We start from the raw sequence: 115,343 nt of genomic DNA on the forward strand, positions 1-115,343 counted from the left end.
ACTACACGAACCACAGCCAAAAGAGATTAGCCAAGCTGGATTGGTATATTCTGCAGCGATTAACCCGGTGGTATGCAAAGAAGAGGCAGCGCAGGAGTTGGATGAGTTCAGGACCTGAAGTCAAGTATATTGCTAACATGTATGGACTAAAAACGTTATTGTGATCTGCATGCCCATGAAAGACGAACATCGGAAAGCCGTATGAGGGAAAACCTCATGTACGGTTTGATGAGGAGGGGCTGGTTTGAATCCAGCCCTTTACTCTAGCCCTAGTGTAGCCAGAGAAAATAAGAGAAAGGATGATTGGAATGAAGGTCGCTGTATACGTGCATCGCGAGGAGACAAGCTGGAGACTCTGCATTTCACTAGCGATGAGCATGGATGTGTGGTGGTGGCTGGATGGAGGGTTTCAACGAGCAGGGTATCTCATCATGCTAGGTGATCGTATCCCATTGCCTTGGGCTATACAGTTGCGTGAGAGCTTTCGCAGCTTGGCTGTCATGGATAATTGGAAGGAGCGGGAATGGAATGGTTGGATGGTGCGAGAGCTAAAAGGGGAGCTGGAGAGCCTGTCAGAGAGCGGCGAAGATCATCACCTGGGGGAGAAATACATACTATATCCAGCAGGGAGAGAGGTTTCTCGGTACAGTCAGAGCTATCAGGATGGTGATGGGTCCCCACGTATGGGGACCAATCTCCTTCGTGATGCTCAGTACTTTAGCCAGATTATGGAGGGTCGCCAGCTATTTGCGGACGAGGTAAAGACCCTATGGGAGCAGAATGGAATCCATAATGAGGATGAGAACAAGAGAATATTTCCGAACTCTATACAATCAAGCTCTCAAATGGGTCTGTCTTGGCAGGAAGCCGCTCAATTGGCTTATCTACAAGGGACGATTCATTATGACACCGGAATCGCCTCACAAATCACAGGAGTTCGACGTGCGAGTAGGATGAACCGAAGCTCTGGACGTCCGCATTGCAGACGCTGCGGTACAGCTACAGTAGAGAGCACACCTTGCGCTTCTTGCGGTCTGTCGGCATGTGCCTACTGTGCGGCTTGTCGCACCATGGGTAGAAGTCGTGCTTGTTCCCTGCTGCTATACCATGAAGAGCACAAGCAAACCGCATTCCTCGGTGGGAACTTGGGGGTGCCAGGCAGTATGAAGCTGGACAAGTGGGGCCTCAGTCCGGCACAACGTGCGGCAACGACCAGAGCGCTTCAATTCCTCGCAAGTCCTAAAGATACAAACCCAGTAGGCATTAGCGTGGAGAGGACGGGCAGCAAGGATAAGAATGATGAAGCTCCCTATTTTGTAGATTGGCGTATGGGCTGGCGCCGCTTTTGGTCGAGGGCGAGTTCACATACCAGCGAAGAAGGGATACGCCTTGAGTGTCTTCGTCTGCTAATCGTAGGTAGCAGAGATCCAGATCAGCATAGGAGGGGGCAGAGTCAGCTTCAAGATCAAGGACGTTTTTTGCTATGGGCCGTAACCGGAGCTGGCAAGACCGAAATGATATTTCCCTTATTGGATTACGTTGTATCCAGAGGGGGGCGTGCTCTCGTCGCAACGCCGAGAAGAGATGTAGTGCTGGAGCTGGCACCGCGGCTTGAAAAGGCTTTTCCCCATATAAGGATAACGGTGCTATATGGCGGAAGCACGGATCGCTGGGGATCGGGGCAGATTACAGTGGCGACGACCCATCAGCTCATGCGTTTTCGGAGCGCCTTTGATCTGGTCATTATTGATGAGCTGGATGCCTTTCCATATCACAACGACCCAATGCTTGCTCATGCGGCTGCCACCTGTTGTAAGCAGAAGGGTAAATTTGTTTATTTATCTGCCACACCGCCACTCAAGCTGCAGCAAGAAGTTCAGCGGGGGCTTCTGCCCTATGCAAAGGTGCCTGCCCGGTTCCATGGCCATCCTTTGCCAGTACCTGTTCGCATCTCGGGGAGTTCGGTTGCCAAGTGCCTGCAACAACGCAGACTGCCTAAGGGGCTTCTCTCTTCCTTGCAAATTTCGCTGAAGCGGGGGGCACAAATTTTTGTGTTCGTGACAAGAATTGCACAGATTCCTTCCCTGGTTCATTTGTTATCGACCTACTTTGCTGGAATTTCAATAGCAGGAACCTCCTCCGAGGACGAGCATCGAGCTGATAAAGTGAAGGCTTTTCGCGCGGCAACGATTCGAATGCTGGTCACCACGACGATATTGGAGCGAGGAGTCACGATTCCACGCAGTGATGTCTACATTCTCGATGCCGATAACGGCTTGTTCGATGAAGCTTCACTGGTACAAATGGCTGGACGAGCTGGCAGATCCAAAGAGGACCCGGCAGGCAAGGTGATTTTTGTCTCTCCAGAATGGACACGAGCCCAGCGCCAAGCGATCAGACAAATACAGAGTATGAATGAGCTTGCCCATCGAGGTGGGTATTTGAAGAAGATGGGAGGCTGAACCCGATTGAATATCGTAGATCGCTGCCTGCAGAGATGGTTAGCTCCTCCCGCACATAGTTGCCTGGTCTGTGGTAGCCGAGTCTTCACCAGCAGCCAGCTCGGAATCTGTAGCAAGTGTGAGCGGCGTATTCCGTGGATTGAGCATATTCGCTGTACCTGCTGTGGCCGGCAAGTCGGGTGTCCTGATTGCCTCCGGCCTGACAGAGTGAGCCGTTCGTTCGAATGCAATCGCAGTTCTGTTCAGTATACTAGTGACATGAAGGAGTGGATCAGCGACTTTAAGTATAGAGGTAATGAGAAGCTGTCGCCTTTATTCGGCAAGATGCTACAGCTGGCCTATCAGGCACTACAGGAAGAGAGGACAACCGTGGAACACTTCAGCTGCGCTTCCCTTGTCCTTGCTAATGGCCAAGAACAAGGGAAGCCTGCTACGAGCAGCCGTAGTCATTCGAAGCCCCACCCTGATTGCCGTCCTGTACGAAGGAGCCACATTCGGGAGTCCAAGCGATGGCCATGGAAATGCTGGAGAGCTAGCCCAGTCTGGGAGGCAGAGCTGGTGACATATGTGCCTGTTAGCGCGTCCAGACTGATGGAGCGAGGATTTAATCAGGCGGAGTGTATGGCCCGTGAATTATGCAAGCGACAGAAGCTTCACATCTGTGAACTGCTGATTAGGTCCAGAGACACCGGGAAGCAAAGCTTCAAGGGCCGCAAAGAGCGTGGAGATTCCATTGCTCATGCATTTGCACCAGCCAGTGGAGCCAGAGAGTGGTTACTTCAGGCATATGAAGGCAGACGACATGGGCGGTCTAAGCGGACACCACTCCGTATACTGCTTGTGGATGATATCTATACAACAGGTAGTACTCTTGAGCAATGCAGCAGTGTGTTAAGAGCTTTGGGGCAAGAGCTGAACATTCCCCTAACCATATACGGTCTTACTTGGGCACGTTCTTGAATGAACTACAAGGATAGAAATACTCTATTACATGAAGTGTAATCTCTATCATCCCTTTTGTAGAAGGAATTGCTGCTAATTTCCTACTGCAATAAATTTTACAAGAAAGCCTTTTCCATCTGGACGAGCTTTGTGTAAATAAGGTAAATTAGTACTACAGATGTTGACTACCAGATTATTGAAGGGGGCGTGTACTTATGAATCTTGCCAATTGTCCTCGCTGCGGGCGTTTGTACTCCATTAACCTTAGAGAGCTGTGTCCTAATTGCATTAAAGATATAGAACGTGAATATGAAGTGTGCGTTGCTTATTTGCGCGAAAATAAAGGTGCGAATATTCAAGAGCTGTCTGATGCGACCGAGGTACCGATCAAGCAGATCACTCGCTTTATTCGGGAGGGAAGAATCTCCATCGCCAATGCACCGAATATGATGTATCCTTGTGAGGTGTGCGGGACACTCATCCGTGAGAATAATATGTGTGATTCCTGCCGGTCACGACTTACGAAGGAATTAACACGGGCTTCCGTAGAGAAGAAACAGGACGAAGGTAACAATGTGGGTTCAGCTACCTACAATGCTATTGACAAAAAGCGGGATTACTAGTTCAGTGGAATTAAAAACGATTACAGCTATTCAAAAAGTTTTAAAGCACGCCGATAATCTTAGTAAAGCTTATCGGTGTTTTTTTTATTTGAGCGAATAATCCAAACACTTTTATGAAGAGTACAGAGCCCGTATGTTGCATCGCAGCGGAGCTTAACTATTCTGCAAGCGCAGGAATTGCCCGCCCAATACGGCCTGTTCATCCGTGCAAGTACGCCGATTAACGTTTTTCTAATACCACGTATTTTATAAATAATGAGGAAGGTGGAAGTTAAGTTATGAAAATTAACGAGACCAACCGCATCAATGCGATTAATCCATACCAACGTAACCAGGAGACTGGACGCCAGGAAGAACAGAAGAAGAGCCGGCGCAAGGATGAGGTGTCCTTTTCTCCTGAAGCTATGGAGATGCTGCAACGCAGTAATGACACCGATCGTGCTGAGCGGATTAAGGAATTGAAATCACAAGTATCCTCTGGTACATACCATGTGGATGCATCCAAAATTGCCGACAAGCTGTTGCCTTATTTCAAGCAGAATTCCGGGAACTAGGTGATTGAACATATGGCCTTGAATCGATTGGTTGATGTGCTGAATCAGTTGAATGATGTCCATCTATACCTCTTGGAGCTGGGAGAAGCGAAGAAACAGGCTCTTATTTCCAACCAAGTAGATGAATTAATTCAGATTATGAAAAAAGAGTCCCGCTGTGTGAAGGAAATTGAGCAGCTTGAGGAGCAACGTACATCTAGCTTATATGAGGTCCTGCACGAGCGTGGCATTAAATCCAAGCTGAATCTGACGATCACAGAGCTGTCCAGGCTGGTGTTCGACCAAGAGGAGAAGCAACAGCTGCTGCAAATGCAGGCTACACTTGGAGATACTCTGCAGCAGGTAAAACGTATGAATGACCTGAATCAACAGTTGATTGAACAGGCAATGTCGTTCATTAATTTCTCAGTAGAGAGCATGTCCTATTATGCGGAAGCAGACGTAACCTATCAACACCCGGGAGAGAAGCACACCGGATCAAATCGTTCCGGGCTTTTCGATACACGTGCCTGAATTGGAGGAAAGAACATGGCATCAACTTTTCATAGTATAGAAACGGCGAAGCGGAGCTTGAACACGCAATCCACAGCATTGGCCACCACAGGCCACAATATAGCCAACGCTAACACAGAAGGCTATTCCAGACAGGTCGTTCGTATGGTGCCTTCTCTTCCAATGGAAGCTTACGGCATGTTCCGTGCTACAGCGCCTGGTCAATTGGGAACAGGGGTTGAGTTCAGCGCCATTGAGCGTGTCAGACAGAGCTTCCTGGATGACCAATATCGCAATGAGAACACATCAGTAGGTAGCTGGAGTGTACGTTATGATTCATTGTCCAAGCTGGAGACAATCATGAATGAGCCTTCAGATACGGGGATTCGTAAGGTGCTGGATAATTTCTGGAACGCTTGGTCGGACCTGAGCCAGGACCCAGAGAATATTACGAACCGCAAGATTGTCAAGGAGACGACGTTAGCACTCACGGATGCAATGAATCAAGTGAGCAAGCAGTTAGATGCTCTCACCTCGGACCTTACGAACAGTGTCAATCTGAAGGCCACGGAAATCTCATCCTTACTGCAAAATGTAGCCGATCTGAATAACAGTATTAATAAACTGGAAATTCTGGGCGATAACCCGAATGATCTGCGCGACCAACGCGATCTTGCGATTGATAAGCTGTCCAAGCTGGCGAACGTGCAGGTAACACAGCTGGAAGATGGTTACCAGGTTACATTGGGGGGGCAGGTTCTGGTGACTGGTGCAACTGCCACCGCAGTAACTGGCGATACTCTCCAAGGCTTGTACGATGGCGGTACGCTGACCGGCGGTGAGGTCCATGGGATGATTTTCTCTCGCGACCAATATGTTGCCAACTACAGAACGCAAATGAACACACTTGCCAACACGTTGGCAAATGGCGATATTCAGATTACAATTCCGGCCGGCACAGTGCTTCCGGAAGGGACGATATTGAATTCTGGTCCGAACAATACGGCAGTCACTTATTCGAATGCCAATGGTAACCGGACACTGACAGATAATCTAACGGTGACTGTTCCAGGTATCAATGGTCTCCATCAGCTTGGTTACACATTGAGTGGGACTACGCCTACAGCTGGCGGCCCTTTCTTTACCACCACGGATGGTGCTCCAATTACGGCTGCGAACATCACACTTAGTCTGGACATTCAGAATGATCCAAACAAGATTGCTTCCTCCATGCGTGTAAGTGGGGCAGGCACTGCCAATGAGAAGGTTGTACTGGGGAATAACAATCTTGCCCTGACGATTGCAGCCCTGAAGAGCAACAAATTCGATTTTGGTACCGCGTTAAGTGCGCCGGGTACAGTCGATGACTTCTTCAGCTCGATTGTGGGACAGCTTGGTGTACAGACAGAGGAAGCGGAGCGTCAATCGAAGAATGCACAAGCCCTGGTTGAGCAAGTGGATCTGAGTCGTCAATCTGTCAGTGGCGTGTCTCTGGATGAAGAGATGACGGACCTGATCAAGTTCCAGCATGCTTATAGTGCTGCATCCCGATTCATGACCACTTATGATGAGCTGCTGAACAAGCTGATTAACAGTACCGGGCGTGTAGGCCTGTAGTCTATAGAAGCAGGAGGATGAACCTATGTCTTTACGTGTCACTTCGGGTATGATGAGCATGCAGACGCTCAGTAACCTGAACCGCAACTACGGGAATATGATGAATATGGAGAATCAAATCTCCACGGGGCGTAAAATAAACAAGCCTTCGGATGATCCAGTAGGCGTTACCTACGCCCTGCGTTACCGTGCAGAGCTGGCTTCGAACGAGCAATTCCAGAGCAATACAGACAGTGCTGTCAGTTGGCTGGATTTCACAGATTCCAACATGCAGCAGGCTATTAATGTCCTACACCGCTTGAAAGAACTAACAGTACAAGCTTCTAGCGGCACAGTCCCTGAGTCAGGTCTGGATGCTGTTAAGCTGGAGGTTGAGCAGCTACAGGAGCAAATGGGTAACATAGGGAATAGCCAAATTAGAGGGAAATATATCTTCAATGGACAGAACTATGATCAGCCACCCTATGAATTATCAGGTGCGATCACGAAGTTCTCTCAACTTGATCCAGATACAGCAGGTGTCAATTATGCCATTGGGGATCAATCTGTATTCCGTGTGAACACCTCAGGTAGTGAATTCTTTGGTGCGTCAGCGGACGGAGATAACGTATTTAAGATTATGGACGATCTGGTCGCGGGTCTTACCAGCGGCGATTATGATGTCATTGGAGCACAATTGAATCAAATTGAGTCGAGAGCTACGAAAATGCAGGCCGCTTTATCAGAGGTGGGTGCCCGCACGAATCGGGTCGAGCTGGTACAGACTCGCCTGGAAGACCGTGGTCTCAATCTTACAACGCTGCAGTCCAAAACGGAGGATGCTGATATTGCATCACTCATGATACAAGCCACTTCTGCTCAGACCATATATGAAGCAGCGCTAAAATCCTCAGCATCTATTATGCAACCGTCATTAATGGATTTTATGCGCTAATCTTGATTTTTTTATAATGTAGTGAGAAGCTATGGACAAAGAGTCCGTAGCTTCTTTCTATAACATCCCTACGATTTCAAGGAGGATTCCTATGTCCGCGAATTACGAGCAACATAGTGTAACAACAGAGGAAGCTAGTCATATATATAATTTCCCTAAGGGGATGCCAGGGTTTGAACACCTGAGAGAGTTTCAACTCCAGCAACATAATGAGCTCTTCAGTCTATTAAGTGCCGTAGAAGAGCCTGCCATCACATTTATTACAGTTGACCCGTTTGACTTTATCAGCGATTATGAGTTTGTACTTTCAGATGAGACAATGCAGGATTTACAGGTGCATAATCGTGAACAGGTTATTGTGCGTTGCATTGTAACATGGCACAGCGACCGGAAGAAGACAACGATTAACTTACTGGCACCCTTAATATTTAACACCGAGAATCAATCAGGAAAGCAAATAGTCTTACAGAATACTGGCTATAATACCAAACATAGGCTTTGGCCGGATCATTCCGAAGGCGGTGACTCGTAATGCTTGTACTGACAAGAAAAAAAGGCGAATCCATAGTGATACAAAATGATATTGTACTGACTGTATTGGCGGTGGAAGGGGATACGATAAAAGTCGGTATTCAAGCACCGAGAGATGTAGATATTTATAGAAAAGAGATCTTTGATGCCATTCAGCAAAATAATCAAAATGCTGTATTAGATATTCAATCTGTTAAGAATGCTATGCTGGAGATCGATGGCCTGAAGTGAAAGGAATATTAAAGCACTCCAAGTACAAATATTTCTCAAAAAATATCTGCAAAGCTATTAACAATTTAAAATGCAGGGACGATATATAATTTAGAGCGGTAATTCTTCAGGGCGGCCGACCTGTGAAGACGCTTATACCACATGGACGTGGGAATTACACCATTTCAGGGAGGAAATATAACAATGATTATCAATCATAACGTACCGGCATTGAACACTCACCGTAACATGGGCTTGAACACTAACGCAACAAGCAAAAACATGGAGAAACTGTCTTCCGGTCTGCGCATCAACCGTGCTGCTGACGACGCTGCAGGTCTTTCCATTTCCGAGTCCATGCGTGGACAAATCCGTGGTCTGGAGCAAGCGCAACGTAACGCTCAAGACGGGATCTCTTTCGTACAAACAGCTGAAGGTGCAATGAACGAAGTTAGTGCTATGCTGACTCGTATGAAAGAACTGAACGTACAAAAGTCCAGCGGAACTTATAGCTCCAATGACAAGGCTAACATCGATGAAGAGCTGTCAGAACTGGGTGCTCAAATCGACAACATCATGACTAAGACTACGTTCAACGGCATCAGCATCACTGCTGGCGCAACAATCACTGTGAACGATAAAGCAACTGGTTCCATCACAATTGGTACTATTTCTGTAACTAGCTTCAGCAGCCTGGGATCCACTACTGGTCTGGCTTCGATCGAAGATGCAATCAAAGCTGTATCCACTGAGCGTTCCAAGCTGGGTGCTGTACAAAACCGTCTGGAATATACTTCCAACAACTTGGGCACTACTGTTGAAAACCTGACTGCTGCTGAGTCCCGTGTACGTGACACTGACATGGCAAAAGAAATGGTTCAACTGTCCAAAAACAACATCTTGCTGCAAGCTTCCCAGTCTATGCTGGCTCAAGCAAACTCTGCACCACAAGGTGTTCTGTCTGTACTTCGTTAATCTTAACAGCTTTTTCAAAAGAGACCTTGACTTTTCAAGGTCTCTTTTTTGTTATTCTCTTCAAAAAGCAGTGCGGAAATCCGATATACATAGTATTACAGTAGCTTCAATCATAGGCTTTCGCAGGATAAGATTATTGTAGGGGAGGCCCGTTATGGACCACAGGATCACAGCGAATATCTCCGGAGTCGCACCTGTCGTACCTCAGCCCATTCGAACGAATGCTGACATCGACAGCTCAACAGCTTCCAATGTAGGACCTGGCAGTATTTCCGGAGGATTTTCTATGGAAGAAAAACAGGCTCTGGAGTTGTTTGAGAAAACAATTCGTGCAATACAAGGACCTGAAAAATCATTCGAAATCTCGATTCATAAAGAAACACATGCCATTATGGTCAAGGTTATGGACAAATCGACTGGGGAGCTGATTCGCGAAATACCGAAAGAGAAATTGCTTGATGTGGCAGCCAACATAATGGAGCTGAACGGACTTTTCTTTGATGAAAAAGCTTGAATGGGGGATAAATGATGAGAATTAGTGGACTTTCTTCTGGACTTAATATTGATGAAATGGTAGAAAAGCTGATGAGCGCGCGGAAAGCGCCTCTGAATAAATTAAATCAACAAAAACAGCTTACAGAGTGGAAGCGTGAGGAGTATCGCAATGTAAGCACAAAGCTAGTGAGCTTTAATACCAAAATTACGGATACGTTTAGTCGTACACAAAATATCGATTCGAAAAAAGCCAATATTACTGGAGCAACAGGGGTAGTAACTGCAACTGCTACAGGTGAAGCAGCAGACTCTGTCTTGAATATTGAGGTTAAAAATCTTGCATCGGCAACTAGCGTTGTCTACAAGGGTGCTGCAGGTGCTTCCAAGATGTCTGATTTATATTCCGGAAGTGAGACAAGCGTCAAGATCGGCGATGCTACCATCGAATTTACTGCAGATGATACAATTGATTCATTCGTTAAGAAGATTAATAGTAATAAAGCAACAGGTGTGACTGCTGTATATGATGCGGCTTCAGGAAGCCTGTCCTTGACGAATAAGGAAACCGGGAACAAGGCTATTGCACTCGAAGGTGCATTGTTTACTGGGAATACTGGCTTTACGACGACTGGACCTAAAGCTGGTAAAGATGCAACGGTCATCATTAATGGTCTGGAGACCACCCAGTCCTCCAATCGCTTTACAATTAATGGTGTAGAGCTTACGCTGACTGGTGTATCACCATCAGGACAATCTACCCAGGTGGAGATCTCCAAGGATATTGACTCCGTTGTCAACAATATCAAGGCGTTTGTAGAATCCTATAACGAAACATTAGCATTGCTTAACGGTAAGTCGAATGAGGAGCGCTATCGCAAATATTTGCCGCTGAGCACAGAGCAAAGAGAAGCGATGAAGGAAAGCGAAATCGAGTTATGGGATAGCAAAGCCAAGAGTGGTATGCTTAAGAATGATACCATTCTTAATAAGGCTATTTCTGAAATGCGGTTAGCAATGACCTCAGATGTAACCCTGCCAAATGGTGAGAAAATAAATCTTGCACAATTCGGAATTACCACCGGGGCCTATGGAGAAAAGGGTAAGCTTCATATTGATGAAGATAAATTGAGAGCGGCCATCGAGAGCGATCCAGAGAAGCTAACTGCACTATTCTCTCAAACGGATGATACCCCAGGATTGACTCCTACTCAAAAAAAGAACGTCACAGAAAAAGATGGACTATTCAGTCGCATCAGGAAAATAAATAGTGGTGCACTCGATACATTGGCTGAGAAAGCCGGTACATCCAAAATAAGCGCAGATATTACAACAGCATTTCTACCTCAAAGTCAAATGGGAACTCAGTTGGATTCCTTTGAAAGACAAATTACAGATTGGCAGAGCCGGCTCCTTCGAATCGAGAACAATTACTACAAGCAGTTTACCGCTATGGAGACTGCCATGAACAGATATAATTCTACGTCCTCAAGTCTATCTAGCTTCCTATAATATTTAATTTACTAGAATGAAGGAGAGATCCCGATTGATTAATTCACCACTGCAGAAGTATCAACAATCACAATTCCAGACTTCTCCGGAGCAGCTCCTGATCATGCTGTATGATGGAGCAATCCGTTTTGTGAAGCTGGGAATTACAGGGATTGAAGAAGCCAACTACGAAAAGAGCAATACCAACCTGTGCAAAGGACAGGCTGTCCTTCATGAATTAATTGCAGCTTTGAATATGGATTATCAAGTTGCCAAAACACTATATCAGGTCTATGAATATATGATTCATCAGTTGATCCAATCCAATTTGAAAAAAGATGTACGTCCTGCTAATGAGGTGCTGTCCCATTTGCAGGAACTTAGAGAGGCTTGGGATACGGCTATTAAATCATTAGGACAGGGCAAGTAATGCTTGCTAAGGAATACGTCGAGCAATTGGTGAAGTTGACAGCCCAATTAGTAGAGCGAATTGATTATAGCACTTATGAGGAATTATCCGAATTCAGTGAGGAGCGGGAGCGGCTTGTCCAGCACATTGCGCAGTGTCAAGCCACGCTTACCCCTAGTGATAAGCAGCATATCGTGGAGCTACAAGTACATGATGAGATCATTCTGGGGAGAATGAGTAGCTTGAAATCAGATGCTGGAGAATGGCTTATTAAGCAGGAGGCCATCAAGGGGCAAAAGTCAGCCTATAATGCTAGCTATACTCCTGACAGCATGTTTTTTGACCGGAAGAACTAAACCAAAGGGCTGGTATACTCAATGAAACGGCTAAGTGTATGTATGATTGTCAAGGATGAGGAAGCAGTCCTGGAACGTTGTTTGGAAAGTGTAAGAGGAATTGCCGATGAGATCATCATTGTGGATACAGGGTCTACAGATGCTACGAAGGCTATAGCTACGAGATATACGGATAAGATATATGATTACGTATGGACGAATGACTTTGCTGCAGCTCGTAATGAGTCTTTAAAGCATGCTACTGGTAAATGGATTCTTGTTCTTGATGCAGATGAGTATCTTTCTAAGGATGAGCACGACGAGTGGAATTCATTTCTAGATCAGGAGACCCCACTCCCCTATTTAGCCTACACATTACCAGTTATTAATTTTACAGGGGATAAAGGAAACAAGGATGAAATCACCACTGCACCAGTCACACGTCTGTTCCCTAACCATATGGGGATTATTTTCGAGCGTCCGATCCATGAACAGCTAACAAGAAGTAGTATTCATGAGAAGATGCAAGATAACGATGATCCTGATGCTAGCGACGTTCTGCTTAAGGATCTATCGAGAAGTCGTACGCACGAGAATCTATATCATAAGAAATTGAGCTTAAATATTTTTCATACAGGCTACCAGGTTCAGACCATCGTTAATAAGAATAAGCATGAGCGGAATATGCAAATATTTGAAACCATGCGAGAGAAGCAGAAACTTGATTATTATGACTGGTTTACACTAGGAAACCAATATAGATATGCAAAAGAAGAGGAAAAGGCCCTCGAATGCTATGAGAATGCCCTTGGGATTGAGAATACAAGTGTAGTCTGGTTCCCACATTGTCTTATTGGCCTAATAACACTTTATTATAAAATGAGTCGTCTCCCAGATTCGTGGAAATTGACTGAAGAAAAGCTATCCCGCTACAGTGATTTTTCTGAATATCATACGATTTGTGGTTTTCACTATGAAACATTGGGCTTTTTCAAAGAAGCCGTAGCTTCCTATCAGCAAGCGGTTGAGATTGCTGAGTTAAGAGCGAGGCAGGGCAAGGAAATTTGGCTGACAGATCCAGTGCATAGCTTTGATTCACCTGTTCAGCAGCTTGTCTCGCTGAGTTTTCGGATCAACGATAACCAGCAGGCCATCTATTGGATGTCCAAGCAGCTCAATAAAAACAAACAGAACCCTCAGATCTTGCTACAGTTAGTTCAGTGGCTTAGTCAAAATGAGACGGAATCCAATGTCATTGAATTCTTTGATCGGATCTATGATAGAACGAATTCATCGGATGCGGCTCTTATATTCAAGGTCGCATTAGCATTAGGTCAGACAGCTCTGGTGAAGCATTATGAGCAGTATGTTCAGTTACACACTCTACATGAAACAGATCAATTGCGACTGGCCATATTGAACAAGGATGCTGTACAAGGCCATAAGCTGTTAAAATCAGCCATTGGACCAGAGCTAGCGAAGCAGCAGCAATTGTGGCTTCAGGTTGTGGTAGGGTCATTGATATGGAATAAAGCTGATATGCTGGAAGCGTCTCTTAAGCATCTTGGTGAGGCCGAGGGATTAGAGGAAGCCACGGCATTAATCCTACAGGCCGTTAAAGGGCAACAGCCGGATCAAGCTACACATGAGCAATATGCAGAATGGTTGTTTATGGTGTCCAAACAATTGTTTTTGGTTCAAGAGTATTCCATATTTGATCAGTTTGTTGGTGTGTTTCAAAGCCCGGCTCTGATTAATCAACTAGCTAACCATTTCTATAGTCTAAATCTCATGCCACAGGCTCTGCAGTACTACTCACTCCTACTAGAACAGCAGCAGTTGGATCATACTAGTATCGAGAATTTGGCTATTTATCATGTAAATCATGGTTTTAATGAAGAAGCGGTTGAGTTTTTGAAAGAGGCTATAGCGGTTCAACCGGGAAAAAGACATCTTTATTCCGTTCTGATGCGTCTATTACCTAACGAGCAAACTTCTTCACTTGTTCAGCAATTTGAGCAGAGATTTCCAAATTTCTCTTCCATTTCGTTTGTGGAGGAATTCATTAAAGATAAGGCTCTTGTGTAATACAAAAAGAGGCATCCTGACATTTAGATCAGTGATGCCTCTTATCATTTTTGCAGGTTAAGAAGTGCCGGATAAGTTATCTTTAATAGATGTGGTGGATATATCAGGCGTACGCTCCAGATAAATAACCTCGCAGTGAGCAGAGAGCTCATCGAACTTTCCTCTCCAATCATCACCCATTACGAAAATATCAATGTCATAGTCAACAATATCATGCTGCTTTTGCTCCCAGTTACGCTCTGGAATGACGGTGTCCACGTATTTTATGGCTTCAAGCATCATTTTGCGTTTCTCATAGGAAAAGTACGCATGCTTCCCTTTAATATGGTTGAAGCCATCTGTAGATAAAGCGACCGTAAGATGATCTCCCAATTCTCTCGCACGTTGCAGCAATAAGATATGGCCATAATGAAGGAGGTCAAATGTCCCGTAGGTAATGACTTTTTTCATAAAGTGCCTCCTATTTTATACGAGCTGTTGTAGCTTGTTGCGTAACAGTTCGGCTAAGTCTGGTTTTGTACATTGTGCTGCTGCTTTCTCATAGTATTGTCTGGCTAGCTTTAATTGGCCTACAAGCTCATACACATAGCCTAAATTATACAGGAGATCTTCATCCCAAGGGAAATGTTGATGTCCTGCCGAGAAATTTTTGATTGCACTTTGTGGATCATTATTACTTAAGTGCAGCATTCCGTTCATGGCGAAAATGTCTGAGTCGGCTTTGTTATTCTCCAGATACTTTTGAATAGCACCATTAGCTTGTTCTAAGTGCCCTTGCTCAATCATTCCTTGAATAACCCGCTTTACCTGCTGCTGCATTTGTTTATGCTCTTGATAGCTAACTCTTCTTTTGTGGATTTCCTCCTGATGGGTCTCAATGTAGCTGTCGATATGATGCCAGATCCGCTCTGAGGATCCATTGTCCTTATAGTGATGGCTCAGATTGAGGATCGTGCTTCGCTCACTACTGAACCATTCGGTCTCTGTCTCAAAACGCTGGATGGCTTCGAGTAGCTCGGTCTGAGAGCTTAATTGGGGTCCAGGTGCCCAGAAATCATAGGGTTCAAGCAGGAAGCCGCGATTAGCCCTATATTCCTCCAAATCAGTAGCTAGAAAAATAATCGGTCGCTCTAACAACAAATAATCGATATAGACCGAAGAATAATCGGTAATCAGCATATCCGCTGCGCCTAGAACGTCATAAAGGTCTAGGTTAGCTTCCATTAGCTGGTTATCACTCAATGAAAAAACACCTTGGCTGGATAGCTCCTGCAGCTCCTTTTTAAAGTATTGCTCTTCAAACGGGTGAAGCTTAAGGACAAGGGATAGATTGTGCTCTTTCAAAAATTGTATTAGCTGTGTCTTGTTGAAATCTGGAAGTCCGAATACATTTCCAGTATGCTTGCCTCCGTCAACCTTATCAGGAGTAACAATCGACTGACGGAAAGTCGGCATGTAAAAGATGACCTTTCCGTCTCCTAGACCAGGAAATAATCGCTTGAGATGCTGCACTGAATTTGAACTGAATAGCGCATCATTGCGTGGCATGCCTGTAACTTGATATTTGGATATGTTGGCACCGTTGCAGGCGTTCATAAGTGTGTTATAGAGAGTGGAGTAAGACATAATCATATCCACTTCGGACCAATGTTTATGGATATCCTCATCAGGCAGTTTTTCGTTCCGGTCCATCTTTGCCATCGTTTTTAGTGGGAAGCCATGCCATAAATCAATATTCACTTTTTCATAATGCGACAAATATTCACCATGGGTGGTGATATAGACATCACTTTCATCAAGGTATCGGTTATAAAGGGTTTGCTCTTTCGTCAGCAGCTCAATGTCATATTTAGAAAGTAAATGCTCAGGTGCTCCCTGAAATAAGTGATAATTATTGGATCCAGAGGCAGATAAGTGGAATAAAGTGATCTTGATTTTAGAATTCATGCATATATTCCCTTCCGGCTTAAAATAGTAGTTATATCATTTATCGGCTGTTTCCTGTTAGAGATAAAGGGAATAACAGATATTAATATTTACTGTCAAAAAATACAATATAGATATAGTGATTTCTAGTCTCTTCGAATTGTGAAGATCAACCGATAATAACTATAACAGTGTAAATGTGAGAACTTTTCGTATGAGAGGTAGCCATGAATAAAACGATTTCCTTAGTTATGATTGTGAAAAATGAAGAAAGGCATCTTAGAAGATGTCTTGAAAGCGTAGTGAATTATGTAGATGAGATCATCGTTGTAGATACGGGCTCTACGGATCAGACCCAACGGATTGCAGCAGAATTTCAAGCAAAGGTATATGAATATACCTGGGGTGATGACTTTGCAGCGGCACGTAACTTTGCCTTGGACAAGTCTACTTGTGACTGGTGTCTGGTGATGGATGCCGACGAGTATATCTCAAATGATCCTTCGATTGCATTGCAGGAGCTGATGTCTTATCCTGCTCCAGTCGTTGGAAAGGTGAAGATCAACAATAAATTCCAAGGGCAGACGGGTGTAGAGTACGAACAAATCTATATTACTCGGCTTTTTCCATCGACTTGTCGTTATAGTGGCACAATCCACGAGCAAATTAATGCGGATTATCCCCGAATACGGGTCAATGTAGAGATTGAGCATGACGGCTACTTTCAACAAACAAAGGGTGAACGGAACGTTCCTTTGTTATTGGCCATGATTCAGCAGCATCCTCATGATCCTTATTACTATTATCAACTGGCCAAGGAATATCGCGGGCTGGAGCAGCATCAGCTGACATTTGAGTACTTACGTAAAGCTTATGAATTGCTTACCAGGCAGGAATCGTATGCCCCTTCTCTGATTGTGAATTATATGTATGCTATGATGGCGTCCGGTAATCTGGAGTTTGGCATTGACGTAATCAATGAAGAGCAAGATTTCTTGTATGATTATCCCGATTTCTTTTTTGTATCTGCCTTGTACTTACTAGAGTTGATTATGAGTGAACCAGCCAAATACGAGCATCTCCTTTCATTCATTGAACAAAACTACATGAGGGCTTTGGAGATTGGTGAGAACGGGCAGGAAGGAAGTATTAAGGGAACGGGAAGCTACGCAGCTCACCATAACCTTGGTGTCTTCTACGAGGTACTGGGGGACATAAAGCACGCTAAAGAGCAGTACGCTGCTGCATCTTTGTATCACTATGAACCTTCCATTGCGAGATTGAGTGTTTTAGAAAATCAGCATGTCTAAGGATAGTCGAATCTAGTTAGGCCTAAAGAAGTTATTTTGTCGATGTTCTGTCGAAAAAACACAAATAAACCGATAATTAAGATAACAATGAGCGTAAAGGAGTTCTCCATGCACAAGACTAGCATAATACTTAACGCAGCCCCAAATATTCAAGAATATCTGGCTGCCTCCATTGATAATATACGCAGATTTACTGAAAGAGGGGCTTATGAATTAATCGTCGTGGAGCATGGAGGCTCTCTTAAACAAAAAGAGTGGCTGGCAGATCAGACGGATATTCTCACGTTATTTCACGATAGTCCCTTGACGGAAGGCCAAGTCTGGAATAGAGGTATCGAGATGTCCTCTGGTAATAGTGTCTTGTTATTACATAGTGACACTCTGGTAACGGAGTACTGGCTGGATTATATGATTCAGTCTTTATATCAGAATGAAGATATTGCAGGTGTAGGACCTCTATCTAATCATGCTATTGGTGATCAGGTTATAGAGGTTAATTATGATTCGATGGAGGGTATGCTCCAATTTGGCCGCAACTGCAATCGCAGCTTTGGCTTGAAGCAGCAGGTTACACTGTCAGGCTTCTGTCTGTTCTTAAAAAGGGACGTGATAGATTCGATTGGGTCATTTCACGAGCAGCTTCAGGGGCAAGAGCTAACCGTAGATTACTGTCTAAGAATTGCACAGGTAAAATATAGATTAATGGTCTGTACTAATGTGTTTGTTCATCATTATGGAGTTGACAATTCTAGTGAATTGAGTTCGGAAAACATATTTAAATCACTGTGGGGATTCTGTGCCACGGAGTTGCAACCCTTCCCAGAGCTAGTATCCATGCTCCCTTCTAGTATATCTAATTCCTCCCGCCTACTGTTATTTGGAAGTGGTAATGGAGGGACATTGCTGACATTAAAGGGGGGTTTCCCTGAATTAGAATTGCACATTGTTGAAAACAATAAAGTGGCACGCGTGACCAGCCAAAGGTTAAACTTTGATTCAATTAAAATATCGGAATCGTTATCTGATTACGATGGTGAGCAAGATTCTTTTGATTATATCCTTTTAAATACGTTCAGCGATGTGAAGGAAACATTACGGCACTGTGAGCGCTTATTAAAAAAAGATGGGAAGCTAATCATATGCCTCCCCAACGTATATCATTATTCAACGATACTAAGTCTGGTGAACGGTACAGAATTAGAAGAACGTAATATTACAAGTTGGAGTATTAGCAGTTTTGTAAGTTTATTGGAAAATACCAATTTCCAAGTGAAAACAGCTGAAGCAGTAAGAGTGTCAATGTCAGAAAAAGAAACCGAATTAATAAATGGGTTAACACGTTCTAACTCCAATCAATTAACAGAGTACTCGGATATTAGTCGCTTTTGGATTATAGCCAGTAAAGTACCTAGTATTGCAAAGATACAGGAAGATTTTGATCAACTATTTCAAAGCCCAAGCGAGGAGCTTGTTGAGCAGATCCTGCAGAGTTCCTCGGGTACCATCTTAAAAGCTGCAAAATCCTATAATGGGCCGATTATTCCATTATTAAATTATTTAGCACTGTCCTATTACGAACGAAATGAAATGAGAGAGGTCTTTCCATTATTATCAGCGGCCTATGAGTTGAATCCTGAGGACCCAACTACACTGTGTAACCTTGGAACAGTATATTATGGTGTAGGTGACAACGAAAAGGCCCTACACTGGTTAGAAAGTATTCAAGCTAGAAGCGAACAGGTTGAAAGCTGGATAAGCAAAATACAATCTGAGATATCTCAGCGAAACGACTTAATAAAACAAATCAAACTTAGTCTGCTGCGGATTGAGCATAATGTCGATAGACAAGGGTCAATGGGTAAACTCGAAGAAATCATAAATAGAGAAGATGCTGATTTCATTATGAATGAGATTCGAGAGTTTGTAGAATCGAGTATTTTAGATAAAAATAATACTCTTCAATTTCTGATGAGCTACTTTTATAAGAGGGAGATATGGGGAGTTGCTCTAAATATGACTGAAATTCTTTTAGGATATACAAAAGATGATAAAATTCTGACGTTTGCTGGGTTTTTAATGGTGAAATTAAGTAGGTTCAAGGATGCCCTTTCTTATTTGAAAGAAGTCAAGCATCCTGATTCACAGACTTTGTCACTAATTAGAAATCTGGAATTGAACAACTAGATTGTGGAATGAAGGTGATGAGATGGAAGTTGGTCAGCTTAAAATAAGTGTAATCATGCCTATGTTTAATGTTGATGAATATATAGTCGATACAATCAACTCAGTTCTAAGTCAGACCTTAACAGAGTTTGAGTTCATTATAATTGACGACAACTCAACTGATCGTAGTTATGAAATTGCCTCAGCCTATGCACAGTCAGATGCCCGTATAATCTTAAGCAAACATTCATCCAAGGGTGCCTCCTCCATTAGGAATTTGGGCATGGAAAAGGCCCAAGGTAAATACATCTTATTTTTAGATGCAGATGATATATTGGCGCCTAAAGGATTAGAAATTCTATATGGGTGTGCAGTTGATCAAGAAGCAGATTTAATTGTTGGTCATCATGAGATGTTTATGAATGATTATAAGGAGATTCCTTGGATTTTTAAGGAGTTCAAAAGTTTAAATATCCCTGGTGAAAAAAGCCTTTTAAAGGATAAAGAATTATTGCAGCTTCCTTACTGCTGGGGGAAGTTATATTCAAAAAGTCTTTTAGATAAGATATCTTTTCCTGAAGAAATAGTTTTCGGGGAAGACCAGGTCTTTATAACAGAAGCCTATTTAAGAGCACAGAAGATATTTCTAACTGATTCAATTGTCTATTCCTATCGTAAACGAGAAGGCCAAATTACACAGTCTGGATATCTGTTGCCGGATAGATATTTAAGGGATATTATTAGTGTTTTTGAAAAAGTGCAGGACCAAATGAGAACAAGCATTGATAAAAAAGAGGATGCAGAGAATCTCTATATATACTACTTACACCACTATTTAAGAAGGAATTTGCTTAGCAATTTAGCTAATGGGCTATTAAGTGATGATCTTCCCCTTCAATTAGCAGTGATGAAGAATTATAAAGAGTGGCTACAAACTCTTGAAATTAATGTGTGTATAGGGATTAAAAAACAATTGGAATTTATAAATCTATCAATTGAGAAAATGCTACCTGTTTTTAGTGTGGAGGCAATTGCGGCATACGAAGACTTAAGTAATACACTCCAACTACTAGAAAAGCAGAAGGGGAATGGTCACAAAACGCCGTTAATAACCATCCAAACGACTGCTTATAATGTAGAAAAATACATTCGCGAATGTGCTGATAGCATATTGAATCAGACATTCGAGAACTTTGAATGGGTTGTAGTTGATAATGGATCAACAGACTCGACCGGAGATATCCTTCGTGAATATGCTATTAAAGATTCAAGGATTAAGCTTTTTAAGAACGAGAAAAATACTATTATTCATAAGGCAGAAATGAATTCAGAGTATGTAAATTACTTATTAAATCTTCGCTCCGAGTATTGGTGTATGTTAGATAGTGATGATACCATACATCCAGATTTTTTGAATGAACTTTACACGTTGGCTAAAACATGTGATGCAGATATTGCAATGGCAGGTTCACAGAAAGTCTATGAAGAGAATAATCGCCCGAATGATTTAAGGCCTTGCCCGAATTTTGAGGTTCAGCAAATTTCTCAACTGGGAGAATTATTTCCGGATATTTATTTTTTGCTTAGTGTTCAGTGGGGAAAGTTAGTTAAGGTGTCAGTGTTAGAAAAGCAAAGAGCCTATAGAACTAAAAATTTAGAGAGAGTATTAAGGCACGCAAATGATACAATGTTCACCTTGGATTTATTGAAATTTTCAAACAGTGTAGTTGGTATAAATAGAATTCTTCATAATTATAGAATAAGATCTAACTCCTACTATCATTCGCAAATTGATAAACATAGATATCTTGATTATTTGTTTATATACGAAGAGAGTGAAAAATTGTTAAATGGATGGGGAGGAATCAACGAAAGAACTACAAAATTTCTTGCTGTTACTTTGATGAACTCATTATTAGTTTGTATAAGGGTCTACGTGGATTCGAAAGTAGTTTCGCTGAAGGATAAGTTAGAAGGAATCCAAGAACTTTTAGCAAATAAAGATATCTTAACTATAGCTGACGGCGAGGCTTTGGGGCCGGTATTTGTAGCTGAAGCTTTAGAAAATTTGAAAACTATAGCCATGCAGGTCGAGAAAGAAAATCTTCCTACAGCAATAGTGCATTATATATATAGGCTTGTTGAATCAATTCGTATCGTTAATTCGAATGCAGAGAATAAAATAAGTGCATTATTATTATTTTTATCCTCTGTTTGTGATAATAAAAACAATAATAAAATAGGATCTATTTTCTTATATCCATTTTTAACTATGTTTTGCAATAGACATTACAAAAGTTTAGAAGATGCAGGAGTAACTGCTGAATTTTTATCTTCAGATAACGATTTACTTCGTGAGCTAGTAAATGGAAATGTTGAAAGGGCTATAGAGATTTGTTTGAATTATTCACATAAATCGGAATATAGTAACGTTATGAAAGTTTTGACTCAAATTTCATTTGATCAAAATAGAGATTCTATTAATAAGGAAGTAGAATTCTTGGCTCTAGCGAGTCCTAATATAAGTGATAATGAACTAGCAGAAGTAATTATAAGAATTTTAACAGTGAGCCCTCTTAATAAAGATGCATTAATTCATAAACTAATTTTGATGCATCGGCTCGGTGATTTCATTACAGCACTCGAGACTGCTGAAGTTTTAAGAGTATTCTACCCGAAGGACAACAAAGTTTTATTATTAATTGCCCAATTTTATAGTGCAATTGGATTAATTGAGCAAAGCGAAAGTCTACGAATTGTAGGCCATTCAGACCTTGAGTAACCACTCATCATCTTTTTCGTATAATCTGAATTTTTAGAAAAGTAATAGGGGCGTGTAAAAATGAAAGTTGTGATTCTGGCTGGGGGATATGGTACTAGAATTAGTGAGGAAAGTCATTTAAAACCAAAGCCTATGATTGAGATAGGCGATAAGCCAATTCTTTGGCATATTATGAAAATCTACAGTCATTACGGATATAACGATTTTATAATTTGTCTTGGTTATAAAGGTTATGTCATAAAGGAATTTTTCGCTGATTATTACCTTCATGCCTCAGATGTTACCTTTGACTTTGTAAATGAGAACCGACTAACCATCCACAATAATGTATCTGAGCCTTGGCGTGTTACGCTGGTTGATACGGGGCGTGACACTATGACTGGTGGAAGGATAAAAAGAATTCAGAAATATATAGGCCAAGAAAGATTTATGATGACTTATGGAGATGGAGTTTCTGATGTAGATATTAGCGCTCTTGAACAATACCATTCTCTGTCAGGCGGTTTAGTTACAATGACAGCAATTCAGCCTGGAGGGCGATTCGGTGTACTAGATATTGACGAAGCTACAAATCGAGTAGAAAGGTTTGCAGAGAAATCGAAAGAGGATGGTGGATGGATCAACGGAGGTTTTATGGTAATTGAGCCTGAAATATTTGATTATATTCATGACGACAAGACAGTATTTGAAAGCGAAGCTTTATCAAGAGTTGCTGAAGATGATAAGTTGGAAGCTTTCAAACACCATGGTTTTTGGCAGTGTATGGATACCCAACGTGACAAGGGAGTTTTGGAAAACCTTTGGAGAAGTGAAAAAGCGCCTTGGAAATTATGGGATTAACTACATTGAAGTGAAATGGGGTTTTTAGGTGGTAATATCTAACATTACGAAAAATGATATGAGTTTTATCTATAATAATTTGTCTCAGGATGACAAAGAAAAGTTGAAGGGCAGCACGCTTCTCGTTACGGGTTATGCTGGATCACTCGGATATTCGTTACTTCACTTTTTTGTTGAATATGGTGAAGTGTTAGGTGTTAAAAAAGTGTTTGGCATTGATAATTATATGTTTGGAAAACCAGCATGGGTTAAAAGAGTTTCAGAGCATCCTTTATTTGATTTGCGCGAGTTGGATATTATTAATTGTGATCTCGAATTTGCAGAGAGTGCTGATATTATTTTTCATATGGCTTCACTAGCCTCTCCTGTTTATTATCGACTACATCCGATAGAGACAATTGATGCGGATGTAACTGGGGTAAGACGTCTATTAGAATTTTATAAAACCAAAAAAATAAAAGGTTTTTTATTTTATTCTAGTAGTGAGATTTATGGGGACCCCCATCTTTCTCAAATTCCAACTCCAGAAGAATATTGGGGGAATGTTAATCCTTGTGGACCTAGAGCCTGTTATGATGAATCAAAACGTTTTGGCGAAACACTCTGTTATAATTTTTCAAGACAGTTTGGTATGCCAACAACAATCGTACGTCCTTTTAATAATTATGGACCTGGGATGAGAATTAATGATCAACGGGTTGTAGCTGATTTTGCTCAAGCTATAGTAAATAATGAGGATATTGTTATTTACTCGGATGGTACTCCAACACGAACCTTTGACTATATCCCTGATGCTACAGTCGGTTATATAAAGTGTGCATTGTATGGGAAGTTTGACATATTTAATATTGGATCTGATGGTCCAGAAATTAGTGTGAGACAGCTAGCTGAAATGTACCGTAATATTGGTTTTGAAATTAATCAGTATTCTGGAAATATATCATTTAAAGTTCATAATGATGAGGAATATCTTGTTGATAATCCTAATAGACGTTGTCCCAATATAAATAAAGCAAAACATATACTTGGTTATAATCCTCAAATTCATATTGAGGAGGGAATAAAAAGATATCTTAATTATTTGGTGAATTGCGACCGAGAGGAGTATTTCTGGTGAATGATTTTTCGATCGATATGTTGACAAACCAAGAAAATAAAGCCGATATTTTTTTGAAAATATGTTCTGAGGCTTTAGAAAAAGAAAAAAAACCGATAATTTTGTTGGGATCAGGGATAATTGGTGAGTTTTATTTGAGTTATATTAAAGAAATTGAAATGGATGTAGAAATATTATTTTGCGATAATGACCCTATTAAATGGGGAACATATATAAATGGGATTCTTGTAATTAGCTTTGAAGAATTGATCCAAAGATATAGGGACTCTTATTTTATCATTTCATCATTTAATTACTATGATGAGTTAAATACTCAATTATCAAATTATGCTTTGGAACCACTTGTGAAATTGAAGAAAAACGAGATTTTTGTCGATGATTATGATTTTTATTTCAAATTTAAAAACTATAAAAAAGTAATTGAAAATAATTTACTTAAATTTAAACAAGTTTATGATCTTCTTGAGGATGAAGAATCAAGAAGGATATTTATCGATAGAATAAACTATTGTATTTCTTTAAACAGCAATTTTTTGGCTCCCCTAAGAAGTCAATCACCTCAGTATTTTGAGGAGGGGATAATTTCATTGAATGATGATGAAATTTTCATTGATGGTGGAGGATGCATCGGAGAAACAGTTAAAGAGTTTGTAGACCAAACTGGGGGTCAGTATAGAAAGATTTATTCTCTGGAGCCCGAGACTGTTAAACATAAGGAATACTCAAAAAGAGTATTCATGGATGAGAAAATAGAAATTGTGCCTATGGGTCTATGGAATAAACGTTCGAAACTTAAGTTTGTTGGCAGGAATAGTGGCACCAGTTCTATTTCTCCAAACGGCAACATGGAGGTGGATGTAATATCCATAGATGAATTGCTGCATGGTTCAGAAGCTACTTTTATCAAAATGGACATTGAAGGTTCAGAGATGAAAGCACTGATTGGAGCTCAAAATACTATTGAAACTTATAGGCCAAAGTTAGGAATATGTATTTATCATGAACCATTAGATATTGTTGACATACCTTTGTACATTAAAGGGCTTGTCCCAGAGTATAAAATCTATATGAGGCACTATAATTATGGTTCATCTGAAACAGTTTGCTATGCAATAAGTATCTGAATATTAGAAAGTTTCACCTCGTGACAAGTTTAAAAGGCGGTGGTTTGAGTGAGTGATGTAAGCGACAAAGCCCTTGTACTAATTGATAAAATAAAATCCAGAAAATTAACTGTGGGTATAGTTGGTTTGGGTTATGTTGGTCTTCCGTTGGCCTTGGCGTTCACAAACGCATTGATAAAAGTCATTGGATTTGATATAGACCCGTCTAAAATTAGAGCTCTAAAAAAGGGAGAAAGTTATTTTTCTCATATTGACTCTAGTCAAATAAAAGAAGCTGTAGAAAAAGGATTATTAGACGGAACAACTGAATTTTCAAGAGTTCAGGAAACAGATATTGTCATTTTGTGTTTGCCTACCCCACTGAATAAATATAGAGAACCTGACTTATCTTATGTTACAGGCACACTAGAGTCTATATTACCTTATTTAAGAAAAAATCAGGTAATAAGTCTTGAGAGTACGACCTATCCTGGAACAACTGATGAAGAGCTTAAAACAAGATTGGAGGAAAATGGTTTTAGAATTGGCGAAGACTTTTATTTGATTTATTCACCTGAACGAGAAGATCCAGGAAATCCTAATTTTACAACTAGAACTATTCCTAAAATAGTTGGAGGTACTACTCAAAATTGTTTGAAAGTAGGAACTGCACTGTATGAGATTGTTGTTAGTAACGTGATACCAGTAAGTTCCACAAGGGTTGCAGAACTAACAAAACTTCTCGAAAATATTTATCGCTCTATTAACATAGGGCTTGTTAATGAAATGAAAATTATTGCTGATAAAATGAATATTGATATCTGGGAGGTGATAGAGGCTGCTTCGTCAAAACCTTTCGGATTTACTCCTTTTACTCCAGGACCTGGATTAGGTGGACACTGCATACCAATTGATCCATTCTATCTGACTTGGAAGGCAAAGGAATATGGGATTCATTCTAAATTTATAGAATTGTCTGGGGAAGTAAATACTTCAATGCCTAGTTGGGTCATCAACAAGGTCTCAGATGGTCTCAATGAAAGAGAGAAATCAATTAAAAATTCTAATATCCTAATAGTAGGTTTGTCATACAAAAAAAATATTGATGATATTAGAGAGTCTCCCTCAGTTGAACTTATGGAAATTCTAAGAGATAAAGGTGCTAAGCTTTACTATTCTGATCCTTATATCCCTTCCTTTCCTAAAATGCGTGAGCATTTTTTTCATATGGAAAGTGTTGAGTTAACTACTGATATTTTAGAAAAAATGGATTGTGTTTTGATTAGTACAGATCATGATCTTTTTGATTATGATTTAATTCTTAAACACAGTGACTTAATTGTAGATACAAGAGGCGTTTATAGAGGTGAAAAGGAAAACGTTATACGAGCATAATCAAATCCTTCAAGATTTTGAAAGGTGCTAATTTTTATGATAAGAGGAAATAAAATCAAAGCTTTATTTGTTAATGGTTTGCCTATTGATATGGGAGGAATTGAAAAGTCAACTATGGAAATTCTACGCGAGATTAATCATGAAAAGTTGCAGCTTGATTTCGCAGTAAGAAAGCCCGATAAAGGTTGTTTTCACGATGAAATAGAAAATTATGGTGGGGAAATATACAATGTTTTTGAAAAGACTAAGCATAAGGGAAAGAAAAAATGGAATTTAATAATGGATATATACTCCTTATTTGGGTTCTATAGAATTCTCAAACAAAAAGGCCCTTACAACGCGATTCACATTGTTCATCCTTTTCTTGATGGTTTTTTAATTATTGCCGCCATATTAGCTAAGGTTCCGGTTAGAATCGTTCATAGCCGTTATACTGGGATAGATGACAAAATTAAACCTGGTATTCTTCTTAAATTAACTCGTAAGTTTAGAGCTTCATTATGCAAAAAATATGCTACTCATATTTGGGGATGTTCAATAGCTGCAGCCCAACATCATTTTGGTAAAACAATAACGGATGATAAAAGGTTGGAGATACCTGAAAATCCAATAAAAGTAGTTGATTATTTGACGAAGAAATGTACTAAGGATGAAGCATGCTCCATCTTGAATATTTCTTATGACAATATAAATTTTTTGCATGTTGGTAGGTTTACAGATTCAAAAAACCAGTTATTCCTACTCTCTTTATTCTCCCAATTATTAACGAGTGAAGGAAACATTCATTTGGTAATAGTGGGGGGAGGGGCATTGGAAGATCAATTGAAAGATCGTATACAAACTCTTGGTATTGAACGTAATGTGACTATGTTACCAAGTGATACAAACATACAGATCGCTCTCGCAGCATCAGACTATTTTCTCTTTCCCTCATTGTATGAAGGTTTTGGTAATGTCCTAATTGAAGCACAAGCAGCTGGAGTCCCATGTATAGCATCCGATAGATGTCCAACTGAAACCAATATGGGCTTAATTGATTATCTTCCTTTAGAGCAAGGAACGGAGTTATGGGAAAAATTTATTTTGAACATTTTAAAGAATCCAAATAACAGGGAACTTATGGTCGAAAAGATTCTAAATCATGATGTAACAGTAGTTGCTCCTCGCATGGAAGGTGTATATATAAAAGGACAAAAATACTATGAAAACTACAATTGAGAAGCTAGGTGAAGGGTTAATGAACTATAAAATAACAGTTTTCGGCCTTGGATTCGTAGGATTAACTACGGCCCTTGCCTTTGCAGAAAAAGGTCATACAGTTCATGGTTATGATGTTAATGTACAAAGAACAGAATTACTTAATTCAGGTAAGCTCCCATTTGTAGAACCAGGCTTAGATGATGCATTATTAAGACATATAAATAATAAATTTAGTATTACCACAGATGTAATTACTTCTGTCAAAGAAAGTGATTTTATTTTTCTGTGCGTCGGCACGCCACAAGGAGAGAATGGCGAAGCTGATTTGAAGTATATTTTCTCTGCTATAGATACTTTCTCGCCTATTTTAAATGATAGTAAGTATAGAACAGTAGTTATTAAATCTACAATTCCACCATCGACTACTGCTGAACGAATAGTACCCTATTTTTCTTCGAAAGACCTACTCCCGGGTAAAGAATTTAGTATTGCCAATAATCCTGAGTTTCTCAGGGAAGGGAAATGTTGGGAGGATATGATGAATGCCGATCGCATTGTGTGCGGAGTGGCTGATTCTAGAGGTGAAGAGATGCTCAAATCTCTATATCGTTCGTTTGATTCCCCTTTCTTTGGAGTTTCTTTGAATACTGGTGAATACATTAAATATTTATCCAACACCCTACTAGCTACGATGATTAGTTATGCAAATGAAATGTCTAAAGTTGCTGATGCAATTGGTGGTATTCAAATTAAAGAAGCGTTCGAGATTCTTCATATGGATCGTCGTTGGGGGGGGGCTTCAATGGCGTCTTATGTCTACCCTGGTTGTGGTTATGGTGGATATTGTTTGCCAAAGGACACACAAGCCATGTATGCTAAATCGCTATCGAAAGGATATGCACCTGAAATTTTAAAACATGTAATTGAAGTTAATGATACAATGCCTGAATTTATGGTAGATAGAATCATGAAGGTTGCAAAAGAAACGGACAGTATAGGAATACTTGGTTTATCCTTCAAGCCTGGTTCAGATGATGTAAGAGATAGTTCCTCAGCTAAAATTATAAAATCATTAATGGCGTCCAATTATAAAAATATTAATGTGTTTGATCCTGTTGCTAATAAAGCATTTGCTAGTGAGTATGATCTAAGTATAAATTACTACGATACCTTAGATGAGATTTGTACCGAATCTACAGTGCTTGTTTTAGTCACCGCATGGGACGAATTTGCTGCAGTCAATAAAAAATATCCATTAAAGACATTTGTAGACTGTAGATATTATTTGTGAGGTGTTTTATGCCACTTTTGAGTATTATCATTCCAGTGTATAATGTTGAACATTATCTTGAAGATTGCCTCAAAAGCATACTTAGCCAATTATTTCAGGATTATGAGGTTATCCTAGTTAATAATGCATCAACTGATAGTAGTGGAAGTATATGTAGCAAGTATGCCGAACAATACAGTTGCATAAGGACAGTTCATCTCGAGCGTAATGTACTACCTGCTGGAGCAAGAAATGTTGGGCTAGAGATCTCGCAAGGCGATTATGTACACTTTTGTGACAGTGATGATTATTACACTGAAGGAAGTTTGCAATTATTGGCGGATTTACTGAATCAAAGGGGCCCATCGGTTGTAATGGGCCAATTTTTATGTGTTCCTGAAAAAGGGGCATATGTAACCTCCGATGTTGATTTAAACTCAGAAATCATAGAAAAAGGAAACTCATCAAATATATCTGAGTATCTTCTTTCTTTGCCACAGTTATTATGCACTCCATGGAGACTGGTCGTAAAAAGGGATGTTCTTATAACTAATGATATAAAGTTTCCTGAGGGGATCCACTCAGAAGATGAGGAGTGGTTCCCAAAAGTTATCTGCTGCTCAGACACTTTTGCACATCTACCAGTTCCCTTTTACTGTTACCGTCCAAGAGCAGTTGGTTCTATCACTTCATCCAAATCATTCATAAATAGTAAGTCACACCTTGTGGTAGCATTGAATTTAATTCGTTTTTTACTGAATAAAAAATACACAGATAGAAGAAAAAAACTGATTGAATCACGAATCACTTTTCTATTGGGGCTGTTTTCAACTCGATGTGATACCTTTACCAGGTCTGAAATTGCCGAGTTGGCAGTTATTTTGAGAGAGGAGCTAGAGCCATTAACAGATGTTGAAGAGTCTCTTTATTCTTCACTATTCAAACTTGTGAGTCTATTTGGAGCTACTATGGGATTGCAGTTGTATAAAACTCTTGTTGAAGAAGTTACTATAGGTTTGGTATCAACCCACGAGGGCAAAGATATCTATGTTTTTCCAACGGGCTATAACGGTGAGGCAACTGCAAGAATTTTGAAAAAGCAAGGATACAGTGTGAAAGGTTTCTTAGATAATAGCGTGTCAAAAGCAGGTTCTGAGTTAAATGAACTTCCAGTAATGTTACCAAGTGTTCTTCAAGAGATACCGGCTTCTAATCTTGAAAATACCTTTGTCATCATATCAACGCAGCAGGAAAAAATATCAAGCGCTTTAATGAATCAACTTAGAGAATTAGGCTTGAAGGATAGTCAATTTGCTAAAAGAATTTATTAGTGAAATTAGGGGGGGAGAGTAGGATGGAACTTAGTCCACATAAAATGAGCGTTATAATGTGCACTTATAATAGACCAGAATTTCTGGAACGTTCCATTGAAAGCATTCTCTCGCAAACATTTGAGGATTTTGAATTTGTATTAGTTAATAATGGATCGACGGATAGCAGTTTTGAATTGTGTGAGTATTATCAAGCAAAAGACAAACGAATCAAACTTATCAATATCCCGATCAACGAAGGAGCTGCTAAAGGTAGAAACAGGGGGCTAATGGAAGCTTCGGGGGAGTATATAACCTTTGTTGATGATGATGACTATTGTGAACCAAGGATGCTGCAGGTTCTTTGGGAGTTATCTCAGACATATGATGCTGATATTGCTTTATGCGGTAGTTGGAATAATATTAACGGGGAATTAGAGCCTTATTTTATATTTGATGACACCCTTGTACTTAATAAAGTTCAAGCACTAGACGAGCTTTTGTTAAGAAAACGTTATAATGTTGCTCCCCCTACAAAGTTATTTCGAAAAAAACTATTTGATGGCGTAACATTTAAGGAAAATGTTTTGGTGGATGACATACATGTGATTTATAAGGTTTTTGCCAACGCGGATATAGTGGTAGCTAACGGTGAACCTCTTTATAGTTTTAGAAAACATCCTAATAATATGACGCATTTTATTCAGAGTAATAGGCCTTCTCCAGAAATTATTAAGGAATACTTATCAGCATTTAAAGAGCGTACAGCTTATCTATCTGAAAAAGTGAGACCAATATCAGAGAGGGCTAAATACTCAGAACTCTCATATATGTTATCCATGTGCAATAGAATTAAAAACTTTGAAGAAATTGATTATTCTAAGCACTACAATGAAATGTTAAATGAAATTAGTGATAATTACCAATTTTTGATTAATTGCCCTTACACTGAGGAAGAAGAAATAAAGCTTCTTAATACACTAATGATACGATAAAATGTTGAACTATAATAGTAAGTGGCGTAATGAAGTATTATGCGAATAATTAAGTTATACATTTTCGAATGATGGAGCCGTGACAAATCCCTGCTGTCCTAACTAGCAGGGATTTATTATTTGAGCACTCATTGGAATAGGCTGTTGTAGATTTAATTTGATATGCCGATATTCTTTAGAGAAGCCCTTGTGTAGTTAAAATGCTAATGGACTAGGTCCTAATTTAGGAGTGAACGTATGAGCACAGCAAAGGCACTTGTCCCTGAATATATGACACAATTTCAATGTATTGGTTCCACATGTGAGGACAGCTGCTGCATTGGTTGGAAGGTTGTTATGGATAAGAAAACATACCAAAATCTTTCCAACGTACCACATAAGCAGCTCAGAGAGACCTTTAAGAATGGTTCTGTAAAACGGGAGCAGAAGGTCCGAACGGATGATCAATTTGCCATGATGAAAATGGATGCGGAGACAGGCTGCTGCTCCATGCTGAATGAACAGAAGCTATGCAACATTCATGCTTCCATTGGTGAGAACTATCTAGCGCCAATCTGTGCAACTTATCCACGTAATATTCACTACGTCAACGAACAGCAGGAAATATCGGCAGTCATGTCCTGTCCTGAAGCAGCACGGCTAGCGTTATTGAATCCTGACAAAATGGCATTCACTTATGTCGAACCTGTAGAGTATGGGAACGCGCTGATTAAAGCTAACATTTTTCCAGAGCGCCAGTCCGCCAACTATATGGGAGCATTTTGGCCAATTCGTATTTTTGTCATTGAGATCCTGCAGAGTAGAGAGTTCAGCTTTCCACATCGAATGTTAGTTCTGGGACTGTTTTGTGAGCAGCTGCAGCAACTTATCAGCCAAGGTATGGATCAGGAAGATAAGGTTCAAGATCTGATTGAGCGCTTTAAAATCATGATGACAACGAATGAAGAGCTGCGTAACTTCGATACTTTTCCGACAAATTCAGAGTTCCAATTCATTACATTAAATAATATTGTGTCGAAAAATCTGAATAACATCGGCTCTAATGAAAGATTCAGAGAATGTATCAGGGATTACCTGGAGGGCATGAACCCAAGCGAGCTGGAGAACAGGACGGAGGCTAATGTCGTTGATCGATATGATCAGGCTTACATGGACTACTATAAGCCTTTCATGGATGAGCATGAGCATATTTTTGAGAACTATGCGGTGAACTTTATGTTCTCACACCTGTTCCCCAAGAATAATAGCCGAAATGTATTTAAGATCTATACGATCTTGGTTAGCCATTATGTACTGATGAAATTACTGCTCATCGGAATGTCAGCGAAGCATCAGGGCTTAACGGCTCAATTGGTAGTAAAGCTTATACAGACATTTACCAAGACCTCGGAGCATTCCAATCAATATGTAGATAACATCCTGGAATTCCTGACGGCTAACCAGTATGGGACGGTAGGCCACATGAGTCTGTTGATTAAGAATGGATTGGGGGAAGTAGCCAAATGAGTGTATCAGCAGCTATGATTGTAAGAGATTCCGAGCGATGTATTGCTCGCTGCCTGGATAGTATAGTTGATGCTGTAGATGAGATTGTCATCGTGGATACGGGTTCTACGGATCGAACATTGGATATTATCGAGCAATATATCAAGAACTATCATCATATTAAGCTCTATCACTTCAAATGGATTGATGACTTTGCCGCTGCGCGCAACTACTCTCTTGGGAAGGTTACCCACGACTGGGTATTTGTCGTTGACTCCGATGATGTTTTGCCCGCCACAGAGCAGGCAAAGGTGCGCTCTTATGTCCAGAGACAGCTGGAGACAGCGCAGGAAGCCGTCTTTGATATTGTATATGATAACACCGTGGCCGGAGACATCGTTGAGGTAATTGAAGTGGGATATGTAAGACTGTTCCCGGCGCATTTAAGATATGAGGATCGCATCCATGAACAGATATCCTTTGGGGACCTGCCACGGCTACGGAGTGATATTCACTTGCTGCATGATGGCTATGACGTAAACATTGTCGACCTTAAGGCCAAGAAGAAACGTAACGTTGACTTACTCATTGCGAGTCTGCAGGCTAATCAAGATAACGCCAGATTATGGCTTCATTTGGCAAGAGAGATGTCCGTGCTGGATCAGGCTAAGGCGCGGAGATATCTGGATATTGCAGAATCAAAGACTAGTAATGTTGATCTCTTAAGGCTTATTAATAATGAAAGATCAGCAATATCCTAATTATCTTGTAGCTACTGTTTCATGTTCTCTGAATCCGGTTACTAATCAATAAAGTGTACTCTACCCATAGATTCGACAAGTATTTACATTAGCATGACATTATATTACAAAAAAACATTTACATTTCCAATTGACAATGGATAACCTTGGGTGGTATAGTCGGAAATGTGGGCGAGAGCTTCACTTCATTTGATGACGAAGGGAATGTTAGTGCATGCAAGGTAAAGTAAAATGGTTTAACGCAGAAAAAGGTTACGGTTTCATTGAAACAGCCGAAGGCGGCGACGTATTCGTACATTTCTCCGCAATCCAATCTGAAGGCTTCAAAACCCTCGAAGAAGGACAAGACGTTGAATTCGATATCGTTGAAGGCGCTCGTGGTCCGCAAGCAGCTAACGTAATCAAATTATAATCATCCCGGCTCGGCCGACCTACATAATTGGTAAGATGGTTAGCAATTTAGACAACGCTAGCAATAACCCTGGAACAGATTCCAGGGTTTTTTTATATGTTTTGAGCCTATAAATCTATAATGAAAATGTTTTCTTCGTGTCAAGAAAACTTTCATGAAATGTCGAAATTACACGAAAGAAAAGATGTGAACTAAAATACTTTTTCATTTTAACAAATTGTTAGAATTCTGCTTCATGGCTTTTACGTGAGGTTAACACATGTGGTATAATGAAGAAGCAAAGGAGGCGTGTCTTATGAACTTTACAGTTCGAGGTCAACAAATCGAGGTTACTGACGCTTTGAAAGAGTATGTTGAGAAAAAGCTTAGCAGACTTGAGAGATACTTTGATGCACCCCCAACATCTGATGGAAGTGTCACGTTAAGCACCACAAGAGGACTTCACACCGTAGAAGTTACCATTCCTTTGCCGGGGTTAGTACTCCGGGCCGAAGACGAAAGTGAGGATATGTACGCATCCATCGATGCAGTTACGGACAAGCTTGAACGTCAGATCCGCAAGCACAAAACAAAGCTGAACCGCAAATTCCGCCAGGATCGTGGCTTGAAGACGCTGTTTGTAGAAGAGCCGGTTACGAATGGCTCCGCTAGCGCTGATGAGCTGGATCATGATGATCTGGAGGTCGTGCGTACCAAGCGTTTCCTCTTGAAGCCAATGGATGTGGAAGAAGCGATTCTGCAAATGAATATGGTTGGACATAATTTCTTTGTATTCTCCAACATCGACAATGAAGAAGTGAATGTAGTGTATAAGCGTAACGACGGCAAGTATGGCCTGATCGAGCAAGAGTAAGGACAAGCCAGCCGAAGTGGTCGCTATCTATATGGAACTAACTCATTGCCATCTTTAACAATTGCATAGCGTATATTCCAAGCCCTTGTCTGTGCTGTATTAGCCGGACGGGGCTTTTTTGATAACATAGAGCTGCGGTAACGGGGGGGAAGAGGTGGGCCTGCCGTTAACGCATGGTAGCGTCTATTGGCAAATTCACTATGTGTGCTTCTTACCTTACATACTGTTATATAGATAGCTGCGATCTGACTGTTCGAGTAAGCGGACATAATGGTCGGTTGGTCGGGTGATTCCTCCTACACATCAGAAGTCGAGCCGACAATAAGTTGATGTTACTAAAGCTATCGTGAAGCGGTGTAGCGATGTCTCATTAAACCCCTTATATACCAAATTAAGTATGTACGGAACTAAAGCTACACTTGACTCGTCTATAAATAGATAGCAGCCAGAAGAGGGTTGTAGATTATATGAACTTTAATAGTTATGATTAGCACCAACTTTAATAGTAGCAGGCCGTGTGTGTTGCGGCATCTTCTACAAACTGTTACAATTTATCCAAAGACTTTTTTTGCGAAAAAGGAATCAATTTCACCATGGTCCCTTTATGAACATCGGGGATTAGCAGCTTCTGATAAGTCTGCAACTGGCTGATTCCCAAGGATATACACCTACATTTGCTCAGAGTGAGCTGTTATATGGCTGTCTGCATTCATTTGGACGGCTGTGAGGCTGTCTGTCGTCAATGGATGTATAGCTGATTTTTTGTATTTTGTGAAATTGATTTCTAACCATTGTTGTTGCACGAAAGGGGTAAGCCATGCTAGGCATTGTTAAGAAGATTTTTGGAGATACAAATGAGCGTGACGTGAAGCGTCTTATGAAGACCGTGGATATGATCAATAAATTGGAGCCGGATCTTGCTGCGTTATCGGATGAGCAATTGAAGGGCAAGACAGAGGAATTCCGTTCACGCCTGGAGCAGGGTACCAATCTGGATGAACTCTTGCCAGAAGCATTTGCTACAGTTCGTGAGGCTTCCAAGCGTGTCCTGGGCAAACGCCATTATGATGTGCAGATGCTGGGCGGTATTGCGCTGCATGAAGGTCGCATTTCCGAGATGAAGACAGGTGAAGGTAAGACACTGGTAGGGACGCTGCCGGTGTATTTGAACGCACTGGCTGGCAAAGGCGTGCACGTAGTAACAGTCAATGACTATTTGGCACAACGTGACAGCGCCGAGATGGGACAGATTTATGAGTTCCTCGGTATGACAGTGGGTCTGAATTTGGCGGGTATGAGGCATGAAGCGAAGCAAGAGGCCTACGCCTGCGATATTACCTATGGTACGAATAATGAATTCGGCTTTGACTATCTGCGTGATAACATGGTTCTGTACAAGGAACAAATGGTTCAACGTCCATTACACTTCTGTATTATTGACGAAGTTGACTCCATTCTCGTGGACGAGGCTCGTACACCACTTATTATCTCGGGTGCAGCTGAGAAGTCGACAGAGCTGTATTTCGCAGCTGATCGCTTTGTGAAGAACCTGAAGGTGGACGAGGATTATACTGTAGATATCAAGGTCAAATCTGTGGCGTTGACCGAGAACGGTGTATCCAAGGCTGAGAACTTCTTCGGACTGGAGAATCTCTATGACCAGAAGAATGTAACGATTAACCACCATGTCGTACAGGCACTCAAGGCCAATGTCATCATGAGACGTGACGTTGATTACGTCGTGACTGAAGATGAGATCATGATCGTGGATGAGTTCACAGGTCGTCTCATGCAGGGCCGTCGTTATAGTGATGGTCTGCATCAGGCTATTGAAGCGAAGGAAAATATTCATGTTCAGAATGAGAGCATGACGCTGGCGACGATCACGTTCCAGAACTACTTCCGTATGTACCGCAAGCTTGCAGGGATGACAGGTACAGCGAAGACAGAGGAAGAGGAGTTCAAGAAGATTTACGGTCTGGAGGTACTGCAGATTCCGACGAACCGTCCGAATCAGCGTGTGGATATGCCAGACGTAGTCTACAAGAGTGTTATTGGCAAATTCAAGGCGGTAGTTGAAGAGATTCAACAACGTCACCAAAATAAACAACCAGTTCTCGTCGGTACGGTTTCCATTGAGAACTCTGAGCTACTGTCCGAAATGCTGAAGCGCAAAGGCATTCAGCACAAGGTCCTGAACGCCAAGTATCACGCAGAAGAGGCAGAGATCATCACGAAGGCTGGACAAGCCGGAGCTGTAACGATTGCCACCAACATGGCTGGTCGGGGTACGGACATTATGCTGGGTGAAGGTGTGGCTGAGATTGGCGGACTGCATATTATAGGTACAGAGCGCCACGAATCTCGCCGGATCGATAACCAGCTACGTGGACGTGCGGGCCGTCAAGGTGACCCAGGCTCAACGCAGTTCTACCTGTCCATGGGTGATGAGCTGATGAAGCGCTTCGGTGCAGATAACGTACTAGCCATGATGGAGCGTCTGGGCTTCGAAGAAGACCAACCTATTGAGAGTCGGATGATCAGCCGTGCGATCGAGTCTGCTCAAAAACGGGTGGAAGGCAACAATTTCGATATGCGTAAAGTCGTCCTCCAATATGACGATGTTATGAATCAGCAGCGTGAGATTATCTACAAGCAACGTAAAGAAGTACTGGAATCCGAGAATATCAAGCAAATTGTATTCGATATGATCAAACCGACCATTGAGCGTGTGGTAGAGGCTCATTGTAGCGATGATATTCCGGAGAACTGGGAGCTTGAACAGGTCGCTGAGTATGTGAACAACAATATGCTCGAAGAGAATGCTGTATCGCGTGATGAGCTGTGGGGTAAGGAGCAGGAAGAGATTGTGGACTTCCTTTTCACCAAGGTCACAGATAAATACAATGCACGTGAAGAATCTATTGGTCAGGAAATGGTCCGTGAGTTCGAGAAGGTTATTGTGCTGCGTTCGGTAGACAGCAAATGGATGGATCACATTGATGCGATGGATCAGCTTCGTCAGGGTATCCATCTCCGTGCATACGGCGGTACCGATCCGCTGCGTGAGTATCAATTTGAAGGCTACGAAATGTTCAATGCGATGATTGCAACGATCCAGGAGGAAGTCTCCAAGTACATCATGAAGGCTCAGATTGAGACGAATCTGGAGCGTCAAGCGGTAGTCGATGAGAACAAGATTACGACTAGCGGCGACTCTGCGGAGAAAAAGCCGGTTCATGTCGGTGAGCAAGTTGGCCGTAATGATGCTTGTCCTTGCGGAAGCGGTAAAAAGTATAAGAACTGTCACGGTCAGAACGCCTAATCCGATATTTGTCGGAATAGCGATACCCGGTTCATGCGGGTCTGTTCGTAGATGGGGTTAACAGCTCCCCGAAGAGTGTATGTATGATGGCTGGTGCGTTACAAATGGCCGGCGGTACACACTAGCCGGGGAGCTATCTTTGAAATGATGGTCTGTCATCAAGTGAGGCATAACTAATGAGGCAAAAGGAGCAATGAACATGATAGATCCAAGTGTTAAGCATGATCTGCGTGAAATTGGCAAGAAATTAAATAATCTTAGGGGGTCTCTTTGACTTAGATCTCAAACAGGAAATGATTGCGAACTTTGAAGAAAAGATGGCCGCTCCGGATTTCTGGGACGACAATGAAAAGGCACAGTCTGTCATTGCCGAGATGAATGCAGTAAAATCCGCTGTGGATGAGTATAACAAGCTGTATCAGGAATATGAGGATGCTTCCATGATGGCCGAGCTGGCGGATGAAGAGAGCGATGAGGAGCTTGCAGGAGAGACAGCCGAGCAGGTGACTGCACTTGTTGGTAAGCTGGAGGCCTTTGAACTGCAGCTGCTGCTGAACCAGCCTTATGATCGGTTGAACGCCATTCTTGAGCTTCACCCCGGTGCGGGGGGCACGGAGTCTCAGGATTGGGGACAGATGCTACTGAGAATGTACACGCGTTGGGCTGACAAGCGAGGGTTCAAGGTAGAGACGCTGGATTACCTGCCTGGTGATGAAGCGGGAATCAAGAGCGTGACGCTGTTGATAAAAGGCTTTAATGCCTACGGTTATCTGAAGGCGGAGAAAGGGGTCCATCGTCTTGTGCGGATATCCCCGTTCGACTCCTCTGGACGTCGTCATACCTCCTTTGTATCCTGTGATGTGGTACCGGAAATTGCGGATGATGTGGAGATCGAGGTACGGACTGAGGATCTCAAGATTGACACCTATCGTGCAAGTGGTGCGGGCGGTCAGCATATTAACACCACGGATTCTGCGGTACGAATCACGCATATCCCTACAGGCATTGTCGTGACCTGTCAGAATGAGCGCTCCCAGATCAAGAACCGGGAACAAGCGATGACAATGCTGCGCTCCAAGCTATACGAACGCAAGATTGAAGAGCAGAAGAAGGAGCTCGACGAGATCCGGGGGGAACAATCCGATATCGCTTGGGGCAGTCAGATTCGCTCGTATGTATTCCATCCGTATAGCATGGTGAAGGATCATCGTACAAGTGTGGAATCCGGTAACGTCGGAGCGGTAATGGATGGAGAGCTAGATCCCTTCATTGATGGCTATCTGCGTAGCCAGATCAAATCCGAAACTGAATCCTGATAAAATTCCTGCAGAGCGCCTCCTGAGTTGGTGAGAGGGTACTCTGTAGGAATTTTTTTGTGCTTTACTGTACATACCTAAATGATTCAAGATTTCAACTTGGAAAAGGAGAACCAACATGGCACCTTCAAATAGCTCTTCCTCAGCCCGGACTACGTCATCTACACGAAGAAGGCGATTGTCCGATGTGATTCCCGCGAATGGTCCCTGGCGCACTCTGCTGGATGTCATCCTGATTGTGACAGGCTCTCTGATTACGGCCCTGTCTTTTAATATGTTCCTGCTCCCTAGTCGGATCGCCTCTGGCGGTGTATCTGGTCTGTCTATTCTCGTGCAAGAGCTGCTGAGCATTGAACCAGCCTATACCCAATGGGCCCTGAACATCCCCTTGTTTATTGCGGGGGTTGCACTGCTCGGCAAGCAGTACGGGGTTCGTTCCTTACTTGGCAGCATTCTGTTGCCGCTCTTCGTGTACCTGACGAAGGATCTGCCTGTGCCTACGACGAACATTCTACTGTCCTCCCTCTATGGAGGCATCGGTGTCGGTCTGGGACTGGGTATTGTATTCCGCGGACGTGGCTCCACTGGCGGACTGACGATCCTCGCCCAGATCATTCAGAAGTATACGGGCTTCAGCTTTTCTTTGTCTGTCGTACTGCTGGACGGTACGGTCATTCTGCTGGCTGGCATACTGCTGACTCCAGAGAATGCGCTCTACGCGCTCATTGGGTTATATGTCACCGGCAAAGTAATTGATGCTGTCGAGATGGGGCTAAGCTATTCGAAGGTGGCGTACATTATATCGACGGAGAAGGAACGAATGGCGGAAGTTATTCTAAATGATCTGGATCGTGGCCTGACAGAGCTGGCTGGACGCGGTGGATTCACACAGGAGGAGCGACCGGTATTAATGGTTGTAGTCGGTCAGAATGAAATTACCAAGCTGAAGATGCTCGTTCGCATGGTGGACCCGGACGCTTTTGTCATTATTGGCGATACGCATGAGGTGCTGGGTAAGGGCTTTAAGCGTGAGTCAGCCTGAGCAATAGATTGCTGCACAGGACACTAGATATTGTGTGGATCTACAGTGTAGAGCTGATAACCAGTTGCTATATACTCCCTTGGTCAAGGTTCGATTCTTATTATATATTTCATGGCTCCAATCGTGACTCGACACCATGTCCAACGCCAGTCTGAACGCAGTTATTGGATAGGTACAGGGAGAGAGTAGATACATGGCCCCATTCGTGCTTACGAAGCAAGGACTATGCGTCTAGTTCTAAATGCATTGTTTTGAAGAGCGAACTTCTCAGACCTTAGTAGCGTTTTGGGATTTTTCCAAAATATTTCTCTAAAACGTCTAAAATGTAGCCGATACTAAGAGTACTTGGTGCAGACAAGCTAAATATGGAGTTGGGTCATCATGACGGCTTGGCTCTATATTCCATATATGCAGCTGCTGGCATTTACTTTTCGGAGGAGGCAATTCGAATGAGAGTTCACGTGATGGACCTTCAACAAGGTGACCTATTAAAGGAAGATACATTTAACAAGTATGGTGTCCACTTATTGAAGGGTGGCGCTCAAATTAACAACGAGGCATTATCCTTGCTGCTTCAGCATGGAATTGATTATGTAGAGGTTGAGGATCGCGACCTTCAGACAGCACAGACACAGGCCATGACCGCCGAGCCTTCCATAGATGTATCAGCCGAGGATTTATACGATGCATCAGCAGAGAAGCTGAAGAAGAATATTGATAGCACGGTAGCAAGCTACCAGTCCTTGTTCCTTGATGTAATCACGAAGGGAAAGATATCAAACGATCGTATTGATAACAGCTTATCAGAATTGCTGGATAGTCTTGAGGAGCAGAAGGATGTAGTATCCCTTCTCTTGATGCTAGAGCGTGAACATACCAATACATATGCGCACTCTCTGAAGGTAGGGGTGTTGTCCTACTACATAGCGAAATGGCTAGGCTACTCCGAGGACGAGATCTACAAGATCACCAAGGCAGGGTACCTTCATGATATCGGCATCAGCCGGATCTCACCATCGCTACGCAATCTGTCATTGGACCTGACTGAAGCGGAGCAGGATGCTTTTAAGCGCCATACGGCTTATGGCTATGAGATTATTATTAACTCCATTCAGGATGAGGTCTCTGCGCTAGTTGCCTTTCAGCATCATGAACGTGGCGACGGCAGTGGCTATCCGAAGGCGCTTACCAAGGATGAGATTCATCCCTATGCCCAGATTGTAGCCGTAGCGGACGTATTCGTTGAAATGGGACTGACGGGCCCCGGTCAGATCAAGGAGGGCTTCCTGACTGTGCTGCGCAAGGTACATGAGATGAGCTTCGGAAGATTGAGCGAGAGGCCTGTGCAAATTATGATGCAGCATCTGCTGCCACAGCTTGTTGGCAAGCAGGTCAGTCTGAGCAATGGTGAGACCGCCGTTATTGTATTGAATAACCCGTTGGATTTCTTCCGACCTCTCGTGAAGGTTGGAGAGCAATTCCGTGATTTGTCCAAGGAGCAGCAGATTTCAATGGTTGACATCGTTGAAGCTGTCTAACTTACCGTAACCGGTGCACTTTCTATGGATGATAATCCCTTTGCTATATTCCCCTACAGGCGGGAGGCGAAGGGATTTTTTTCGTACATAAACTTAACATGCAGTGGTTGTATTTATATGAGTAGAGTCGTATAATAATACACAACTCGATAGCTTCGGATGGGAGGAGCAGCATGGTTAACAAGGTAAAAGTGGCAATTGTCGGTTCCACCGGCTACGGCGGGGTGGAACTGATTCGTTTTTTACAGCATCATCCACAGGTAGAGATCGTATCGGTTATTTCCTCTTCCAGCAGTGGTAAGCCGATCAGTGAGGGGTTTCCTCATTTAACGAATATTGTGACACAGAATCTGGATGGAGTGCATCCAGCAGAGATTGCAGCTAAGGCAGACCTCGTATTCACGGCTACTCCTTCCGGTATTAGTACAGAGCTGGTGCCTCAGCTACTGGAGGTCGGACTGAAGGTTATTGACCTGTCAGGAGACTTCAGGCTCAAGGAAGGCGCTACCTATGAAGAGTGGTATAAGAAGCCTGCAGCACCGGAAGCCTACTTGGAGGAGGCCGTGTATGGCCTGTCCGAGGTGTATGGCGACCAGGTGGTTGATGTTCGATTCATCTCGAACCCTGGCTGCTACCCGACTGCTACGCTGCTTGGCTTGATTCCGGCGGTAGAAGCGGGCTGGATTGATCACCGCAGTATTATCATTGATGCGAAGTCTGGTGTATCTGGGGCAGGACGCGGAACAAGCCTGATGACTCATTATGCGGAGATCAATGAGAATTTCAAAGCCTACAAAATCAACAAGCATCAGCATATTCCCGAGATCGAGCAGGTACTGGGCAATGTCGCGGGAGAGCGAGTAACCGTAACCTTTACAACACATTTGGCACCGATGACACGCGGTATCATGTCAACGATGTATGCCACGTTGAAGGGTGCTCACTCAGAAGCAGAGCTGATTGAGCTCTATCGCAACTACTATAAAGATCGTCCATTCGTGCGTGTGCGCGATGAAGGCATCTGGCCTTCTACGAAGGAAGTATCCGGCTCGAATTACTGCGATATCGGCTTTGCGGTGGATTCCCGTACGAATCGTCTGACGGTTATTGCAGTCATTGATAATGTCGTCAAGGGAGCGGCTGGGCAGGCTATACAAAACATGAATCTGATGATGGGATGGAAGGAGAGTCTCGGACTGGAAATGACACCAGTGTACCCGTAAATGGGCCGGGGCATACACATATGAGCATGAGTGCACATGGTTTTGAGATTGTGGAGGGCGGCACGGTTGTGACGCCGAAGGGATTTACGGCTGGTGGCATGCATTGTGGCTTGAAGAAGACGGATCGTAATGATATTGGAGCGATTCGTTGTGAGGTGCCAGCTACAGCTGCAGCTGTGTACACGACGAATATTTTCCAAGCAGCACCACTGCAGGTAACCCGAGAAAGCCTGGCTAACGGTAGACTTCAAGCGATTATCGTAAATAGTGGAAATGCGAACGCCTGCACAGGACAGCAGGGAGAAGAGGACGCTTATGCCATGCGTGCTGCAGCAGCCAGGGAACTGGGTGTGGCTGAACAGGATGTTGCAGTAGCCTCTACTGGCGTCATTGGTGAAGTCTTGAACATGGATGCTGTGCATCATGGCATTGCAGGACTTCCTGCGCTGATGTCTGCGGATCAAGAAAGCGCAGAGGCTTTCTCTCAAGCCATTCTGACGACAGATCTGGTCAAAAAGGAAGTATGTGTAGCCGTTCAGGTGGGCGGACAAACGGTGCATATTGCAGGAGCAGCCAAAGGCTCAGGCATGATTCATCCGAACATGGCCACGATGCTGGCGTTCATGACCTGTGATGCGACGATCCAACAGGAAGCGCTACATGGCTTGCTGAAGCAGGCCACTGATCAGACCTTCAACATGATTACTGTGGATGGGGACACAAGCACGAATGATATGCTGGTGGCGATGGCTAGCGGCCTGGTTGCCCATGAGGAGCTTAGCGAGCAGCACCCGGACTGGAAGAACTTTGCCGATGCTTTTACTTATGTGTGCCAAGTACTGGCGCAGGCGATTGCCCGTGACGGCGAAGGCGCGACGAAGCTGGTTGAAGTATCGGTGACGGGTGCAGTGAGTGAACAATCTGCACGAGCCATTGCCAAGACTGTCATCGGCTCCAGCCTCGTGAAGTCTGCTGTATTCGGCGCAGATGCCAACTGGGGACGAATTATTGCAGCTGTTGGACGCGCGGGTGAGCCTGTCAACCCTCATACGGTAGACATTCGGCTCGGTGACATCGTCGTGCTGAAGGGCTCACGGCCGATTTCTTTTGATGAAGAGGAAGCATTGGCTTACCTCCGTGGCGACACCGTGCGGATCGTAGTGGATCTGCATCAGGGTGAAGGACATGCGACGGCTTGGGGCTGTGATCTGACGTACGATTATGTAAGGATTAATGCAGCTTACCGGACCTAGCTCTAAGTGTGCTAAGTGATGATAAGGCAGACTCGCTGGGATCGGTACAATGAGTAGTACCTCGACGTATCTGATTTCAGCTTGAATAGTCTGGAGAGCGTAGTTGTTAGCGGAAAGCAGGGAAGCCCTAGAGAAACGAAGTGCCCGCCTTTAAGCTTGCTGTTCATCTGCTACTCTAATTAGATTAAAGAACAACAAGCTTAACAGCGGTCGACAGGGCTCCCTGCTTGTAGCGGCTCTATACTCACATATGATCTGATCAAGGTACAGAGGGACGGATAAGGATTGTGCAATATAAGTAGAGGGAGGCTGTTATGGAGCAGCAGTTTGTAATGAAATGCGGAGGCAGCACCCTGGCAGCACTGCCAGATTCCTTTTTTGACGATCTGGTATCCTTGCAGCAGCAGGGGGTTCAGCCTGTGATCGTGCATGGTGGTGGACCGGCTATCTCTGAGAACCTCGCCAAGCTCGGCATTCCTACCGAATTCGTGCAGGGACTTCGCAAAACGACTGAGGATGTGCTGGATGTCGTGGAGATGGTGCTGGCAGGCAGTATTAATAAGCAGATTGTACGCAGGATTTTGACCCATGGGGGTCAATCGCTGGGCTTGTCCGGCTCTGATGGATTGCTGATTCAGGCCAAGCCCGTTCATAATCATGCAGAGGTCGGTTGGGTCGGTGATGTGACCGATGTCAAAGTAGAGATTATAAGCGGTGTGCTCGGCATGGGCTATATGCCGGTGATTGCTCCGGTAGGAATCGATGCCCAGGGACAGCGTTACAATATTAATGCAGATACGGCTGCGGGCGCAGTAGCCTCCCATCTTGGGGTAACCCGTATGATCGTGGTTACGGATGTGCCGGGTATTTTGAAGAATGTGGACGGAGACATGCGAGTGCTACCATCCGTAACGGTCCAGGAGATTGAGGACATGATTGCTACGGGTGAAATCTATGGGGGGATGATCCCTAAGGTTCGTGCAGCCATTGCATGCATCCAGGGTAAGGTGCAGGAAGTGGTCATCGTTGATGGCAGTGAGCCGAATGTGCTGAGCCGAGTGCTACGTGGAGACGGGATCGGGACCCGAATCGTTCGTATGTAGTTGAAATTGAAGAGCATATAACGTATGGAAATGGCAATAAGCCAAAGGATATTTCTGATGATATGAACAGGAGCGTGATTAAAATGAGTCAGGGTGAACATACAGCAGTCGCACAGTCGGGACAAGACGTATCTAGTCCATCGCTGAGTAATAAGAATAGCAAGCAGGAGAGTTCGTTATTTCCGACCTATGCCAGATATCCGGTTGCTTTGGTTAAGGGGAAGGGAAGCTGGCTGTGGGATGATCAGGGGAAGAAGTATCTCGATTTCATGTGCGGCCTTGCTGTAACGAACCTGGGTCATGCTCCTGATGTGGTCGCAGAGCGGCTGAAGCAGCAGATCGATGAGCTGTGGCATGTATCCAATCTGTTTCACATTCCAGGACAAGAGCAAGCCGCAGCGCTGCTGACGGCCAATAGCTGTGCAGACGCAGTCTTCTTCTGCAATAGTGGAGCGGAGGCGAACGAGGCTGCCATCAAGCTGGCTCGCCGCTATCATCAGAAGGTGAAGGGAACCGGCCGTTATGAGGTGATTACCTTCACGCAGTCCTTCCATGGCCGTACATTGGCAACCTTGACTGCTACAGGGCAGGATAAGGTGAAGGAAGGCTTTACACCGCTGCCAGCAGGCTTCAAGAGCGTTCCGCTCCATGATGTTGACGCGTTGGAGAATGCGATCGGGGATCATACTGCGGCGATTATGCTGGAAATGATTCAGGCCGAGGGCGGTGTATATCCGGTACAGCCGGAATTCGTACAGCATATCGTCAAGCTCTGCAAGGAGCACGGACTTCTGTTAATCATTGATGAGATTCAGACCGGAATGGGTAGAACGGGCAAGCTATTCGCGTTCGAGCATTATGGTATCGAGCCGGATATCTTCACGGTAGCCAAAGGCATCGGCAGTGGCTTCTCCGTTGGAGCTATGCTGGGCAAAGGGTATCTGAAGGAGGCATTCACCGCAGGTAGCCACGGGTCTACGTTTGGCGGCACACCACTGGCTATGGCAGCTGTCAATGCAACGGTAGAGACGATCGTGTCCGAGAATTTGCCTGAACGTGCGGCGAGCATGGGTGCTTATCTCATGGAGAAGCTGGAGAGCCGCTTCGCGAAGGTTCCTTTTGTGAAGGAGATTCGTGGCAAAGGCTTGCTGATCGGTATGGAGTGTGCAGGTCCTGTAGGTGACATTGTACTGGCTGGGCAAAGTAAGGGACTGCTGTTCGTGACAGCAGGGCCGAATGTGATCCGGTTGCTTCCGAATCTGTATGTGACGGAGGCCGAAATTGATCTCTGCGTAGATATGCTGGCGGAACTGATCAGCAGCCACGTTCAGGGACTGGAAAAGGAGAGTAATCATGAGTAAGACAGCAGAGCAGATGAAGCTTGACCTCAAAGGTCGGGATTTTATAGAATTAAATGACTTTACTACCGAGGAGATTGAATATCTGATTCAGCTTGCGGTAGATATTAAGAAGAAGCACAAGAGTGGAGAGGTCTATCAGCCTTTGCAAGGAAAAACCCTGGGATTGATTTTTGAGAAATCCTCTACCCGTACACGTGTATCCTTCGAGGTAGGTATGTATCAGTTGGGCGGTCACGCCTTGTTCCTGAGCAAGAACGATATCCAATTGGGGCGTGGGGAGACGATCAGTGATACAGCACAAGTCATGTCCCGCTATCTGGACGGCATCATGATTCGTACCTTTGGACATCACAATGTGGTGGACCTCGCCCGGTATTCGACGATTCCGGTCATTAACGGACTAAGTGATCTGGCTCACCCTTGTCAGGTGCTGGCTGATTACCAGACGGTCTATGAGCACAAGGGCAAGCTGAAGGGACTGAAGGTCGCTTATATCGGCGATGGCAACAATATGGCGCATTCACTCATGATTGGCGCAGCCAAGCTGGGAATGCACATCTCGGTAGCTAGTCCAGAAGGCTATGCACCTGATGCGCAGGTCGTAGCGGAAAGTCAGGATATCGCTGCAGGTACAGGAAGCCGTGTGGAAGTAACTACCGATGTTCAAGCCGCTGTGAAGGACGCGGACGTCATCTATACTGATGTATGGGCGAGCATGGGGTTTGAGGAGGAGCAGAAGCAGCGTGAGCTGGCGTTTGCCGACTATCAGGTCAATGAAGAGCTGGTAAAGCTGGCTAAGCCCGACTACTTGTTCATGCACTGTCTGCCAGCGCATCGCGGAGAGGAAGTCTCGGCGGGTGTAATTGACGGACCGAATTCCGTGATCTTTGACGAGGCAGAGAATCGTCTCCATGCACAGAAGGCACTACTCGTCGCTTTGATGAGCTAATGTGGATCAGCTAATCATGTAGCACTTATTTAAGCATATGACATGACCTTACAGGGAGGATTTATTAATTCATGGCTAAGGAAAAAATCGTACTCGCCTATTCAGGCGGTCTGGATACATCAGTCATCTTGAAATGGCTGAAAGAAACTTATGATGCAGAGATCATCGCTTTTACGGCGGATATTGGCCAGAAGGATGAGCTTGACGGTCTGGAGGAAAAGGCACTGGCTACCGGAGCATCCAAGGTATATATTGATGACCTGCGAGATGAGTTCGCAAGTGACTTTATCTACCCTATGTTCCAGGCTGGCGCTCTTTATGAGGGACAGTACCTTCTTGGAACAAGTATTGCACGTCCACTGATCGCTAAGCGTATGGTAGACATCGCGATTGCTGAAGGCGCTACGGCTATTGCACATGGTGCGACTGGTAAGGGGAATGACCAAGTGCGCTTCGAACTGAACGCGGCAGCACTTACACCAGATATCAAGGTCATTGCGCCTTGGCGTCTGGAGGAGTTCCGCAACCAGTTCCCAGGTCGGGCCGAAATGATCGCATATGCAGAGAAGCACGGTATTCCCGTGACTGCGTCCGCAGCAAAGCCATATTCGACGGACCGCAACCTGCTGCATATCAGCTATGAGAGCGGCGTGCTGGAGGACCCTTGGTTCGATCCGAGCGCACCAGAAAATAAAGACATGTTCCTGCTGAGCAATGCTCCTGAAGATGCACCGGAAGAGTCCGAATACCTGGAGCTGGAGTTCGAGAAGGGGGATTGCGTAGCCCTGAACGGCGAACGTCTTAGCCCACTTCAGGTCATGGAGAAGCTGAATGAACTGGGCGGCAAGCACGGTATTGGTCGTGTCGATATGGTCGAGAATCGTTTTGTCGGCATGAAGAGCCGCGGTGTGTACGAGACGCCAGGCGGTACGATTCTGTTCACAGCTCACCGCAAGATGGAATCCATTACCATGGATCGTGAAGTCATGAATCTGCGTGACAGCCTGATTACCAAGTACGCTACTTTGGTATATAACGGCTTCTGGTTCGCACCAGAGCGTCTCGCACTGCAGGCTTTGGTCACGGAGAGTCAGAAGAATGTGACAGGTACAGTACGAGTGAAGCTGTATAAAGGTAATGTCATCGGGGCAGGCGTGAAGAGCCCTGTGAGTCTGTATAACCCGGATATCGCCACGATGGAAGCCGACCCTACACAGGCTTACGACCAAGGTGATGCTACAGGCTTCATCCGTCTGAACGCACTGCGTCTGAAGGTAAACTCTGGCGTTAACCAGAATAAGTAAGCATAATGAGCATAGTACCTTGAACGAATCTGATTCGGTTGGATGGGCTTGGGCATCGTCGTTAGCGGAAAGCGGGCTCCATACTCACATTTAATCGAATCAAGGTACTTGAATTTCATACATTTCAGCGGGCCGCCTTTGTCCGGGAGACAAGGGCGGCCCGCATTATAGAAAAGGAGACTGACCAATGAGCAAGCTATGGGGAGGCCGATTCACCAAGCAGACGAACAAGCTGGTGGAAGAGTACACAGCCTCTATCAATTTCGATAAGCAATTGGCTGAGGAAGATATTCAAGGCAGCTTGGCACATGTGACTATGCTAGGCAAATGCGGCATTATTCCACAGGAGGATGTAGAGGCGATCAAGCAGGGTCTGGACAAGGTGCTGCATCGTATTCGCAAGGGTGAGATTGAGTTCTCGGTATCCGATGAGGATATCCATATGAACATCGAGAAGAACCTGATCGAAGAGGTTGGACCCGTGGGCGGCAAGCTACATACGGGCCGTAGCCGCAATGATCAGGTCGCCACAGACATGCATTTGTACCTGCGCAACCGTGTCGTATCTCTGGTCGGTATGCTGCATGCTGTACAGGAAGCTCTGATTGGACAGGCCAAAGATAATCTGGATACGATTGTACCAGGCTACACTCACCTGCAACGCGCACAACCAATCCTGTTCGCACATCATTTGCTAGCGTATGTCTCCATGCTGGAGCGTGATATTGATCGTCTGAAGGACAGCTACAAGCGCATCAATGTGCTCCCGCTCGGCGCTGGGGCACTCGCGGGAACGACCTTCCCGATTGATCGGCATTTTGTGGCTGAGCAGCTAGGCTTCGATGGTGTCTATGAGAATAGTCTGGACGCCGTAAGTGATCGTGATTTTATCGTTGAATTCCTTGCTGGCGCCTCACTGATTATGGCGCACTTGTCCCGTCTCAGCGAAGAGCTTGTGCTGTGGAGCAGCACAGAATTCGGCTTCGTGGAGCTGGATGATGCCTTCTGCACAGGCAGTAGCATTATGCCGCAAAAGAAGAACCCGGATGTTCCTGAACTGGTGCGCGGCAAGACAGGTCGTGTATATGGCAACCTGATGGGGCTGTTGACGGTGCTCAAATCCTTGCCGCTTGCGTACAACAAGGACATGCAAGAGGATAAGGAAGGCATGTTCGATACGGTAGCTACCCTAGAGGGTGCGCTGCAGCTATTCGCTCCAATGATCGCCACAATGAAGGTGAACAAACAGCGGATGCGGCAGGCCGTAAATCAGGATTTCTCCAATGCGACTGATATTGCAGACTTCTTGGTGAATAAAGGCCTTCCGTTCCGTCAGGCGCATGAGGTAATCGGCAAGACGGTGTTGTACTGCATTCAGAACAACAAGTATTTGCTGGATCTGACCCTTGAGGAGTTCCAGCAGTTCTCCGAGCTGTTCGATGATCGGATCTATGCGGTGCTGCAGCCTGAGGCGGTCGTGAATGCACGGAATGTGTATGGGGGTACAGCAACGCCGCAGGTTCGCGAGGCAATTGGCCGCAGCGAGCTGTTGCTCAAGACCACTGAGGAATGGGTTGCGTTGCGTCAAGGCAATGTGGCTTCCAGCTCGTAAATACTAGTTGTTATCCATATCAATCATCCATACCGGTTATCCATAGGCGTAGGTAAGGATGCATTCGCTCATCTCAGTAGAAATTGCTCCAGTGGGGTAAATCATACGCAAAATAAGGTCGAGGACAGGCTCCATGAGCGCTTGTCTTCGACCTTTTTGGTAATGGACTTAAATTAGACCAGGAGGTGCCCGAGCACGAGTCCACCATAGGCAAAAGCTGCTACAATGACTAGCGCCGGGTGAATTTTGCGTATATTCATCGCCCAGAAGGCAATAGCGGCAATACCAAGGGATTGCCATATCCCGATGGAGGCAAGCGATTCGCTACCCATTTGCCAGGTCACGATCGCCATCATCACCGCAATGACAGGCTGTACGAGCAGAGTCATTCCTTTGACAACAGGGGACTGCCGATGCTTGGCCATTATGCGTAGCAAGATGATAAGGGCTACACATGAGGGGATGATGGTCGCTGCATGTGCAATGATAAAGCCCATCCAGCCCGCTACATCGTACCCGACGAAGGCCGCGATCTTCGTAGCAATAGGACCCGGCAGGGCATTAGCCAATGCCAGCATATTGGAGAACTCTTTATCGTCCAGCCAGCCGTAGTGGGTTACGACCTCTTGATAGATCAGCGGTATGGATGCAGGTCCGCCCCCATAGCCCAATACATTTGAGATGAAAAATCCAAGTAATAATTGCAGCCATTCCATCATGAGGAGGAGTCTCCCTTCTGCTGACGACGTGCTTTCAGTCTGGATACTAGCCGGAAATGCACGGCTCCGTAAGCAAGGAAGAGAATGATAACGATGCCTGGGTGAATATCAATCCATTGCAGCATGAGCAGTGACACAATAAAGAGTCCTACTCCCATATATTTGCCGAGGCCTTTAATGGCCTTCTCACCAAATTCATAAGCCATCGTGCCGAGCATTACGGCGATTACAGGTGTGACTGCTCCGATCATGCCAGCCACGATTGGTGAGGTACTAAGGACACGTACCATGGATAGCAGGGCAATCATGGCTATGCTGCTAGGTAGAATATGAGCGATGACGGCAATGATAGCTCCGAGCACCCCTTTTTGCTGGTAACCCAGGTAGGCAGCCATTTTGGTTGCGATCGGTCCAGGCAGGGCATTTGCAATCGCGAGTGTCTCTCCGAATTCATCATCGTTCATCCATTGATAGCGTGTTACCGCCTCATAGCGAATTAACGGAATGACAGAGGGGCCGCCTCCATAGCCGAGAATCCCTGTCCGCAGCATGGCGGAAGAGAGGTCGATATATTTGTTTGTTGATGTTCCCATAGACGAAATATCCTCCTTGGTCCTTACAGTCGCATTCCCATGCGGCTCTTGTATCTATGAATAAGTACCTGGCAGTCCACATCCGTGATGCCTGGTAGCGGGTATAGCTTATCTTTGAGGAACCTCTCCATCTCCTGATGATTTCTGAACAGCCCGTGCATGTGCAGCTTGCTTGGTCCAGTCATGTGATAGAGGCTTGTGACAACGGATTCCTCTGCGAGTATCTCGGCTACCTGCTGCAAGAACTTGGGCTCTACCTCCACATTAAAGAAGGCCGATACATTAATGCCGATCTTCTCAGGGTTAATAACAGCGGTGAAGCGCTCAATGACACCTTCATCCATCAAGGATTGTATTCTTGTCTGAACTGCTACCCGTGATAGTCCAACCTCCTTCGCCAGGTCTGTATAAGAAATTCGCGCGTGCTCATGGAGCACAGCAATAATGCGTTGATCGATCTCATCCATGCTAGACCGGCTTCCAGAATCCATATTCGTCATCTCCCATACGTTACTCATGTGCAATGCGGAATAACTAAATGTAATTATAATAGATATATATCTTACCAACTGTAATAATATAAGCCTGATTATGTACATTAATCAATAGAAATTGGTTGTGAAAATTCTTTTTGTACGAAATAAAAATAAAAAACAGATCTTCGCCCAAGGCTGAGATCTGTTTTCTTACTCATATTTTACTCAATCACTCACATACTCAATCAAACAAACAAACAATCAAACAATCAAACAATTACCCACTTACTTCTCACTCACTCAAATCACTTAATCGCTCTATCATAGCTTTATTAGCCCGATAAGGGTGCTAGCCGTTCACAGTAGCGTTTTGCTAGATTCAATATAGGTTACTCTGAAATGGTTCTTAGGACCTAATTGCCCTTGCCTTATTCAGTTAATCTGTTACGCAGCGGTAGCCAGTCCAATACTCGCTGAATTTGCTGGTCCCAATATCCCCAGTCATGCCCACTAGGACCTTCCTCATAGGTCAATGAAATATTAGTCCGTTGGCAGGCTTCTCTGAAGCTGATATTTTCACGGTATAAAAAGTCTTCTGTCCCACAGCATTGATAGAGCATTGGCCGTGGAGCGTTGGATTGCTGCAGTCGGCTCAGCAGCTCAAGCAAATCATGCTCCGAACCTTCCACCGACTCAGGGCCGAAGATTCGTAGCCATTCCGACTCGGACATGACACGTAGTGCGGGGTCTCTTCTCGTCAGCCCAATATCGAGTGCCCCGGATAAGCTAGCAGCGGCCTTGAACTGCTCTGGCTTGCGTAGGGCCAGCTTGAAGGCGCCATAACCGCCCATAGACAGGCCGGCTACAAAGTTGTCCTCGCGGTCGGCAGATAGCGGGAAAAAGGAGCGTGCCAGCATAGGTAGCTCTTCGCTAATGAAGCTCCAGTAGGCTCCTCCCTCATACATATCTGTGTAGAAGCTACGGTGCACCTGAGGCATGACTACGGCAAGTCCCAACGAAGCAACGTATCGTTCAATGGAAGTACGACGGACCCAGATTGAATCATCGTCTGAGAGTCCGTGCAAGAGGTATAGGACGGGGTGGGGGCCAAGCCCCTGTGCATTGTGCATCCCGATCTGTGATGTGGTCTGCTGTGGCAGGATGACACGCATGGAAGTGCTCAGTCCCAGTGTCTCGGAATAAAACTGACATTGAATAAGCGCCATGTTCTTAACCGCCTTTTTGATGGTTTTTGTGTCCAATTTACTATAGCGCAATCCAGAAATTCTGTCGTGAGAACAATTGGTTATTTGGGATCATTTTCATGAATTTTGCTTCCCATTGTTTAATTTTCTGGTAAATTGTTTTAAGTAATTTACAGCGGCGGTTCATCCGGCGACATTGCCATCAGAGGCAAACCACTTCGTTTTTCAAGGACTTGTGAACATGATTGCATGTCACAGTCACATCTAAAAGGAGGCTGAAGCAATTATATGAGCAATAAACATAAGCAGGTTCGTAAAGTGTTGGCGGGTACATTGGGAGCAGGTCTATTATTCAGTGCATTTGGGAGCGCTTCTGCGGCAACCGAGAATCTGTCCAACCATTGGGCGGGAGATCAGTTGCAGCGCTGGGCAGCCACGGGCTACCTGAGCGGGTACGCTGACGGTACACTAAAGCCAGATTTGACAATTACCCGTGCAGAGTTCATATCGCTGGTGAATCGTAATTTTGTGGTAACAGGTGCCGATGCGGCAGTCACAGACGATACTTACGGCTCCGGGTTCACGGACCTGCCTTCCAATCACTGGGCCTATGATGCAATGATGAAAGCAGTAAATGCTGGCTTCATTGGGGGCTATGCCGATCGTACAATCAAGCCGAATGCAGTGGTTACTCGTCAGGAAGCGGCAGCTATTCTGGCCAAGGCTACGGGTTGGGCGCCGGGTTCAGCCTCAAGTCTGACGAGATTCTCTGATTATGAAGATATCGCTTCCTGGAGTAGAGCAAGCGTAGCGGCTGCCATCAGCCAGGATGCCATGAGCGGATATCCGGATGGCACCTTCCAGCCAACCAAAGGCTTGACGCGTGCTGAGGCCATCGTTATTATTGATGCTGCATCCGGTTTCAATCTGGATGGTAGCACCACGGTAACCCCTGGTGGACCAAGCACAGGTGTCATTGATGATACTTATGGTGAGGATAATACCGGTGTGGTAACACCTCCTGAAGAGGAAGAGACGCCAGCGACGGAGGTAGACTCCGAAGATACAACGTCCCCGGAGGATACAGTAGATGAGACAGAAACTACAGATGACGCGACAACTCCTGCTGATACAGAGGATAATGCGGATGATGAGGATACAGCTGATGAATCCGCAGTAGCTGCACCTTCTGTTGACCCTGTTAAAGCCGGCGACAGCACGATTCAAGGTACTGCTGAAGCAGGTAGCATCATTCGTGTCTATTCCGGCAATACACTGCTCTCTAGCATAACAGCCAGACCAGATGGAAGCTTCAGCGTGCTTGTGGGCACACAGCCTGAGGGCGTTGAACTGACCGTGTATGCGGAAGATGTGGACGGCAACGAAAGTGAGCATCTGACAATTACCGTGCTGGATGAGGATGGAAATGCCCCTGATGATACAGAGGCTGATGTTACTACAGACAGCTTTGAAGAGCAATAAGCTGTAAAAGGCAAGCATTCCAGAGAAGCTATGAAGAATACCGTTCTGATTCATTAAGGACAGAATCTGATTGCTTCGTTCTGATACAACATAAGCCTCCCTAGCTACCTTTGAGTGGTTAGGGAGGCTTTTAATTTATGATCATTTAGTACATTAGCAGCGCATGAACGACAGTCGATCGGGCTTGCTTTTGCAAAATACCAGCTTACCTGAGTAGCAATCTTTTATTGCTGGCTTCGTACGCCATCCTCCACCAAAGGAGCCTCTTCCGTTCCTGGCTCTTCCAAGCGAGGCGTGCCATTGGAGGTGTGACCGTTTCGGGCAATGACTCTTTTCTGGGCACGATAGGTGTCACGGGAGATCGTCTCACGTTCAACCGTTTTGCCAGCAATAAGCTTGGTACGATAGGTCTCTACTACATAGCCTGGTTTGCCCGGGATTAACACCTGGGACTGTCCAGGCAGGAGAGAGCTACTTTGCACATAGCTTTCTGGGATGGAGATGGTGCTCACAGTCTTGGATTCGATCTGATAAGTTACTTCTTCTGGGAAGGTACCGAAAAATTTGACGACGAGCTGTCCAGCCTCTACATTCGCTCGAAGAAGCAGATGTTTACCGGTGTTATTTTTGAATCGGAAATTAATGGAGCCTGTAGCAAAGGTCGCATCCTGTCCCTTGGGCAGGTAGCTGACCGGGAGCGAGTGATTGCGGCGTTCGACAATGCTTAGCCCTGTCTGTAGAGCTGCATGATACAGCGTGCTGGATACCTGACAGATTCCGCCGCCAATCCCCGGCTCAAGCCGACCATTTACAATGACAGGAGCCTCGCGGAAGCCATATTTGCTCTCGGCATCAGCAATAACTTTGGCATAATCAAATACCTCATCTGGTCGAAGTATCATGCCATCGACTATCTTGGCTGCGGCCTGCACATTATGGACCCGGCCCGTGGAGCTGCTGCCCAGTGAAGTGGAGAATCGCACAATTCTTCGCTCTATCCCCTCCTGCTTCAAGCTCTCAACAGTACGCTTCGGCTCCAAACGACTCAGTGGCAGCTTCAGCGCTAACTCCTTCATATCGTCATGATCGAGTGCCCTGAAGTCCCTGGGCAGCTGCTGCCCGAGCTCCTGAATGAGACGGTTACGATCTAGCCGATAGACTGATTTTTCAGGAATATAGCGCACCTGATCATTACTTGTGATTTGTCGTACAGCATCGACTGGATGACCATAGCGCCGCTCCTCCCAGTCCTGGTCCAGCAATGAATTCATCGTATCTGGTTCTATATGGACGTCAATATCCCAAGATGCTCCGAAGGAACGTCTGGCTTGCACCCTTTCCCAGAGATGCCCTTGGTCCAGCTTCTCTACCGCAGTGAAAAAAGCATCGGCGTGATAGGATACACCAGCTGTACCCAGCGTCAGCTTCATATCTACAGCCTGCTCCTCATCCTCCAGATGAAGGGGGAGCTGCGCCAATTCCTTTAACTTCTCCTGAACAAGCTGCGCCGCCTCTTGTCGGTCCATCCCTCCAAGCTGTAGCCCTCCTATTTTCGTATCTTTCGGTAAGCCAGAGCGATCTGCATACAGATGCAGCCCCCCATACGTCATGCAGCCAGCCAATAATGTAACCAACAATACAATCAGCGTGATGTGGGTTTTTTTCATAGTCAAACTCTCCTAGTCAGGGATCTATTCGGGCAAATTACGGACTCTATCCATGTATATGCGTGCCTTTATTCGTTCATCCCATACGATGCTTGTATGAAATTGAAGATTACAGGTACTCAAAAGGTAACGAATTTGTTACAATAATGAATAACGTGGTGAAATTTGGGCCATTGCAAAGGAATTGGCTGGAATATGTCGAAATAGTATGAGTTGAGTATGAAATACATGCATCGGGAAGTGATAGAGTGATAGAAATGCAGGACGTGTGGAAGACCTACCAGAATGGAACCCACGCACTTAAGGGCGTCTCTGTGAAAATTGACCGCAATGAATTTGTATACCTGGTTGGCCCATCCGGTGCCGGGAAGTCAACATTCATGAAGCTGATTTATAGAGAAGAAGCACCTACCAAAGGCCAAATATCCGTAAACGGTTTTAATATCGGTAAGCTCAAGCAACGTAAGATTCCTTATGTTCGTCGCAATATCGGAGTTATCTTTCAGGATTTCAGATTGTTGCCTACTCTGACAGCCTATGAAAATGTAGCCTTTGCTATGGAAGTTATCGAAGCACCCAAGCGTCTGATCCGCAAGCGTGTTCCCGAGGTGCTGGAGTTGGTGGGATTGAAGAGTAAGGCAGACCGTGAGCCTTCCCAGCTATCTGGTGGGGAACAGCAGCGGATTGCGATTGCTCGTGCCATTGTGAATAATCCTTCCGTAATTATCGCGGATGAGCCGACAGGCAACCTTGATCCCGAGACATCATGGGGAATTATGCAGCTGCTGGACGAGATTAATTTCCGGGGTACCACCATCATTATGGCTACCCACAACAAGGATATTGTGAATTCCATGCGTAAGCGTGTCATTGCCATTGAAGATGGCAACATTGTGCGAGATCAGGTGAGAGGAGAATACGGATATGACTTTTAACACCTTCTTGCGTCATATGCGGGAAGGGTTCAAGAACATATTCCGCAATGGATGGATGTCCGTGGCGTCCATTACCTCTATCGTTGTTTCCCTGTTTGTCTTGGGAGTCTTTATTATGTTGGTGCTGAATGTGAACTCGCTGGTGGATGAAGCCGACAGTCAGGTGCGCATCAATGTATTTTTGGAATTGAATGTAGAGCAGCCGATGAAGGATCAACTGATGACCGAGATCGGCAAGATGCCAGAAGTAAGCAAGACTACGTATGTTCCCAAGGAGCAAGGCCTGGAGGAGCTTCGTACAGATATGGGTGAGAGTGGCAAGGAATTGCTAGAGGGATTCGATAAGGATAACAACCCACTTCCTGACAAGATCATCGTAGAGGTTGTAGAGCCAACTACGGTCCCATTCGTATCAGAGAAAATTCAGGCACTGAACGATCAATATGCGGAGAAGCCGATTCTGAAAGTGAAGTACGGCGAGGGAACGGTAGAGACCCTGTTCAAGATTACTCGATTGATCCGTAACGTTGGCTTCATCTTTGTAGCCGGGCTTGGGCTCATGTCCATGTTCCTGATCTCCAACACGATTCGCGTCACGATTCTGGCCCGTCGTCGTGAGATCAGCATTATGAAGCTGGTGGGAGCCACAAATTTCTTCATACGCTGGCCCTTCTTTATCGAGGGTGCATTAATTGGCCTGATTGGCTCGCTGGTTACAATTGCAGCATTGTTCGTTGGCTATAATCGACTTGAAGCAGGTCTTGCGAATGACTTGTCCCTCTCCATGATCAAGCTGTTGCCACTTGGAGATATCTGGATTCAGATTGCAGGACTGCTGACGATACTTGGAGTACTTGTTGGCATACTGGGCAGTACACTGTCCATCCGTAAATTTCTTAAGGTATAGTTGCTGAAATAATAGGACGTCATGATTCAGATCGCCTGACTGCTGGATAACGATCAAGCGGGGAATCCCGGCTTCATATTGGAACAAAGGATGGGGAGTGCAAGTTGAAAAAAACAGTTACTGTATTGGCTGCCGCATTGCTGATTGCCACGATCTTTCAGCCCGCACAGGGACAAGCCAAGAGTCTGTCGGAAGTCAACAGGGAGATTAATAAGCTGGATAGTCAGTCTCAATCATTCAAGAAGCAACAACAACAAGCAGAGGCGGACAAAGAGGAAGCCGAGCATTACAAGAACAAGACGATCAAGACACTTGAGATTGTCTTGCAGCAGATTGAGGATGTCAGTAACCAACTGGCCCGCGTAGCACTCGATATTGAGAACACAGAGGAAAGCTTGCGCCAGACGAAGAAGGAGCTTGAGGAAGCAACGAACCGGATCAGTGCTCGTGAGAAGACGCTGGAGACACGAGTACGTCTTATGTATACTGACGGCACCGTGTCCTACCTGGATGTATTGCTATCATCAACGAATTTTAATGATTTCATAACACGTGTTGATTCGATCAAGACGATCGTGGACCAGGATCAGTTCCTCCTCGATGAGCACAAGAAGGACAAGGCTCTGGTAGTATCCAAGAAGCAACAGCTTGATTCAGAGTATGCCTATGCAAAGAGTCTGTATGAGATCAAGCAAAATGCACGGAAAGAGCTGGATGCAAAGGAACAGGAGAAGCAACGGCTGATTGCTGGCTATGATGATCAAATCATCGCAGCAGGGGATATCTCGGATGAAGCGAATGAGATGCTCGTGCAGCTGGCGAGCAAGCGTTCCACGCTCATTCAGCAGCAGAACAAGCTGAAGGCTGAGCAGGCTGCGCGAGCAGCGGCAGCACGTAAGGCAGCAGCTAAGCGATCGGCCTCCACAGCTCCGGCCAGCTTCTCGGGTGGCAGTGGTATTATGGGTATGCCGATTGGCAGCTATCGCATGTCCTCCGGCTACGGTCCGCGAACCCATCCGATTACGGGTGTAAGAGGAAAGATGCATACGGGAATTGACATGGCTGCACCTCAAGGCTCTGCGATCTATGCTGCCGAGGATGGCGTAGTCATTTTGGCGGAATGGTGGAGTGGTTATGGCAACACGGTCATCATTGATCATGGCGATGGGCTGTGGACTCTCTACGGGCATATCCGTAGTGGGGGGATCAAGGTTAGCAATGGACAGACTGTCAAGCGTGGTCAAAAAATTGCCGAGGTCGGCTCTACGGGGAACTCCACGGGTCCTCACCTCCACTTTGAAGTCCGTGAGAATAACGTTCCGGTGAATCCGAACAAATATCTGTAAGCTCATATGAACTATTACAAGCGCTAGTAGCAGCCCTATTCATGTCTGATCTGGATATGAATAGGGTTTCGTGTTTGATATCCTACGCTGAACAAGCGATAATATGAAAGTAACCATGTGGGTAGCCAGGTCCAGATACATAGAGTCTTCAAAGTCCTAATCGGATGATGTGGATACATGAAGGTGGATAATGGCAAAATGAGTTGCCCATACTGGAGCTATGGTGAAAATATACAAAGGCGGTGAGCAGGTAAATGATGAAGAAGGGCACGGCACTTATGCTAATGGTGATCGGACTTCTTGGTGGAAGTTTGCTGACGTTCGCATATACAGGCGCAGCTATTCCCAGCGCAGTAACAGGTGAGGGATTGCTGGCTAGCGTCACAGGCAGCGCCTCCTCCAAGAGCGATCTGAAGAAAATAGAAACCGCGCTAGACCTGATTCAGGGCCAATACTACCAGGATGTTGACCGTACGAAGCTGGTGGATGGTGCCATCAAAGGGATGATGGATGCGCTGGGAGATCCGTATTCTTCATATATGGGAAAAGAGACTGCTCAGCAATTCGAGGAATCCATTGAGGGCTCGTTCTCAGGGATCGGGGCAGAGGTCTCGTCTGAGAACGGAAGTGTCGTCATTGTGTCTCCTATCAAAGGATCACCAGCAGAGAAAGCAGGACTGCGGGCCAAGGATGTGATCCTGTCTGTGAATGGTGAGTCGCTGGAGGGATTGGACCTGAACGAGGCAGTATCCAAGATCCGGGGACCAAAGGGCAGCGAAGCTAAAATCCAGATCAAACGTGAGGGCACGGCAGAGCCCATGGAATACACAATCGTCCGTGACGATATTGATCTGGAGACCGTTTCTTCACATATGGAAAATGACGGTATAGGTGTCATTACGATTACCCAATTCTCGCTAAATACGGCTGATCGCTTCAAGGAAGAGCTCACGAAGCTGGAAAAGCAGAATATTAACGGACTCGTCATTGATGTGCGTAACAATCCGGGTGGTGTCTTGTCTGTCGTTATTGATATTGCTCAGCAATTCGTTCCGAAGGGCAAAGTCATCGTTCAGGTAGAGGATAAGAACCAGAAGCGTGAGAAGGAGCTGTCCAAAGGCTCCAGCAAGCCATATCCGGTGACCGTGCTGATGAATAAAGGTAGTGCCAGCGCTTCCGAAATTCTGGCTGGTGCATTGCAGCAATCGGCAGGGGCTACCCTGATCGGAGAGCATTCCTTCGGGAAGGGGACTGTACAGACCAGCTACGATAAGCAAATGGGAGACGGAAGCCTGCTGAAGATTACTATTGCGAAATGGTTGACGCCAGATGGAAGCTGGATTCATCAGAAGGGTATTGAGCCAGACATTGCTGTAGCTCAGCCGGAATACTTCTCGGTTGCTCCGATTAACAAGGAGAATACCTTGAAATACAATACGAACAGCTCCGACGTCAAGAGTGCTCAGATCATGCTGGAAGGACTCGGCTATGACCCGGGTCGAGAGGACGGATACTTTGACAAAGCGACAGAAGAGGCTGTGAAATCCTTCCAGAAGAAGGAGGGCATTGCGGTGAATGGAGTCGTTGATGCCAAGACGGCCACTCAATTGGAAACCAAGCTGATTGAGAATATACGTGATCCGAAGAATGACACGCAGCTGCTGAAGGGAATCGAACAGATTCGGAAGGAGATCGCAAGCTCCGTGTCGAAATAAGAGAAGGGCTGAAGGGGGCTGGAGACAGCCTCCTTTTTCTTACATAACCCTGCATGGCGTTCTTGATCATGGGCGGGAAAGGAGTGAGTGAATGTTGGAAGGGATTATACCATGGGGCTGGAGCTTGCTATACGGGGGCATTCAACTGCTGGCGCAGCCTTTTTACTATATTGCGATTCTGCTTGTTGCGTTAGCCTATTGGCGCCAGATTCAGCTGGAGCGGAGGCTGCTTCATACCAGACTGCATAGCTGGGTGAGACAGACGTGGGAGACGGTCATTGCAGGATTGGGTGCAGGCCTACTTGTGAGTCTTCTCGGTATGTTCATTGGCATTCATTTAACAGGAGCCGGAATCGTATGCTTATGGGTAACCGTTGCGATTCTGATGCTATTCCGTATTCGATACCTGTGCTTCGCTTATGCCGTCGGGTTATTGGGTGTCGTCCAAGCCATATTGCTCTGGACCGGAGAGTGGCGTGCGGATGGCTGGCTGGGACTCGTTGCACAGACTGTCCGTGAGCTTGATATGGTGGCCCTGCTGATTATTGTAGCCCTGTTGCATGGTGCTGAGGCGTTGCTGGTCGCTTGGCGGCAGGGGAGAGATGCCACACCTGTGTTTATGGAGGGGAAGCGTGGCAGATTGGTGGGTGGCTATCTTATGCAAAGCTACTGGCCGGTTCCGCTACTGCTGCTAGTGCCAGTAACAGACGGTCTGTCCCTGCCTTGGCCTACCTTATTGGGAGGAGAGGGGCTGTACATGTTGGCTGCTCTTCCAGTAATGATGGGCTATAGTGGTATGACCACAGGCTTCTTACCCCGGCAAAAGACAGGAATGGCCTCCCGGCGGCTGGTCCTGTACAGTGTCCTGCTGTTAGGCCTGAGCTTGATTGCTGCATGGTGGAGTCCATTCATGATCGTGGCGGCATTGTTCGCTTTCCTAGCCCATGAGGCTTTATTCTGGTACGACAGCTACGAGGAGCGGAATGCCCCTCCCCTGTTCGTGCATCCCGAGGAAGGTTTGCGTGTACTGGCTGTGTTGCCAGGCAGCCCTGCTGAAAGTTTGGGCATACAGGCGGGAGAGTCGATCTATAAGGCCAATGGAATTTTGATTCACACGAAGGAGGAGCTGCACCGGTCGCTTCGCTTGAATGCTGCGTTCTGCAAGCTGGAGATACGGAATCTTCAGGGAGAGAGCAAGTTCCTACAGCGTGCGCTGTATGAGGGAGATCATCATCAGCTCGGATTGGTGCTGGCGCCCGATGAGGCAGCAGGCTGGGCTGTATCGGGGAGACAGATGTCCGTCCTTCAGCTGCTTGGCATGAAGAAGGGGGCTCGGCGCAAGACGAGGACCAGCACAGCTTCCTTACCAGAGAGAAGCGAGCAGCGAGCGGCGAAATCCTAGAAGCATACAACAGTAGGGAAGACAACGAATGTTCCTGTTCAAAATAAATAAGCTGATCAGTCTAGGACATATTCCTACATTGATCAGCTATTTTTTTGCGAAAAATAGTCGTATAAGTGCTGTGAGCTTTAAAGCATGTAGCACTGTTCTTGTCATCTGGACTGTTGCCTCTTCCAATACATAATGGCAATCTGGGTACGATCGCGTAGGTGCAGCTTGCTCAGAATATCCGTGACATAATTTTTAATGGTTCCTTCGCTTAGGTAGAGATGCTGCGCTATCTCTTTGTTGGTCATTCCCTCCGCAATCAAGGTAACCACCTGGTCCTCGGTTGGCGTCAGCCCATATTCGGACGACCATGCCATGCTTTGCTCATGGTGTGCGGGGGATGGTGTCCTGAGCAGCTCCGTAAGCTTGCGGGCGATGTCGGGGTGAATGAGCATATCTCCATCATGCACCGTCCGGATTCCCTGGATGATCCGTTCTGGTGAGATATTTTTGAGCAAATATCCGCGGGCACCGTTCCGTAGCGCTTCAATAATGAATTCATCATCGTCAAAGGTTGTCAGGATCAGTACTTTGCTGTCCGGGGAGGCCTCCTTCATGAGACGAGTCCCCTCAACACCGTCACAGCCTGGCATACGAATGTCCATCAATACTACATCAGCCTGGACCCCGCCCTTGACCAAGCTTACGGCTTCCAGTCCATTGGCAGCGGTCCCTGTCACTTGAATATGCTCATTTAGCCCCAGAATCATCCTCATACTCTCGCAAATGAGAGGATCATCATCTACAATCATAACCTGAATCATCGCTTATCCTCCTTGCTGCGAAGTAGACTCATAGAAATCCTGATGCTCAGCGTAGCTTGCAGGCAAGCGGGTGATTACCGTATACGGGGTATCCGTACAATGAACGGTGACCTCCCCCCCTATGATCGAGGTCCGCTCCAGCATTCCCGTCATACCTAGCCCCATGGGGCGCTTGGCTTCCTTGGGAAGCGAGCCATTATTGCTGACCAGCATGGTAACTTCATGCCGGGTATAGTGTAGTCTGATTGTAATCTCGGTAGCTTTTCCGTGGCGCAACGCATTGGTAATCGCCTCACGTGCATTCTGATATAGAACAATTCGCAGGCTCGGGTATAAAGGAAGGGTATTTCCTTCTATGATGAGCTGTGTGAGGATTCCGGTGCCTCTTCCGGTCTCCTCCAGCAGGGAATGAAGAGAATATGCATCTTCGAATCGAGGCTCTGGGTGAATGCGTCTGACAATCTGACGCATGTTATCCATGCTGGAAGCAAGCTCATCCCGGATCTGTCTTAGCAACTCCAGTCCTTTGTCGGCATCCTTTGGGGTTACTTGAAGGGCGGCCTCAGATAACAGCTTGGTTCGTATAAGCCGATGCCCGATATCATCATGTAGATGTCTGGAAATACGTGTGCGCTCCTCCATCTGAGCGATGAATTCAATCTGACCTGCATATTGAAGTAGCTGGCTGCGGACATCATTCAGCTCGTAGTTTTTTTTGCGTAGCTCATCGTATAGCTGATCTGTAAGCCGCCGGTCCTCAGTCGTCCGGTACAGTCGATGGAGCAAAAATGCTCCTGCGGCATAGAGGAGCAACAGTAAGCCTTGATGAAGCACTGGCAAAGTCTGTGCGGACCAGATCAGGAACGCAAAATGCCCCAGCAACATGAGGTATCGTGATTTTTTACTCGGAAAGGCCATGTATCGTGTCATAGTCGATAATGCGGGAACAAACCATACACCACCATAATACCAGCTTAGCCCAGTTGCGCACACCAGCTCCAATCCGCAGCTAGCAATCATGGTACGTCCGGGACGCAGGTTATCGCTGATGACGGCCAAGGCCAGAAAAGAGAAGAAATGAAGCGTATAGGTATCACTCAGTGCTACCCCCTGAGCATACATGCCAAGTAAGCCTGGTCCGATAATGAGACCATACCGCAAGGGCCACAGATCATGGCGTATGGATTTCATCCGGGTCTACTCCATTTCTCCTCCAAAGCCTCGCTTTGAGGAATATAGTGTCTGCCTGTTCGCTGGAATTCTTTACATGCTTGCTACATTATATCACAGGCCGTACGGACATCTGGGGTGACTTAAGTCATCCGAAGGTCGTGACCTCAGTGACCTTACGAGAAGGTCTCAGGCAGGTAAAATATGAAATAGAAGTGCTGGTGAGCGCAATCAGATCATCATGTGTAATGCCAGAAGTATTCTGACCAATAGAAATGCTCTAAATGGCAGGCGCACTGGAATGGATAACATGCTGCAAAAATGAATCACACAAGAGGAGAGGGAGCCCATGGCTTATATAGAGCTTAAGGATGTCATTAAGCGTTACGGACCCAAGCTATCAGTCGATCACTTGAATCTGAGCATTGATAAAGGGGAGATTGTGGGCTTGCTAGGTCCTAATGGCGCTGGGAAGAGCACTACGATTAACATGATTCTGGGCCTATTGCCTCTCGATGGAGGAGACATACGGGTGGATGGACGTTCTGTCCAATCCCATGCAAGGGAGATCAAACGCTATATTGGTCTTGTGCCTCAAGATATTGCTGTCTATGAGCAAGTAAGTGCTGCGGATAATATTCGCTTTTTCGGACGGCTATACGGACTAAAGGGCCAGCTTCTGAATGACCGAGTACTTGAGGCGCTGGAGTTCGTTGGTCTGGAGAAGCATGCCCGCGAGCTGCCATCAACCTTCTCGGGAGGTATGAAGCGTAGGCTGAATATCGCCTGTGCCATCATGCATCGTCCCCAGATTATCATCATGGATGAGCCAACCGTGGGCATTGACCCACAATCCCGCAATCATATTCTGGAGTCGGTACGTAGCTTGAACCGAATGGGCTCGACCATCATCTATACGAGCCATTACATGGAGGAGGTCGCAGCGATTAGTGACAGGGTAGCGATTATGGACAAAGGTCATATTATCGCATATGGCACGGAGCAAGAGCTGAAGGAGCGCGTGTTCCGGGAAGAGAAGATCATCTTGGAGGTATCGGGCTGGAAGCAAGCGGCGTGGGAAGAGCTGCAGCAGCATCCGCGCATTACCCGTGTTGCCGAAGAGAACGGTCGTGTCGAGATTGCGCTACCCTCTGCTCAGGGCTGCCTGCAGGATGTGCTATTTATTTGTGGGCGGCATGAGGTTGTTATTCTCTCCCTTGTCTGCGAGGAGCCCAATCTGGAGTCCCTGTTCCTGCAATTAACCGGACGATTGTTGCGGGATTAAGGAGGTAATGTGATGCTGACGATTGCTTGGTTTGAATTAAAGCGTATGCTACGGCTAAAAGTGGTGCTGTTGAATCAATTTCTGCTGCCTGTCCTGCTGATCTTTATATTGGGAACAGCTCTGTCATCTGTTTTTGAGGGGAGACAGGAATTGAATTGGACACCTATGAAGGTGGCTATCGTGCAGCAGGGGAACGCCGATGAACAACAGATCTGGAATAGCTTTATAAGTTGGCCATCCCTTGATGAGTTGCTCCGTTCCTTTACGACGGAGAGCCGTGAGGAAGCACAGAAGATGCTTCGCAGTGGGGAGGCGGATTTTGCGGTCGTTGTCCCGGCTGACTTCGAGCAGCAGATTGTCACAGGAGGGCAGACCCGGCTGGAGCTCATCCGTGGCAGAGATGCTACAAGAAATATGGTAGCAGAATCGTTATTTAATAACTTCGTGAAGCAAGCCAACACAGGCCAGACGGTGACGATGATTATGAGGGAATCCCCTCCAGAGGTAGGGACATGGGAGCAGTGGTATAGTGCTGAAGCCAATGAGAGCTTGCTGAAGCCTGGTAAGCTTGGAGAGCATGGCAGCTATACGGCCTTTCAGTTCTATGCAGTCTCCATGCTCATCATGTTCATGTTGTATTGTGGAATGACGGTTAGCCATAGTCTGAACAATGAGAAGGGCTTAGGAACGTTAGCCCGAATGTATGCTGCTCCGATTCATGGCAACCATATTTTCTTCGGAAAAATCTTGGGGAATATGCTTGTCTCGATGGTACAGGTGCTGTTCATCATCATGGCGACCCACTGGATCTTTGGGGTGAACTGGGGTAGTCATCCGTGGATGCTGGCTATAATCAGTATACTGGTTATCTTTATCTCCATGTGTATGGCTGTGATTCTCACCTTCAGCATAGCAGCACCTTCAGTAGCATCGACGGTCATTAGTATGATAATTGTTGTTATGACGTTTATCAGTGGCGGGATGACTCCTCAATTACCCGGTTGGTTGAACGTAATTGGTAAGGGGACTGTGAATTACTGGGGAATGGAAGGCATGCTGTTACTGATGCAGAATGGGGAGCCAGCTCAGATCTGGCCATCCATCAGCGCTTTATGTGCGATAGCACTTGGACTGCTATTGATCACTGGACTGATGTACAGGAAGGTGGGCTATCAATGAATATTCCGATTATAGCTGCAATAGCCTGGAATGTCATAAGGAGAACGATAGGTACACGCAATGGAATATTAGGTTTACTGCTGCTCCCTTCTGTCGTGGTATCGTTGACCTATGTGTTGTTGGGTGGGATACAGGAAGAGGAGCCGCGCGTTGCATTCATGATTCAGGATCAAGGAGCAGAGGCGGCGGTGATTCGTGGTGAGCTGCAATCCATGGATGGAATAGAGATAATGGAGATGACTGAACTGGATGCAATGCGCAAGGTTGTGACGGATAAACGCGCGGTCATTGGCATTCGAGTGCCCGAAACATTCTCGACAGAGCTGAGATCAGGGGCAGCGCCCTCCGTTGAATTTTATGAGATTGCAGTTAGTGAATCAGGCTATGCTGTCAAGGCTACACTGGAGAGTGCCATCCAGCGTATGAGTCGTACTATGGCTATGCTGCAGTCTCTGCCGACAGAGCGTCGTGAGCCTGCGATTCAGAGCTGGCTTGCAAGGGAGCTGACACCAGCGATCACGGTCTCGACAATAGACGAGAATCTGTATCCGAAGCAAGGTCTTCGCAATGGTACAGGCTTCATGCTGTTATTCCTACTGGGATTGGTGACCAGCGCTGTGACACTAATGACGAGAGACCGCAATTCACATATACTGGCCAGGATGTACATGGCTCCAGTAAGCTCGGCAGAGATTACGTTGGGTTATTTTATGGGGAGCCTTGCGGTAGGCTGTTTTCAGATTGTGCTCATTTTGGGAGTAACGCGTGGTATATTCGGATTTGATTATGGTGTTCCTTTGTTACCGCATTTTGTGATACTGATGTTCTTTACTATTGTAGCTTTGGGATTATCCAGCACGGTAGCAGGAATGATTCGTAATCAGACTAATGCGGGCATGCTGAATCCGCTTATCGTGTCACCTACCTGCATGTTGGGAGGCTGCTTCTGGCCCATTTCCATCATGCCGGATTTCTTGCAAAAGCTAGCCAACTTTATGCCACAGAAATGGGCTATTCAGGCCATTGAGACGATGGCTGCAGGCGGAGAATGGGCGGATATTATGGTCCCGCTGGCCATTCTGGGTTGCATGGCCATCATTCTGATTATACTGGGCGCTACAATTCTGAGACCCCATGAGGCTGGCATCAAGGGCTGAGGGCAGTGATATCCTGAATATCTAAAAAAATCCCCGATAAGCTCATGATGCTTCACAAGGCTTGTCGGGGATTTCCTATGAGTGGCTATAGATAGTTATTATTGTTGCAGCTGACGAAGCACGGTGATCTCAACCCGTCGATTCTTCTGACGTCCAGCCTGCGTGGAATTATCTCCAGCAGGACGTGTATCTGCATATCCAGCATATTGGAAATATTTAGGGTCCAGCTGCCTGCGTTCAATGAAGAAGCGTAGCACAGATAAGGCACGCGCACCCGACAAATCCCAATTATCACGGTAAGCGGAGCCAGAGCCCACAGGAATATTATCGGTATGACCCTCAATACTGATTGGCGTATTCAGATTGCGAAATAGACTGGCGAGCTTATCAAGTATAGGGGCTGAGCCTGACTTGAGAGACGCTTGGCCGATATCGAACAGGAATCGGTCGCTAAGGGTGATAGATATACCGCGTGGCTCGTCAGCCACGAAGACCTGGTCGTCCAATTGGTTCTCTGTGATGTACTCCTGAATCATGCCCATAAGATCCATTAATTCCTGCTCCTGCTGCCGGAAAGCGAGCTCTCGTTCGGTCATCACTTCAGAGCCAGGCTCCTCGCCGCTTACGGCTTGGCCGTCATTGCCAGGTCCGTTGCCCTTGCCCTCCTGTGCTGCAGGAGGGTTTTTGCTGGTATTCACATCTGCAGTGCCAGTAATCCCTGAGCCTTGCTCCAGGATGGAGTCCGCAGAGCGAAATGTCCCCTGAATGGACTGTGAGACGACTTCATATTTACTTGCATCCAGTCGACTCATGGCATACATAATGACGAAGAAAATCAGGAGCAAGGTAATAAGATCAGCATAAGTAATCAGCCAGCGGTCTCTGCTATCATTTGCAGGAGCAGCTTTTTTGTCTCTAATTCGCACTCTCATGGACGCCCTCCTCGGCCTTGGCGATCGGACGACTGCGGCTGTCCGTACCGCTGGTGCGGTCAAACAGGCTTAGCTTTCGCTGAACGAGCTGAGGGTTCTCACCATTTTGTATAGCAATGATTCCGTGCATGAGCAGCTCCATGGTATGGACTTCTAGCTCACCCCGAGCTTTGATCTTCGAGGCGATAGGCAGAAAAATCAAGTTGGCGCTGGCTACTCCATACAATGTAGCGGTGAAGGCAAGGGCGATGGAGGGTCCGAGAGATGTTGGCTCTGTGAGGCTGCTGAGTACGTGAATCAGACCCATAACTGTACCGATGATTCCCATCGTAGGAGCGTAACCGCCAGCCGATTCGAACACTTTGGCATAACCCTCATATTCCTGCTCTACTGCGTCAAGCTCCAGGGACAGCATTTGCTTCAGCTGCTCCTGATCGGTGCCATCTACCACAAGCTGAATGCCCTCCCGCAAAAATGGACTCGGATGGTCCATTGAATTGCGCTCCAGAGCCAATACCCCTGAACGGCGGGCAATGGTAGCCATATTCACAATATCCTTAATATAGCGTCCATTAGGTATATCTTCACGCCCGAAGGCGACTTTCAATGCTGCCGGGATCGTACGTAGCTTTGATTTGGGAAAACTGATAATGACAGCAGCAGCGGTACCGCCGAATACGATCAGAGCAGCAGTGAACTGCAACAAGCCGCTAAATTCTCCCCCATCCATCAGAAAGCCGCCTACTATAGCTACGAGCCCTGCAATGATGCCAATCCAAATCGTGATGTCCAAAAGTTAATCACTCCCAATGAATACTTATCGTTTGCATCCGTAATATGAAAGAGGTATAATATGACGGGAACAAACATTCTTATAGCAAGTGTTCCGTGTCATTTCTCGGGAAATAACGACAGCACGAGACACACGGAATAAGTCAGCTGTGACCGTCTGAGGTGACAGCTAGAATAGTGGGTATAAGAGATAGAACGGCTTTATTACTGCATAACTTTAGATTGCGAGCCTCTCGCAGGTAAAATTACGCAAAAAGTCGTACAAACTAGCAGGTACAGGGTAACAGTCTTGTGCGCAAAGAAGCATAATGTCTCGAAGGCCATAAGGCTGTGATTCGGCTACCTTTGCTTTAACTGCAAGGTCTCATCGCTAGCACTGGGATGGACTTGAAATTGACTGTACAGCTACAACATGAGCCTTGCCCAATTAACCACTACTAAACGCGGTCTGTCTCCCATGGATGTACATTGATCGACGTTTTTCTTTCATAGATGTAGCAATAACTCGTTTTTTGTAAAAACAGGATGATTTTATTTTAGACGATAAGGGTGATGCAGGGCAATGAGTGATATTGTCATTAGCAACAAGACGTTTGAAGTTGAGTCCGAATTCTCGCCACAGGGTGACCAGCCAAAGGCCATCGTGGAGCTAGTAGAGGGTGTGCTGGCGGGAAAGAAACACCAGACACTGCTAGGTGCGACGGGAACAGGTAAGACCTTTACAATTGCTCAGACCATTGCGAAGCTTAACCGCCCCACCCTGGTAATCGCACATAATAAGACGCTGGCGGCACAGCTCGCAAGTGAGTTCAAGGAGTTTTTTCCGAACAACTCGGTTGATTATTTCGTCAGCTACTATGACTACTTTCAGCCAGAAGCTTATATTCCGTCTTCCGATACGTACATCGAGAAGGACTCCAGTATTAATGAAGAGATTGATAAGCTTCGACACTCCGCGACTAGCTCCCTGTTCGAGCGGCGGGATGTCATTATTGTAGCGAGTGTATCCTGTATCTACGGTCTCGGTTCACCAAAGGAGTATGGTAGCTTGCTGCTGTCCCTGCGAGTGGGAATGGAGAAGCCGCGTAATGAGATTCTATCAAGACTTGTTGACATCCAGTATCAGCGTAATGATATCAATTTCGTACGGGGGACCTTCCGGGTGCGTGGGGATGTGATTGAGATCTTCCCTGCCTCGCAGGGAGAGCATGCTGTACGTGTTGAGCTGTTCGGTGACGAAGTAGAACGAATTACGGAGATTGATGTGTTGACTGGAGAGCTGATCGGCGAACGAGATCACGTCGCCATCTTCCCGGCTTCTCACTTTGTTACCAAAGAAGAGACGATGAAGGTCGCGCTGGTTAACATTGAGCGTGAGCTGGAGGAGCGCCTGACAGAGCTAAGAGCGAATGGCAAGCTCCTGGAGGCACAGCGACTAGAGCAACGTACACGCTATGATATTGAGATGATGAAGGAAGTCGGATTCTGCTCAGGGATTGAGAACTATTCGGGTCCTCTGACCTTCCGTGAGCGAGGAGCTACTCCGTATACGCTGTTGGATTATTTCCCGGATGATATGCTGGTGGTCATTGATGAGTCCCACGTGACCCTGCCGCAAATTCGCGCTATGTATAACGGGGACCAGGCACGCAAGAATGTATTGGTGGAGCACGGCTTCCGCCTGCCTTCTGCGCTGGACAACAGGCCGCTTCGCTTCGAGGAATTCGAGGATAAGGTGGATCAGATTATATACGTGTCCGCCACACCAGGCCCGTACGAGGCAGAGAAATGCGACACCATGGTAGAGCAAATTATTCGCCCAACAGGTCTGCTTGACCCGATCATCGAGGTACGACCGACCAAAGGACAGATTGATGATCTGATCGGTGAGATACGCGTTAGAGTGGATAAGGACGAACGTGTCCTGGTGACGACACTCACGAAGAAGATGGCCGAGGATTTGACGGATTATCTCAAAGAGGTTGGCATTAAGGTCCGATACATGCACTCCGAGATCAAGACATTGGAGCGGATGGCAATATTGCGGGATCTGCGTCTAGGTGTCTTTGATGTGCTGATTGGTATTAACCTGCTGCGGGAGGGACTGGATTTGCCAGAGGTATCTCTGGTGACCATTCTCGATGCAGACAAGGAAGGCTTTCTTCGTTCAGATCGTTCCCTCATTCAGACGATTGGCCGCGCTGCCCGCAACAGTGAGGGTCTCGTAATCATGTATGGTGATAAGGTAACGGACTCCATGGATCGTGCCATCAAGGAGACGGCAAGACGGCGTGAGCTACAAATCAAGTTCAACGAGGAGCATGGCATTACTCCACAGACGATTCGCAAGAAGGTTCGTGATGTCATAGAGGCAACCAAGGTTGCCGAGGCCAAGAATGAATATCTGCCAGGGGATACTGGAAAAATGTCCAAGAAGGATCGCCAGACACTTATCCAGCGCCTAGAGAAGGAAATGAAGGATGCTGCAAAAAATCTTCAGTTCGAGCGGGCCGCAGAGCTGCGTGACGCTTTGCTGGAATTAAAGGCTGATTAAGCAAGGGAGATGACGCAATTGGCAAGAGAAAGCATCATAATCAAAGGCGCACGAGCGCACAATTTGAAAAATATTGACGTGACCATTCCGCGTGATAAATTCGTGGTATTAACAGGTCTCAGTGGCTCAGGAAAATCCTCCCTCGCATTCGATACCATCTATGCGGAAGGACAGCGCCGTTATGTAGAATCCTTGTCAGCCTATGCTCGTCAATTTCTAGGTCAGATGGAGAAGCCTGATGTCGACTCGATTGACGGTCTGTCTCCAGCGATCTCCATCGACCAGAAGACCACCAGTCGCAATCCGCGTTCGACGGTAGGTACGGTAACCGAAATTTATGATTACCTGCGCCTGTTGTTCGCGAGAATTGGTCATCCCCACTGTCCCGAGCATGGCATCGAGATTACCTCACAGACCGTAGAGCAAATGGTTGACCGGATCATGCAGTACCCTGAGCGTACCCGTCTGCAGATTCTTGCTCCAGTTGTGTCCGGACGAAAGGGAGAGCACAAAAATCTGTTCGCAGACATTGCGAAGCAGGGATTTGTGCGTGTGCGGGTGAACGGAGAACTGCGAGATCTATCCGAGAATATCGAGCTGGAGAAGAATAAGAAGCACTCCATTGAGGTCGTCGTTGACCGGATTGTGATTAAGCCTGATGTAGCCTCCAGACTGGCCGATTCTATTGAGACGGCTCTCAATCTGTCAGGAGGACAGCTACTGGTAGATATTATTGATCAGGAAGAGCTGCGTTTTAGCTCCAACTTTGCTTGTTCAGTCTGCGGCTTCAGCATGGAGGAATTGTCCCCGCGGATGTTCTCGTTCAATAACCCATTCGGAGCCTGTCCGGACTGCGATGGCCTGGGGATGAAGATGATCGTCGATCCGGAACTACTCACCCCAGACCCAACGAAGAGCATTGAGGATGGAGCGTTTCAGGCATGGGCTGGCGGAACATCCACGTATTATCCGCAGTTCCTGCAATCCGTGTGTGAGCATTACGGTATTCCGCAGAATGTGCCAGTTCAGGATTTGGGCGAAGAGCACATGAAGACCATCCTGTATGGGACAGGCAAGGACAAGATCCGTTTCCGCTATGAGAATGACTTCGGACAGCGTAAGGAAGCCTTGGTGACTTTTGAGGGAATTATTCCGAACCTGGAGCGTCGCTATAAAGAGACAGCCTCCGACGGCATTCGTGAATTCATCGAGGGCTTCATGGCGGCCAAGCCTTGTAATACTTGCAAGGGCCACCGTCTGAAGAAGGAAGTGCTCGCCGTAACCATTCAGGATAAGAATATGGCTTATGTCACCAGCCTCTCCATCAGTGATGCTAGCCAGTTCTTTTCTACACTCGTATTGAGTGAGAAGGAACAGGCAATTGCTAACCTGATTCTGAAGGAAATTAATAGTCGTCTTGGCTTCCTCGTCAACGTCGGCTTGGATTATCTAACGATGAGTCGTGCTGCTGGAACTTTGTCTGGTGGTGAGGCGCAGCGTATCCGGCTGGCTACCCAGATTGGCTCAAGCCTGATGGGAGTCTTGTACATTCTTGATGAGCCTAGTATTGGCCTCCATCAGCGGGATAATGACCGTCTGATTCAGACATTGGAGCACATGCGTGATCTAGGTAATACCTTGATCGTTGTGGAGCACGATGAGGATACGATGATGGCCGCTGACTATATCATTGATGTGGGGCCAGGTGCCGGCATTCACGGGGGACAGATTATTGCTCAGGGCACACCGGCCGAGATTCAGGAGAATCCTGCTTCCTTGACGGGTCAGTACTTGAGTGGGCGTAAGTTCATTCCGGTGCCAGAGAAGCGCCGCGAGCCTTCGGATAAGCATCTGGAGATTCGAGGAGCCAAGGAGAATAATCTTAAGAATTTGAACGTCAAAATTCCACTCGGTCTATTCGCTGCAGTAACTGGGGTGTCTGGATCAGGTAAATCGACGCTTGTTAACGAAATTCTATATAAGACGCTGGCAAGGGACCTTAATCGGGCGCGAGTACGTCCAGGGCAACACAAGGAAATTCGGGGTCTGGAGCATATCGACAAGGTCATTGATATTGATCAGTCTCCGATCGGGCGGACACCTCGCTCCAATCCAGCGACCTATACAGGGGTATTTGATGATATCCGCGATCTGTTCTCCCAGACAAACGAAGCGAAGCTGCGGGGCTACAAGAAGGGTCGCTTCAGCTTCAATATTAAAGGTGGACGCTGTGAGGCCTGCCGTGGCGATGGTATTCTCAAGATTGAGATGCACTTCCTGCCTGATGTCTACGTTCCATGTGAGGTATGTAAGGGCAAACGGTATAACCGTGAGACGCTGGAAGTGAAGTACAAAAACAAGAGTATTTCGGATGTGCTGGAGCTAACGGTTGAGGATGCGGTCAAATTCTTTGAGAACATCCCGAAAATCCATCGTAAGCTCCAGACCCTGCTTGATGTGGGACTGGGCTATGTGAATCTTGGACAGCCAGCAACAACACTGTCAGGTGGGGAAGCTCAGCGTGTGAAGCTTGCCTCTGAGCTGTATCGTCGTAGCACAGGGAAGACCATGTACATTCTGGATGAACCGACCACGGGACTACATGTTCATGATATTGATCGACTGTTGACTGTTCTGCATCGCTTGGTGGATTCTGGTGAGTCGGTGCTCGTCATTGAGCATAACCTGGATGTCATCAAGACAGCTGATTACCTGATCGACCTCGGCCCAGAGGGTGGCAGCGGCGGCGGTACAATTCTGGCTACAGGTACACCGGAAGAGCTGGTTCAGGTAGAGGCCTCCTATACAGGTAAATATCTGAAGCCTGTTCTGGAGCGGGATACCGCTCGCAGCAGAGCGCTACAGACCGCAGAGCTGTAGGCTCAAGCCCTGATAAGTCAGCAATGCATTGCTAAGGCTGCTGTGGGGTAAACGTAGCACTGGCATATAGCCATAACGAGTAATGCAGCTTAATTCCAGTAAAAGCTAACAGTGTTCATAGACCCTGAAGGAACTGATCCATGATGAACGGTCAGTCTCTTCAGGGCTTTTTTGTATGTTGTGGTCATATTTCTTAAATTTTGTTTAATTCTCAGTATTCGTCATTTTAAGACATAGCCATTGGAGGTCATCCCCTGTACAATAGTGGCAGATCAATCATACGTGTTTTGGGAAATCTGGAATCGGTTATATAAGACACAGGCTTGAACTACAGAGATCCTGCCACGTAATCGCAGTATCAATGATGCCGTAGAGAAGTCGTCGGTCATGAATTCAGTCAGCAGAGGCATATCCATGAATAACACCATGGGACAATGCATTGTAGATTACAGAGAGGGGATCTTCGCAGTGAAATGTAATTATTCAATGGGTATCCAGGGCAAATGGGTGCAGGTGGTATCGGGTATAGCTTTCACAGCTGTAATTATCGTCATGTTGCTGGGGGGACCTGCCTATGTACAAGCTTCTGAAGTTACCGAGTCATCACCGGAATCCACGCAGACAACCGAGCTAGAGAATTCAGCTGAAGTCGAGGCAGTGACAGAACGTTCTCGTGTTACCACTGAGCTGGAGAGTGGACCTTTCATGGGTGAAGTGAATGATCCGTCGCATGCAAAAAACTATATTCAGCAGACGAGGCAGGGGGGAGTTGCTGCGCTGAGTCTAAAAGAGGATCAAGCGGCCAATGTACTACAAGTTACTTATGGACAGTGGGATAGCTCGCTCCAGCAGCAGTGGCAGCAAGAGAGCACATTACCATTAGCTGCGGGTGCTACGCCCGCTAAGGGAGTACAGCGGGAGACCTACAGTGGTGGGCAGCTGTGGCTAATATCATATATGAAAGCGGAATCAGGAGCCGAATGGCTGGCAGTACATACAGCAGCTGATGGTCAGGTGTTGTGGTCCAGACCGCTTGAGACGGATGGAATGGCCACGGGACAGGAGAATGCCTCTCTTGGCCTTGAGCCTTTACCGCAGGGGGATTTTCTTGTATATACGATTGATCAGCATCGAACGTTAACGACCTATCACTATAACCGAGATGGTGAACTGGATTGGACCCGAAGAACCGGTGGAGTAGAGACTGGCTGGCTCATTGCTGCGGATGATGGGTACTACAGTATATTAAATACTGATCGAGGTGTGAAATCCGTACTCTCCGATGTATATGGGCAGCCCAAGCGGAACCAGGTATGGAATGGCTGGGGCAAACGCAGGGTGCTGGATGTCCATGAATGGAAAGATGGCATCGCCGTTACGGTTACTGGCAAATCGCAAGCGTCCACCAAGAAACGCACACTCATTTTTGACCATCAAATGAAAAAGCGCAGCGACACCGGAGATTATGATGCTAACCTCTATTATATACCTGAGGATGGTGCATTCCTCTCCGTATCGGATCAATATGAAGCAATGGGCGTAAAAGGCAACATGTCCATGCATGGAATTACGATCACAAGTCTGAATCGCAAGGGGAAGGAGCTGTGGTCGACCAATACCGTGTATAAGGAGGACGATTATTTCCGAGTCACGCTAGATGGCTCGCTATTCTACAAAACTCCTGAAGGTTATGTGATCTTGAGCCGAACGGAGAGTAATGGTGTCACAGGTGTAATGCTGGATTTGATGAAAATTCTGGTTCATAAATAAATTAATAAATAAATAAGTGCAGAGCAGCCAGTTGCGGTTTTTCCAGTGACTGGCTGCTAGCGTGGAAATAGCTCTCCTGAATAATGAACTCTAGTATTGCGGTCGAAGCACATTATACATTTTAAGTCTTAAAATGCCTGATAGGAAGCGAACGATGTAGGGGAAGAAGTTTATTCCATATATTGATATATAGGCGAAAAAATGTTCTGTGGAATATTTAAAATCAATATCTTTTTTTTGGTAATGCCTGTTACAATAGAGTCAGAGATTCGTAGTATTTACATATGAGCATGGATGCCTGCATTAGGTGGGGGCTTCTATAGAAGAAGCTAAGAGATGATATGGGATTCGCTCTGAGCAGGCAATGTTCGCAGGTGTTCGGAAGTCTCCAGACTGACGGATTCACGTGAAATGCTGAACAGAGATGTATGTGCTCGTAAGACATCGCAGTAGGGGAAGAGGGGTACATAAATATATGAAAATTGTGAGCAACAAGTGGGCTGTTGCCTCTTTGGCAGTTGTACTAGGGGCAAGTCTTGGTGTGCCTGCGAGCGTACAGGCCGCAGATGTATCACTGCAAGCGAAGAAGCTTGAAGGTGGTATCTACGTGAACGTGAATGAGCTGAACAAGGCACTGGGAACGACAGGCTCCTATAACAGCTCTAGTGGTACATATTCGTTATCCTCGGGGTTAATCCCATCCGTCGTCAAGAAGGTATCTCCCTCAGTCGTCGGTATCATAGGACGCTCCAATACCAGCAGCTATGGGATGAGCGGGGATCGCTACAATCTGGCGCATGGCACCGGGGTTATTGTCAAATCCAACGGCTGGATTGTTACGAATGCACATGTGATTACTGGGCTGGATGATGCAGTGGTCGTTACCTCCGATGGTAAAACCTACGGCATTACAGACAGCTATAGTGATCCAGTGAGTGACCTTGCCATTATCAAAATCAATGCTTCTTCACTCAAGCCAGCTACCTTTGCGGATTCGATTCAGAATCTGGCGGTAGGAGAGCAGGTCGTTGCAATTGGTACGCCAATCTCCTTCTCGCTCCGTAACTCTGCTACAGCAGGAGTAGTCAGTGGTTTGAACCGTGGGGTAAATGCATCCTATCGGCTCATCCAGAGTGATACTGCCATCAACCCCGGTAACAGTGGTGGGCCGCTGGTGAATATGAAGGGCGAGGTCGTAGGGATTAATACGATGAAATTTGCGGCTGTGGGCGTCGAGAATATGGGGTTTTCGATTCCAGCAGATACGGTCAAATATGTCATGAACCAATATTTCAAATATGGAGAGGTGCGTAGGGCAAGTCTCGGACTGAAGCTCGAAGAGAGCTGGTCTGCTATAGTAGGTCTTCCTACGGACGATCCGCTGACAGTAACTGAAGTGAGCTCGACCGAAGCACTTCAGGCCAAAATCCATGAAGGTGATGAGCTGTACAGCATTAATGGGCAGCGTGTCACGTCCATCATTGATATTAACGAGCTGTTGAAGGCTTACCAGCCAGGACAGACCGTGAATGTGCTAATGCAGTCAGATGGAGATATTGTCCAGCGGAAGCTCAAGCTTAGTCGTGATCAGGGAGGCATGCTGGAGGCAGCCGAGGCGGCGGCAGACAGCTTCGAAGCAGGAGAGGACTTTGAAGGTCTCGAGCCATAGTCTTCTGTTGTTGTCTGATTTCAGAGAAGAGAACTGTCTAGTCGATGATTGCAGTACTATCTATGTACTATATTAACAATTGGGAGAGCCGTATTGTCAGTGAACAGTACGAAAACCTCTTTACAGGATTCATGTAGAAATCATTTGATTTTATTGTATTGCTTCAATCATTGAACTATATATAGGATGCGGGAGATCAAAGATGAACAAAACCCATGCAAAAATAGCTCGCCTACTGTCCGCAGGTGTCCTCACAGGTTCATTAATCCTGTCGGCGCTTCCAGCGGCAGCAGATCAGGAGTTGACTGAGCTCTATATTCAGGGCGGAAGTGCCAAGGCTGCAGTGAATGGGCAGGCCATGACCATTGCTGCTCCATATAGCAAGAACGGAACGATGATGGTCCCAGTCGGTGTGTTCAAGAAGGCCTTCAACACGCAGGTTCGCCTGGAATCGGCCCGGAACGTGAAGCTGATTAGTGGCTCGCGTGTCGTGTCCATGACCATTGATAGCCGCACGGCTTATATTGGAGGCAGCAAGGTAACATTATCAGCTGCACCAGAGATGAAGAACGGTTATCTTATGGTACCACTGCGGCCCGTCGCAGAAGGGCTTGGAGGCAAGCTGACAGGCAATGCAGGTGGAGTCACCGTACGCATGGCAGCACAGGAAGATGAGACGGAGATCATATCTGACACGCCGCAGATCGATCAGGATCAGGGCAAGAGCAAGATTGGTAATAGCTACTATGGGTGGTCCATGAACTATCCGACGGGCCTTGTCATTGGCCAGACAGGTAGCGATGAGAGCACCTCCACTTTCATGGATGAGAACGGGGATTATTACATGGAAGTGCATGTTACGCCACAGCCGATTCCATTGGATGGAGATGATCTGCTGCAGCAACTGGTGCAGGAAGCCAAGGATACGGGAGAAATGATTCTGGATCGTAAGTCCTTTGGCGAGGGTGAGGTCCCTTATGCCCGCGTGATTACCAAAGGTACAGATGGCTCTATGTGGGAAAATCGGATGTACTACGCTCATGACAAGCTGTATACCGTCTATCTGAGCGACTCTGCTGCGACGAACTATAAGGATCTGAACAAGCACTCAGCCTTGCTGGGCTCCTTCAAGACGTCCTTCAATACACAGGACAGAACGATTAAGGACTTGTCTACAGTAGAGGGCGGAATGAAAAGTGTGTATAACAGCGATTATGGTATTTCGCTCCAGGTCCCTGCGGGCTGGCTCATTGATAACAGTCAGTTGAACTTTGAAGGCAACGATTCTTCTTATCTGAGCATTACGGTCAGCTCTGCCCCGGCAGAAGCCAAGGAAGAGGATTGGAACGCGCAGCTGCAGCAGTGGTTGCGGGATTCCTTTACCGCCTCTGCTTATCAGGCGGTAAAGACTTATCCATTGGAGGTAGCTGGCGAAGCCGCTATTGTGCATGAGTACCGCTATAATTTCGGGGATGGCTGGGTCAAGGAATACGATGTCATGCTGCAGGTGGCCGGCTATCGTTATTTTGTAGAATATTCAGTGCCTGATGATGAATCGAACAAGGGTAAGGATGAATTCCAGAAAATCATTTCCTCCTTGCAGATTGATTACTCCGTAGTAGCGGAGAATTTCGGGCAGCTAGACGATAATCAATATCTAACGGATAAGACAACAGCTGCGAAGAAGATATCCAAGGCATACGAGTATAGCGTAGAAATACCACGTTACTGGACTGCGGTCAGCGATCGTTTTGAATCTGGCTATGTGGAGTACCAGTTCGTAGGCGGAAGATTTGCCATTCGGATCAACTCGGACGATCCGTTCGACATGCAGGTATCCCGCTTGAAAGACTTCTATGCTGACGAGGCGAAGGGCTATTCGAATCTGAAGGTGGAGCAAGTGAAGGATATCCAATTTGCAGGTGTACCTGCGGTATCCTTTACCTTCCATCGTACAGATAACGGTGTAGGCTACACGGGACGTCAGATCTTGCTTGAGCACAATGGCTCGACTTACACGATTAGCACTGTCCTGAATGACGCGAACAACACGGCCGCCCAAGCAGTGGCGCTGGATTCAGCCTTGAATTCTTTTACACTAGTAAAATAGGTGGGCTGACTGACTCAATGATGATGTAAGCATAATCAGAGCAAACGCGAGTATAGAGCTGCTGCATGTGGGGAGCCCTGTCGACTGCTGCTAAGCTTGCTGTTCGTTGGAATAAAGAATCACGAGCAGATGAACAGCAAGCTTAAAGGCAGGCACTTCGTTTCTCTAGGGCTTCTCCGCTTTCCGATAATCATCACGCTTTTCATATCATTCAACATAGAATCAAATTTGGTCGAGGCACTAGCATCTTAATTACTGCACAGTGCTTTTGCTAAGATTAGGTAAAAATTAGCAGCCTTCTTGATAGTCTCAGGAGGGCTGTTTTTCTATTATATTGATAATTCTTTGAAAGGAATCTATGGAAACAGTAGAACGAGAGGCCACAGTCTGTTACACTGGATTAGTTAAAATATTGTTGAATGTTTGTTACGGAAACATACAGGCTTACAGGGCGCTGAGCAGGGCACGATGAGGCAGGGTGAGGATCGAGTATCCAGTATCCAGGCAGTCTCGCGGGATGTCGTAGAATCAGTCGCCCTCCTTGATGTGAGGCTGAAGAAGTGAGGGGGCTTGGGAGGGATAACCTTCTCCGGTTCGCGTCATGTACCTTGCTGGTTATCGCTGACAAGAAGTCTGTGCAATAGATGATGTAGCTGGATTTGTAGTTGGATTATAGTTGTTGGCTGTACTGCTGAGGCCTGATTCGTGGATATACTTTAAAATAGAGCTATTAATCGTGATTAGGGCCAGTGGTGACGGATCGTATGAAATATGCATATAGAACAAGGCGGCTTACGAGTCGTTCAAGGAGGATATAATGGAAGTACAATCATTACGTAGAGAAGATGTGGAGCTGTTGGCTCCAGCTGGAGATTGGGACTGCATGCGAGCTGCGGTAGCCAACGGGGCGGATGCCATATTCTTTGGTGTTGAGAAATTCAATGCACGGGCACGTGCGAATAATTTTCGTATGGATGAGCTGCCGGAGATTATGGCGTTTCTGCACAGCTATGGGGTAAAGGGCTTCCTGACCTTCAACATCCTAGTCTTCGAGGATGAGCTGGCCGATGCCAAGCAACTGATCGATGCTTGCATTGATGCGGGTGTAGATGCCGTGATCGTTCAGGACCTGGGGCTGGTGAAGATGATTCGGGAGATATCCCCGGACTTTCCGATTCATGGCTCTACCCAGATGACCATTACCTCGCCGGAGGCGGTCGAGTTCACAAAGCCCTTCAATATGGAGCGCGTCGTACTCGGACGTGAAAATAATCTGAAGCAAATTCAGAAAATCGGGGAGCAAGCCAAGCTGCCTATGGAGGTTTTCGTGCATGGAGCGTTGTGCGTATCCTATTCTGGACAATGTCTCACCTCGGAGATGTGGGGCGGTCGTTCAGCGAATCGTGGGGAATGTGCACAGGCCTGTCGTCTGCCGTATGACTTGATGGTGGATGGGGAGCAGAAGCCGATGGGAGACGTCGCTTATCTGCTGTCACCGAAGGATCTGGCGGCGATTGACATCATGCCGGAGCTGATCGAGGCAGGGGTTACCTCCTTCAAGATCGAAGGTCGCTTGAAATCGCCCGAATATGTGGCGAATGTCGTCAGTAAGTATCGCAAGGCAATTGACCTCTATTTCGATGGTAATACGTCTACGCCAAGCCGGGAGGAGATTCGTGAGCTGCAGCAGAGCTTCTCGCGTGGCTTCACACATGGCTTCCTGGAGGGGACGAACAACAAGAAGCTGGTAGACGGTACCTTCCCGAAAAGCCGGGGCGTCTATCTGGGACGAGTCGAGCAGATTCTGCGGGATGGTGTGGTCTGCCGCATCGAAGCACCACTGAAGCGTGGGGATGGGATCGTATTCGACGCCGGAGACCCGACGAAAAAAGAAGAAGGCGGCAGAGTCTATGATCTGCGTCGTAAGGGCGTCAAGCTGGAGGGCGAAGCCGGTGAAGGCTGGATTATCGACATCGTTCCAGGACGAAATGATGTGGATCTACGTCGTCTGCACGTCGGTGACCGCATCTGGAAGACGAATGATCCAGCGCTGGATAAGCGGCTGCGCCAGACCTTCGAGACGGAGAAGCCTTACCGGGTATTCCCGGTTCATGTCAAAGCGGTCGGACATCCGGGCCAACCGCTTACAACATGGTGGACGGATGTGCAGAAGGGAACGACCATCCGCGTCGATTCAGAGCTGGAACTGGAGATTGCCCAGAAGCGTCCGATGACGCGCGAGCTGCTCGAAGAGCAGTTCGGTCGTCTGGGCGGCACGGTGTTCCAGCTGGAGGAGCTGGACGTCCATCTGCATGGGGACGTCATCGTGCCCATGCGCGAGCTCAATCAGATCCGCCGGAAGGCGGTAGAATTGCTCGCGGGCGAACGGCCCAAACCGCCCGTCTACATCAAACGGGCGGTGGAAGTGTACGGCGATGTGGCTACGCCAGCATCGCCAGTGTCGCGCGGTGCCGCTGAGCTGACCGCGCTATGCCGCAGCCTCCCGCAGGTCGAGGCTGCACTTGCGGCCGGTGTCGGCTTCATCTACGCCGACTTCGAGTTCATCAAGCAGTTCCCGGCAGCGGTGGAGATGGTTCGCGCAGCGGGACGCAAGATCGCGCTCGCGACGCCGCGTATCCACATGCCGGGAGAGAATGGATACCATAACAATATTCTACGTTTGCAGCCCGATGCAGTGCTGGTGCGGAATACAGGTGCTTTGTACTTCTACTTGCGTCACCGTATGGAGCACCCGAATGAGTCGCATCCTGAGCTGATTGGCGATTTCTCGCTGAATATCGCGAACCATAAGGCAGTGGAGCTGTTCCTGGAGGCTGGCTGTGATCATGTGACGCCATCCTACGACTTGAACATTCAGCAGATGATTGATCTGCTCGGTCGCTCCCGCACGGACAAGCTTGAGGTAGTCATTCATCAGCATCTGCCGATGTTCCACACCGAGCATTGCGTATATTGTACCTTCCTCAGCGAAGGGACCGACTTTACAAATTGCGGTCGTCCTTGCGAGGATCATAACGTATCCTTACAGGATCGGATCGGTATGTCACACCCTGTACGTGTTGATGAAGGCTGTCGTAATACGGTGTACAACGCGATCGAGCAATCGGGCGCCGAATACCTGCCGAATTTCCAGGAGCTAGGTGTCTCCCGTTACCGGGTAGAATTCCTGGAGGAGACTCCAGAGCAGGTGCATGAGGTCATTGAGCTTTACCAGCGTGCACTTCGTGGCGAGATCACCGGTACACAAGTATGGAAGACGCTAAAGGCAACGAATCAGCTTGGCGTTACTCGTGGGCAATTGGTGAAATAGCTGAACGGTGACTAGAGGATATAATTATAGATTAATGTAGGATGTGTAGTTGATCCACATAGTAAAGAGGTATCTGCTTCGAAGAAGGTTGGAGTAGGTACCTCTTTCATTTTTGGAACTATTGTTAAAATATGAGACCCAATTCAACGACTATTTTTCATCTTCTGCTCAGTTTTTCCTGATATAATGATATTTAAATGTTACGGCTCCATGATAGTTAGAGAGCTGTATACCAGTAGGATTACATAAAGGAGATCAAGTATGAAAATACGCAAAGCAATCATTCCGGCTGCTGGCTTGGGTACCAGATTCTTGCCAGCAACCAAGGCCATGCCCAAAGAGATGCTACCGATCGTAGACAAGCCTACAATTCAGTATATTATTGAAGAAGCGGTAGCCTCAGGAATCGAGGATATTATTATTGTAACGGGCAAGGGAAAGAGAGCCATTGAGGATCACTTTGACTCCTCGTTTGAGCTTGAGCATAATCTGGCATCCAAAGAGAAATGGAAGCTGCTTGATGAGGTGCGCAGACCCTCCGAGATGGCTGATATTCACTATATTCGGCAAAAAGAACCCAAGGGCCTGGGACACGCTATCTGGTGTGCTCGAAAGTTTATTGGAGATGAGCCGTTTGCAGTATTGCTCGGTGATGATATTGTCGAGGCAGAGATTCCTTGTCTACAGCAAATGATTCATGTCTTTGATCGTTACCAGCAGCCTGTAGTCGGAGTGAAGCAAGTGTCCTGGGATGAAGTTCATCGTTATGGCATTGTCGAAGGAAGACAGGTGGAAAATAACCTTGTTCAGGCTACACGCCTTGTAGAGAAGCCTGCACGTGAGGAAGCGAAGTCCAATTTAGCGATTATGGGCCGTTATATTCTCACACCTCAAATTTTTGACCTGCTTGGTGAGCAATCGGTAGGTGTAGGCGGGGAGATTCAATTAACGGATGCACTTTTCCGTTTGGGAGAGGAGAATCCTATTTTAGCCTATGAATTTAACGGGGATCGTCATGATGTAGGGGAAAAATTAGGATTCATTGAGACTACAATTCATTATGCGCTACAGCATGACGAGATAAAAGATGATGTGCTGGCATACATGAAAAAGGTTATTAAGCAAATTGAAGGTTAATTGAAGATTAGCTTTGTAATCCAAAGCAAGTAAATAAGAAGAGGTCCTTCCCACCCGGAAAGGACCTCTTCTGCTGCACAATTCAGATATAGCAGTTGGCAGCAGATAGCTATTTAATTTGAAGCACGGATGTTCACCAAGCTTTGAATCAGCTGTTGCTCAGCCGGATCAGCTTGTATCAAACGATCTTTCCAAGCCTGGTCAGCTTGACCTTGCTTCTGCGTAGCTGCAACATAATACCTTACAATCTCCTTGTTGGTAGCATCACTAAGGTTCTCATTTAAGTAGCCCTGGAGAAGAGCTGTAGCCTCGGCTGTCTGTCCTGATACAAATCTGATTTTTCCGATATTCAGTGCTATATCCGGCGTAACTCCGAACTCGCGACCGGAGAGCTGGCCCTCTGGAAGTGCTTCAATGTGCTTAACACCCTCCAGAATACGTTCGTAAGCATTCAGGCCAACTGAGAAATATTTCTCTTCCGCAGCAGGATCCTGTTGTTCCTTAGCCTGATTTCCTAAGTAGTAGGCGTGAGCAATTAGATTTTTGTACCAATTAATATCCCAGTTATAGTGCGGTATGGTGCTCTCCAAGATCTCGAATACTTTGGCGTTATCATTCTTCAGCTGATAATGATTCATAAGATTCGTCACAAGAGACTTATTGTAAGGTTCCTGCTTCAGCGCGCGATCAAGCAGCTCTTGATCTGCGGTATAGAACTGGTCGTCTTGTGTCTGCTGATAGAAGGATTGGTACATAGAAGACAGCATGATAACCGATTCTGGATGAGTCGGCCTTACAGACAAAGCATCCTGTATCGAGCTCTGAATTTGTTCCGCTGAGCCACCTGTGTTATACAGATTTCTGGCTTCATTAATCGCCCCATTGGATTGTAGGTAACGCAGTCCTGTAAAGAGCACGATGATCGTCAGAATTCCCATAGTGATCGAATACACTGGCTTGAATGCTGATCCCATCGACAGGCGCTTGAGAGGCTTACTATCCATGGCTGCTGCCATCCCTCCGAGTCCCATGAAGACCAGCATACCCATGAAGACATAGCTTAGGTTGAAGTCCAGGAAGCTGTGCACCAGAATGGATAAAGTGATGATAACGTACAAGAAATGTCCTTCACGCTCTTCGCTCGTTTGCTTCATATAACCACGAATATATTTAAAGAAAATATACAACACGAAGCCCATGAATATTACAAATCCCAATATGCCGACTTCTACCAGATACTGAATGAAGAAGTTGTGAGCTTGTCGGCTGACATATGGATAATCCTGATAAGTCTCGTATAAGGAAGCCCAGGCTCCGCCACCGGCTCCGATTACTGGATAGTCAGTAAGAAGCTTTGACGCATCGCTATAGAAAGTGAAACGCTCCAATACACTATGTTGTTGGAAATTAATACCTTCAATTCGAGTCTGAACATTCTCAGGTAGAATGTTACGCAGACCTGTTCCAATCAGTAGATATGCAACTACCGCTACAACTACTACTGAGCCAAGGGGGAGCCACAAATTCGCCAATCTACGTGTGTTCCAGCCACTATCCTCTGTGGTCAACTTTGGAGCCAGCTTGTGCTGAATGAACCATAGCACTGCTGCTGTGGCTGCAGATGCTGCAATAAGGATTAACCAAGCCTTAGCAGCTAAGCCTCCACTATACGTCTCATTCAACTGCAGTCCAATGTTCGTAATCGGTACTAGAATAACGACAGATGCGATTCCAGCAACTGCACAGTGGATAATCCATAAGAGCTGCTGTCCCGGCTTAAAGAATAATAGTAGGATAACAAAAACAACCGGAAGCAACACTAATCCCCCACGTGACAACGTTAGGAATAGGGACACAAGAATAGGCACCAGCATAAATGCATGCGTCATCCGCCCATACCAGGTCTTGGACTTCATCAGGCAGAATACCGCAGCAAACAAAAATGCCATCAGGAAGGCGGCATATGTATTGGCGTATTGGAACACCGATGTGAGACGAAGGCCGTTCGAATCGGTCATAACAGCGTTGATGTATCGCTCGTTATGCACCATGCTGGAGAACCAGCCTACGAGCTTGCCAGCCAGTACCCATTGCCCGAACCAGTTGATGAAGCCAAAGCCTACAATGACGTATGCAAGAGACATCACCATGATGTGCATAATTTTATTTCCCAAGCGGTCCTGCATTAGATACAATGAAAGGATGAATATGGAAGCGTAGATACATTGCGCGAGCACCATATTCATAGCCAAGTAGTGGGAGGCTGCTGTGATCAAAGAGACAATATATGACAAAGGCAATAAAAGCACGATGATTGCCAGCCAGTCTCTTTGCTCTTCCAGCTTGAATTTCTTATAATAGGATACGATTCCTAGAATGAGCAAAAGCCCAGAGATGACTACAGCCCAATACAGTGGTCTTTCGAAATTCAGCTGTTGTCCGTTAAATAGCGCAGCCTGGAATGGTGCCCAGGTCCATAAGAGTATGATGCCAACAATTAACACCCAAAACAAAGACGACCTTTTCCCGTCATGGGTCGACGTTTGGGCCTGTTTCCCGTATACTGGATTCGACAAGGTTTACAATCTCCTTTTCCTAAGAGTACTGTTAGTATTTTAACATATACCATGATAGTTGTCTTATTGTGCTTATACTTGTCTATTAAGCAGTATATTCACAGATAAAATGAAATGAAGGAAGATATTCTTTATATGAAGAAAGTAAAATCTGTAATCTATCAAAAACTGTATAAGGTAGCTATTAAATTAAAACCAGTGATTGTTAAATGGGTATCTTTTGAGTCAAGGCAAAGAATTAAGGCGAAACTTCTTAAAACAGCTTTTCCTATACAGAAAAGTGGTAGACAGGTGCATCTTGGTGGGGATTTTACTGGGATAAATCTTGTAGGGTATGCTCGTGCCGAGATGGGAATTGGTGAATCGTGCAGAATAGCAGCTAAGAGTCTTTCAACCACTGATATTCCTTTTGGAATTATTAATTTTACAGGAACTAGTACTGCTAGTATGAATGATACTACATGGATTCATAAAGAGGTAGAGAACCCAAAATTTAATGTTAATATGTTTCATATTAATGCTGAGCAAATGATGGAGGTATATTCGAAATATGGTAACTCCATCTTTGAGGGCAGATATAACATTGGATTCTGGCATTGGGAGTTACCTGACTTTCCGGATGAATGGAGCGAAAGCTTTAATTTGGTCGATGAAATATGGGCTCCTTCTACCTTCGTTGTCGATTCAATTGCTCAGAAGAGTCCTGTTCCTGTTGTGAAGATTCCACATAGTATTGAAGTCGCTATTCACAATCTGAGAGACAGAAATTACTTTAAATTACCTAATAATGCTTTTTTGTTCTTAACCATGTATGATTTGAAAAGTTACCAGAGTCGAAAGAATCCAAAGGCTTCTATACAAGCTTTCCAATTAGCTTTTTTGCCGGAGGATCAATCTGTCGGCCTTGTAGTTAAGGTGAACGGAGTTGCTACTGGAGCGTCCGAGTTATCAGAGTTATATCACCTTATAGGGCAGTACAAAAACATTCATTTGATTACAGAAACTCTTTCTAGAAACGATACAAATGCATTGATTTCTGTTACGGATAGTTATATATCACTTCATCGCAGTGAAGGGTTCGGTCTTGGTCTGGCTGAAGCAATGTATCTGGGCAAGCCAGTGATTGGAACAGGATGGTCCTCAAATACCGATTTTATGAACCAAAATAACGCATGCCTGGTCAACTATAGCTTAGTTAAATTAGATCAGGATTTTGGTCCGTATAAGGCTTATCAGTACTGGGCTGATCCAGAAGTCGAACATGCAAGTCAATACATGTACAGACTATATACAGATAGTGATTTTTATACACGAACTGCAAACAATGGAGAGCTGTATATAAAAAAGTACTATTCTCCACAAGCCATTGGGGATTTAGTTAAGAAGAGACTAGAATATATATCTAAGTGGAAATTTGGGGGATGAAATGAATATTACATGTGTAATTATGGCTGGCGGAAAAGGGGAAAGGTTCTGGCCAAAGAGTAGAACCAATCTTCCAAAACAGTTTTTGAATATTTCAGGTAATAAATCAATGATTCAACAGTCCATTGCTCGTCTTGAAATGCTGACAGATATAACCAGAATATTCATTGTAACGAACGAGTTGTATGCTGAATTAATTAAGGCACAAATTCCTACTCTGCCACACGAGAACATTATTATTGAGCCTGTGGGGAGAAATACAGCACCATGTATTGGACTTGCATCAGTTATTATTGAGGAACGTTACCCAGACAGCACGATGATTGTTATTCCTTCTGATCATATCATAGAGAATGAGGAAGGCTTTGTTAATATACTTAAAACTGCAGTAGTGGTTGCTCAGGATAATGGAAGTTTAGTCACACTGGGGATTCAGCCTTCCTATCCGGAAACTGGATATGGCTATATTGAAAGTAGTAATCGGTCGATAACTATAAATGATCTTCCGGTTCATAAGGTGAATAAGTTTGTTGAAAAACCAGACCTGCTAACAGCGCAATCATATCTAGAAGCAGGGAACTTTTTCTGGAATAGTGGGATTTTTGTCTGGAAAGTCGATACTATTAGAGGTTACATAAAAGAACTTATGCCAGAGATGCATGATATTCTTGAGAAAATGAAGGTAGCCCTACCTACAGATGATTGCGACGACATTATACGGTCTGAATTTTTGAATATGCCAGATCAATCCATTGATTACGGGATAATGGAGAAAGTGAATAATATTCACGTGATACCTTGTGTTTTTGGTTGGGATGATGTAGGGAGCTGGACAGCCCTAGAGAGAATTAATGAACTGGATGACAACGGAAACGTAATTCGTGGTAATATTCTTAACTTGGATACTAAGCGTTGTATCATTGAAAGTAATGGGAAATTAATTGCAACTTTAGGCATTGAGGATCTAATTATAGTTGATACTGAAGATGTGACTCTAATTTGTACTAAGGATAAAGCACAAGAAGTGAAGTTGCTGCTTAAGGAACTGAGAATGCAGAAAATGGAAGAATATCTATAGGTTACACCAATCTTAATTATATATTAATTGCGTGATGAAGGGGACTTTAAACAATGGCTAAGAATGCACTGGTTACAGGTATTACAGGACAGGATGGTTCATATTTGGCGGAATTACTGCTCGCAAAGGGCTATAAAGTGTATGGATTACGTCGTAGAACTAGTACTCCAATTATGACTAACATAGAGCATATTAAAAATGAGATTGAATTTATTGATGGAGACTTGCTAGATCAGGGCTCGCTGATTCAAGCTATCCAAAAGTCAAACCCCGATGAAGTATACAACTTGGCGGCTCAGTCCTTCGTGGCAACATCGTGGGATCAGCCAGGAGTTACAGGGCAGGCAACAGGGGTAGGAGTAACCAATATGCTTGAGGCTGTACGTTACATTAAGCCTGAAGCTAAATTCTATCAAGCATCTAGCAGCGAAATGTTCGGTAAAGTAGTAGAGACACCACAAAAGGAAACAACTCCTTTTTATCCTCGAAGCCCATATGGGGTAGCAAAGGTATACGGTCATTGGATCACAGTCAATTACCGCGAAAGCTTTGATATGTTCGCATGTTCTGGTATTTTGTTTAATCATGAATCTCCACGCCGTGGTGTAGAGTTTGTTACTCGAAAGGTAACAGATGCAGTGGCGCGTATAAAGTTAGGTCTTCAAGGCGAATTGCGCATGGGAAATCTGGATGCTAAACGTGATTGGGGCTTTGCTGGCGACTATGTGAAGGCTATGTGGCTGATGTTGCAGCAGGACACACCTGATGATTATGTTATTTCTACGGGAGAAACGCACACCGTTGAAGAGTTGGTGCAAATTGCATTTGATCATGTTGGGCTTAACTGGCAAGATTACGTTGTTATTGATCCAAAATTTGTTCGCCCTGCAGAGGTAGATCTTCTTCTAGGGGACTGCACAAAAGCTAAAAAGAAACTAGGCTGGGAACTTGAAGTTGGGTTTGAACAACTGGTGAAAATGATGGTAGATAGTGACATGAATAGAGTTTCTAACCTCCTCAAGACAGGTAGTCTATAAATGAAGAGAGCACTTATAACAGGGATAAACGGTTTTGTTGGTCAATATTTAGCCAAGGAACTGGAATCAAACGGTTATGAGGTATGGGGGAGTTCACGAAGTGACTCCCTCAATTTTCAGAACAATGCAAATCTGATTACCCTTCAATATGGTAATAAACAAAAAATAGTAGAAGCTCTAGAAGCCATTCAACCCACAGTTCTCTTTCATCTATCTGCACTGAGTTCTGTTGCAAAATCATGGAATGCTATAGCGGAGACTTTTGAGACTAATCTGATGGCGACGATTGAACTGGTAGAGGCTGTTCGCTCCTCATCAATTGCAAATGAGCTTAAAATTGTATCTGTTGGTTCTTCAGAGCAATATGGCTTGGTAGATAAACAGCCTATTACTGAAGACGCAGCTCTAAATCCTTTAAACCCGTATGGGTTGTCCAAGTTAACAATGGAGAAAACATTGTTTTTATATCAAAAATTATATGATATGAACATTGTCCATGTTAGACCCTTTAATCATATTGGGCCTGGTCAGCGCCTTGGATTTGTCGTAACTGATTTTGTAAAACAAATTACAGATATTGAAAAAGGACTTGCACGTCCTTTTATAGGCGTGGGAGATTTAACAGCGAGAAGGGACTTTACGGATGTACGAGACATTGTAAAGGGCTATCGTCTGGTTAGTGAAGTGGGCATTAAAGGTGAGGCGTATAATATTTGTTCTGGCGTTTCTGTAGAAATTCAGAGCATTCTTGATACATTGTTATCATTTGCTTCTAAACAAATTGAAGTTTATACAGATAATGAAAAGATCAGACCTGTAAATATACTAGAGTACTATGGAGACAACAGTAAGTTACGTAATCTTACTGGCTGGTCTCCTGAGATTGCTTTGGAAGACAGTCTGAAAGATATCTACGATTATTGGATGAATACTGAGGTTTCGATATAATCGAAACCAGTAATTTTTTACTTTGACAAAGGAGAACTACTTTGAACTTAATGGTGAATTTTACTAAAGATGTTTTACGGCAAAGAAAAATGCTGCTTAATATGTCAAAAAACGATTTTAAATCACGCTTTCTTGGTTCCGCATTGGGAGTAGTCTGGGGGTTTATAGCTCCTCTTATAACTATAGTTATCTATTGGCTTGTGTTTGAGTTTGGGTTGAAATCAGGTGGACGAGCAGACCAGGTTCCTTTTGTATTGTGGATGGTTATAGGGATGGTCCCATGGTTGTTTTATTCAGATGCTATATCAGGGGCTAGTAATTCTCTAATGGAATATAATTATATAGTGAAAAAAATAGTGTTTAATTTAAAGTTCATTCCACTAATTAAAATTATATCCTCCTCATTCGTTCATATTATTTTTCTTATTCTTAGTATGATATTAGTTTTTTCATATGGTTATTGGCCAACCGTCTATTGGTTTCAATTTTTAGTCATAATTCCATATTGCTATATTACTATAATGGCAATTTCATATTTTAATGCGGCTTTGGTACCCTTTTTCCGGGATTTCCCACAAATTATATCCATAGTACTACAATTTGCATTTTGGGTAACGCCTATCATTTGGGATATGGCCATAGTTCCCGATAATATTAAGTGGCTATTTCAATTGAATCCACTGTACTATTTAGTCGAAGGCTACAGATCCATTTTCGTATATCAACAAAACTTTTTAGTTGATAATCCTGGTTTCTGGATCATGTTTGCAGCAATGTCAATTCTGCTTGTAGTCGCCATGAAAATTTATAATCGTTTAGAGGGTACTTATGCGGATATGCTTTAAGATAATGGGGTTATCATCATTAAAGTAACTCTTTTTTAACATCTTGATTTACTTATTGATTAAAATTGCAGCAATCTAGGAGAAGATGATATGCAAAGAATAAGCACCAACAGTGAAAGTGTAATAAGTCAAGAGGATGCTGACAAAGTTATTAGTTTATCAATGGTAGATAAAGAATATAAACTTTATACCAATCCGAATGATCGTTTTAAAGAGATTTTCTCTAATAAAAAACTGCATACGACAAAGAAAGCTTTAAGTAATATTTCGTTGGACATTTATAAAAAAGAAGCTGTTGGTATTATTGGTACTAATGGAGCTGGAAAATCAACCCTACTAAAAATATTAACGGGAATTCTTACACCAACTAGTGGTGAATTATCCATAAATGGAAGAGTATCAGCTATACTCGAGCTAGGAGCAGGCTTTAATCCTGAAAAAAGTGGGTTTGAAAATATTAAGTACACTTGCATGCTCATGGGGCTTAGCGATGAAGAAATTGATTCGAAAATTTCTTCGATTTGTGAATTTGCTGATATTGGTGACTATATATATCAACCCGTTAAAATGTACTCCAGTGGTATGGTTGCTCGTGTAGCATTTGCAACAGCAGTAAGTGTGGACCCTGATATTTTAATTGTTGACGAGGCTCTTTCAGTTGGAGATGCTTATTTCCAGGCTAAGTCCATTGCTAAAATGAAAGAATTAATTAAAGATAAGACTGTTATTTTTGTATCTCACACGATGGACGTAATACGTAGTTTTTGTAAACGAGTTATTTATATAAAAGACGGAACCGTTTTTATGGATGGGGATGTAAGAAGCGTCACCCAACAATATGAAAAGGATAACAATCAACGTTTAGCTGTTTTGGATAAATCCATGTCTTTGGATAAATTGATTAGCAAAAAGGGCGGGAATATACCTGACGGCTTCAAGACATATGATGAGCTAATTGATAAAGAGTTTGACAAACGAGTTAAAGATTTGCGAGCTGGGACAGGAGAAGTTCAATTTATACGAGCAGACCTTTATGTTGATGGTGAGCTAAGTAATACAGCTCCATTTGGTTCTACAATGACACTAAAGCTGTATTTTAAGTGTACTGAGGATATTCCTGAAGGTGGAACGATCGGCTATACCATTCGAAATAGAAATGGCGTTGATGTATTTGGTCTAAATTCCTACAACAAAATTGAGTTGCTGCCAGAACTGAAATCCGGGGATATTAAAGTTGCGAATATAACTTTTAAAAACATTCTTGCCCCTGGAGAGGGATATGTTGTGGGATTAGGATTGAAATCTAAATTGCATAATTCTACTTTTATGGATAGTATTTATTCTGCTATCATCTTTGATGTTCCTTTACTTGAGAACCAGAATTGGGTTCCAGGCTTGGTCTACGTTGAACAAAATTACAAACTTGCTTCAATAGGAGGAGACGAATGAAGCTTGTGATATTGGCAGCTGGCATTGGTAGTCGTCTAGGCGAAGGTATACCGAAAGCTTTAGTAGAAATCCAAGCTTCTCGAACAATTCTAGATCAGCAAATTGAAAATTTTCGTGATATCGTAGGTATCAATAATATTACGGTTGTTGTTGGTTTTGAGAAAGAGAAGATTATGAAGCTTTATCCTGAAGTTTCGTATGTCTACAATGAAAATTACCTTAAGACCAACACTTCAAAAAGCTTATTACTTGCTTTGGAGAACATTAGAGATGAGGATGTTATCTTCGTAAATGGTGATACTTACTTTAGCAAACGAACGGCTCAGGATATTAGTAAGTGCACCAGAACATCTGTTATGGTCAATGTGGAATCTACCTCTGATGAAGAAGTCAAATATAGGCTAGACGATGAGGGGAAGATTTGTGAATTATCCAAAGAAGTCATTGATGCGCAAGGTGAAGCAGTGGGTATAAATTTCATTAAATCTGAAGATTTATCTTCTGTAAAAAGGGAGCTTGCAGCAGTAGCAGAAATGGATTATTTTGAAAAAGCATTTGAGAACTTAATAATAAAGAAAGAAATTTCGGTATTTCCTTTAAGTATTAATAATGAATTTGTAAAAGAAATAGATTTCCCAGAAGACTTACAGAAAGTAAGGGATTTTCTGGAAACCTATAGATCTTAATAGAGGTGAACTAGTGAAACAAGTCCTGATAAAACTCCGGAACAAACTCCAAAAGCATACTTTCTACTATTGGATTGTAGCATTTTTATTCTGGTTCTTTAATAATTTTTTTACTTTTGTACCCATTCAGCGAGCGCGCAAATCATATTTGAGTGTTTTTTTTCGTGTGAAAATTAGTAAAAGTGCATATATTGGAAGTGGACAAAAAATAACTGGGTACCATAACGGCGTAAGCTTACGTATTGGGCATAATACAATAATAAATAGGAACTGTTATATTGATGGTCGTTCCGGAATTACGATTGGGAATAATGTTAATATTTCCTTCGGTACTACATTAATCACCTTACAGCATGACTATAATTCTCCTGATTTTGCTTGTGAAGGTAAGTCTATAATTATCCATGATTATGTATGGATAGGAGCAAATGCAACTATTTTACCTGGTGTAACGATCGGTGAAGGAGCTGTTGTGGCTGCAGGAGCAGTGGTAACACGAAATGTAGCCCCTTTTACAGTAGTCGGCGGTGTTCCAGCTCGTTATATTACAGATAGAAACAGATCACTGGTATATAATAATACCTTCAAACCGATACTGGATACTGATATTGCAGATGACAGTAAATTTTATAGAAGTAATAACTATCAGAATGATATTAAGAAGAAACAAGTAGCCTTAATAACATTAGCTCCTTTTTTGCCTATAGACTCTGGGGGCAAACTTGCAACAGCTAATACGATCCTACCTTTAGCTGATGAGTATGACTTTCACCTTTTCACATTCCAAATTCCTGGCGATGATTCTTATCAAGCAAACAAAGAGATGTACGATAAGTTATTCAAGTCTGTCACACTTATACCAAAGCCTAGAATGTTGCATGAGTTGTCTCCCTTTGAAAAAGTGAAATTTATCCTTAAGCATTCCATGCATAGATTACCATTAATGGATATTAGCTTTTATAGCCAAGAGATGATACAAGCAATTAAAAGACTAAAATCAGATACCGGAATAGACATCATTGAAGCTCACAATCTACATTGTTCTTATGTTAAGAGATTTTTTCCTAAGATTCCTATGGTTTTAGTTAATCAGAATATAGAGGGAGATTTATTTCCTTTTTGGGAGCCTGCAACAAATTCAAAACTGAAATGGTTAGTTTGGAAAACAGTTGCTAAAATCAGCAGAAAAAATACGTTCGACATAGAAATAGGTAACTTATACAACATTGAGTCGAAAATATTTATGTCCAAAGAAGACATGTCTCGTGTGAATAGTGTGAAAAGTTATAATGAATTTATTCCCATTGCGTTTGAAGCAGCTCCAATTAGTACAAAGAATTATGATGGAAAGTTACACGTTTTGTGGTTAGGGGGGTTCGGATGGTATCCTAATGAAGAGGGAATGCGCTGGTTCATTTCAGAAGTCTATCCACATATAAAAAATGATGAAAGAATTGTCTTCCATATTATTGGAGGTTCACCGTTCGAGGAATTACGGGAGTTGCATAAGCCTGGTCGGTTTGAGGTGTTGGGGCGAGTAGATGACCTTAGCCCATTTTTTGAGAATTCACATGTGCTTATTTCACCTATTCTTTCTGGCAGTGGTGTACGCATTAAAATTCTGGAGTCCATGAGTATGGGGCTAGCAATTGTAGCTACAACACGTGGTGCTCAAGGAATAGAGGTAGTACATGGAGACAATATTTTAATTACCGATGATCCTTTAAGTTATGCTAACTATTTAGTTGAATTATCTAATAACCAAGCATTGGTAGAGCAGCTTAGGTTAAATTCACTCAAGTATATTCAGGAAAATCATAGTATGTCGCAGGCATTGTTTATGAAGCGTAGAACATATGATAGAATCGCTGTGAAATAAAAACTTTAAAAGGTGCTTTCATATTGAAGTTAGGGAGTGAGAGTATGGAAGGACAACAAAAGTACTCGGCAAATTCATATAATAATGTAGCGCAATTGCAGTTGATGCAGCTGATTGACCCAGGGGCAAATCGTGTTTTAGATCTTGGCTGTGGAGATGGGAAAACAACACGTGTACTTCAGGAATTATTACCTAACGCACAGTTATATGGTCTTACTGCCAATGAGACAGAAGCAGAGGAAAACAGCGACGATACGCTTCAGATTGTATATGGAGATGCGCATAAGCTTCCATTCCAGAATAGTTTTTTTGATGCTGTTTATGCCAGACATATCTTAGAGCACTGTGTTGCGCCTTTTATCGCCATTAAAGAATTAAATCGTGTACTCAGCCTGGGTGGGCAACTTATAGTAGCTGTACCGGAAAATAATGAGTGGGCGGATTCTTTCCCTGACCACTATTCTGTTCTTTCTCAGATGATGTGGGAAAAGTTATTTGTTCAATGTGGTTTCTCAATCAAGAAGTCTTTCAAAGGCACATGGTTTGCTTGGGGGGCATCTGCAGAACTGCCAGAATTACGGTTTCAACTTGAGAAAATTACTGATGTAGAATCGGGAGAAGAATTAGCTCATGTATTTGCACCAAAAATAGGTAATCAATTAATTGAGCCTCCAAAGATGTTGACAAAGAATCCTTTGGCCTTTGTATTTCATAATTTGGTGACGTATGAGTCGATGAGGAATGTTCTTTTCAAATTAAAAGAAAATGATATTCCATTTGATATCATCGTCCCTGTATCAGAATCTGATGAAAATGCACAATTGATGTTTGAGGATACAGCATTATTTATAAGTAAAGAGTTTTCAAATGTTATGTTAGGTATTGAAAACCCCAATATACGCTATAAGGCCGTTTTTTATCCTTTTCTCCCGTTCTTTTTCTCAGTGGAGAGTGATTATGTTGTTCGCTATCAATATGGAATTGGTAAAGCTGAGTATAACTTCGATATTTGGAGCATGAGTTTTGATTATATACTTTGTCAATCAGATTATGATTACAGAGCATTGAAAAACTACACTCAGGCCAAGCTTTTAGGAAATCCGAAGTTTCTAAACTCGGCCAAAACTGTTCCTAATGAAGATTTTACTATTCTTTATATGCCAACTTACGGTGAATTAAGTTCATTAGACGAGAGATTTGAGCTCATAACGAAGCTGAAGGAAAAGTACAATATAAAGATAAAGCTCCATCATATGACTCTTTATTATGAACCTGAGCGAGTGAAGAAGATTAAAGAAGTCTTCGAAGCAGAAGAGATATTTACACATGAAAATTTCCTTAATGATATATTGGGTGAAATTGACTTGATAATTACGGATACCTCTGGTTCGATTTTTGATTCGATTCAATATGGTATTCCACTCGCACTTCTTAAGAAAAAGTCACAGGTATTCCACGGATCTCCAACTCCATTGGAAGAGCAGCTTGTGATGGAAGGTAAGATTCCAACAATTTATTCGGAAAATGACTTTGAACTAGTTCAAAATATTAAAGAGCATTATAGCGAGCAATGTGAGAAAGTTGAAATTTTAAAACAACAGATTTTCCCAATTGCTATTGAAGATGCTGTAGAGAATTATTATCGGTTCATTCAAGAATTATTAAAGAACAATGTCGATTTACTATCTCTGGAGATCAATAGAAAAAAACTATTGTATATGACTAAGTTAGAAAGTAACTTGGCTAGCAAAAAAGTACTGTTGAAGAAGCTTGAAGAATCATTTGTGATGCAGAAATCGGAGATATTGGCAATGCTGGAAGAGTACAAGAATCGTGTGAAAGACTTAAGTGATCAATTAGTTAATCTAAGAGAGCGCACACACAATAAGGATACTCGAATTATCAATCTGAGTGACCAGTTAAATGCTCTGTATGAAACTCAATCACTTAAAGATACTCGCATCAATGAGCTGAGTGAAGATATAAGTATGTTGAGACAACTTCAAAACGAAAAAGATATACGTATCAATGAGCTTAGTGAAGCGATTAGCTTGCTTAGCCAGCTTCAAAGTGAAAAAGATGCTCGTATCACTGAGTTAAGTGAGGAGATCAGCTTACTAAGTCAGCCTCAAATTGAAGAGGATCCTCAAACAGACGAGACTGAGCAAGAAACGGCTGATAAGTTAAGAAATGAGAGAGAATAGCCATAAGCGGTAAATTTCATAAAATTGAATACTGTACATGTCAATCGTCCAAGCCTTCAAACACTGTTTGTTAAAGGGTTTGGACGATTGACTACATAGGAGCATGTTATGTTAGATGAGATACTAACAGTAGGCATGTCTTATTTCTGGGTAAGAGTCTGACTTTTAGAAAAGGGATTGATACGTAATGGATTTAATGAAAAGTGTAAAAAGTATAGCAAAACGAGTGCTATATAAGGCCGTTCGAGAAGATTCACCTATTCAGGTTGCAGTTAACGAAGGCTACTACAATCCATATGATGGCTTGAAGTTATTAAAGGATATTGAAGTAACTGTAATTGATAAGAACTATGATGAACTTGTAGATGCAGAGTTTTCCCTAATAACACCAGTCAAGAATGAAGCCCAAGATATCGTGGAATACTTGGAAAGTATCGAAAAACAACAGTTATTACCTAAAGAAGTCATTATTGTAGATGGTGGATCTAATGATGGTACCGTTGCTGTTATTCAGGAGTTTTCAAAGCGAAGTAAAGTTAACTATCGTGTAATTGAAATCAATAGCAAGAGTATCTCAGAACAACGCAATTTAGCGATCAAAGAAGCTAAGCATGAACTTATTGTTATGGCTGATGCTGGCAATATTCTTGATGAAAGTTACACTAGAAATATGGTAGGCGCATTACTTGAGTATCCCGATGCAGAGTTGGTAGGAGCAATCTTCTATGCTGTTGACGATAAATTCGCTGAGCATTTTATTTATGGCTGGGAAGGCTTCGGAGAGTGGCATAATTACTTACCAGCAGGAAAGACAATGGCAGTACGAAGATCAGCTTTTTTATCCATGGGAGGGTTTCCAGAGTTTTTAAGTTTTACTGGGGAAGATGCTCTTTTCGATATTTTTTATCGAAATATAAGTACTCATTGGGTATTTAACAAAGCGGCGTATGTGTATTGGGACATTCCAAGAACATGGGAAGATTGCTTAAAGAAATTCTATTCTTATGGAGTTGGCTCTGGTGAAAACCATATGGGTGATGCTGGTTTTTATTTAAGACAAGCCAAAATGCGCCAAGGTACTTATTCACCAGAACCTATTCCAATTACTGATCAAATGTACTCAGGGTATCTCTTTGGCAGAGAGAAGAGAGCTGAAATTGAGTTTAATATTCGCCAAGTTGGAGAATTAATAATAATATTTTCTGAAAATCAATTGCAGGCTGATAGTGACTCCTGGGAGAAAGTGAAGAGCTATATAGCTCAGAACAATAAGGTTATCTTTGTCTCGCTTCTAAGGCAGTTTCCCGTTGAGAAATATGTCGACTTCGATTTTACATTACTAGAATTGTATGATCTAAGATCTGGCTTTAGCGTAGAAGATCTACTACGGAGATACGGGCGGTATGTTAGCAAAACTAAAGTGGAAGTTATTGGTGATAACGAAGAACTCAAATCCATGGCAAACATAATAAGGAGTTGGAAGGATGGAATATGAAAAGAACAAATCAAGATGAGAAATCTAGTACAACTGCTCATGAAAACCTGTTGAATCTTCTTAAAGAGGAAGGGCACTTGGAATCCGCCCCAGATATTAATGAATTATATGATCGTCTGTATAAGTCTCTATATTTAATGAGAGATTTCTCTACAGATTTTGAGCGGCAAGAAACAAAGACTTTTAAAAAAAGAATACTTAATCTGTATAGGAAAGTATGGCGGATTGGCGCTTCACCTTATATACGCTATCACAACCAATTTCATGCTACACTAATTAACCTTCTATATCTACAGCATGTGATAATAGAAGATTTGAAATCTAAAGTTGACAAGGAATAGGGTGAAACTTTGGTAAAAAGAAATAACTCACCAATCCGTATTTTCGTATCAGATATTCAACCTATTTTACCCGCTATTGCTGGTGGTCGCTTACGGCTTGCAGGGATATGGGGGAATATTCCTGAAGAATTTCGATTGAATTATGTAGGGACTTTTGATGTTCCGAATCAAAAAAAAACAGTGAAGCGGTTTGGTAGTAATTCCAATGAAATATTGGTTCCTTGTAGCGAAGAGCATTTTTCTGAGTTGCATACTGCCAATGCTTTATTTCCCAGTTTGAATTTGTTTGACCTGGCTTTTCACAGATTTGCTCAACTTTCTAGGGATTATATTAATGAATCTATTCGTTATATGAAGGAAGCAGATATAGTTGTTTTCTCACATCCATGGAGCTATCAAGTTTTAAAGCCATTTTTAGATTCTGAATCACAGTTTCTAGTGTATGATTCTCAAAATGTCGAGTCTTTTTTAAGAGCGAAGGATCTTTTGAGCCAGGAATACAAAAGAAATGGATGGAATCTACTTAAGGAAATAGTAGAAATTGAAAACGAGCTTGTTCATGATGCTGATTTGGTATTAACTTGCTCAACCAGAGACCTTAAGCAATTTCATTCAATATTTGAAGTAGTGCCAGATAAACTAGTCCTAGCTCCTAACGGGGTATCAATAAATTCAATTTATACAAATACCAGTTACAATATAAAGCACAAGCTGAAGAAGAAATGGGGATTTAATAGGAGATATTCAGTAGTCTTCTCCGGAAGCTACTTTGGTCCCAATATCACAGCTGTACGTTATTTAAACCAAATTGCATCTTCATCGCCAGACATTGATTTTGTAATTACTGGGGACCTGAATAATATAATAAGGTCAAATGATTTATCGCCGAATGTTCATATGGTGGGATTGCTTCATGAAAAAAACTTGAAGGAGATTTATGATCTAGCTGATGCCGGATTAAATCCAATTCAGGAGGGTTCAGGAAGCAACGTTAAAGTATTCACTTATATGGAGTCGGGTTTGCCGGTTATTTCCACGCCACTTGGTTCTAGAGGTATAGATGTTTTGGAATATAACCTATATGAGGGGAAGGAAGCTATAGTTATAGCAGATATAGGTATGTTTGAGCATCATCTAAAAGAAATTCTTAGCGACGAGAATCGGCGTATTAAAGTTGCACAACAAGGTAGGAAAATGGTTGAGGCCAACTATAGTTGGAAGGAGATATCCAAAAAAGTATGTCAAGAAATGAAGTCGAGATTTCAGTTGTAATACCTACTTTTGAGCGTCATGGTTATCTCCTTAAACTTTTACGTCGACTTTGCCAAAGTAGTTTTAAAAAATTTGATGTTATAGTAGTCGATCAATCTCAGCTGCCGTTTGATGTCTGTGAATTTGAGAATAAATTGAATATCCAATATCATCATGTAACGTTTCGTGGAGCGGGTCTAGCTCGTAACTACGGTGCTAAGTATGGTGACGGAGCAATTATTGCTTTTACAGATGATGATTGCATTCCCGCTAAGGACTGGCTAGAAAAAGCCTATGCTATGTTCCAGGCTCAAGATATCGTTGGATTAGAAGGGCGTATTTACCCAGAACGATTCAAGACAAATCCCCAAAAATATCGAGTTGTATCTAACTTTGGCCTCGAAAATGTAGGTTTTATGACTGCCAACCTGTTTGTAAGAAGGGAGTGTTTTCAGAAAGTTGCTGGATTCGACGAAAGGTTCAACAACCCTCATTTTCGAGAAGATACAGATCTAGGCTGGAGATTAGAAAGCTTGGGTGAAATTCAATTTTCCGAAAATGTGAAAGTGTTACATCCTTCTGAAAGAAAAAAAGTAGAAGAAAATAGGAATCATTTTTTCACACATGATGCACTACTTTTTTATAAACATCCCGAAAAGTATATCGAATTATTTATCAAAGAACAGCATTACATTCATAATGAAGAATTTTGGGGATATTTTTTTCAAGGTTTTGAAAGACATCACATAGACAAAGTGCTTCTATTCAAATTATTGGAGCACGGTTCTATAAACTTAGGGTATATACCTATGTCAAGATTATTTTCATTTATAAGGTCTTGAATATATTCTTATTTGAATTTATAAATTAAGTTGATGTGGTTTGGTGAAAAAATGTTTGGGAGAGTGAAAAATGAAGGGGATTATTCTTGCAGGCGGGACTGGAACTCGTCTATTTCCTTTAACGAAGGTAACTAATAAGCACTTGCTACCCGTTGGGAAGTATCCTATGATCTTTCATTCCATTTACAAACTAAGAAAAGCAGGGATTAAAGATATATTAATTGTGACCGGAAAAGAGCATATGGGTGATGTAGTTAATTTGCTCGGTAGCGGCAAAGAGATGGGAGTTACGTTTACTTATAAAGTTCAAGATGAGGCCGGGGGGATTGCTCAGGCCCTTGATTTGGCAGAACAGTTTATAGGTAACGAAAAGATGGTAGTCATTCTGGGGGATAATGTATTTGAAGATGATATTACTCCTTATGTGAACAGGTTTGATGAGCAAGCTCATGGAGCCAAGCTTCTTCTGCAAAAAGTACATGATCCTCAACGATTTGGCGTTGCCGAGTTACACGGAAGTCATATTATTTCGATTGAAGAGAAGCCTTTAAATCCCAAAAGTGATTACGCAGTTACCGGAATATACATGTTTGACCATCATGTCTTTGACATTGTAAAAACACTTAAGCCATCCAGTCGTGGTGAATTGGAAATCACAGACGTTAATAATGCATATATAAATAGAGGTACGTTAACTTATGATGTATTGCAAGGGTGGTGGACAGATGCGGGGACGCATTCATCACTTGCACGTGCTAACGAGTTGGCAAAGGAAATCGTTTTTGGGGAAGAGTTCGGTAAGTTGAAGTTGTAATAAAGGAGGATAAGTCCAAATGAAAGTTACTCCTTTGAAACTAGAGGGTGCTCAAATTCTAGAACCGATAGCACACGGTGATCATCGCGGTTTCTTTATGGAAAGCTACAATGAACAGACTATGAAGGAAAGTGGAATAAATTACACGTTCATACAGGATAATCACTCCTTATCCGTTGAAACTGGCGTAATCCGTGGTCTACATTATCAGCTTAGCCCTAAAGCTCAAACAAAGCTTGTTCGTGTAATTGCAGGTGCCATTTACGATGTAATTGTAGATATTCGTAAATCCTCCCCGACCTTTGGTCAGTGGGTCGGAGTCATTTTAAGTGAACACAATAAACGACAGCTGTTGGTTCCGAAGGGGTTTGCACACGGGTTCTGCACACTTGTTCCGAATACACAGGTTATATACAAAGTTGACGAGTATTATTCTCCAGATCATGATCGTGGGATTCTCTGGAATGATCCGGCGCTGTCCATTGATTGGCCTACTTCGTATCCCGTATTATCGGATAAGGATAGGGTACATCCTGTGCTGGCAGATGCGGATAATAATTTTGATTAACTGAAGTTCTGGTGTGAATAGTTAATTACAACGTTAACAACATCATTGAAATGAGATACTGATGTACATTAGTATCTTATTTTTATGAAAATTCTACTTTGGACTGGGTCAAAAGTTTATACGGGGCATATATTATTTAAAAGCAAGAGTATGTAGGAGGACTTTATGAAACTTCTCGTCACCGGCGGCGCCGGCTTTATCGGCAGTAATTTTGTCATGTATATGCTGCAGCAGCACCCAGATTATCAGATTATCAATATCGATGCGCTTACCTACGCAGGAAATCTGGAGAATTTGAAATCCATCGAACAAAACCCCAATCATACCTTCGTGAAGGCTGATATTACGGACGCTCAGGCTATTGATCAACTGATGCAGCAAGGGATTGATGTTGTTGTCAACTTTGCGGCTGAATCGCATGTAGACCGGAGTATTTTGGAGCCTGAAGTATTCGTGAAGACCAATGTGCTGGGAACCCAAGTGCTGCTGGATGCAGCGAAGAAGTATGGTGTAACCAAATTTGTACAGGTATCCACTGATGAAGTCTACGGCTCCCTGGGCGAGACAGGACTCTTCACTGAAGAGACACCTTTGCAGCCAAACAGTCCTTACTCCGCGTCGAAGGCGGGCGGGGACTTGCTCGTGCGCGCCTATCATGAGACTTTTGGCTTGCCTGTGAACATCACGCGTTGCTCCAACAACTACGGCCCTTATCAGTTCCCAGAGAAGCTGATTCCGCTTATGATCTCTCGTGCGTTAAATGATCAGCAATTGCCTGTGTACGGGGATGGCCTGAACATCCGTGATTGGTTGTATGTAGAGGACCATTGCAGTGCCATTGATCTGGTCATTCATAACGGTAAGCTTGGGGAGGTCTACAATATTGGTGGCAACAATGAGCGTACCAATGTGCACATCGTTAAGACGATCCTTGCCGAGCTTGGTAAGCCAGAGTCACTGATTTCCTATGTAGAGGACCGTCCTGGCCATGACCGCCGCTACGGTATTGACCCGACCAAGACGATGAATGAACTGGGCTGGAAGCCGAAGCATAATTTTGAGACGGGGATTAAAGAAACGATTCAATGGTATCTGGCCAATAAAGAGTGGTGGACGCGCATTCAGTCCGGAGACTATCAAGCATACTATCAGCAGCAATATGCCTCCCGCTTGGGGGATCAATAGATGAAAGTCATGGTGACGGGAGCGGCTGGGCAACTGGGGACAGATGCCGTACGCATTTTCAGGGAACAAGGCCACGAAGTACTAGCCAGTGATCGTGCGCAACTCGATATTACAGACCAGCAGCAGACGTTAGATGCCGTTACAGCCTTTAAGCCAGACGCTATTGTCCATTGTGCAGCGTATACGGCTGTAGATGCTGCTGAGACAGACGTGGACGGTGCTTATCGTGTCAATGCAGTAGGTACACGTAATCTGGCCGTCGCTGCTGAACAGGTAGGTGCAAAGCTCATTTACATTAGTACGGACTATGTCTTCGATGGCCAATCGGAGCAGCCTTATCATGAGTATGACAATACGAACCCTCAGTCGATCTATGGTAAATCCAAGCGAGCTGGTGAGGTTCATGCCCAGACGCTATCTTCACGTTATTTCATTGTGCGTACTTCTTGGGTGTATGGCTTACACGGCAATAATTTTGTGAAGACCATGCTGAAGCTTGGACAGGAGAAGCCGAGTCTTCAGGTCGTACACGATCAAAAGGGTTCACCTACGTATACCGTGGATTTGGTGCATTTTCTGTCTGAGCTGATGCTCACTGAGAAATATGGAATATATCATGCCTCAGGCAGTGGTGCCTGCACCTGGTATGAGTTCACGCAAGCCATTTTTGAGGAAGCTCGGGACATTATGGGGCTTACCATTCAAGCGGAACTGCACCCTTGCACTACAGATCAGTTCCCACGCCCGGCTCATCGTCCAGCTAATTCGGTGATGGAGCATCTGTCAATTCGTACGAATGGCTTCAGTGACTTGCGGCCTTGGCGTGAAGCACTGAAGGATTTTCTCAAGGAGCTTTCAGCTTAGCCTATACCGAATCATACACTGTTTATGAAAAGCCACCTCGCCCTCCAGCGTTAACTGGAGTGGTGAGGTTATTTGTTTTAGGGAGTTGTAGATTGCATGCCGCTTGAGACACGTAATATACTTTGAAGGGTGAGGCAGAGATAGAACAATTCGTTCATTTTGTATTGTTAATATATGTGGTTTTTTAATTTGTGCTTTAGAAGAGGAGGACAGCCGTTGTATACAGTTCTTGTCCTAATGTCCACCTACAATGGTGAGAAGTACATAGATGAGCAAATGCAGAGTTTGCTGAAGCAAGAAGAAGTAGCGCTTCATATACTCGTCAGGGACGATGGCTCCAAAGATAGTACAGTAGAAAGGCTGCGGCATTGGGAGAGCCAATACCCGAATCGGATTACAACCATGCCATCACCCAATATAGGAGTGGTGCGGAGCTTTTTTGACCTAATAGAGCAATGCTCAGACCAGTACGATTACTATGCGTTCTGTGATCAGGATGATGTGTGGTTGCCTACCAAGCTAATCAGTGCCATTCACAAGCTGAAAGGTCAATCTGAAGGGTCGAGTGAGCTGGCTCACGAACGCCCTCTAATGTATTGCTCCACGACGCAGATGACTGATGAGTCCTTGAATCCTACGAAGATATGGCCACCCATGCCGGAGAAGAAGCTCAGTCCCTATAACGCGCTGATTGAAAATGTATGTGTAGGCTGTACGATGCTGATGAATCGTGAGGCCATGCTGCTGATCAAGCAACAGATGCCCAAAGATGTGGATAAGGTCATCATGCATGATTGGTGGGTCTATTTGTCTGTATCTTGTTTTGGCGAGGTGGTGTTCGATCAGAATTCTTACATCCTGTATCGTCAGCATCAGCATAATGCGCTGGGGGGAGCTACAGACCGGTTATTTAGCAAATGGGTAAAACGGGTTAAAAGGTTCATAAAGGGGAAAAACCGATATATTCTCAGTAGGCAGGCTGACGAATTTGTAGCTGCCTTTGGAGCACGTATCAAGCCTACATATCTGCAGGACATCAACAATTTCCTGAGTGCTTACCGCAAAGGCCCTGTTCGACGACTCCAATATATTCTTCAGACCCCTTTCTATAGACAGTCTGCTTCAGATCATCTTATTTATAAGCTGGTCTACATAATGGGCAAGCTGTAGTCTACATGATAGGTAAGCTGTAGTCTGCAAAAGAAATCCAAATTCAATATTTCTCCAGATGCTGGAACTTTTCTCGCAAAGAAACGTCTACATAGATGTAAGACGTTTCTTTACTGTGTCAAAAATCCCTTAGTGGAGCATCTCTACCGTCACAGCGCAGCACAATATGCTATAATCATTGATAGATTACGATGAAGTCAGGAGATTAGCTTTCATGGATGTAAGCATATTGATCGTCAATTACAACACGCAGCGCCTAACCTTGGACTGTCTTGCATCGGTATACGCGTCACAGACCCGGTTCAGCTATGAAGTCATTGTGATTGACAATCATTCCAGTGACGGCTCTGTGGAGGCAATACACGCACAATTTCCAGCAGTCACGCTAATTGCGAACGAGGAGAACACGGGGTTTGCCAAGGCAAATAACCAAGGCATGGATGTGGCCACTGGGCGATACATACTGCTGCTCAACTCAGATACGCTGATGCAGTTGGACACACTGGAGACTATGGTTGAGCTGATGGATAGCCGTCCAGATCTCGGGGCAGCAGGCTGTAAGGTCATCTTGCCCGACGGTTCACTGGATAAAGCATGCAAGCGGGGTTTCCCTACCCCCTCAGCGTCGTTTTATTATGCGTTCGGTTTTTCCAAGCGCTATCCCGATAATCCCAAGTATAATCAGTATCAGCTAGGGCACCTGAACCCGGATGAAGAATATCCTGTAGATGTGCTTGTTGGGGCATTTATGCTGGTGCGTCGAGAGACCATTGACCAGGTCGGAGGGCTGGACGAGACCTTCTTCATGTATGGTGAGGATATCGACTGGTGCTACCGAATCAAGCAGGCTGGTTGGGGTATTTACTACTATCCACGCACATATATTGTTCATATCAAGGGAGGCAGCGCCAGACGGCGTCCGCCAAAGATCATCTATGAGTTTCATAGAGCTATGTGGGTGTTTCATCGCAAGCATTATTACAGCAGGTATAATCTAATTACGAATATAGCGGTCTGGTCAGGCATTGCGCTGAAATATACAATGGCCATGGCGATGAATCGTTTCAGGGCACCTGCACCGCCCAGACCGTCGAATACGCATGAAGAATCACGTACCGAGGTGAAAGCATGATTCGCAGAAATCAGCGTTTCCTAACACAACTGTATATTTTGGCAGATTTCGCAGTCATTCAGTTCTCCTTCCTGATTGCCTGGTTCATTAAGTTCGAGAGCGGGCTCATTCCGTATGAGCAGCCGCTTCCTATTGAGGTGTACGGTGGATGGAGTCTGATCTACGGGACCATTGCGGTGTCTATCGGGATTATGATCGGGCTCTATACGACTACTCGTAAGAAACGATATGCCGATGATCTGATGAAGATTCTGCAGACCCATGTTGTGGGCTTGTTCGTTCTCTTGAGTGTGATGTTCTTTGTGAAAGAAATCAACATCTCACGTGGATATCTGGCTATCTATATGGTAGCTAATGTGCTGCTAATTCTGTGCTATCGTTACTATGTGAAGAAGGTATTGAAGGCTGTTCGTCAGAAGGGCTACAATAAACAGTTCGTATTGATTCTTGGTGCCGGTACACTAGGCAAGACATTCTACGCCAATCTCCAGCAGTATCCGGATCTGGGGTATGAGGTAATCGGATTTCTCGATGACAAGCGTACATGGTCTGAGGAGGAGGAAGGTCTGTATCAACCGATTCTTGGTACGCTTGGTGATCTTGAGGCTACCTTAAAGCGACTGATGATTGATGAAGTCATTCTGGCTCTTCCGCTGGATGCTCACCACAAGTATCCAAGAATCATTAATCAGTGTGAAAAAGCTGGTGTTCGCACGCTGATCATTCCAGACTTTTTTGATTACCTGCCAGCACGTCCCTACTTCGATAATTTTGCAGGTATGCCGATGATCAACGTCAGAGATATTCCGCTGGATATCGCGGCTAATCGACTGTTCAAACGGACCTTCGACATTGTGTTCTCGCTGTTTGCGATTATACTTACGTCACCAGTCATGCTGGCTGTGGCGATCGGAGTGAAGCTGACCTCGCGCGGACCTATTATTTTCAAGCAGGAGCGAGTAGGGCTTAACCGTCGCACATTCTATATGTATAAATTCCGTTCTATGCGATTACTCCCACCAGGTGCAGCAGATACAGGCTGGACGATTGAGAATGATCCAAGACGGACAAAGTTCGGTTCCTTTATTCGCAAGACGAGCCTCGATGAGCTTCCACAGTTCTTTAATGTGCTCTTGGGACATATGAGCGTCGTAGGGCCACGACCGGAAAGACCGTTCTTCGTAGATCAGTTTCGTGAGGAAATTCCGAAATACATGGTCAAGCATCACGTGCGACCAGGAATTACGGGCTGGGCACAGAGCAATGGCCTTCGCGGAGATACCTCGATTGAGGAGCGGATTAAGCATGACATTTTCTATATTGAGAACTGGTCGTTGCTTTTCGATATCAAAATTATTTTCCTGACCATCCGCAATGGCTTCAAAAATGCATATTAATCATGAGAAGCACGAAAAGATCTTTTAGTTAGCTTTTGAGGTAGTTATGATTGTAACCAAGCTATGGTACGTAAGCTATCAAGCACTCATGATCATTATCTATATTAGATTATTATTGAGCCTCATCACGGCATTCAGGCCGGGTGAGGTTTTTTGTTATCACAACAAGGTGAAGTGCGGTTAGGTGTTGGAGTGGAGGTGCTATTGTGGAAAAGAAAACGGAGGAATCAATTTTTATCCACAGAAATGAGTCCTAAGAATGCGGATTAAAGACTTATTCACAGTTTATAAACAGATGCTAACAGGTTACTCACAATATTCACAGTGTTCATCCACAAGTTATCCCTAGTTATAAACATTCTGTGCACAGATTGTGTTTATCTCGGGGGTAAATTCGGTATGATCGCCCCTGTTATTCAGTCTTTATCCTTAAAATGTTGAGAAGCTAAGTTTTGCGTTTAGTTAATGTACCACCAACTAAGAAGTTATTCACATTTATGCGCTTTTCGAGTCCCATCTCCAGGTAGTAGCGGAAAGGATATGCACAGAGAGGACTCTTCGTTTGAGGACTTGTAAATAAAGCGACCTTTCATACCAGGTCTTTTTAATTCCTTTGCCCTGCCAATGATTAGTCTTTTATAGGTTTACTATTGAACGAAGGTACTTGTTTATTGCATACGAATCGCGAGTAATGCAGCATCCTGAGGGTCTAATTCTGAATAGGTATAAATTGTTCGTATAAAATGCGAACATCAAATTGACTTGCACCCCTCGCTGTCTTAGACTAATCCTAGCAGGTTAACCGTTAACGTGGAGGAATGAGGCTTGAAGGAACAGTTAAGAGCATGGAGGCATGTATTTAAGCTTGATCCGGACAAGAGTATATCGGATGAAGCGCTGGATGCTGTTTGCATGTCAGGCACAGATGCTATAATGATCGGCGGCTCTTCGGGAGTTACCTATGATAACACCGTTGACTTGCTATCACGTGTGCGCAGATATGAATTGCCGTGTGTACAGGAGGTGTCCGAGCTTGAAGCTGTTGTCCCTGGCTTTGACCTGTATATGGTGCCGATGGTGCTGAACACGCAGGATTCCAATTGGATTATGGGACAGCATCGTGTGGGCATCGAGCGATTTGGCTACATGATTCCGTGGGAGCTCGTCGTAGCTGAGGGGTACATTGTATTAAATGAACATGCGACGGTGACCAAGTTGACTGGCGCTGATGCACGGATTGATACGGATGCAGTAGCAGCTTATGCACAAATAGCCGACAGACTGATGTCCCTCCCGATCGTGTATCTGGAATACAGCGGAACATATGGAGACATGAGCACAGTTCGTCGTGTGCATCGCTCATTAGATCAGGCACAGTTATTTTATGGCGGCGGGATAACTACGGCGGAGCGAGCTGCAGAAGCAGCAGCAGCCGCAGATACCGTTGTTGTTGGTAACATTGTGTACGATGATCTGGAGCAGGCACTAACTACGGTAAGTGCAGTCAAGGATGTTTTACGTAGTTAAATTTCAAATTATATAGTAGCTATCTTAGTTGATTAGTAATTATTTGTAGTGATTTGTAGTGATTCAGAATGGATTATCTATTCAAGTTTATGAAAAATGGGAGGCAACGTAACATGCAGCCGATTGATATACATGAGGCAATACAACGTCTCAATCCACCGCAACGACAAGCGGTAGAAGCGACAGAAGGACCCCTACTGATCATGGCAGGTGCCGGCTCGGGAAAAACACGCGTGCTGACGCATCGCATTGCGTACCTGATCGCTACGCGCAAGGCCCCGCCTTGGAGCATACTGGCGATTACCTTTACGAACAAGGCGGCCCGCGAAATGCAGGAGCGTGTATCCAAGCTGATTGGTTCAGCTGGCCGGGACATCTGGGTATCGACATTCCACTCCATGTGTGTTCGAATTCTGCGCAAGGATATTGAACGAATTGGCTTTACCTCGAACTTCAGCATTCTGGACTCAGGAGACCAGCTCTCCGTGATCCGCGCATGTATGAAGGACCAGAACATTGATACGAAGAAATTCGAGCCTAAGGCTGTACAAGCTATGATGAGTGCAGCCAAGAACGAGCTGGTGACCCCGGAAATGTATGAGCGCAAGATTGGCGATTATTTCGAGGGGATTGTGTCCAAAGTATATACCATGTACCAGAAGCGTCTGAAGAGCAACAACTCTCTGGACTTTGATGATTTGATCATGACTACGATTCAGCTCTTCAAGGAAGTGCCGGAGGTACTGGATTTCTATCAGAAGAAATTCCAATACATCCATGTCGATGAGTATCAGGATACGAACCGGGCCCAGTACATGCTGACCCGCATGCTGGCAGACAAGCATCATCGTATTTGTGTTGTAGGGGATAGTGATCAGTCCATCTATCGCTGGCGTGGAGCAGATATCTCGAACATTTTGAATTTTGAAGAGGATTATCCTGAGGCACGTACGATTCTATTGGAGCAAAATTACCGCTCGACCTCCAATATCCTGAACGCAGCGAATGAAGTCATTGCCCAGAATAGCGGACGTAAGCCCAAGAAGCTGTGGACTGACAAAGAAGGCGGACCGAAGATCAAGGTCTATCGGGCAGACTCGGAGCATGATGAAGGATACTTCATTGCTTCGGAGATTCAGAAGAACGTTAAGGCTAACAAGAACTACAGCAATCATGCGATTTTGTACCGTACTAATGCGCAATCCCGGGTTGTGGAGGAAATACTCATCAAGTCGGATATTCCTTACCAGATTGTAGGGGGCGTGAAGTTCTATGATCGAAAGGAGATCAAGGATCTGCTTGCGTATCTACGTCTTTTATCCAACCCTGATGATGATATCAGTCTCATTCGCATCATTAACGTGCCCAAGCGGGGAATAGGTGATACTACGGTAGCCAAGCTGCAAAGTGCTGCGGCTGAGCGTGGTATTTCGATTTTCCGAATCCTGCAGGTTGTGGATGATCTAGGCTTCGCGGGACGCACACGTAATGCGCTCGTTGAATTTTACGATATGATTGCGGCTCTACATCAGATGGTGGAGTATCTGTCTGTGACGGAGCTTACGGAAAAGATACTGGAAATGTCCCAGTACCGAATGGAGCTGCAGCAGGAAAATACACTGGAGTCCCGAGCTCGTCTGGAGAATATTGATGAGTTCTTATCTGTGACGATGGAATTCGAGAACAAGAATGATGATAAGTCATTAGTGTCATTCCTGACGGACCTTGCCCTCATTGCGGATATTGATTCCATGAATGATGATCCTGAGGAGCAGGCGGATTCTGTCATTCTGATGACCATGCATAGTGCCAAGGGGCTGGAGTTCCCGGTTGTCTTTATCGTGGGCATGGAAGAAGGAGTATTCCCGCATAGCCGTGCTTTCCTGGACCAAGAAGAGCTGGAGGAAGAGCGTCGACTGGCTTATGTAGGGATTACTCGGGCAGAGCAGCAGTTGTTCTTGTCCTGTGCGCAGAGCAGAACCTTGTTCGGACGGACTACGGCGAATCCACCATCCCGCTTCCTGGAGGAGATTCCTGAGGAGCTTAAGGAAGATACCGGAGTGGCAAGAGATCGCTATCGACGTGGAAGTAACATCGGAGGCTCTTATGCTGGAAAAGGTCTTGGCTCCAGTGGAAACAGCAATTTTGGAGGCAGTCGCTCTTTCGATGCTTTGAGTCGTAGTGGCTCCAGTGCAACCTCTACCTCTAGTTCGCGGGTTACCGTATCTGGCCCAGGCGCCAAGCCAGCAGCTCCAAGCAAGGCAAGCGACGGTTCCTTTGCCGCAGGCGATAAGGTGCAGCA

The 115,343-nt window shown here is 44.7% G+C and carries 92 protein-coding genes and 1 pseudogene (1 of these 93 running past the window's edge); 81 read left to right on the forward strand and 12 right to left on the reverse strand.

Annotated elements, in window-relative coordinates; translation table 11 throughout:
• The first annotated feature begins 308 nt into the window (after positions 1 to 308).
• The 16 genes from D328_RS0123945 to D328_RS0124020 all read left to right on the forward strand — a co-directional run bounded on the left by D328_RS0123945 (position 309) and on the right by D328_RS0124020 (position 14,155).
• Positions 309 to 2,462 (forward strand): DEAD/DEAH box helicase, encoded by a 2,154-nt coding sequence (locus D328_RS0123945; protein ID WP_018887587.1) that lies wholly within the window; start codon positions 309 to 311, stop codon positions 2,460 to 2,462.
• Positions 2,463 to 2,532: 70 nt separating this feature from the next.
• Positions 2,533 to 2,673 (forward strand): hypothetical protein, encoded by a 141-nt coding sequence (locus tag D328_RS31380; RefSeq protein WP_018887588.1) that lies wholly within the window; start codon positions 2,533 to 2,535, stop codon positions 2,671 to 2,673.
• Between the two features lie 47 nt (positions 2,674 to 2,720).
• Positions 2,721 to 3,422, forward strand: coding sequence for a ComF family protein (locus D328_RS0123955; RefSeq protein WP_018887589.1), 702 nt, complete (start codon positions 2,721 to 2,723; stop codon positions 3,420 to 3,422).
• A 197-nt stretch (positions 3,423 to 3,619) separates the two neighbouring features.
• Entirely contained in the window at positions 3,620 to 4,027 is a 408-nt protein-coding gene (locus tag D328_RS0123960) for a TIGR03826 family flagellar region protein (RefSeq protein WP_018887590.1), read from the forward strand.
• 278 nt (positions 4,028 to 4,305) lie between these two features.
• Positions 4,306 to 4,581: a flagellar biosynthesis anti-sigma factor FlgM gene (gene flgM / locus D328_RS0123965; RefSeq protein ID WP_018887591.1), complete on the forward strand. Its 276-nt coding sequence runs from the start codon at positions 4,306 to 4,308 to the stop codon at positions 4,579 to 4,581.
• Positions 4,582 to 4,593: 12 nt separating this feature from the next.
• Positions 4,594 to 5,094 carry a flagellar protein FlgN gene (locus tag D328_RS0123970; protein WP_018887592.1) on the forward strand — a complete coding sequence of 167 codons (501 nt, stop codon included), beginning with the start codon at positions 4,594 to 4,596 and terminating at the stop codon, positions 5,092 to 5,094.
• Positions 5,095 to 5,109: 15 nt separating this feature from the next.
• The gene (flgK, locus tag D328_RS0123975; protein WP_018887593.1) at positions 5,110 to 6,690 is read left to right on the forward strand and encodes a flagellar hook-associated protein FlgK; all 1,581 of its coding nucleotides are present in this window, start codon (positions 5,110 to 5,112) and stop codon (positions 6,688 to 6,690) included.
• A gap of 25 nt (positions 6,691 to 6,715) precedes the next feature.
• Positions 6,716 to 7,624: a flagellar hook-associated protein FlgL gene (gene flgL / locus D328_RS0123980; protein ID WP_018887594.1), complete on the forward strand. Its 909-nt coding sequence runs from the start codon at positions 6,716 to 6,718 to the stop codon at positions 7,622 to 7,624.
• A gap of 91 nt (positions 7,625 to 7,715) precedes the next feature.
• Entirely contained in the window at positions 7,716 to 8,156 is a 441-nt protein-coding gene (locus D328_RS0123985) for a flagellar assembly protein FliW (protein WP_018887595.1), read from the forward strand.
• On the forward strand, positions 8,156 to 8,386 hold the full coding sequence (csrA, locus tag D328_RS0123990; RefSeq protein ID WP_018887596.1) for a carbon storage regulator CsrA: 231 nt from the start codon (positions 8,156 to 8,158) through the stop codon (positions 8,384 to 8,386). The genes D328_RS0123985 and csrA overlap by 1 nt, the downstream gene beginning before the upstream one ends.
• Positions 8,387 to 8,569: 183 nt before the next feature.
• Entirely contained in the window at positions 8,570 to 9,340 is a 771-nt protein-coding gene (locus tag D328_RS0123995; protein ID WP_018887597.1) for a flagellin N-terminal helical domain-containing protein, read from the forward strand.
• Positions 9,341 to 9,494: 154 nt separating this feature from the next.
• Positions 9,495 to 9,854, forward strand: a complete 360-nt coding sequence (locus tag D328_RS0124000) for a flagellar protein FlaG (RefSeq protein ID WP_018887598.1) — start codon at positions 9,495 to 9,497, stop codon at positions 9,852 to 9,854.
• Positions 9,855 to 9,865: 11 nt separating this feature from the next.
• Positions 9,866 to 11,344 carry a flagellar filament capping protein FliD gene (fliD, locus tag D328_RS0124005; RefSeq protein WP_233426240.1) on the forward strand — a complete coding sequence of 493 codons (1,479 nt, stop codon included), beginning with the start codon at positions 9,866 to 9,868 and terminating at the stop codon, positions 11,342 to 11,344.
• Positions 11,345 to 11,378: 34 nt separating this feature from the next.
• Positions 11,379 to 11,753, forward strand: coding sequence for a flagellar export chaperone FliS (gene fliS / locus D328_RS0124010; RefSeq protein WP_018887600.1), 375 nt, complete (start codon positions 11,379 to 11,381; stop codon positions 11,751 to 11,753).
• Complete coding sequence (locus D328_RS0124015; protein WP_018887601.1) at positions 11,753 to 12,088, forward strand: hypothetical protein; 336 nt, start codon at positions 11,753 to 11,755, stop codon at positions 12,086 to 12,088. The genes fliS and D328_RS0124015 overlap by 1 nt, the downstream gene beginning before the upstream one ends.
• Before the next feature lie 21 nt (positions 12,089 to 12,109).
• A complete protein-coding gene (locus D328_RS0124020) occupies positions 12,110 to 14,155 on the forward strand; it encodes a glycosyltransferase family 2 protein (RefSeq protein WP_018887602.1) in 2,046 nt (681 codons plus the stop codon).
• 57 nt (positions 14,156 to 14,212) lie between these two features.
• Here D328_RS0124020 and tagD read toward each other — a convergent pair whose 3' ends face one another.
• Positions 14,213 to 14,605: a glycerol-3-phosphate cytidylyltransferase gene (tagD, locus tag D328_RS0124025; protein WP_018887603.1), complete on the reverse strand. Its 393-nt coding sequence runs from the start codon at positions 14,603 to 14,605 to the stop codon at positions 14,213 to 14,215.
• A 15-nt stretch (positions 14,606 to 14,620) separates the two neighbouring features.
• Complete coding sequence (locus tag D328_RS0124030; protein WP_018887604.1) at positions 14,621 to 16,102, reverse strand: CDP-glycerol glycerophosphotransferase family protein; 1,482 nt, start codon at positions 16,100 to 16,102, stop codon at positions 14,621 to 14,623.
• 206 nt (positions 16,103 to 16,308) lie between these two features.
• Between D328_RS0124030 and D328_RS0124035 the strand changes: the two genes are divergently transcribed.
• The 26 genes from D328_RS0124035 (at position 16,309) to argH (ending at position 51,103) form a co-directional block, all read left to right on the forward strand.
• Positions 16,309 to 17,391: a glycosyltransferase gene (locus D328_RS0124035; RefSeq protein WP_018887605.1), complete on the forward strand. Its 1,083-nt coding sequence runs from the start codon at positions 16,309 to 16,311 to the stop codon at positions 17,389 to 17,391.
• 108 nt (positions 17,392 to 17,499) lie between these two features.
• A complete protein-coding gene (locus tag D328_RS0124040; RefSeq protein ID WP_026281357.1) occupies positions 17,500 to 19,575 on the forward strand; it encodes a methyltransferase domain-containing protein in 2,076 nt (691 codons plus the stop codon).
• A 22-nt stretch (positions 19,576 to 19,597) separates the two neighbouring features.
• A complete protein-coding gene (locus D328_RS30460) occupies positions 19,598 to 22,336 on the forward strand; it encodes a glycosyltransferase family 2 protein (RefSeq protein ID WP_018887607.1) in 2,739 nt (912 codons plus the stop codon).
• Positions 22,337 to 22,396: 60 nt separating this feature from the next.
• Positions 22,397 to 23,176: a glucose-1-phosphate cytidylyltransferase gene (rfbF, locus tag D328_RS0124050; protein WP_018887608.1), complete on the forward strand. Its 780-nt coding sequence runs from the start codon at positions 22,397 to 22,399 to the stop codon at positions 23,174 to 23,176.
• 28 nt (positions 23,177 to 23,204) lie between these two features.
• Positions 23,205 to 24,293 carry an NAD-dependent epimerase/dehydratase family protein gene (locus D328_RS0124055; RefSeq protein ID WP_018887609.1) on the forward strand — a complete coding sequence of 363 codons (1,089 nt, stop codon included), beginning with the start codon at positions 23,205 to 23,207 and terminating at the stop codon, positions 24,291 to 24,293.
• The gene (locus D328_RS0124060; protein WP_018887610.1) at positions 24,290 to 25,417 is read left to right on the forward strand and encodes an FkbM family methyltransferase; all 1,128 of its coding nucleotides are present in this window, start codon (positions 24,290 to 24,292) and stop codon (positions 25,415 to 25,417) included. Before D328_RS0124055 ends, D328_RS0124060 begins: the two co-directional genes overlap by 4 nt.
• A 48-nt stretch (positions 25,418 to 25,465) precedes the next feature.
• A complete protein-coding gene (locus D328_RS0124065; RefSeq protein ID WP_018887611.1) occupies positions 25,466 to 26,791 on the forward strand; it encodes a nucleotide sugar dehydrogenase in 1,326 nt (441 codons plus the stop codon).
• Between the two features lie 36 nt (positions 26,792 to 26,827).
• Entirely contained in the window at positions 26,828 to 28,009 is a 1,182-nt protein-coding gene (locus D328_RS0124070; RefSeq protein ID WP_018887612.1) for a glycosyltransferase, read from the forward strand.
• Complete coding sequence (locus tag D328_RS0124075; RefSeq protein ID WP_018887613.1) at positions 27,993 to 29,282, forward strand: UDP-glucose dehydrogenase family protein; 1,290 nt, start codon at positions 27,993 to 27,995, stop codon at positions 29,280 to 29,282. Before D328_RS0124070 ends, D328_RS0124075 begins: the two co-directional genes overlap by 17 nt.
• Positions 29,283 to 29,290: 8 nt before the next feature.
• Positions 29,291 to 30,592 carry a glycosyltransferase family 2 protein gene (locus D328_RS0124080; RefSeq protein WP_018887614.1) on the forward strand — a complete coding sequence of 434 codons (1,302 nt, stop codon included), beginning with the start codon at positions 29,291 to 29,293 and terminating at the stop codon, positions 30,590 to 30,592.
• 23 nt (positions 30,593 to 30,615) lie between these two features.
• Entirely contained in the window at positions 30,616 to 31,566 is a 951-nt protein-coding gene (locus tag D328_RS0124085; RefSeq protein ID WP_018887615.1) for a glycosyltransferase family 2 protein, read from the forward strand.
• A gap of 270 nt (positions 31,567 to 31,836) precedes the next feature.
• Positions 31,837 to 33,072 (forward strand): flagellin lysine-N-methylase, encoded by a 1,236-nt coding sequence (gene fliB / locus D328_RS0124090; protein WP_233426241.1) that lies wholly within the window; start codon positions 31,837 to 31,839, stop codon positions 33,070 to 33,072.
• Entirely contained in the window at positions 33,069 to 33,812 is a 744-nt protein-coding gene (locus D328_RS0124095) for a glycosyltransferase family 2 protein (RefSeq protein ID WP_018887617.1), read from the forward strand. Before fliB ends, D328_RS0124095 begins: the two co-directional genes overlap by 4 nt.
• 214 nt (positions 33,813 to 34,026) lie before the next feature.
• Positions 34,027 to 34,224, forward strand: a complete 198-nt coding sequence (locus D328_RS0124100; protein WP_018887618.1) for a cold shock domain-containing protein — start codon at positions 34,027 to 34,029, stop codon at positions 34,222 to 34,224.
• A gap of 295 nt (positions 34,225 to 34,519) precedes the next feature.
• Positions 34,520 to 35,077: a ribosome hibernation-promoting factor, HPF/YfiA family gene (hpf, locus tag D328_RS0124105; RefSeq protein ID WP_018887619.1), complete on the forward strand. Its 558-nt coding sequence runs from the start codon at positions 34,520 to 34,522 to the stop codon at positions 35,075 to 35,077.
• Between the two features lie 817 nt (positions 35,078 to 35,894).
• On the forward strand, positions 35,895 to 38,402 hold the full coding sequence (gene secA / locus D328_RS0124110) for a preprotein translocase subunit SecA (RefSeq protein ID WP_018887620.1): 2,508 nt from the start codon (positions 35,895 to 35,897) through the stop codon (positions 38,400 to 38,402).
• Between the two features lie 199 nt (positions 38,403 to 38,601).
• Positions 38,602 to 39,718 (forward strand): peptide chain release factor 2 gene (gene prfB, locus D328_RS0124115; RefSeq protein WP_133569191.1). Its coding sequence is split into 2 segments (ribosomal slippage): positions 38,602 to 38,673 and positions 38,675 to 39,718, totalling 1,116 coding nucleotides; the frame shifts between segments, so codons are not numbered across the junction.
• A 118-nt stretch (positions 39,719 to 39,836) separates the two neighbouring features.
• The gene (locus D328_RS0124120; RefSeq protein ID WP_051091202.1) at positions 39,837 to 40,760 is read left to right on the forward strand and encodes a YitT family protein; all 924 of its coding nucleotides are present in this window, start codon (positions 39,837 to 39,839) and stop codon (positions 40,758 to 40,760) included.
• 449 nt (positions 40,761 to 41,209) lie between these two features.
• Positions 41,210 to 42,298, forward strand: a complete 1,089-nt coding sequence (locus D328_RS0124125; protein WP_018887623.1) for an HD-GYP domain-containing protein — start codon at positions 41,210 to 41,212, stop codon at positions 42,296 to 42,298.
• A 173-nt stretch (positions 42,299 to 42,471) separates the two neighbouring features.
• On the forward strand, positions 42,472 to 43,521 hold the full coding sequence (argC, locus tag D328_RS0124130) for an N-acetyl-gamma-glutamyl-phosphate reductase (protein ID WP_018887624.1): 1,050 nt from the start codon (positions 42,472 to 42,474) through the stop codon (positions 43,519 to 43,521).
• A 26-nt stretch (positions 43,522 to 43,547) separates the two neighbouring features.
• Positions 43,548 to 44,774, forward strand: a complete 1,227-nt coding sequence (gene argJ / locus D328_RS0124135; protein WP_025678672.1) for a bifunctional glutamate N-acetyltransferase/amino-acid acetyltransferase ArgJ — start codon at positions 43,548 to 43,550, stop codon at positions 44,772 to 44,774.
• A 314-nt stretch (positions 44,775 to 45,088) separates the two neighbouring features.
• Positions 45,089 to 45,877, forward strand: coding sequence for an acetylglutamate kinase (argB, locus tag D328_RS0124140; protein ID WP_018887626.1), 789 nt, complete (start codon positions 45,089 to 45,091; stop codon positions 45,875 to 45,877).
• Between the two features lie 83 nt (positions 45,878 to 45,960).
• Positions 45,961 to 47,238, forward strand: coding sequence for an acetylornithine transaminase (locus tag D328_RS0124145; RefSeq protein WP_018887627.1), 1,278 nt, complete (start codon positions 45,961 to 45,963; stop codon positions 47,236 to 47,238).
• Positions 47,231 to 48,187 (forward strand): ornithine carbamoyltransferase, encoded by a 957-nt coding sequence (gene argF, locus D328_RS0124150; protein WP_018887628.1) that lies wholly within the window; start codon positions 47,231 to 47,233, stop codon positions 48,185 to 48,187. The genes D328_RS0124145 and argF overlap by 8 nt, the downstream gene beginning before the upstream one ends.
• Before the next feature lie 71 nt (positions 48,188 to 48,258).
• Positions 48,259 to 49,491, forward strand: a complete 1,233-nt coding sequence (locus tag D328_RS0124155) for an argininosuccinate synthase (RefSeq protein WP_018887629.1) — start codon at positions 48,259 to 48,261, stop codon at positions 49,489 to 49,491.
• 187 nt (positions 49,492 to 49,678) lie between these two features.
• Positions 49,679 to 51,103 carry an argininosuccinate lyase gene (gene argH / locus D328_RS0124160; protein ID WP_018887630.1) on the forward strand — a complete coding sequence of 475 codons (1,425 nt, stop codon included), beginning with the start codon at positions 49,679 to 49,681 and terminating at the stop codon, positions 51,101 to 51,103.
• A gap of 173 nt (positions 51,104 to 51,276) precedes the next feature.
• Here the strand turns inward: argH and D328_RS0124165 are convergent, their stop codons facing one another.
• The 4 genes from D328_RS0124165 to D328_RS0124180 form a co-directional block, all read right to left on the reverse strand.
• Positions 51,277 to 51,822 (reverse strand): chromate transporter, encoded by a 546-nt coding sequence (locus D328_RS0124165; protein WP_018887631.1) that lies wholly within the window; start codon positions 51,820 to 51,822, stop codon positions 51,277 to 51,279.
• Positions 51,819 to 52,415 (reverse strand): chromate transporter, encoded by a 597-nt coding sequence (locus D328_RS0124170; protein ID WP_018887632.1) that lies wholly within the window; start codon positions 52,413 to 52,415, stop codon positions 51,819 to 51,821. Before D328_RS0124170 ends, D328_RS0124165 begins: the two co-directional genes overlap by 4 nt.
• A gap of 23 nt (positions 52,416 to 52,438) precedes the next feature.
• Positions 52,439 to 52,906 carry an Lrp/AsnC family transcriptional regulator gene (locus tag D328_RS0124175; protein WP_018887633.1) on the reverse strand — a complete coding sequence of 156 codons (468 nt, stop codon included), beginning with the start codon at positions 52,904 to 52,906 and terminating at the stop codon, positions 52,439 to 52,441.
• Between the two features lie 413 nt (positions 52,907 to 53,319).
• A complete protein-coding gene (locus tag D328_RS0124180; RefSeq protein WP_018887634.1) occupies positions 53,320 to 54,117 on the reverse strand; it encodes an alpha/beta hydrolase in 798 nt (265 codons plus the stop codon).
• 267 nt (positions 54,118 to 54,384) lie between these two features.
• On the opposite strand from D328_RS0124180, the gene D328_RS30465 reads away from it, so the two are divergent.
• A complete protein-coding gene (locus tag D328_RS30465) occupies positions 54,385 to 55,578 on the forward strand; it encodes an S-layer homology domain-containing protein (RefSeq protein WP_018887635.1) in 1,194 nt (397 codons plus the stop codon).
• A 224-nt stretch (positions 55,579 to 55,802) separates the two neighbouring features.
• On the opposite strand, the gene D328_RS0124190 is transcribed toward D328_RS30465, so the two are convergent.
• Positions 55,803 to 57,245: a VanW family protein gene (locus D328_RS0124190; protein WP_018887636.1), complete on the reverse strand. Its 1,443-nt coding sequence runs from the start codon at positions 57,243 to 57,245 to the stop codon at positions 55,803 to 55,805.
• A 248-nt stretch (positions 57,246 to 57,493) separates the two neighbouring features.
• Between D328_RS0124190 and ftsE the strand changes: the two genes are divergently transcribed.
• The 5 genes from ftsE (at position 57,494) to D328_RS0124215 (ending at position 63,550) form a co-directional block, all read left to right on the forward strand.
• A complete protein-coding gene (ftsE, locus tag D328_RS0124195) occupies positions 57,494 to 58,180 on the forward strand; it encodes a cell division ATP-binding protein FtsE (RefSeq protein ID WP_018887637.1) in 687 nt (228 codons plus the stop codon).
• The gene (ftsX, locus tag D328_RS0124200; RefSeq protein ID WP_018887638.1) at positions 58,170 to 59,087 is read left to right on the forward strand and encodes a permease-like cell division protein FtsX; all 918 of its coding nucleotides are present in this window, start codon (positions 58,170 to 58,172) and stop codon (positions 59,085 to 59,087) included. Before ftsE ends, ftsX begins: the two co-directional genes overlap by 11 nt.
• A gap of 104 nt (positions 59,088 to 59,191) precedes the next feature.
• A complete protein-coding gene (locus D328_RS0124205; RefSeq protein WP_018887639.1) occupies positions 59,192 to 60,433 on the forward strand; it encodes a murein hydrolase activator EnvC family protein in 1,242 nt (413 codons plus the stop codon).
• A gap of 254 nt (positions 60,434 to 60,687) precedes the next feature.
• Positions 60,688 to 62,148: a S41 family peptidase gene (locus D328_RS0124210; protein WP_018887640.1), complete on the forward strand. Its 1,461-nt coding sequence runs from the start codon at positions 60,688 to 60,690 to the stop codon at positions 62,146 to 62,148.
• Positions 62,149 to 62,239: 91 nt separating this feature from the next.
• Positions 62,240 to 63,550, forward strand: a complete 1,311-nt coding sequence (locus D328_RS0124215) for a PDZ domain-containing protein (RefSeq protein ID WP_018887641.1) — start codon at positions 62,240 to 62,242, stop codon at positions 63,548 to 63,550.
• 152 nt (positions 63,551 to 63,702) lie between these two features.
• Here the strand turns inward: D328_RS0124215 and D328_RS0124220 are convergent, their stop codons facing one another.
• Positions 63,703 to 64,362 carry a response regulator transcription factor gene (locus D328_RS0124220; protein ID WP_018887642.1) on the reverse strand — a complete coding sequence of 220 codons (660 nt, stop codon included), beginning with the start codon at positions 64,360 to 64,362 and terminating at the stop codon, positions 63,703 to 63,705.
• A gap of 3 nt (positions 64,363 to 64,365) precedes the next feature.
• The gene (locus D328_RS30085; RefSeq protein WP_018887643.1) at positions 64,366 to 65,553 is read right to left on the reverse strand and encodes a sensor histidine kinase; all 1,188 of its coding nucleotides are present in this window, start codon (positions 65,551 to 65,553) and stop codon (positions 64,366 to 64,368) included.
• 328 nt (positions 65,554 to 65,881) lie between these two features.
• Here D328_RS30085 and D328_RS0124230 point away from each other — a divergent pair, with 328 nt between their 5' ends.
• The 3 genes from D328_RS0124230 to D328_RS0124240 are packed head-to-tail and all read left to right on the forward strand — an operon-like array spanning position 65,882 to position 69,153.
• Positions 65,882 to 66,817 carry an ABC transporter ATP-binding protein gene (locus tag D328_RS0124230; protein WP_018887644.1) on the forward strand — a complete coding sequence of 312 codons (936 nt, stop codon included), beginning with the start codon at positions 65,882 to 65,884 and terminating at the stop codon, positions 66,815 to 66,817.
• A 12-nt stretch (positions 66,818 to 66,829) separates the two neighbouring features.
• A complete protein-coding gene (locus D328_RS0124235) occupies positions 66,830 to 67,996 on the forward strand; it encodes an ABC transporter permease (protein ID WP_018887645.1) in 1,167 nt (388 codons plus the stop codon).
• Positions 67,993 to 69,153: an ABC transporter permease gene (locus tag D328_RS0124240; RefSeq protein WP_018887646.1), complete on the forward strand. Its 1,161-nt coding sequence runs from the start codon at positions 67,993 to 67,995 to the stop codon at positions 69,151 to 69,153. Before D328_RS0124235 ends, D328_RS0124240 begins: the two co-directional genes overlap by 4 nt.
• Positions 69,154 to 69,251: 98 nt before the next feature.
• Here D328_RS0124240 and D328_RS0124245 read toward each other — a convergent pair whose 3' ends face one another.
• Together D328_RS0124245 and D328_RS0124250 are read right to left on the reverse strand one after the other, a co-directional pair.
• The gene (locus tag D328_RS0124245; RefSeq protein WP_018887647.1) at positions 69,252 to 70,085 is read right to left on the reverse strand and encodes an OmpA/MotB family protein; all 834 of its coding nucleotides are present in this window, start codon (positions 70,083 to 70,085) and stop codon (positions 69,252 to 69,254) included.
• Positions 70,069 to 70,878, reverse strand: a complete 810-nt coding sequence (locus D328_RS0124250; RefSeq protein WP_018887648.1) for a flagellar motor protein — start codon at positions 70,876 to 70,878, stop codon at positions 70,069 to 70,071. Before D328_RS0124250 ends, D328_RS0124245 begins: the two co-directional genes overlap by 17 nt.
• A 561-nt stretch (positions 70,879 to 71,439) precedes the next feature.
• Between D328_RS0124250 and uvrB the strand changes: the two genes are divergently transcribed.
• The 7 genes from uvrB (at position 71,440) to galU (ending at position 86,328) form a co-directional block, all read left to right on the forward strand.
• Positions 71,440 to 73,431, forward strand: coding sequence for an excinuclease ABC subunit UvrB (gene uvrB / locus D328_RS0124255; protein ID WP_018887649.1), 1,992 nt, complete (start codon positions 71,440 to 71,442; stop codon positions 73,429 to 73,431).
• An 18-nt stretch (positions 73,432 to 73,449) separates the two neighbouring features.
• Positions 73,450 to 76,311 (forward strand): excinuclease ABC subunit UvrA, encoded by a 2,862-nt coding sequence (uvrA, locus tag D328_RS0124260; protein ID WP_018887650.1) that lies wholly within the window; start codon positions 73,450 to 73,452, stop codon positions 76,309 to 76,311.
• Positions 76,312 to 76,725: 414 nt separating this feature from the next.
• Positions 76,726 to 78,081 carry a hypothetical protein gene (locus D328_RS0124265; RefSeq protein WP_154659318.1) on the forward strand — a complete coding sequence of 452 codons (1,356 nt, stop codon included), beginning with the start codon at positions 76,726 to 76,728 and terminating at the stop codon, positions 78,079 to 78,081.
• A 475-nt stretch (positions 78,082 to 78,556) separates the two neighbouring features.
• Positions 78,557 to 79,750, forward strand: a complete 1,194-nt coding sequence (locus tag D328_RS0124270) for a S1C family serine protease (RefSeq protein ID WP_018887652.1) — start codon at positions 78,557 to 78,559, stop codon at positions 79,748 to 79,750.
• A gap of 202 nt (positions 79,751 to 79,952) precedes the next feature.
• Positions 79,953 to 81,860, forward strand: coding sequence for a stalk domain-containing protein (locus tag D328_RS0124275; protein ID WP_018887653.1), 1,908 nt, complete (start codon positions 79,953 to 79,955; stop codon positions 81,858 to 81,860).
• Between the two features lie 817 nt (positions 81,861 to 82,677).
• Positions 82,678 to 85,191 carry a U32 family peptidase gene (locus D328_RS0124280; RefSeq protein WP_018887654.1) on the forward strand — a complete coding sequence of 838 codons (2,514 nt, stop codon included), beginning with the start codon at positions 82,678 to 82,680 and terminating at the stop codon, positions 85,189 to 85,191.
• Between the two features lie 261 nt (positions 85,192 to 85,452).
• Positions 85,453 to 86,328 carry a UTP--glucose-1-phosphate uridylyltransferase GalU gene (gene galU / locus D328_RS0124285; RefSeq protein ID WP_018887655.1) on the forward strand — a complete coding sequence of 292 codons (876 nt, stop codon included), beginning with the start codon at positions 85,453 to 85,455 and terminating at the stop codon, positions 86,326 to 86,328.
• A 113-nt stretch (positions 86,329 to 86,441) separates the two neighbouring features.
• Here the strand turns inward: galU and D328_RS0124290 are convergent, their stop codons facing one another.
• The gene (locus D328_RS0124290) at positions 86,442 to 88,904 is read right to left on the reverse strand and encodes an O-antigen ligase family protein (protein ID WP_018887656.1); all 2,463 of its coding nucleotides are present in this window, start codon (positions 88,902 to 88,904) and stop codon (positions 86,442 to 86,444) included.
• A 135-nt stretch (positions 88,905 to 89,039) separates the two neighbouring features.
• Here D328_RS0124290 and D328_RS0124295 point away from each other — a divergent pair, with 135 nt between their 5' ends.
• From D328_RS0124295 to pcrA, 23 genes and pseudogenes are all read left to right on the forward strand, one after another.
• Entirely contained in the window at positions 89,040 to 90,329 is a 1,290-nt protein-coding gene (locus D328_RS0124295; RefSeq protein WP_018887657.1) for a glycosyltransferase, read from the forward strand.
• Position 90,330: 1 nt separating this feature from the next.
• On the forward strand, positions 90,331 to 91,407 hold the full coding sequence (locus D328_RS0124300; protein ID WP_018887658.1) for a mannose-1-phosphate guanylyltransferase: 1,077 nt from the start codon (positions 90,331 to 90,333) through the stop codon (positions 91,405 to 91,407).
• A 53-nt stretch (positions 91,408 to 91,460) separates the two neighbouring features.
• A complete protein-coding gene (gmd, locus tag D328_RS0124305; protein ID WP_018887659.1) occupies positions 91,461 to 92,444 on the forward strand; it encodes a GDP-mannose 4,6-dehydratase in 984 nt (327 codons plus the stop codon).
• A complete protein-coding gene (locus D328_RS0124310; protein ID WP_018887660.1) occupies positions 92,445 to 93,392 on the forward strand; it encodes a GDP-mannose 4,6-dehydratase in 948 nt (315 codons plus the stop codon).
• 50 nt (positions 93,393 to 93,442) lie between these two features.
• Positions 93,443 to 94,237: an ABC transporter permease gene (locus D328_RS0124315; protein WP_033413681.1), complete on the forward strand. Its 795-nt coding sequence runs from the start codon at positions 93,443 to 93,445 to the stop codon at positions 94,235 to 94,237.
• A 90-nt stretch (positions 94,238 to 94,327) separates the two neighbouring features.
• Complete coding sequence (locus D328_RS29710; protein ID WP_018887662.1) at positions 94,328 to 95,686, forward strand: ABC transporter ATP-binding protein; 1,359 nt, start codon at positions 94,328 to 94,330, stop codon at positions 95,684 to 95,686.
• Positions 95,683 to 96,372, forward strand: coding sequence for a phosphocholine cytidylyltransferase family protein (locus tag D328_RS0124325; protein ID WP_018887663.1), 690 nt, complete (start codon positions 95,683 to 95,685; stop codon positions 96,370 to 96,372). The genes D328_RS29710 and D328_RS0124325 overlap by 4 nt, the downstream gene beginning before the upstream one ends.
• Positions 96,373 to 96,775: 403 nt before the next feature.
• Positions 96,776 to 96,928, forward strand: a pseudogene (locus D328_RS31840) (DapH/DapD/GlmU-related protein); the annotation flags it as partial.
• Positions 96,929 to 97,195: 267 nt separating this feature from the next.
• Positions 97,196 to 98,251 (forward strand): glycosyltransferase, encoded by a 1,056-nt coding sequence (locus D328_RS31935; RefSeq protein ID WP_407667813.1) that lies wholly within the window; start codon positions 97,196 to 97,198, stop codon positions 98,249 to 98,251.
• A 44-nt stretch (positions 98,252 to 98,295) separates the two neighbouring features.
• Positions 98,296 to 100,455 (forward strand): class I SAM-dependent methyltransferase, encoded by a 2,160-nt coding sequence (locus D328_RS0124335; protein ID WP_018887665.1) that lies wholly within the window; start codon positions 98,296 to 98,298, stop codon positions 100,453 to 100,455.
• Positions 100,456 to 100,642: 187 nt separating this feature from the next.
• Positions 100,643 to 101,950: a glycosyltransferase gene (locus D328_RS0124340; protein WP_018887666.1), complete on the forward strand. Its 1,308-nt coding sequence runs from the start codon at positions 100,643 to 100,645 to the stop codon at positions 101,948 to 101,950.
• Positions 101,947 to 102,291 carry a hypothetical protein gene (locus tag D328_RS0124345; protein ID WP_018887667.1) on the forward strand — a complete coding sequence of 115 codons (345 nt, stop codon included), beginning with the start codon at positions 101,947 to 101,949 and terminating at the stop codon, positions 102,289 to 102,291. Before D328_RS0124340 ends, D328_RS0124345 begins: the two co-directional genes overlap by 4 nt.
• A 9-nt stretch (positions 102,292 to 102,300) precedes the next feature.
• Positions 102,301 to 103,563: a glycosyltransferase family 4 protein gene (locus tag D328_RS0124350; protein ID WP_018887668.1), complete on the forward strand. Its 1,263-nt coding sequence runs from the start codon at positions 102,301 to 102,303 to the stop codon at positions 103,561 to 103,563.
• Complete coding sequence (locus tag D328_RS0124355; protein ID WP_018887669.1) at positions 103,530 to 104,384, forward strand: glycosyltransferase family 2 protein; 855 nt, start codon at positions 103,530 to 103,532, stop codon at positions 104,382 to 104,384. The genes D328_RS0124350 and D328_RS0124355 overlap by 34 nt, the downstream gene beginning before the upstream one ends.
• Positions 104,385 to 104,454: 70 nt before the next feature.
• On the forward strand, positions 104,455 to 105,198 hold the full coding sequence (locus tag D328_RS0124360) for a sugar phosphate nucleotidyltransferase (protein WP_018887670.1): 744 nt from the start codon (positions 104,455 to 104,457) through the stop codon (positions 105,196 to 105,198).
• Between the two features lie 19 nt (positions 105,199 to 105,217).
• Positions 105,218 to 105,766 (forward strand): dTDP-4-dehydrorhamnose 3,5-epimerase, encoded by a 549-nt coding sequence (gene rfbC, locus D328_RS0124365; protein ID WP_018887671.1) that lies wholly within the window; start codon positions 105,218 to 105,220, stop codon positions 105,764 to 105,766.
• A 165-nt stretch (positions 105,767 to 105,931) separates the two neighbouring features.
• The gene (gene rfbB / locus D328_RS0124370; protein ID WP_018887672.1) at positions 105,932 to 106,951 is read left to right on the forward strand and encodes a dTDP-glucose 4,6-dehydratase; all 1,020 of its coding nucleotides are present in this window, start codon (positions 105,932 to 105,934) and stop codon (positions 106,949 to 106,951) included.
• On the forward strand, positions 106,952 to 107,815 hold the full coding sequence (gene rfbD / locus D328_RS0124375; RefSeq protein WP_018887673.1) for a dTDP-4-dehydrorhamnose reductase: 864 nt from the start codon (positions 106,952 to 106,954) through the stop codon (positions 107,813 to 107,815).
• A 216-nt stretch (positions 107,816 to 108,031) separates the two neighbouring features.
• Positions 108,032 to 108,985: a glycosyltransferase family 2 protein gene (locus D328_RS0124380; RefSeq protein WP_018887674.1), complete on the forward strand. Its 954-nt coding sequence runs from the start codon at positions 108,032 to 108,034 to the stop codon at positions 108,983 to 108,985.
• A 214-nt stretch (positions 108,986 to 109,199) separates the two neighbouring features.
• Complete coding sequence (locus D328_RS0124385) at positions 109,200 to 110,117, forward strand: glycosyltransferase family 2 protein (RefSeq protein ID WP_018887675.1); 918 nt, start codon at positions 109,200 to 109,202, stop codon at positions 110,115 to 110,117.
• Complete coding sequence (locus D328_RS0124390) at positions 110,114 to 111,514, forward strand: undecaprenyl-phosphate glucose phosphotransferase (RefSeq protein WP_018887676.1); 1,401 nt, start codon at positions 110,114 to 110,116, stop codon at positions 111,512 to 111,514. The genes D328_RS0124385 and D328_RS0124390 overlap by 4 nt, the downstream gene beginning before the upstream one ends.
• A gap of 825 nt (positions 111,515 to 112,339) precedes the next feature.
• Positions 112,340 to 113,041, forward strand: a complete 702-nt coding sequence (gene pcrB, locus D328_RS0124395; protein WP_018887677.1) for a heptaprenylglyceryl phosphate synthase — start codon at positions 112,340 to 112,342, stop codon at positions 113,039 to 113,041.
• A gap of 113 nt (positions 113,042 to 113,154) precedes the next feature.
• Positions 113,155 to 115,343: the 5' portion of a DNA helicase PcrA gene (gene pcrA, locus D328_RS0124400; RefSeq protein WP_018887678.1), read on the forward strand. Its footprint extends 136 nt past the window's final position; only the first 2,189 of its 2,325 coding nucleotides appear in the window; the start codon lies at positions 113,155 to 113,157; its stop codon lies off the right edge, out of view.

Source organism: Paenibacillus massiliensis 2301065 = DSM 16942, assembly GCF_000377505.1.
Classification (GTDB): Bacteria; Bacillota; Bacilli; order Paenibacillales; family Paenibacillaceae; genus Paenibacillus; species Paenibacillus massiliensis.

Coding starts and splice junctions, on each gene's coding strand:
- D328_RS0124030 (WP_018887604.1), bottom strand. CDS start 16,102: ATGAATTCTAAAATCAAGATCACTTTATTCCACTTATCTGCCTCTGGA.
- D328_RS0124100 (WP_018887618.1), top strand. CDS start 34,027: ATGCAAGGTAAAGTAAAATGGTTTAACGCAGAAAAAGGTTACGGTTTC.
- D328_RS0124295 (WP_018887657.1), top strand. CDS start 89,040: ATGAAGAAAGTAAAATCTGTAATCTATCAAAAACTGTATAAGGTAGCT.
- D328_RS0124220 (WP_018887642.1), bottom strand. CDS start 64,362: ATGATTCAGGTTATGATTGTAGATGATGATCCTCTCATTTGCGAGAGT.
- D328_RS0124265 (WP_154659318.1), top strand. CDS start 76,726: ATGAATAACACCATGGGACAATGCATTGTAGATTACAGAGAGGGGATC.
- csrA (WP_018887596.1), top strand. CDS start 8,156: ATGCTTGTACTGACAAGAAAAAAAGGCGAATCCATAGTGATACAAAAT.
- D328_RS0124335 (WP_018887665.1), top strand. CDS start 98,296: ATGGAAGGACAACAAAAGTACTCGGCAAATTCATATAATAATGTAGCG.
- D328_RS30460 (WP_018887607.1), top strand. CDS start 19,598: ATGGAAGTTGGTCAGCTTAAAATAAGTGTAATCATGCCTATGTTTAAT.
- ftsX (WP_018887638.1), top strand. CDS start 58,170: ATGACTTTTAACACCTTCTTGCGTCATATGCGGGAAGGGTTCAAGAAC.
- D328_RS0124315 (WP_033413681.1), top strand. CDS start 93,443: ATGGTGAATTTTACTAAAGATGTTTTACGGCAAAGAAAAATGCTGCTT.
- argJ (WP_025678672.1), top strand. CDS start 43,548: ATGAGTGCACATGGTTTTGAGATTGTGGAGGGCGGCACGGTTGTGACG.
- fliB (WP_233426241.1), top strand. CDS start 31,837: ATGACACAATTTCAATGTATTGGTTCCACATGTGAGGACAGCTGCTGC.
- D328_RS0124190 (WP_018887636.1), bottom strand. CDS start 57,245: ATGAAAAAAACCCACATCACGCTGATTGTATTGTTGGTTACATTATTG.
- galU (WP_018887655.1), top strand. CDS start 85,453: ATGAAAATACGCAAAGCAATCATTCCGGCTGCTGGCTTGGGTACCAGA.
- argF (WP_018887628.1), top strand. CDS start 47,231: ATGAGTAAGACAGCAGAGCAGATGAAGCTTGACCTCAAAGGTCGGGAT.
- D328_RS0124165 (WP_018887631.1), bottom strand. CDS start 51,822: ATGATGGAATGGCTGCAATTATTACTTGGATTTTTCATCTCAAATGTA.
- D328_RS0124275 (WP_018887653.1), top strand. CDS start 79,953: ATGAACAAAACCCATGCAAAAATAGCTCGCCTACTGTCCGCAGGTGTC.
- D328_RS0124340 (WP_018887666.1), top strand. CDS start 100,643: ATGGATTTAATGAAAAGTGTAAAAAGTATAGCAAAACGAGTGCTATAT.
- D328_RS0123955 (WP_018887589.1), top strand. CDS start 2,721: ATGAAGGAGTGGATCAGCGACTTTAAGTATAGAGGTAATGAGAAGCTG.
- D328_RS0124145 (WP_018887627.1), top strand. CDS start 45,961: ATGAGTCAGGGTGAACATACAGCAGTCGCACAGTCGGGACAAGACGTA.
- D328_RS0124075 (WP_018887613.1), top strand. CDS start 27,993: ATGAAAACTACAATTGAGAAGCTAGGTGAAGGGTTAATGAACTATAAA.
- D328_RS0124210 (WP_018887640.1), top strand. CDS start 60,688: ATGATGAAGAAGGGCACGGCACTTATGCTAATGGTGATCGGACTTCTT.
- D328_RS0124270 (WP_018887652.1), top strand. CDS start 78,557: ATGAAAATTGTGAGCAACAAGTGGGCTGTTGCCTCTTTGGCAGTTGTA.
- flgM (WP_018887591.1), top strand. CDS start 4,306: ATGAAAATTAACGAGACCAACCGCATCAATGCGATTAATCCATACCAA.
- D328_RS0123960 (WP_018887590.1), top strand. CDS start 3,620: ATGAATCTTGCCAATTGTCCTCGCTGCGGGCGTTTGTACTCCATTAAC.
- D328_RS0124245 (WP_018887647.1), bottom strand. CDS start 70,085: ATGAGAGTGCGAATTAGAGACAAAAAAGCTGCTCCTGCAAATGATAGC.
- D328_RS0124385 (WP_018887675.1), top strand. CDS start 109,200: ATGGATGTAAGCATATTGATCGTCAATTACAACACGCAGCGCCTAACC.
- D328_RS0123995 (WP_018887597.1), top strand. CDS start 8,570: ATGATTATCAATCATAACGTACCGGCATTGAACACTCACCGTAACATG.
- D328_RS0124040 (WP_026281357.1), top strand. CDS start 17,500: ATGCACAAGACTAGCATAATACTTAACGCAGCCCCAAATATTCAAGAA.
- D328_RS0124175 (WP_018887633.1), bottom strand. CDS start 52,906: ATGGATTCTGGAAGCCGGTCTAGCATGGATGAGATCGATCAACGCATT.
- gmd (WP_018887659.1), top strand. CDS start 91,461: ATGGCTAAGAATGCACTGGTTACAGGTATTACAGGACAGGATGGTTCA.
- D328_RS0123945 (WP_018887587.1), top strand. CDS start 309: ATGAAGGTCGCTGTATACGTGCATCGCGAGGAGACAAGCTGGAGACTC.
- tagD (WP_018887603.1), bottom strand. CDS start 14,605: ATGAAAAAAGTCATTACCTACGGGACATTTGACCTCCTTCATTATGGC.
- flgK (WP_018887593.1), top strand. CDS start 5,110: ATGGCATCAACTTTTCATAGTATAGAAACGGCGAAGCGGAGCTTGAAC.
- D328_RS0124155 (WP_018887629.1), top strand. CDS start 48,259: ATGGCTAAGGAAAAAATCGTACTCGCCTATTCAGGCGGTCTGGATACA.
- flgL (WP_018887594.1), top strand. CDS start 6,716: ATGTCTTTACGTGTCACTTCGGGTATGATGAGCATGCAGACGCTCAGT.
- D328_RS0124070 (WP_018887612.1), top strand. CDS start 26,828: ATGATAAGAGGAAATAAAATCAAAGCTTTATTTGTTAATGGTTTGCCT.
- rfbC (WP_018887671.1), top strand. CDS start 105,218: ATGAAAGTTACTCCTTTGAAACTAGAGGGTGCTCAAATTCTAGAACCG.
- D328_RS0124360 (WP_018887670.1), top strand. CDS start 104,455: ATGAAGGGGATTATTCTTGCAGGCGGGACTGGAACTCGTCTATTTCCT.
- D328_RS0124125 (WP_018887623.1), top strand. CDS start 41,210: ATGAGAGTTCACGTGATGGACCTTCAACAAGGTGACCTATTAAAGGAA.
- argB (WP_018887626.1), top strand. CDS start 45,089: ATGGAGCAGCAGTTTGTAATGAAATGCGGAGGCAGCACCCTGGCAGCA.
- D328_RS0124280 (WP_018887654.1), top strand. CDS start 82,678: ATGGAAGTACAATCATTACGTAGAGAAGATGTGGAGCTGTTGGCTCCA.
- D328_RS0124390 (WP_018887676.1), top strand. CDS start 110,114: ATGATTCGCAGAAATCAGCGTTTCCTAACACAACTGTATATTTTGGCA.
- rfbB (WP_018887672.1), top strand. CDS start 105,932: ATGAAACTTCTCGTCACCGGCGGCGCCGGCTTTATCGGCAGTAATTTT.
- D328_RS0124085 (WP_018887615.1), top strand. CDS start 30,616: ATGGAACTTAGTCCACATAAAATGAGCGTTATAATGTGCACTTATAAT.
- rfbD (WP_018887673.1), top strand. CDS start 106,952: ATGAAAGTCATGGTGACGGGAGCGGCTGGGCAACTGGGGACAGATGCC.
- rfbF (WP_018887608.1), top strand. CDS start 22,397: ATGAAAGTTGTGATTCTGGCTGGGGGATATGGTACTAGAATTAGTGAG.
- D328_RS0124095 (WP_018887617.1), top strand. CDS start 33,069: ATGAGTGTATCAGCAGCTATGATTGTAAGAGATTCCGAGCGATGTATT.
- hpf (WP_018887619.1), top strand. CDS start 34,520: ATGAACTTTACAGTTCGAGGTCAACAAATCGAGGTTACTGACGCTTTG.
- D328_RS0124015 (WP_018887601.1), top strand. CDS start 11,753: ATGCTTGCTAAGGAATACGTCGAGCAATTGGTGAAGTTGACAGCCCAA.
- D328_RS30085 (WP_018887643.1), bottom strand. CDS start 65,553: ATGAAATCCATACGCCATGATCTGTGGCCCTTGCGGTATGGTCTCATT.
- D328_RS0124310 (WP_018887660.1), top strand. CDS start 92,445: ATGAAGAGAGCACTTATAACAGGGATAAACGGTTTTGTTGGTCAATAT.
- fliD (WP_233426240.1), top strand. CDS start 9,866: ATGATGAGAATTAGTGGACTTTCTTCTGGACTTAATATTGATGAAATG.
- D328_RS0124300 (WP_018887658.1), top strand. CDS start 90,331: ATGAATATTACATGTGTAATTATGGCTGGCGGAAAAGGGGAAAGGTTC.
- D328_RS0124035 (WP_018887605.1), top strand. CDS start 16,309: ATGAATAAAACGATTTCCTTAGTTATGATTGTGAAAAATGAAGAAAGG.
- D328_RS0124240 (WP_018887646.1), top strand. CDS start 67,993: ATGAATATTCCGATTATAGCTGCAATAGCCTGGAATGTCATAAGGAGA.
- D328_RS0124215 (WP_018887641.1), top strand. CDS start 62,240: ATGTTGGAAGGGATTATACCATGGGGCTGGAGCTTGCTATACGGGGGC.
- D328_RS30465 (WP_018887635.1), top strand. CDS start 54,385: ATGAGCAATAAACATAAGCAGGTTCGTAAAGTGTTGGCGGGTACATTG.
- D328_RS29710 (WP_018887662.1), top strand. CDS start 94,328: ATGCAAAGAATAAGCACCAACAGTGAAAGTGTAATAAGTCAAGAGGAT.
- D328_RS0124170 (WP_018887632.1), bottom strand. CDS start 52,415: ATGGGAACATCAACAAACAAATATATCGACCTCTCTTCCGCCATGCTG.
- D328_RS0124230 (WP_018887644.1), top strand. CDS start 65,882: ATGGCTTATATAGAGCTTAAGGATGTCATTAAGCGTTACGGACCCAAG.
- D328_RS0124325 (WP_018887663.1), top strand. CDS start 95,683: ATGAAGCTTGTGATATTGGCAGCTGGCATTGGTAGTCGTCTAGGCGAA.
- secA (WP_018887620.1), top strand. CDS start 35,895: ATGCTAGGCATTGTTAAGAAGATTTTTGGAGATACAAATGAGCGTGAC.
- argH (WP_018887630.1), top strand. CDS start 49,679: ATGAGCAAGCTATGGGGAGGCCGATTCACCAAGCAGACGAACAAGCTG.
- D328_RS0124235 (WP_018887645.1), top strand. CDS start 66,830: ATGCTGACGATTGCTTGGTTTGAATTAAAGCGTATGCTACGGCTAAAA.
- D328_RS31935 (WP_407667813.1), top strand. CDS start 97,196: ATGTACGATAAGTTATTCAAGTCTGTCACACTTATACCAAAGCCTAGA.
- D328_RS0124080 (WP_018887614.1), top strand. CDS start 29,291: ATGCCACTTTTGAGTATTATCATTCCAGTGTATAATGTTGAACATTAT.
- D328_RS0123970 (WP_018887592.1), top strand. CDS start 4,594: ATGGCCTTGAATCGATTGGTTGATGTGCTGAATCAGTTGAATGATGTC.
- D328_RS0124355 (WP_018887669.1), top strand. CDS start 103,530: ATGTCAAGAAATGAAGTCGAGATTTCAGTTGTAATACCTACTTTTGAG.
- D328_RS0124345 (WP_018887667.1), top strand. CDS start 101,947: ATGAAAAGAACAAATCAAGATGAGAAATCTAGTACAACTGCTCATGAA.
- D328_RS0123985 (WP_018887595.1), top strand. CDS start 7,716: ATGTCCGCGAATTACGAGCAACATAGTGTAACAACAGAGGAAGCTAGT.
- uvrB (WP_018887649.1), top strand. CDS start 71,440: ATGAGTGATATTGTCATTAGCAACAAGACGTTTGAAGTTGAGTCCGAA.
- D328_RS0124000 (WP_018887598.1), top strand. CDS start 9,495: ATGGACCACAGGATCACAGCGAATATCTCCGGAGTCGCACCTGTCGTA.
- D328_RS0124020 (WP_018887602.1), top strand. CDS start 12,110: ATGAAACGGCTAAGTGTATGTATGATTGTCAAGGATGAGGAAGCAGTC.
- D328_RS0124120 (WP_051091202.1), top strand. CDS start 39,837: ATGGCACCTTCAAATAGCTCTTCCTCAGCCCGGACTACGTCATCTACA.
- D328_RS0124180 (WP_018887634.1), bottom strand. CDS start 54,117: ATGGCGCTTATTCAATGTCAGTTTTATTCCGAGACACTGGGACTGAGC.
- argC (WP_018887624.1), top strand. CDS start 42,472: ATGGTTAACAAGGTAAAAGTGGCAATTGTCGGTTCCACCGGCTACGGC.